A 115,343-nucleotide genomic window follows, 5' to 3' on the forward strand; every position below is an offset into this window, starting at 1 on the left:
AGCCATTAGGGGCCCGGAATATTCTTTATTTGATGTTGCGAAACAAGATATAGAGCTGGCACGTAAATTCGGACTACCCATCTCTATGCACGTTGGTTGCGGAACATTCGCCGATAAATACAAAGCAGTGCAACAATTAGCCAAAGCAAATTTATTGGGCCCGGATATGAATTTTGCGCACTGTAATTTCCTGATCGGGGAAGATTTCAGGTTGCTGGCAGACCATGGTTGCTCGGTATCCATCACGCCCGAAGTCGAAATGCAAATGGGTTTAGGTTTTCCGGCTACCGGTAAAGCCATTGCAGCCGGCATGGCGCCCTCATTAGGCGTGGATGTGGTAACAGCCGCAGGCGGCGACATCTTTACGCAAATGCGCATCGCGCTGCAAACTGAACGGGCATTGGCTAACAATAGCGTATTGCTTTCAGGTGAAATGCCGCAAAAGATCGGTCTAAACGCTGCTGACGCTTTGACCTGGGCCACTATTAATGGAGCCAAAGCATTGCAATTGGACAAAAAAACCGGTTCTTTAACACCTGGTAAACAAGCCGATCTGATCCTGTTACGCACCGATTTGTTGAATATCGCGCCGGTGGTCATAAACCCGGTTAATTCAATTGTATCACAGGCCAGTTCAGCCAATATTGATACTGTATTCGTAGCGGGTAAAGCAGTTAAACGAAATGGTAAACTGGTTGACCGCGATTTGGCAGCACTCCGTGCGAAAGCTAAAGCATCTTCTGTTTACATCTATGAAAAAGCATTGGTAAATAGCCTTCACGCCGGTTAAAACACGCTTTAACTTTATTTTAGCAAGTAATATTTTATCTTTAAATATGATGAAAGCAGGATGAGGATACTTTTTAATATCGAAAGGCTTATTAATCCTTCGCAGGAGGAAAAAGCAGCGCTGGAGCGTATTGTTAAAACCAGGATGCTTAAAAAGAATGAACATTTTTTAAATGAAGGTGATCTGTGTGAAACGATCGCCTTCATCGAAAAAGGGAGCGTTCGATATTATTACCAGTTAGAGGACCGGCAAGTTTGTAAGGATTTTCTACTGGAGAATGGCTTGGTTTGTTCTTTCGGCAGCCTGTTTTCGCAAGAACCATCAACGATCTATATTCAGGCGCTGGAAGATACCGAACTTGCGGAGATCAATTACGAAGACATACAGCAATTGTGTGAAAGCTATCCCATTTGGAATAAGTTGGCCCGCATTATCATTCAGGAACAGGTGATCCGCGCCGAAAAGCGTGAAGGCGCCTTTTTGAAAGACCTGCCCGAAACCCGATTTCAGTCACTGATTGCTGAACACCCCACCATCTTTAAGCGTGTCCCCCTACAATATATTGCCAGTTATTTAGGCATGACACGGGAGACCTTGAGCCGTTACCGCAATAAATTAAACAAATGATAATCTGTTTGTGATCTGAATCAAATGCAGGCAGTGCTGTATTTGGTTTCTTTGCAATATGGAAACTATATTAACTGTGATACCTGCTGATAAATCAGCAGCCGTTAAAACGGCTTTATTACAAGCATTTCAAACAGAAGAACCTGAAAGCATCGAAATACTGAGCGGTGGCCTTTCTACAGCTTTGGTTTATAAGATAGGTATTCGGGGAAAGCATTATCTGCTTAGATTAGTTATGGAAGTAAACGCCATGAACGATCCTAAGCGACAATTTACCTGCCTGCGTTTGGCAGCTTCGGCAGAAATTGCCCCGAAAGTTTATTATACATCGGTGACAGATGGCATCTCTATCACTGATTTTATCTACACGCAACCGCAAACTGACAAAACCAATCTGCTACATGAACTGGCAACAACCGCTAAAAAAATTCATGAGCTGCCCTTATTTCCGTCATTCATGAATTTCCTTGAGGGTATTGATCTATTTATTGTCGGATTCAAAGCCTCAGGTTTGTTTTCGGCGACAGCCACAGCGGAACTGTTTGCTTTGTATCATAAAATCAGGACAACTTATCACTGGCAAGAAGTCGATCTGGTTTCCAGTCACAATGACTTGAATCCTAATAATATTCTTTTTGATGGTGCCAAAAGCTGGATCATTGACTGGGAGGCGGCTTTTTTAAATGACCGTTACGTGGATTTAGCGATTATCGCGCAATCCTATGCCCGCAAGCCGGAACAACAGCATTTATTGTTAAAGACCTACTTCGACGCAGAGCCTACCGATTACCAAAAAGCACGTTTTTTTCTGATGCAACAAGTTTGCCTGCTCTACTATGGACTGATGATGTTCCGGTTGGTTACCGACCATGTTGTTACTGATACTGACCTTTCTGCACCTTCCCCCGAAGACTTTTATGCTTTGCTTGCCGGTGGTCAGGTATCCCTGAATAATGCTGAGGGACAATTACAATATGGGAAGGTGCTTTTTAATCAGCTTCTGATCAATTTGCGGTCGCAGAAATTTGAAGAAGCATTAGAGCTTTTATCGTAGTCTACAATAAGGTATTGCACTGGTAAGCCCTTGTGACGTAGTTTTTGGTTTACACATTTGATTCAAACTACAACGCCAATTCAGGCAGTGGTTATGGCAGTTCATGCTAATGCTTCTTTCCCGGAATGACGGGGCAACGCAATTTTGTCCCATCATTCAATAATTAAAAGAAAAAAGCAAAACAATGAAAACTCAAAAGATCAATTTAATGGTTAGCTGCCTTGCAGCATTGATGATCAGCTTTAGCAGCTGTTCAAAATCTACAGATGTTAAGCCCGGAGCTAATGGCACAGGGAACACCAGCAATACCGGCACTACAGGAAATCCGGGAAGTACAGGGAACACCAGCAACACCGGCACTGGTAATACTGGAAACACTGGCAACACTGGTAGTACTGGTAGTACTGGTAATCAAGGCAATTCCGGCGGCGGAAAACATGTTGTAGACGCTAAACTGGTAGGTACTTGGTTATGGACGCAGGGCAGCGATGCCGCGTACTATGATGCTAACGGAACCTACGTAGGCGATGCCTACGGATTTGCCACCCAGTTTACAATCAAAGCCGATGGTACCGGCAGTTGCTACATGCACCTGTATTCTTCGCTTGGGCCCGGCTCGACCATCGTAGTGGACATATCCTCTACCGGCTTTTTTGAAACCGATAGCCAGGGACATTTGGGTTACTTTCCAACTGCCGGCACTTATGAATCAAGCAATAGCGGCAGCAGAAACCTGTACCCAAGCGAATTGTATGATGAAGCGAATAAATCAGGCAAGGTATTTCTATACCAGGATGTAAAAGTAACCAGCCAGGGCGGCCGTAACTGTTACACCACTACCGCGAGTGATGGTACTGTCGACACTTATTTTAAAGTCAACTAATGGAAAAGCTATCAGGTAAAGTGGCCGTGGTCACCGGCGCATCAAAAGGGATTGGTGCTTCTATAGCTAAGAGCCTGGCTGCAGAGGGTGCATCAGTAGTAGTTAATTACGCCTCGTCCAAAGAAACCGCCGAAGAAATCGTATCCGGTATTGTTGGCAACGGCGGCAGGGCGATTGCTGTAAAAGGCGATGTTGCTTCCCCGGCGGATATTAGTCGGCTGTTCGAAGAAACAATGAATGCATTTGGCGCGGTGGATATTCTGGTAAATAACGCGGGCGTTTACAAATTCGGCGCTATAGAGCAAGTTAGCGAAGCAGATTTTCATCACCATTTCAATACCAATGTTTTGGGCGTTTTGCTAACCACACAAGCGGCGCTTAAAAGCTTTAATGAAAATGGTGGTAGTATTATCAACATCGGTTCATTAGTAAGTACTATCGCACCGGCTTACAGCTCAGTTTATTCAGCAACCAAGGGTGCTGTTGATGCTATAACTCATGTATTGTCTAAGGAACTTGGGCCAAGAAACATTCGCGTTAACTCCATAAACCCCGGCATGGTTGTTACAGAAGGCACAGTTAACGCTGGAATTATCGGCAGTGACTTTGAGGCGGAAAACATCCGCCTATCACCGCTGGGCCGCATCGGCCAGCCCGAAGATATCGCTATGATGGCCATCTTCCTGGCATCAGAAGAGTCACGCTGGCTAACCGGCGAAACCTTGCTGGCAGGCGGCGGGGTTCGTTAAGCAATAATAGCCAATATTTCGTTTCGCGAAGTATTGGCTATTTGCGTTTATCCTGAAAATGCGAAATTTGTATATTGTAATAAATAGCAAATTTTGGAAGAAAATAATGATCAATCTAACCTGCTGGTAAGTCTGAGGGTATTGAACCAGATAGGCGCATCCATTATCTCTGAACAAAGTATTGAAGAGATGATCGATACCGTGTATTACAATGTTAACCAATTGATAGATGCCTATTCGTTTGCGATTGGTATTTACAACCCGGTTTCAGAGCGGATCGAGTACATAGGCGCAAGAGAAAACAATATAAAGCTGCCTGCTTTTTCCATCTACGCCCATGACCGGGAACGATTTTCAGGATGGATCTTTACACATAAAAAAGAAGTCATCATTAATGACTATGCAACTGAATATGCCTTATATGTACCGCGCCCGGTAACCCCACTGCAAGGTATGGTTCCTGCCTCATGTATGTATGTTCCGTTATTTGTTCAAAAAGAAATTATTGGCATTTTATCTGTAAGAACTATGGTAAAAAATGCCTATTCAGCACGGTCTCTTGAATTTTTAAAAACACTGAGTGTATTTATTTCCAAGGCAATTGAAAACAACCGTGCAAAGTCTCCCCAGCGAGAAGAGGTTCGCAGCACACCGGCTAATTATCACTTAAATCCGCTATCGGGGAGAGAAATAGAAGTATTGAACCTGCTGGCAAAAGGTTTTGCTAATAAGGCTATTGCCGGTGAACTTTTTGTAGCTGCAAGTACGGTAAAAACGCATACCCTGAATATTTATCAAAAGCTGGAAGCTGCCAATAGAACCGAAGCTATTGTAAAAGCAAAACAATACGGGTTGATCAACTAAAATCCACCATTTGGTTGAGAACGCCCCCTAATATCCCCATTAACTTTGTTTCATAATTAAAAAGAAAGATTTATGAACAACTTATTTAACAACACCGCATTACATGTCCATAGCGAAAACATGCTGGAACGCTCCCGCTGGTATGGCCCTAATTTAATGACATTTTTAACTACATCTGCCGAAACCAATGGCCAGTTTTCATTGATCAAATGCGTATTGCGCAAAGGTTTTGAACCGCCACTTCACGTCCATAGCCGTGAGGACGAAAGCATTTTCATACTATCCGGTGAAATAAACTATGAGATAGGCGAGAAAACGGTTACCGCTAAAGCCGGCGATTATGTACACTTACCCAGGTCCGTATAATTTGATGAGTGATACCGCTACATTTATACTCCTGATCACACCCGGTGGTTTCGAAGAAATGTTTCTTCAATTTAGCCGGCCTGCATTGGCTATGGAGTTGCCACCGGTTCCGACAGAAAAACCCGGTCAGGAATTTTTTGAGCGGATGGAAAAGCTTAACAAGCAATTAGGCATAACCGTGTTGCCCGTGTTTTAACCTTCTCTTTGTGATTTGAATCAAATGTCCGGCTTTTTCTGGCGCTTACCTTTGTTCTGAAATAAAAAAAGCATGAAGCGCATTTGAATTTAAGGCATTACTACGATCATTAACCGGGGCCCCGGTTAATTTAAAAGTACCAACTACAATTCAGTCGACAGGAATTACAGTTCATCCATATACACCTATGGCCGGACCGGCCGCCTGTGCACTTTTGTCTAAACTTTAAACAACAGAAAAAACGTCATGAAAAAATTATTATCTATTACACTATTAATTGCGTCGCTGGCCAGTTGCCGGCAAAACAAAACAGAGGTTAAATACCAGGTTAATGAAAACGTATCAAAAGCCTTATGGAAAGGTTCGGCTACGGATCATTTTCACATCGGCTCTTTTAAGGTAACCGGTAATCTAAACGCTGATTTACAAGGAAATGTGACCGGCGGTAATTTTACAATACCTGTGCTTTCGATCCAAGATTTTGACCTAACGGATCCCATCAGGCAAACCTTACTTGCCGACCTAAAAAGCGCTAACTTTTTTAATGTGGCCATTCACCCAAACGCCGAATTCAAAATCACAAAAATTGATACCTGTATAAAAGCAGATACCAACGCGATCGCAGGAGCAAATTATCTGGTGACAGGCAACTTTAGCATGGTTGGGCAAACCCACACCCTATCATTTCCGGCAAAAATCAGCTATATAGCCGATAGCCTGAGAGCCGAGGCGAAATTTAATCTTGATCGCACCAAATGGGGAATGAAGATCTACAGTGATCCTAAACAAAAGTTGTTTATCTATCCTGATGTAAATATTCATTTGGATGTAAGGGCAAAGAAACAGGCAAGGATATCACCCCTGGCTATTCTTGCACCTAATGCAATTCCGGTACAGCAATAATTACCTAAGCTAAATTTAAAAAAATGAAAAAATATATACTATTTATGCTTTGTGTATTGCCTTTAGCCGGCAATGCCCAAGGCTTATTCGGCAGGCTTAAAGAGCGTGCCGCTCAAACGGCAACAGATTTATTGATCAATAAATCTCAGCAGGTTGCCGAGCGAAAGATCGACAAGGCGATAACACCCTCAAAAAATGAGCGGGCCCTGATCGAACAACCGTCTACCAAACACCCGAAGACCATTAACGATAATCCGGCAAATGACTTTAAATTTTATACCCATTATGACTATGTGCCCGGACAAATGGCATTTTATGCTGAGAGTTTTGACAGCGCTAACCTGGGCGAATTACCACAAGGTTGGAATTCTAATGGTAACGGCGCGGTAGTTAACTTAGCGGGCATCCCTGGTAACTGGTTAAAGATGGATCAAAACGCCAGTTTTTTATCCGCTAATACCGCTAAAGCCGGCAAAGAGTTTACGATTGAATTTGACTTAGTATCCAATTTTATAAATGGAAGCTATTTATTGCCTCAATATCAGATAGGAATCTTAAGCAGCGGTAAGGTAGCAGCTAACGATAATTCTTTATTAAAAGATCAGCGTGGCGCTAAAATGCTGGAGCTCGAAATTCGCCCTGGTTTTGATGAACATACTTTTATACAACTTAAAAGCTATAATGCCGGACGGGAGTATTTTGCAGGACCGATAACTGCTTATCCTTCCCTTGAAAATTATAATGGCAAAGTGATGCATGTGGCAATATGTGTACAGCATCAAAGAGTGCGGATGTGGATCAATGGCGACAAGGCGTTTGATGTGCCTAATGCAATAAAAGAAGATGGAGATTTTAATCAGTTTTTCTTCCACAGCGATGCCAGTAATTATAAAAACAGCGATGTCGGGTTTTATTTGGGAAACGTAAAGATGGCTAATGGCCTGCCTGACACCCGAAGCAAGTTGCTAAACGAAGGTGCCTACAGCACAACAGGTATACTTTTCGATCTAAATAAAGCAGAGGTTAGCCCACAATCTTTCGGTGTGCTGAATGAAATAGCACAGATATTAAAAGATAATACCACCCTAAAATTAAAAATAACCGGGCATACGGATGCGGATGGGAAAGATGCCGCTAACAAAATATTAAGTATCGACCGCGCAAATGCAGTTAAAGATCTGCTTGTCAAACAATATGCTATTGAAGCAGAAAGACTGCAAACTGATGGAAAAGGTTCATCCCAACCTGTGGCCGATAATAAAACCAGTATTGGCAAAACGCAAAACCGACGCGTTGAATTCACAAAAATTTAGAAATCCCTTTATTAATAATTCTTAACCCAAAACAACAATGAAAAATCAAATTTCAGTAACAGTAGCTATATTAATGATAGCACTTGCATCTTGCAAAAAAGAAACAGTAACCCACCTTCCTGATCAATTTAAAGGCACCGCGGTGGCCCTGGGTAATGGACACGCATGGTCATGGGTCGAAACAGATGCTCAAAACAAACCTGTAAACGTAGGCATCACTTTTGAAAAAACTGCTTTTTCAAATTTACCTACAGATGGGGATGAGCAGGAGTACATACTAACCATGCCTGCTGAAAAAACCGCTACTCCTTTTCAAATGATAGTTTTAGACTGGAACCCGCACGGCCACCCGCCTGAGCATGTATATGACAAACCACATTTTGATATGCACTTTTATATGATGCCTGAAAGTGACCGTTTGCAAATACCTGATTTTGAAACCGACTCCACCGGGTTTGTTAACTATCCTGCGGCGGCTTATTTGCCACAAAACTATGTTCCAATACCGGGCGGTGAGCCTGAAATGGGAACCCACTGGGTTGATGTTACTTCGCCCGAGCTTTCACAAACCAATCCGCAGCCGTTTACACAAACATTTATATATGGCAGCTATAATGGCAACGTTACTTTTTATGAGCCAATGGCAACACTTGCATTTTTAACCGGCACTAAAACTTTTGAACGTGCCATACCACAACCGGTTAAGTTCAGTCGCGATGGTTATTTCCCAACTAAAATGAGCTTTACCGATAAAGGAACCACATTTGAAGTTACGCTGCATGACTTTATTTACCATTCAAAATCATAATTAAACCAAAAAACACATAACAATGGAAAAGAAAATAGTAAACCCATGGACCTGGCAAGATAACTTTGGTTATGCCCAGGCGGTAGAAGTTAAGCATAACCAGGGCACCCTGTATTGTTCAGGACAAACAGCCATGACCGCCGATGGAAAACCGGCAGGTGGCAACATGAATGATCAAATATTATTAAGCCTGCAGAACCTGGAGAAAGTAATTCACCAGGCTGGTTATAAACCTGCAGGCGTTGTACGCCTTAATTTGTACACTACATCAATAGCCGATTTCTTTGGCGCGTATGGTGTATTAGCCGCCTGGATGCAGCAACACAAAATAGTACCATCAAGCACACTGCTTGAAGTTAAAGCGCTTGCCTTCCCCGAACTCTTGGTTGAAATAGAAGCTACTGTAGTCGGATAATCATCGTAAAATTTCAGAGAGCTCCGCCAATTTAGCGGGGCTTTTTACAATTCATACATCGTTTTTAACAGTTCATACATCATCTTATATAATTAAACACATACAAGTTGGATACTTGTATCATAAAACTTAAACATCATGACAACACCAAGATTTAACGTATTTAATCAAATACACAAAGCCCTGAGGGCCTTAATGTTTAATACCGTAATGCAAATACAACAAACCGACATGAACGACACCAACGCTTCTGCACCGGTTTTAATACAAACCGCATTATTGTTAGAGATTTTTGACGCGCATGCTTACTACGAGGATAACTTTATTCTTGCCGCTGCAGAAAAACATGATCCGGCGCTTGTTGCCGAGTTTGAAAGCGAACACGTAACCGATCTGCAACTAACAGAAAAACTACGTGAACAATTAAGTGCATATGAAATAGCTGATGACAAGCGTGCGGCAGGCAATGGCATTTATTATGCATTGAATGATTTTGTTGCCTTTAACCTGCACCACATGAACAAAGAAGAATCGCTGTTGAATCAAATGCTTTGGGCAAACTACACCGACGAAGAAATAGTAGCTATGGAACATGCTATAACCGCGCACATCCCGGCTGAAAAAATGCCGGTATACTTTGAATGGATGATAAAAGGTATTAACGACCCCGAATTGGCTGCCTGGTTAAAAGCAGTGCAATTTGGTGCACCTGATTTTGTATTTAATGGCTTATTCGAAGCTTGCGGTGTATTTTTATCGGCACCGCGTTTTGACGTTCTAAAAAGCAATATCGCAGCGCCTGTTTGCGCGTAACAAAATCAAAAATTATTTATATTCAGCATAAAAAAAGCAGCCGGATGAAATATTTCAGATTTGCCAGGTGGGATTACTTAGTACTCGTTTTGAGCGTGTACCCTTTTATGATAATAGTGGCCTACCTCATCTTAGGTGATGACTATTTCACACCCGTAACCTTTTTTTATGCTACATTATTGGCATTGCCGGTAAGTACTGCATCCTGGGTTACGCACATCATGACGGCTAATTTCCTGCGTGATTTGCTGCCCAGTCATACTTCAACCACGAAGCGTATACTGATACAATTACCTATTTATTTTATACTTACCCAGATAGGCATTTGTTTTGGTACTTATTTGGTGTTCCATTTGGTACATTTAGCGCACGAGCCGATGAGCTGGCAATCGTTTAAGCCGTTGATTTATGCCGGCTTTATTTTAAACGTGATTGCCACCAGTTCGCATGAAGGTATGATCCTGTTCGACAAATGGAAAATATCGCTTGTAGAAACAGAGCAATTAAAAAAGATCAATTTGCAGCGCCAACTGGATAGTCTGAAAAGCCAGGTAAACCCGCATTTTTTATTCAACAGCCTTAATTGCCTGTCGGCATTAATAAACACTGATCCGCCAAAGGCCAGTGAATTTTTGGATGAAATGAGCAAAGTGTACCGCTATCTGTTACGTTCAAACGATACGGAGCTTACCACACTCACCTCCGAATTGCAGTTTGCCCACTCTTTTTTCCATATGCTAAAAACACGCTATGGCGGCGGCATTGCGCTGCATGTAGACGTAAACCAGGATTATAATGACTATTTATTACCGCCCTTAACCTTGCAATTGTTGATAGAAAACGCGGTTAAGCATAATATGATATTGAAAGATCAGCCATTAATAATTAAAGTATTTACATCAGCCGGCGGTGTTTTAACGGTGACAAATAATCTGCAAAAAAAGAACTCAAAGATCTTGTCAAACAAGGTGGGGCTGCAAAACATAGCTACAAAGTATCAGCTATTGCACCATGTTGATATTGACATTAAAAATGGTCCGGACGATTTTTCGGTGACCGTTCCATTAATAAAAAACCAGGTATATGAAAGTATTAATAGTTGAGGACGAACAACTGGCAGTAGAAAAGCTTACCCAAACGCTGCAGTTGGTAGCACCCAATGCTACGGTAATTGCATCGGCCGACAGCGTTTCTGACTCTGTAAACTGGCTGCGTAATAACCCCGGCAAAGCCGATCTTATCCTGATGGATATTGAATTGGCCGACGGGCAAAGCTTTGCCATTTTTGATGAAGTACAGGTTGATTGTCCGGTAATATTTACTACATCTTATGATGAGTACGCGCTAAAAGCATTTAAAGTTAACAGTATTGATTATTTGCTTAAACCCATACAGCAGGCCGAACTAAAAGGCGCGCTGAATAAACTTCGCTTTTTTAAAGGCGACGATAGCATAGCAGACGACCAGACACTAAAGATAGAGCACCTGGTGCGCGAGCTGCAAAAGCAGTCAGGCATGGTTGAATACCGTAAGCGTTTTTTGGTTAAGCATTTACAAAAATTGGTACCGATAGACGTAGAAACGATAGCCTATTTTTACAGCGACGAGCGGGTTAACTTTTTCAGGTGCTATGATAACAAAAGCTACATTGTGGATTATACCATGGACGATATTGAACAAGTGGTTGATCCTAAGTTATTTTTTCGCCCAAACCGGGCACTCATCGTATCGGTTAATAGTGTAGATCAGATCCAGCCTTACTTTGGCAATCGTTTAGCATTGCGTTTAAAACCTGAATATGAAAAAGAAGCGTTGGTAAGCCGCGAAAAAGTTACCGAATTTAAGATCTGGATGGGGAAATAATTGGTTGGAAATGAAGAAGGGAATTATTGTAGTTTGCGGTGCCACCGGTAACCAGGGCGGCGCGGTGTCACGTAGTTTACTGGCCGATGGAAAGTGGCATGTTATCGCCATAACCCGCGATATTAATTCGGAAAAAGCGAAAAAACTGGAAGAATTAGGGGCCGAGATCAGGTTTGCTGATCTGGAAGATGAGGCCTCATTAATAAATGTTTTTAAAAACGCTTACGGCGTTTTTGGCGTTACACAACCCTGGGCTCCTGATTACAGCAAATGCTACCAGGATAAAGAACTTACCCAGGGATTAAACATTATAAACGCCTGCAAAACGGCCGGCATAAAGCACCTAGTGATGTCATCGGTGATCAACTATGATAATTTGCCAAAAGGAATAGGCCCGTATGACAGTAAGTTAAAGATTGAAGCCTATTTGAAATCCCAAAAGATGTTGTACACCATTGTCCGTTGCGCGCAATTTATGGATAACATCGGTTCACATTTCTTCCCGGTAAAAAATGGCGCGGTAAAAGGCTTTGTCGCACCGGATGTAAAGGTGCCTTATATTGCCTGCAAGAACATAGGGAGTTTTAATACGGTTATATTTAACGACCCTAATCGTTTTTATTGCAGCACCGTTAACCTGGTGGGCGACTTCATTTCCGGCAATGAGATAGCCGGTATTTTACAAAAAATTCGCCATGAGCCTTTTGTATACAGGGCTACTTCAAAATTTATATTGCGCCTCTTCGCGCCCGAATTTCACCAGATGCGGGCCATGTATGAAAAGATTGGACGGCCGCCATATGCCTCAGAAGTAACAGATGTGATCAACCGTTCCATGCTGATGCTTGATGAGCCTATCACGATCAAAGATCACCTGATCGCGGCTGGCTATGCCGCTTAAAAAAAACAGGCCGAAGTTACGCTATACTAAACTTCGGCCTAAGCGGATTGAATCAGTTTGTTAGTTGTTATCAAGCTTCAACAGTATATATCTATCCAAAGAATACCTGCCACCACCGGAAATAATCAATGAAATTGCTATGGCTAAGTACAGTATAAAGTATTCTATACCTTCGCCCTTCTGATTACCAAACCAGTTCATAAAAAAGCCGTATTGAATGTGCGAGGTAAATACAATACCCAAAAGTATCACCATAAACGCTAAGCCTGTAAGCCTTGTGGCTAAACCCAGCAATAAAGCTATCGCGCCAAAAAACTCAATGATGATCTCCAGGAAAGCAATGATCCACGGTAAATGTATGGTCCCGGTAAAAAAGCCCATTGTGCCTGTAAAACCATAGCCGCCAAATAAGCCGAACAATTTTTGCGAACCATGTGCAACCATCACTGTACCCGCAGCCAATCTTAGTACAAGCGGTACGTAATTGTTGTCTGTTTTAAATAAAAATGATCTCATGGTAAAGCTTAGTTAGGGTAAATAAATTGTTCTTTAACAATGAGCCCGTCCTGCCAGAATTGCACAGACACCTGGGTGTAGTTTTTTTCGCCCCACTCGCGGTGTGTGTAATCATAATACCAGATAACCGTAGAAATGTTATCCGCAACGGCGATGCCTTTTACCTCGGCGCTTCGAAACTCGGTAACGTTTTGCAGGAACTCCAGTTCGCGTTCGCGGTTTTTAGCTTTGGTAATAGTAGGCGCAAAATCATTTTCCTGCATCTCTACATTGTCATGGTAATAGGTTTCAAAAGCCTCCATCAACTTGCCATCAAGCACCAAACTGTTAAGGTGCTTTAATGAATTTTCGATTGTTTGTGTTTCCATCTTTGTGTTAAATTTTATATCACAAAGATGCCGGGCAGCAAAAACGTGGACAATCACATAAGGTAAGTAATTACGTTACCATAGGATAACGTGAAGATTAATCTTTTGGGCTTACTAACTGCCGGCGTATACGGCTGAGACTTTGCGGCGTGATGCCTAAAAAGGCAGCTATCTGGTGATTGGGTACACGTTGTTCAATCTGCGGATATTTTTCCTGAAATTCTGCATAGCGCTCCGGTGCAGTTTTTTCTAAGGTGGCGTGCAGTCTTTTGTTGAATGCGATCACAGAGTTACGGTACAGGTCGCGGTAGTAAATATTCATTTTAGGTACTCGCAGGCAAAGCTCGTCAAGCCCGGTACGGGTTATTTGAAGCACATCGGTCTCTTCCAGGCAGTCAATATTATAGGCGCTTGGCTCGCCGGTAAAAAGACTATACAGATCGCCTACCCACCATTCTTCCGGGCCAAAACCAATTACGTGTTCCTGTCCTTTGTCGCTTACAGAATAGGTGCGGGTAAGCCCTTTGGTTACTATAGTTTCGTACTTTACTACATCACCCTGCTGCAAGATATATTGCCCTTTTCTAAATTTCTTTGGCTTAAATAAATCTTGCAGAATGGCTTTTTCATCGTTATCTAAAACGACGCCCATTTTCTCAATATGCAGGTAAAGCAGTTGCCACATAATGACATCAAAAATAATATTTGATTTTTACTTTTAATATAGAGCTATAAGCCATGAAACCAATAATTGTAGAATAAAAACAAAAAATAGTTCTCAACACCATTTGAAATGCTAACATTTTTAGCATTATGTTTGTATATATTTTTTTTAGACGATGATAACAGAGTTTCATATTGATGCTAAACTGGACTGGTGCATGACACCTATTCATATGAAACCTATTACCTATGACCAATGGGATCTTCCTACCTGTTCGCAATTCGAGCTTAATTTTTAACGTAGACTAGTGAGTTAATGGAAAGCAAACAACAGGTGATCAACAAATTGCGGCAGGATATACTAAGCTGGGAAGGCTATAAAGCTCCCACGGCCGGGCGGCGTGCGCAATTAGGGCTGGGCCCGTTGGAATCTGCTTTTCCGCAGGGTGTTTTTCCGCAGCACAGCGTTCATGAATTGGTTTGTGCCAGTACTGAACAGGTCGCGGCTTCGGGTGGTCTTGTGACAGGTATTCTTTCAAAACTGATGCAAGCAGACGGCGTTTGTGTCTGGATCGGTCGGGAAAAGCATTTGTTCGCGCCTGCTCTGGCTACTTTTGGGGTACTACCGCATCAGATCATATTTATCAACCTTCCCAAAGACCGGGACGCCCTTTGGGTCATGGAAGAAGCGCTGAAGTGCCCGGGCCTGACTGCTGTGGTCGCTGAATTAAGAGAAATGGATTTTAAACAATCGCGTCGTTTTCAATTAGCGGTTGAACACAGCCGGGTAACGGGTTTTGTCCTGCGTAACGCCAGTGCTAAACTAAGTTCGACCGCCTGCGCGGCAAGATGGCAGGTCAAATCTTTACCAAGCACCGAAATGAACGGCTTGCCGGGTTTGGGCTTCATGCGCTGGCAGGTGGACCTACTGAAAGTGCGTAACGGGCAGGCAGGAAGCTGGTCACTGGAATGGCAGGACGGTCAGTTTGTACCGGTAGAAGAAAACAGGCAACAAGAAGAAAGGCAGGTAAGTTGAGCGATGCAAAAACGTTTTATGGCGATCTGGTTCCGGCATTTGCTGACGGACGGGCTAACGCGGCGGAGGCAGGAACTAAAGGATTTACCTTTTGTCCTGGCATCACCTGTTAAAAACCGAATAATTATTGTTGCAGCCAGCGCAGCGGCGGAAAAGGAAGGCGCTTTTACCGGAATGGCGGTAGCTGATGCACGGGCCGCGGTATCGGAACTGATGGTGATTGATGCCCTACCGGATCAGGCAGCGGTTTTATTACGGTTGATTGGCCTGGGTTGTATCCGCTATACCCCTTCTGTCGCGCTGGATTTGCCGGATGGTTTGCTGTTGGATATTTCCGGTTGCGCGCATTTATGGGGCGGCGAGCGGGAATATCTCAAAGAGATCGTACTCAAATTACGGGCTGCAGGTTTTGACGCAAGGGCGGCCATCGCCGATACCCCAGGTACCGCCTGGGCAGTAGCCCGATTTGCACTCCGCCGCCCGATCATTGCTAGCGGCGGACAAGCCGCAGCAATTGCGACTTTACCGCCTGCGGCTTTACGTCCCAAACCGGAGATTCTGGAAAATCTGCATAAACTTGGCTTTAACCAGATCAGCCCCTTGCTAGCCATCAAATCACAGATCCTGCGCCGGCGCTTTGGTCAAAGTTTGTTGTTGCGCATAGACCAAGCATTGGGCCATACCGAGGAATATTTGCAGTTTTTAGTGCCACCTGTTCCCTTTACGGAACGCCTGCCATCTCTGGAACCGATACGTACGGTTCCGGGCATTGAGATTGCTATAGAAAAATTACTGGAGATGCTCTGCTCGCGCCTGCAAGCCGAAGGCTTGGGTATCCGCAAGGCTATTTTAAAATGCCACCGTATCGACGGCCGTAAAGTACAGGTAGGCATTACCACCACTAAAGGGTCGCATAGTGTTTCTCACCTGCTACGCCTGTTCAAGTTACAGATTGACAAGATCGAACCGGCATTGGGTATCGAACTATTCGTTCTGGAAGCCCGGCGAACGGAAGAAATGGAAACGGTACAGGAACAGCTTTGGTCGGAATCCAAGGGCCTGGGAGATACGTCGCTGGCAGAACTGCTGGACCGTATTGCCGGCAAGGTAGGTGACGCTGCGATTCAACGGTTTTTACCTGCGGAACATCACTGGCCAGAACTCTCGGTGAAACTGGCCGGTTCATTAACCGAACAGCCCAAAACGGCCTGGCCCGAACTGCCCCGTCCTATTCGCTTGCTGTCCACACCGGAAAAAATTGAGGTGATGGCCCTGGTGCCTGACCACCCACCCAAACTCTTTGTACATAAAAGGAAGCGGCATACGATCGCTAAAGCGGACGGGCCGGAACGTATCGGGCGCGAATGGTGGCAGGATAGCGGGGAACACCGGGACTATTACGTAGTCGAGGACACTGAGGGGCAGCGCTACTGGGTATTCCGTTCGGGGCATTATGATGGCAGCGATGCGACCTGGTATTTACACGGCTATTTTGCCTGAGGGATGGATTTATGGGATATGCAGCTTTACAAGTGACTTCTAATTTCAGCTTTCTGCGCGGGGGGTCACACCCGCAGGAAATGGTTGAGCAAGCTGCTGCTTTAGGTTATTCGGCCATTGCCATCACCGACCATAATACTTTAGCGGGGATTGTCCGGGCACATACCGCGGCTAAAAAAGCGGGGATTCGTTATATTCCTGCCGCCCGCTTAGATCTGAAGGACGGATCCAGTTTGCTGGCTTATCCAACTAATATCCAGGCTTACGGACGTCTGTCCGCTTTGCTGACTTTGGGCAACCTAAGAACGGAGAAAGGCAAATGCGAATTATACAAGGCTGATGTGTACAACTATGCGAAAGGGATGCTATTTGCCGTAGTGCCGCCTGAAAAATTGAATAATCGTTTTGAACTGGATCGTGATTTTTTAGCCGATCTGGCTGAATACCGCGCTCAATTGGGTAAGTCCCTATATATCGCTGCCTCCTTTAATTACATGGGACAGGATACCAAAAGACTATACCGCCTGAAGGAAACCGGGGTTCCGCTGGTAGCTACCGGCGACGTGTGTTACCATAGCCCGGAGCGCCGGGAATTGCAGGATATACTGACCTGTACGCGTGAAAAATGTATGATCAGCAACGCCGGCTTTAAACTACATCCAAACGCCGAGCGGTTTTTAAAACCTACGGAGGAATTGCAGCGTTTGTTCCGGGCCTATCCCGAAGCGCTTACCAATGCCATTGATATTACTTATCGCTGTAATTTTTCACTGGATGAACTCAAATACCTGGCACCCATTGAAGAATACACTGATGGGCTGACCCGGCAGCAGCGGCTGGAAAAGCTCACCTGGGAAAAAGCGCGGGCCTGGTTTGGTGACCCCATACCAGAAAGACACCGCAAGCAAATTGAATTTGAATTGGCCTTTATTGCCCGCCGGGGTATAGCCTGGTATTTTTTGCGGGTTTATAAACAAACTCAACGGGCGGAGGAACTGGGCATCCTGCACCAGGGCCGGGGTTCGGCGGCTAACTCTACGGTTTGTTTTTGTTTGGGGATTACCGCGGTTAACCCGGAACACTCTCGGATGCTGTTCTCGCGCTTTATGTCAGACGCGCGTGATGAATGGCCGGATATCGATGTGGATTATGAACATGAACGCCGGGAGGAGATCATGCAGTTTACCTATGATGACTATGGACGTGACCGGGCCGCTATCGTCGCCACGGTTACCCAACTGCATTACAAAGGCGCTATCCGTGATGTGGGCAAAGCCATGGGACTGTCCGAAGATACGATTGTCCGCTTGGGAGCCACCGTTTGGGATTGGCGCGATGAGGGTATGGATGAAAAGCGGATGCGTGAACAGGGAATTAACCTGAAAGATCCGCATATCCGCAAAGTGTTGGAACTTACCAATCAACTGATCGGCTTTCCCCGCCAGTTGGGCCAGCATACCGGTGGCTTTGTGATCACCGAGGGGCAATTATCCGACTTTTGCCCTGTGCTGAATGCCCGTATGGAAAAGCGCACGCAGTTGGAATGGAACAAGGATGACCTGGAAGATCTGGGTATATTAAAAACTGATGTCTTGAGCCTGGGTATGCTGACCATGCTCCGAAAGGCCTTTGACCTGGTGGAGGAATGGTACGGGCGGAAGCTGACATTGGCCACTATTCCACCAGATGACGAGCAGGTATATGATATGATCTGTGCCGCGGATACCGTCGGGGTGTTCCAGATCGAAAGCCGTGCACAAATGTCCATGTTGCCGCGCTTGCGGCCGCGCAATGCTTATGACCTCACGATACAGGTAGCTATTGTCCGGCCAGGGCCGATACAGGGTGGCATGGTACACCCCTATCTCAAAAGGCGGATGAAATTGGAACCGGTGAGCTATCCGTCCAAAGAGCTGGAAGATATTTTAGGGCGAACTTTAGGTGTACCGCTGTTCCAGGAACAGGCGATGGAAATCGCAATTGTCGCCGGCGGCTTTAGCCCCGCAGAGGCCGATCACTTACGCCGGAGTATGGCTTCGTTCAAGGCTAGTGGTAAGTTGCATATGTATGAGAAAAAACTGGTTGATGGAATGGTGGCCAGGGATTATGACGAAGATTATGCGAGGCGGATATTTAAACAACTACAGGGTTTCGAAGGCTATGGTTTCCCTGAAAGCCATGCGGCTTCTTTTGCCGTACTGGTCTATGCTTCTTCCTATTTAAAATACTATTACCCGGATGTGTTCCTGGCTGCGCTGCTCAACAGTCTGCCGATGGGATTCTACCCGGCCGCCCAACTGGTACAGGATGCCCAAAGGCATGGAGTACAGGTATTGCCGGTTGATGTGAATCATTCGGTTTGGGATAGCTGTCTGGAAAATAAAGGCGGTAAATATTTCACCGTGCGCTTGGGTTTACGCGAAGTGGATGGCCTGCGGGAAGCCGATATGCTGACGCTGGTGACTATGCGGGAACAAGGTTATACGCATATTGATCAACTTCGTTCAACGGGTGTGCCGGAAGCAGCACTGGAAAAACTGGCGAATGCTGACGCTTTCCGTTCGATGGGCGCTGACCGCCGTATGGCATTATGGGAAATAGCAGCCTTAGCTGACCGTCCTATCGGTTTGTTCGAAGGGCAGGTTTCAGAAACGGTACTGGAAGATACCGTGCCGCTGCCGCTGATGACCTTAGGCGAACACGTCGTACAGGACTATATTTCGACCGGCCTTTCCTTAAAAGCACACCCGGTAAATCTGCTCCGCCCGCAATTAACACGCCTGAGAAACATTAAGGTTAGCGAACTTTCCCGTTACAAAGATGGAGATACGGTTAGGCTTGCAGGACTAATCACCGTTCGTCAAAGACCGGGCACCGCCAAAGGAGTATTGTTTATGACCTTAGAGGATGAGAGCGGTTCGGCCAATCTTGTCGTCTGGCAGGCTTTGTTCGACAAATACCGCAAAGAGATCGTTCAATCCAAACTACTGATGGCGGTCGGCAAAGTGCAGATCGGTGATGGTGGGGTAATCCATGTGGTCGTACGCCAGTGTTTTAACATGAGTGTCTTATTAAGAAGTTTAACGGAACGAGATATGCCGCAAACCCTGGCCCGGGGAGATGAAACGAGCAAACCGGTGAATTACGATGGTCGCTCCTCACCACCTACGGGATCGGCTGAGGACGCGTTTTATAAGGGGAAGAATTTTCATTAAAGTAAAATCTGAAATAGCAATAGCTTTGCCGCCTCATTTTCCATTTTATGCAGATAACTATCCATACCAAAAATCAACTTCAGATCGCTGAGTTAACTTCAGATGATATTAATTAAAACACCTGACGACGGCGGGCAGCTCATAGCTGACCTGCATTATCATGGCTTTGAGCTGATCATCATCAAGGTTGCCCAATTAGACCCTGACTTTTTTGAACTTGAAACCCGGCTGGCGGGCGAGGTATTGCAAAAATGTTCTAACTGCCGTATGCGCCTGGTTATTGTCGGCGATTTTACAGCTATAGAAAGCAAAAGCCTACGTGATTTTATCTTTGAAAGTAACAAAGGGAAACTGGTCAATTTTGTCGGCTCTAGTGAAGAGGCTCTGTCCAAGGGCTTAACGGTTTACTTTGCCAGGCTGACCTTCTTAAGCACCTCGACCGCAAATTCCAGATCCTGCTCATTGAGCGAAGCGAACCCGAAGCGAAAAGCGTCGTTTGCCAGATAATCATTTTTCAGGTACGGCAGCCCGATGAGCCGCAGGCCGGAAGCGCTTGCCCTATGCAAAATACCGGCCACCCGGTCCTGTTCTTTAAACTTTAGCCACAAGGCCATCCCTCCCTGCGGTTTGGTGAATTCGACCAAGTGACCGAGTTCCGTGCTAACGAGATCTGCCGCGTAATTGCTACGGTGGCCATAGAATTTGTTCGCCTTCATGATGAACCGGGAGAACTCACCACTCTGCATCAGCGAAGCGATAGTACCTTCCATCCAGGGCATCGCCCCGCATATCGATCAGCATTTTTAGTTTGACCACCTGATTCCAGTGGAAGGTGACAAGGGATTCCGCGTCAAATTGACCACCCGCGAACGAGCAGCTAATGCTGTAGAAGCAACCATCTTTGCGAGGTTTAACATAACCTCCAAAAGCATGGCCAACACTACGATTAGTATGAGTAAGATTAGAAAGATTGGTCATTTTAGAGCCTCGTGGATATTCTGGATAAATTGACCATCTCTTCCGGTAAAGTAAAATTGCATTCCGCAACGCTTTGGTATGTTAAACCACTAATAATAAAAAGTTTTTCTAAGTAGTTGTGTACACAAGTAAATGCTCTGTTTCCCAAGAAATAGAATGGTCAGCCCTCCCGGAATCTCCAATCTGTAATAACTGTATATTCAGAGTCTAAAATATGCTTCGTAAATCGGACTTTCTGACCATTAAGATATACTATCATTTTATCCGATTTCCGATTTGCCTGATCTTTCCCGCTTGTATGCTTATATCAATTGTAATGCCCTAAAATGCTTAAACTATTACTCCCCTCTTTCACTTGACTGCTGGGTATTGCTTAAATTTGTATAGCAAAATGTGTTTCCGTGAATAATCGAATTAAGGTTTCGCACTAATGGAAATATCTATTTGCTTAAAAAACTATTGCATAGCTCCAGCAATTATATTATCAAAGGTTTGATAGGCACATTGATCAAAAACTATTGTTTTTTCATTAATAATGACATGTATCCATCCGTTTAGAGATGGGTACTTGCTATCGTTGACTTTAAAATGGATATATCCATCCTGATTAATTCCGAAGTTTAATAGAATAGTTGAAATTTGGCTAATAGTATTGTAATTACCTGTATAGGGCGTTTTTTTATTAGCCTCAAAAAAACTTAAACCATCACTTGCAAAAAATGCATTTTCAGACATAACAGCTCCTTTACTGTATTTATTTATGCTTGAATTTTTAACCTCAAAGGTTATAATCGGTGATGAAATAGTGGCATAAATAACAGAGTCATTTGCAGCATAATTGTATACGGTACTGGCGCCATATATTGCTTTAAATCTTTGTGTAGTAATATTTATTTTGCAGGCATTGCCATCAATATTTAGTGAAAATGTAACCGTCTTAGCATTAACGATAGGGATTGTGGTATTAATAGGCACTATGAATAATTGTGGTACCATCCCTTCAACATAGGTGTACTTAGTACATGATACAGCAAGGCATGTAACAAAAAGCAATGCCATTTTTTTACAAAAAAAAATTTCATTTATAACGCTTTAAAAATTGTAACAGGAACAAAAATTGAGAATGATATGTAATCTTGTTTAAGTTTAGTATAATTTCCGGGATAGATTACTTCGCCGGCTATAGGATAATTAGGCCCATATTCTACATTAAAACCAATTAAGCTAAATGATAATTTGGCCTCGTAAGAATATACTTTAGCGTTAGCATTTTTCAAAAATGATATGTTTTCGCGATAACCATCCAGTTCTACAAAAGAGTCGTGCGAACCCAAATCAAAGAAAAGCCCTGTCCCATATTTCAATGTGTTATAATTATAGTCTGTAGTAGCTGTTACGTCAACACCCAAAACGGCATCATCTTCAGACATTACACCGCTGCGGCAGGTGTAATCAGCTTTTAATAGAATTTTAAGTTTTCTGCCAAGCCCTAATGATGCACCACCACCATAACTAGTATGATTGCCAGTGCTTCCTGGCGATAATGCATTAAGTCCAAACGTACCATGCGGATTAATTTTGATGTTAATAAATTTATCATTAAAAATTGAAAACAGTAACGAACCATTTACCATGTAGTTATCAGTTGTCATTGGTCTGCTCTCCTTAACAGAACTGTTAGTCAGACGATTAGTCGTAACAGGCAACATTTGAAACCCAAGTCCGAGAGTCCCTTTTAAATAAAGCGATAAATTATCGTCATCATCTTTATTATCTATATTATGATTGAAAAGTTCTGCCATAAATGTGCCGGTAGCGCCTGCTAATGCTCCTAGTGAAGAATTAGATTCATCATCCCTTTTTCGCTGCGCATCTGCCCGGTCACTCATTTGACGGTCATGGTCTGACTCTACATAGCCGGAAGCGGTAGTTGCTGACGGATTGTTTTTTGTTGTATCTGCTTTACTTTTTTCTTTTGCGTTTGTTCTATCTTTTTCCGCTTTTTTATTCTGAACTTCTGTCTGCATCTGATCTACTTCACTGCGCAATTGAGAATTTACGGCCTCCATATTAGTCAAATTATCTTCTGCTGATTGTTGATCACTTTCAGAGAAACTATAATATTGCTTATTTAAGGCGGTAGCCAAACCACCGCTGTATTGTCTAAATTGATTTCTTAATTTATTATATTCTGTCTTATCCACCCCAATTAATGTATTAGCTCTGTCATCTAATGCCATGTACTCTACCATTAATTTTTTTTTTCTATCATCCAACTGTTGTTTTACTTGTTGGTTTGCCTCCTGTTTTTCTTTTAACCATTCGTCTTGATCTTTACCATCTATTAAAATTTTACTAATACCTTTTTCCGTGTCATATTGAACATAATACTGAACCTTTCCAATGTAATAGATAAAATAAGCGGCGACGACTTTTTTGATTGCCAAGAAATAGTGTTCATCATAGCCAGGGGTAATCTTAAACTCGTAAGGTTGAATATCCCCGCCGAAGAAAGAAGCAGACTTCGGTTTATGATCACCCCCAATTCCTGTAACTTTAACCCAAACTCGATGAATGATAATACCCGGATCTCTACTTTTAATAGCGACCCTAGGTTTTCCAAGAATAATCCCATCGCGGTCGTTTATCGATTTCTCCCAAAAAAAGTCTATACCTGCGTATGTGCCGATCCAGCCAGGTTGGGTCACTGTGTGTCCTATGTATAAAGGCAACCATGCAGTTAATGACTGCCACTTAATAGTAAAAGGGCCATCCTGTGTTTGTACTGTTCTTTGATCAGTTTGCGCGTATAAGATACCCGAAGCAATTAATAACAATGTAAGGCAAAGTATTTTTTTTATCATAACAAAATGATTTTTCCAAAAAACATTCTTTAGACGGTATTATTTAGTAACTTCTTTTAAAGAATATAATAGCACTAAATATAGAATCATATTGCAACATAAAACAATCCCCATTTATAGGTAAATTTAATTTTGTATATTGTTAACCAATTACTTATCACAAAGTATTGATGCATGGAACTTGAACTTTTTAATGCCGAAACCAACAAATTATGGAAAACAGCCGCGGGCGGAAAAACTGATGACCAGCTTCAGTTTGAGCTGAACCTTCAAAAAAAACTATTAAACTTTTTCCAGGTGGGCGACTATTATTATTACCTTTTTAATCTGGAGACCCTGGATTTTGATTTGGTAAGTAGCGAGATAAAAACCATGTTGGGGTATCAACCATCGCAGGTAGATATTAATTTTTTCATGGAGATGGTGCATCCTGATGATCGCAGCTGGTTTTTAGCTTTTGAAACAAAAACGGCCGAATTCTTGGCAAGCCTGCCTGTTGAAAAACTGATGAAGTATAAGGTAAGGTATGATTTTCGCATAAGAAAAAGTGACGGTGCGTATATCCGGATCCTGCACCAGGTAGCCGTAGTGCAGCACGACGAAAATGGGGGCATATTGCGAACATTAGGGATACACACAGACATTACACATTTAAAATCCGAAGGAAAACCGGTAGCCTCTTATATAGGCATGGATGGTGAGCCATCATATTTAAATGTAGATGTAAAAAATGATTATGTAAAAAGTAAAGAGGTTTTGACCCGGAGAGAAAAAGAAGTACTCCGGCTTATGATTAAAGGAAAATTAAGCAAGGAAATAAGCGATGCCTTAAACATTAGTAAACAAACAGTTGATTCGCATCGCAAAAATATGCTCACTAAAACTAATCTTAAAAATACAGTCGAGCTTGTAGTGGCAGCGATTAATCGCGGGTGGCTATAATTTATTTAAAGTCAGAACAAATTAACAATCACATTTGCGACAGTTGATAAAAGGGGTCTTAAACCCCATTATTAAATAAAGTGTAGCAAGTATTCAGAAATCTTACCTTGCCTATTATTGCATAAATTTGCGTAATAGGCTCTCTCAACATGAAAAACGATTTTAATCTCCACATAAATGATTTTATTCTTAATCAAAGAAGGGTGAATAGTATCTTCAGAAAAGAGACAGGTTTACACAGAACGCATCTCGAAATCTTATTATTTGCTAATTCGGTACCGACTTTTAACCCATACCAAGTTCAACAACAGTTTGTAGAGATGAACTTACAACAAGTACGATTGGGAATACGGAAACTTGTTAATTGCGGCGCAATAGAAATGTGGTGTGTAGGCGTCCGGAATAAGCCGGCGGTATATTTGATAACTGAAAGAGGAAAACAACTATTAAATACTTACACTAAGTCGTGGCTATCAAACATCCCCCAAAATTGAGTTTGACATTTTAGCCGGACAAATCATGCAATTTGCCACTTTTCATAAATATGGCACTGCTAATCGTTTTCAAATAAACAATCGCTTGAAGCGGCTTTTAGAAGGCTCTACAGCCCCATCATAATGACTTGTTCATGGTAGCCATTCTTTTGTTAATTATACAAAAGGTCCAGTAGGCCTTTTTTTTACATTCCAGCCAAAAAAGCAAGATGGCACCAAACAATATGCTAAAACTACCAATGGAATAGTAATTAATATTACGAAAGCCACTTATCATTAGAAGCAATACCCCTATCAGTGTACACCGAATTAGTATTCTTTCGAAAAGTGTTGTAAAAAATCTTGTTGAGCTTTGGGAATAAATACGTCGATAAACAGCATCAAGAAAGTTGTTTACTTCAGAAATTGGCACCCTGGTAAAGGTATTCGCTAAATAAGTATAGCGCTTTAATTCTTTATTAGTTAAAAGATTTAAAGAAATATCAGCAAATGCTTTTTGAACCGGATCTAACTGAAGAGACGATAATTTTTCCTGAGAGGAACGCGCGTCAGTTAATAACTGATCAACTTTACTGCTGGATAAAAAGCTCCACATAAATAATGTAAATGCCTTAAGTCCCTATCAGCTTTAGTTAAAAAAATTAGCGTGGGACTAAAACCTGTCCGCGACGAGGTACTGGTATACCCAAGGCATAACAAAGTAATAGCCCACGCATAGCGTGAGCGTATCCACTTCGTCCTTTGCCTTTTAAAAATTACCAGTTTTCGTCGCAAGAACTTAGCTTAACGCTAATAAAATAAATTTCTTTGGTGCACAGCACCTGAGGGTAAAAATACTGTTTTTTTAGATAGACTGATTTAATTGCGGAAATACTATTTTATGAAATGATTATATAGGGAAGCACAATTTCAACAATCGATCATTTTCATAATAGCAATTGATTTAGCATTTACATATTCCAATTATTTGTCAACCCAAGGTCGCTAAATTATAGTCAGGTAAAATTCTTTAGTTTGTATTTTTAAACCTCAACTACCTTCAATGCCATTCTACTCCAAATCTCACGCAACTTAACTGCGTGTTCCTTAGGTGTAACTTTTATATATTTCAAAAATGCTTTTTCTGTACAGTGACCGGTAATACCCATAATATTAATCGAAGGCACCCCCATTAAGTGCATATTGGTTGCAAATGAGCGCCGCGCAGTGTGGGTAGATATTAATTCGTTAGTCTCTATGTTTTCCACAATAACCTTTCCGCCTTTATAAAATCTTATTTGCTGCAAATCGTTAAACTTAGCTTCTTTTGCAAGTTCTTTTAGATACTTATTCATGTTGACATTTGATATCGATGGCGGCAGGGAGTTTGGAGTTAAACCTTCATATTTTCCCAAAATAGTTTTAATTGTTTGATGGATGGGGATTACAACTGTCTCTCCTGTCTTTTGAGTCTCAATCTCTATAAAGTCGCCTTGAATGTTTTTAGGCCCTATGGCGTTAAAATCAGAGAAACGGAGACCTGTCCAGCATCCTACTAAAAACAGGTCTCTTACGCGATCTAAGCGGGCATTTTTAGAAAGATCAAGGTTTGTAAGCACCTCCAGTTGTTCACGATTAAGATAAATGTTGTCGGTCTCATTTTGCAGCTTAGTAAAGTGCTTATGATTGTGTTTTTGATTATTGTGCAGTCCTATTTCAAAGCTCTCATTTAAAAATAGCTTTATGTTCTTTATATGAAGTCCAAAGTAATTGTTAGATACTTTTTCCTCATTCAGCAAATAGTCCTTGAAATCATTATAAAATTCCAGGTTAATCGCGTCAAAATCTAATTTGATTTTTACGTGCTTTTCAAAGCGTTCTAAAGCACGTAAAGTATTCTGATAGGCTTTGTGCGAATCAGGCGCGAAACGCTGCTTGGTTTTTGGATTAATGCGTTTACCGCCTTTAGTGTCTGCTATAAGTTGTTCGACAAATTTTAACAACGTAATTTTTACAGGCTTGGCCTCCCAGCCTTGATCGGACAAGGCCATTTTTATTCGAAGCTTTAATTCATCAGTTGTAGGGTACTGCTTGTATTCAGAAATATAGGTACGATAAACTGTTTTAACTGTGGCTTCAATTTCGTCAAGACGCTGATTAAATTCAGGATATTCAGGAAATTGCCTGCTGGCTTTTGCGCGTTGCCTGTCCCCATCCCAATATTTGGGTTTCACAGCTTCTACACTTGATATAACTATTTTTTGATTATTAAACCGAACAACACAGTGAATTGCAGTGTCCTTATCCTTATTTAGCTGATCGCGAAGATTGAAATTAATCTTTACAGGTTTGATATCCTTGATTGCCATATAGATTTGATTACGCAATACAAAGTTAAGTCAATTATTTATATGTTGTCGTTTTTGTTGTCGGTTATTTTTTATCTGGTTTCATTTTATTTTGCTTTATCTTATTTTAAATTTACTTTTTAAGTTCAAATAGCAATTAACTTAACCAATATCGATATTATAAATAACAAAGGTAATAGTCCCAGCGGGATCACTAGAAAAGCCTCTCTAAGCAATTAGAGGGGCTTTTTTAATATAATTGTTATCGAATTTTATTTATTGGGCTAAATTTTTGTAGCGCTTGGCTATTAATTCTCTTGCTTGGGTTGAAAGCGAATCAAGTGGTTTAGGCTTGTCCTGTGGGCGTGATTGCTTTTGGTTTATTTCTCCTAACAGACTCCATTTACGCGTCATTTCTGCCGGTTCTTTTGCGCGAAGCGTATAGTTGGTAAAATCGATCACTTTTGCAGGTGCGGGTTGATCTATATTTTTTAGTAGTGCTAAACGAAAATCTTTATTCATAAACCATTTGATTTCCTTGTCCGCATCAGATCCACCTATGCCCGAACCTTTTTCTACAAACTTGTAATCAAAACTATTGGTTTTGTAATGTGCCCTCCATAGCAAACCAAACTCACCCTGAGTAATCACTTTAACATCAGGCCAGCGTTTTTTTATAGCGGACAGCCAGTCGGTTAATGAGCTAACATCTATCGGCAGTGAAAGTTCCCAGCAATTGGTAACCCAGGCAAAGCCATTTAATTTATAACCCTCGTCAAAGTGGATTGCTGTACTATGCATCATTTCGGCTAATCCCTTTTCCTTTCCATATTTATAAACAGTTTCTATCGGCCCTACTCCCATGCGGCTGTTAAAGCCACCTTCAAACCCTTTTCTTCTGCCGGCAAGGAAATCAACTGTCCAGCCATCTAAATTAACACAATCTATAAAATCATTTTTGTTTTGAGCCGGTTTGCAAAAATGCTCTGTTGAAGGATAATAAGGATAACAAACAGACCCATCACCATCCTGGTTGTCAATACTGAACTGGCTCCAGATATTTCCCTGGCAAACATGTATATTTTCTTTTTCGGCCAAATATTGCTGGTTTTCTGAAGACATAAATCCGGCAACTATACTTAAAGGGCGATATCCGCCGCCTACCATTTTTTGAATGATTTGCAAAGCATCATGCAGGTCTTTATTAACCTGGTCGGTGGTATTGTACGCGTTAGCAAAATATGCACCGGGGATAAAGGTAATATCATCACCATATTGGCGGTGATAGCCCACCACCAGTCTTCTTATCTCCCTGTAATCCGCAGTGGTATCATTCAATGCCAGCCAGCTAAAAGACCAGGTAATTTTTGCATCGGGGATGGCATCGGCAATAGCTTTCCTGAAAGCTATAACCCTTTGGGGTGTATGGTCCTTACGTTCGTCTTCTCCTACATTCCTGTTTCGGGCCACCTCTATCTGGTTTACCCGGATAACCGTGTTAAATGTAAGGAAACGATGGCCCATCAGTGTTGTTACCTTACCTGAAAGGCCACCTTGCCCTTTAGCGCTAAAAAATGCGATCAATAAAAGCGTGATTAATTGAACTGTTGATCTGAATCTCATTTGAATTATTATTAATTAGTTTACAGCTACACTGCTGATTTTTTAAAACAGGCACTTTATATTATTAGGGAGCTTTTTTTAAGCTTTCCCATTTAATTTTCCATGATCCATCAGTTGGCCAGCCCGGTTCTTTTACCCCTTTATCGCCATCCCAACCGGCAGTCATCATGGCTACGGCATAAAGCAGGCTGCCGTTTGACGGAAAATACGGATAAGGGTTCCCGCCACCTATATAGCCATGCTCATCGAATCCAAACTTTGGAGATTTGTCAAGCAAAATATTCACAGCATCGTCCGGACGTCCTAAGCGCGCGGCAGTCATGGCTAACAGGCCAAAATCCCAGCCCCACATTCCATCATATCGCCAAACTGATTGTACCTTTTTAAATGTCTTGTCCATTATGCCGGTATCCACACCGTTACCGGGCAACATGCCAAAAGCTCCTGTCAGTCCAGGGTGCTCATAATTATATTTGGTCCACATGTTTTGAATATTTTCCCAGGATACATATAAACCATCCTGCACGGGCATCGGCGCTAAATTCTCCTGTACTGATTTCCATTTTGGATTCTCCGGTAACTTTAAATCCGCAAACCATTTTTGTGCAGTGGCAAGTCCAAAACGCCAGTAGGCCAATTCAAACATTGGATTAATAGTGGTTTTGGGGTCGTTATTTTCTGAAACTACATATAACGGTGGCCCTAAAACAAATTTATTCCGTACACTGTCATAGTGGGCGTAAGAAGCCATAAAATCGGCGGATGCGCCAACAATGTCCCTCCATTTTAGCAACGTATTTTTGTTGGGGTGTGCCCTGTAGTCTAAATCAGCAAAGAAAATAGGATGTGGTTGCTGCCAGATTAACCAGGCATGTATAGGGTGAGGCCATTCGGTGCCGTTAGGCCCGGTACATTTTGGCCACCGGGCACCTTCATAGCCCTGGCTTTTAGCCCGATCTTCAGACCTTTTAAGATTATCTGCATAAACATGGAGGCTGCGATCAAGGATATCCCATCTGTCCCAAAGTGCGTAATGGGCTTCATGCCACCAATACATTTCGTAATGGAACCTGTTATACCAGTTATTGGTTACCAAACCCGATTCGCCGGGAGGGTAATTTCCACCGGCATTGATCATCATATCGTACTGAGACAGTACGATCCGCCTTTCCAGTTCAAACCAACGCTGATCTTTGCTTTCTGAAAGATCAACAGCCGCCCCGCTTTTCCAAAACGCCGGCCAACGCGAATCGCTTTGTAGTTGCAGTAACGCAAATGTCGGTACGTTGTAGTCAGCCGAGGTAGATGAAAAATTGAAAACGTATTCTGCCTGCGTACTGCCTGTTTTAGCTAAAATTAAATAACGGTGAGCCTTTTCTTTAATAACCCTGGTGCTACCTGTCCATTTACAGGCTACAGAATATTTGGTACTGTCAACAATACGTTTAAAAACAATAGTATTGCTGCCTTTTGTCAGCATTTCTGTTTGATGTGCTAATGGGCTATCATAATCAGATCCGTTGCCAACAGAACCTTTTGCCGCATACGGAAATTCAACAAAAACACTAAGCCGTCCATCTTTCAACAAGTCAGATACTATTTTAAAACCCAGTATATCTTTGTCGCCGCAAACGGTGATAACTTTTACTTTGTGCCCTTCAACTTCAAAACTGCTTTCAACAATTCCGGACCATAAATTGATGTTTTGGCTTGCATGAGTTAAGTCTGTGATCACAGCGGTAGTTCCATCTTTCTTTTTGATCAACAAGCCAATCCGGCCCAAATTAAACTTATGCGGGTTGCCCTCAACCCAGTCAGACAATTGTTTCTGACTTTCGTTTGGCAGATCGTACGGAACCATCCGGCCATAAGTATTTACTAAGGTTTTTTCAAACGAAGCAGCTGTAGTTCCTGCCGGCAATGGGAAACTATGCCAGCCCCAATCAGCCATCGTGGTGAATGATTGGTTAAATGTCTGCATCCCTGTGATGTCAAAATTATAAGCAAAATGCCCGTTGCCTACCTGGGTTGGCCCATCACTTTTTATAGTTGATATTTTAATGTTATGGCGGGTTACTACCAATTTACGGTTAATGGTACCTGCCGGTACTTGCTGGGCAGTTGTGCTTAAACTGAAAAGAATAACAAAAAAAACCGACAGCATAATTGCTAATCGAACATGAATATCAAATACATATTTTAAGCTTTTACAGGCCATCTTTTTAACTTTAAATTTTATAAATATAATAATAGAGAATCCGCCTTTGATAGCGGATTCTCTTCATTTTTAAATTTCAATTATTATACATTTAGCAGGTGCAATATTAAGTTTACCAGCCGGGGTTTTGCGTAAGCGTATGCCCACTTGCCTGGTAAAAGGCAACCTCTTTAGTTGGTAATGGCTGTAAATAATTTTTATTCGGATCAAAGGTACGGCCGGTTTCAGCTATCATAAATCCGTTAGCATCCGTTTTACTTTGATACACTGCCTGACTGTATAGCGGGTAAGTTTGCCAGGTCGACCCCTTGATTTTAACCCCCTTAATATCCTGCGGGAACTCGGTTTCTGCGGTTTTCCAACGCCTTACGTCATCATAACGAAACCCTTCTAATGCAAGTTCAACGGTTCTTTCCCTGCGGATCTCTGTCAGCATATCCAAACTATGAGCCCCTACAAAAGCATTGGTTAAATGCGGCATATTAACCCGGTCGCGAATTTTGTTGATAGACAAGTTAAGGTCCGCATCTCCAATTGAGCCATTTTTTTCAAACGTAGCCTCGGCATATATCAACAATACTTCAGCATAACGGATAAGATGCTTATCATAATCGAACAAACTGGCATCCCCTAACGCGCCGGAGTTATTGGCGATAGGATCTTCTGACATATATTTATACAATATATACCCTGTATTTGGGTTACGCTGCGGTTTATCGGGATAATTAGCAACCTTGGTTGTCGCAAAAAATACGCGATTGGTTAGTGTACCGGGGATGATCATTGTCATTGTCATTCTCGGGTCGCGTTGCTGAAACTCGGATATCATCGTCGCATAACCTTTAAATACAGTACCCGGGCTGGTAATTGGCACCCCGGCAGTATCTAAATACAGATCTGCCAATTTCTTGGTTGGGTTATAACCGGTACCGTCATATTCATAAGGCATGTCATGGCCTATAATATTCCTGGCATACCTGCGGTCAAGAATACATTCTTTAGAGTCATCGCCCGCCTCAATGAAATTGTACCGGTAGCTTTGCGCCCCGCTGCCGGTGTACAAAGCGTAAGTACCGCTGTTTATTACCGCGCTTGAGGCGGTTATAGCAGCAGTTAAATAGGTAGTGGCATCTGCCTGCCCCCTGTACTTTTCCCATGTACCTTCATATAAAGCCACCCTGGCAGCTAAAGACAACGCGGCCCCTTTGGTAATGCGGCCAATATCCGGGCTTGACAGGTCTGATTGTATAGGCAGATCCGCAACGGCATCATTAAGGTCTTTTAATATAAAATCGGCAGTTTGCGACTGGGTTGACCTTGGCGTAAACAAAGCCGGGTCATTAGTACCCAACACAGTTGTAATTAATGGTACGCCGCCGTATAATTCCATCAGTTTCCAGTAGTACCAGGCGCGGAAAAATTTGGCCTCGGCTACATATTTTTTAGTATCGGCGTCGGTAAATGACGCACCATGCGCCAATATATTATTACATGCCCTGATAAATGTATAGCTGTTTGTCCAGGTGCTTGATGTTTCAGAAACCTGGAGTTGCCCGTTGCTGACGGTGTTAGGATTATTGTAGGCGATGTCCGACTGCGTATCTTCAAAGCCAAATCTGTCCAATCCATTGTACAGGTTATTGGCGGCCAATTTAAAATCGCCAGATGTTTTCCAGAATGTAGCGTCGGTAATTGAATCCTGGGAAATAAGGTTAAGTTGTTTTTTGCAACTTGTCCAGCACACGGTTACAATGATCATCATCGTAGCCGCATACACCTTGAATAAAGTTGTGTTATATAATATCTTATTTGATTTCATGGTCATTCTGTTTAAAATTTTATATCTAAGCCCAATGAATAAACCTTGTTAAAAGGATAAGTGCTTTCATCCATATTACCATCCTCCGGATCATAATTGCCGCCAAGCGTACCTTTTGAGATCGTGAACAGATCCTGACCGCTGAAATAGATGCGAGCAGATTTTATTTTGACAGCATTTATAACAGATGCCGGTAGCGTATAGGACAAAGTGATTACCTTAAACCTCAGGTAAGCATCATTTTGCATGGTAAGTGAAGACGTATGGTAATCGTATCCCCTCACGTCATCAAACCCAACACTTCCGGGTAAATAACGCGGATATTGAGCGTTAGGGTTAGCAGCCGAATAGGTTTTGTTATAATAGTAAGCTAATGTTGGCCAAAAGAAAGCGTTCGGCGTAGCTAAAGGACCACCGTACTGTATGTTACGTTTACCAACACCTTGTATGAAAATACTAAGGTCAAATTGCTTATACCCTAAATTGATGTTTGATGAATAGGTATAGCGTGGATTAGCGTTGCCAAGATAAACCATATCACCGTTAAGCCCCTTTGATTTATCGCCAAACTCGGTCAGTTTTCCATCCCCATCAACATCTTTATACATTACATCGCCGATAGCTACGTGTGCCGGCACCCCCTGTAATTTTTTATAATTATCTAATTGGGCCTGTGTTTTAATTATACCATCATACACATAGCCGAAGTATGAATTGATGGGGTATCCTTGCCTGAATTGATTTTTTCCTTCAGAATAGCTATCTGTATTTGCCAATGCGACAAGTTTATTGGTATTATCGCTTAATTGCACGGCAATGCTATACCTGAAATCATTAATATGATCCTTCCAGTTTATCGTAGTTTCAAATCCTTTTGTAGCCAGCTTACCCTGGTTAGAGGTAGGTGCAGTACCGCCGTAAGTTGCGGGTACCGCTATATTAACCAGCATGTCATTGTTAGTTTTGTTAAAATAGTCAAATGAGAAAGTAAGGCGTGATCTCAGTATTTGTACATCTAAACCAATGTTCTTGTTCTCGATGGTTTCCCATGTACGGTTAGCTGACGCAGGATTGGCCGCTGCGCCCGGTACGCTGACATTTGGCGAACCCAAAGGGTAGATATATGGATTATTGTTATTGTTAGGATTGAGCGTTGGTACAGTAATTAATGGAATATAGTCAAAAAGCCCTAAACTGGTGATATCCTGGTTACCCATTTTACCCCACGACGCCCGTATTTTTAGCTGATCAAAAAAGTCAAGTTTTTTGATAAAGTTTTCGCTGGATAAATTATAAGCCAATGCGACTGATGGGAATAAAGAACTCCAGCGTTTATCGGGAGAGAATTTAGAACTACCATCCGCAGGTCCCGTTACATCAATAATCAGCTTTTCTTTGTAAGAATAGCTAAATCTTCCAAAGTATGAATTTAACGTTTCGTCACTTAGATTTCCTGTATAATTAATAAATGCAGCGCTTGTTTTGTCTGCCAGGTTTAAAGTAAAGATTTGGTTACCCGGGAAATTATAACCGGTTACGCTCTGTCCCTTATCGTTGGTTTGTTCCAATGAAGTTCCAACAGTCAGGTTTATTTTATGGTCAGATCCAAATTGCTTGTTATAATCCGCATAAACCTGGTAAAGCCTGTAATTTGTTTGACTGTTTTTGTACGTAGCAGAATTAGGTGTGTTCCGGATATCTTGTACCGCTCCCACATAATTATACCTGGTAAATGTTTTGGTAATGGCATTATCATCAGAGAAATCAAGCCTGATAGCAGCCTGGCCGGTAAGGGTCAATCCATCTATAACATGGTAATCTGCCTTGAAGTTGGTATTGATCCGCGAAAAATCAAAGGTATGTTCGCCACCTTCAGAGAGCGATTGTGCCGGGTTTTCATATCCCTGATAGCCATAAAATTCACCAACCTGGTTATATACGGGCGCATAAGGAAATTGTCTTACCACATTAGGCAGCGCGTTACCAATCATGGTCGGATCTTTGGTTTCGGTTTTTTCAAGACTGGTGCGGGTTTCAACGCTCAGGTTTTTAAAAGGACGAATGTCATAGTTAAGCCGCAGGTTATACCTGTCAGAATAGTTGACACCGTAATTGAAACTTCCGTTATCCCGATTATACCCGGCAGAGATCAGATAATTATTGTTGTCGCCACCGCCCGAAACAGATATGTTATGCAGTTGCTGAATGGAATTTTTGTAAATCACTTTATTCCAATCAGTATAACCATAAAAAGAGGGATAAGAAGGTAAACCATAATTCCAGCCCTTTGTCAGGTCGGGCGCTGCATTGTTCTGAATATTGTCAAATACAGATTGCGGGAATCCCGGAACACCTGCATTTACTAACCCATCGCTCAAAAAATGAGCAAACTGCAGTGTATTCATCATCTTTTTAAGATAGGCAGGGGTTTTAAGCCCGACATTTGCCGAATATTGGACTACAGGTGCGCCTTTTTTACCTTTTTTAGTAGTAACAATAATTACTCCGTCAGCCGCACGGGCTCCGTATATGGCTGCCGCCGCATCTTTTAGCACGGAAATCTCACTGATATCATTAGGATTCAGTGTTCCAAAATCTCCGGGAATACCATCAATAAGTACCAGGGGCACATTACCGTTGATAGACGAATAACCCCGTACTTGCAAATTATATCCCTGGTTACCTGGCTGCCCGCTTTTCCGGGTAATGGTAACCCCGGGAACAGCCCCCTGCAAAGCGTCAAACACGTTGTTTTCGGGGCGGCTTTCAAACACATCACTTTTAACGGTTGATATGGCACCGGTTATGGCGCCTTTTGCCCTTGTACCGTAACCTACAACCACTACATCGCTCAGCTTGTTTTCAGCCTTTACCAATTTGATGTCTAATGTGGCTTGATCATTTACGGTTACCTTTTGGGTTTCATAACCAAGGTAAGAAAACACCAATACTGATGCTGCCGAAGGCACAGTTAAACTGAAGTTACCGTTATTATCGGTATTGGTACCTGTGGTTGTGCCTTCAACGCCGATGGATACCCCGATCAGGGTCTCTCCGGTAGCGGCATCTTTAACCGTACCTGATACTTTTTGCGCCGGGACTATTATACCGGGCATTAAAATTTCAATTTCTGACGGGCGTTGTTTTTTCCGGGTTAGTACTATTACTTTATTTATAACCTCGTATTCAAAAGGCTGTTCCTTAAAGCAGCGGTCAAGCATGCTTTTCAGGTCAAGGTTTTTGGCATTTACCGTAATAGGTTTAGCACCTTCAACGGTTTCGTTGTTATAAATAAAATCGTAGTCTGTTTGTTGTTTTATTTTCGATATCACGGTGGATAACGACGCGTCTTTTACTGACAGGTTAACCTTTTGGGCAACACTTTTTGCCTGGATCTGCAGTAGCACGACAAATAGAAGGACGCAAGTTATTTTCATCTTTAAGATCAGATTGGGTATTGCATAGAAATCCCTCCTGAAAAATAATTCAGTAAATTTTTTGTACATTTGATTATTAGGTTAATGGTTCTTTATTGGTTCGCTTCAATAATTAATTACCTGATTCAGCCTATCATGACTGACAAGCCAGGAGCGCTTCCAACGTTCCTGGTTTTGGTAATCCCAGTGGATTAAGTTTTTTTCTTTCTATAATTTACTCCTTTCGTTTTTTTGAGTTTAATGTTTTGTTTGTTGTATTTTTCGGTTTATTAAAGGATGTGATATGGTTTAAGCCTTAATCGCTTACAATTATTTTTCGCTTGTCTATTTCAAAATGGACCTTCCCGATTTTTTCAAGACTGTTTAAAATATCAGGCAGATTGGTTGAGCGTGAAAACGTACCCCCAAATCTTTCGTTATTGTTTGGATGTTTAAATTTTACATCAACATCATACCAGCGGCTCATGGCCTGCATAATGTTGGATATGTTTTGATTGTCGAATACAAAAAAGCCGTTTTTCCAGGCAACGATCTCCTCGATATTTACTGTCGAGATAGCTATCTTCCGGTTTGTACGGTCTAAATTTGACTGCTGCCCGGGTTTTAAAACGCCGGATTGGCCCGATGAAAGATCTCTTACCTTTACGCTGCCTTCCAAAAGTGTTGTGCTGATGGTCTGATCATCAGGGTAGCTTTTGATGTTAAAGTGAGTACCCAGTACTGCTATTTCCTGCTTGTCAGAAATTACTTTAAACGGGTGTAATTTATCATGGGTTACCTCAAAATAGGCCTCGCCGGCAACTTTAACTATACGCTCATTGCCTGTAAAGGCTGTTGGAAATGTAATAGACGACGCGGCATTCAGCCAAACCTTCGTGCCATCAGACAAGATCAAAGGATAAGGTGATTGTTCTCCACGGGCGGTTTCAAGTGTATTATACGATGTCTTTAAAAGATTTTTTGAAAGGCGGGGCGAATATTTAATGCCGATGCCTTTGTTAATGGCTATGGATGTATTGCCCTGCAAAGCTATCAGCCCCGAAACCGAATTTGTAACCAGGATCTTTTTGCCATTGGCCAGGGTAAGCGTAGCTTGTTTATGCCCCGGGCCGATGGGCGTTGTTTTTACCGCAGCAATTGTATCAGTTTGCGGTTTTTTGCTTTGCATAACATACAAGCCTGCAACAGATAGTGAAATGATCAGTATAGCCGCGGCGGCTATACGATAAAATATTTTTGATGGCTTGGTTGTTCTTGAACTTAATTGCTGTTTAATTTGCTTATGGATCGCTTCTAATTTTTCAACTTCGTTATCAGAGGGCAGTGGTTCCTCAACTTCCTTTTCAAGCTCGGCAGCAACAAGCTCGCGCAAAACAGCGCTATCAGTTGTTTTAAAATAATGAAACAGAGCGTCCAGCTCATCCTCATTACAGGTATTGCTAATAAACTTTTGATAAAGCTGATGCAGGCTGGTTTCCATTTTGCGATCGGTATTTACTACTAATACGCTTGTGGATTGCCTGCCATCTATCCGGGCTGAAAAAAAAATTAAATAATTTTAATTAAGCTGCTTAAGGCTGCTGTTGTTGTGCTAATAAGGAATATTTTATGCGTACTGAACAAAAATGACCTGACTTTTCTGCTGCCTTTAACAATATGGCCGTTTACGGTAGATGTGGATATCCCTAACAATTCACTAACCTCGTCATAGCTTTTTCCCTCTATTTTACAAAGTGTAAAAACCATACGTTGCTGGTCCGGTAAATGATCAATTGCCTGTTGAAGCAATTGGTTGGTTTCTTTAAAGATCAGGCTTTCTTCGGTGTCGTCTGAAATTTCTGTTAAGTGATGTTTCAGGTCTGATTGTAATCTTTTTTCGCGCGCAACCCCACGATAAAAGTCCATCACCATGTTTTGGGTTATTTGCAGAAGATATGCTTTTAATGGTCGTTCCGGATCAATGAGATGCCGCTTATCCCATAACCTGATGAATATATTTTGCAGAAGATCATCCGCAATGATGTCGATCTTAACCAATCTTAATAATCTTCTGTAAATGATCAAACTATAGTTTTTATAGAAATAATCAAACGCAGCCTCTTCACCAGCTTTGAGTTTTGTAAGCTGAATTTTCTCCTGATCAGTATGAATAGCTTTTAGGGGCATTTTTAAATTGGCAATACTAATTTAACGATTTTTAAACGTTAACGCGCATTACTATTAAATAATTAGACTGTATTAATTAGGTTAAAGTCGCCTTCAACTGTGAGTTTAAAGCACTTTTTAATTGAACTTACAATAATAAACATTAAAGTAATTTATGGCATCCTGTACTGTCTGACAGGAAACTTTTAAGCAGAACTTCAATAGCGGTCATTGAGCTTGCACTATCAGGTGCGGGGGTAAGGAATCATATCAAATAGTCCATAAATTATATCAAATAATCTATTTTAGTTATCCATGTTGTCAAATACTTTTGTTTCAGAACGATAACAGAGATTAAGCGATCAGTAAAAGCGATCCTAAATTATACAAAACGTTTAGTTTGTTGTATTATTGACAAATCCAATCATTCCGCTGGCCTAAGCGTAGAGATATTCTAACAGCATATGCCAAGGTTTGACTGCTTTTAAACCAATTAAAAAATATCTAACAATTTTTATATGGAGTCACACAAGGCATTCTGGCTTTGGGAGTTTTTGGGTCGTTTGCATCCGCTGGCAGTGCATTTCCCGGTAAGTTTATTGCTGCTGGCTGCGCTATTGGAGCTTTTTACCGTAAAAAATTACCATTCAAAGTTTCGCCCGGGGATCAACGTATTGCTCATTACCGGCGCGGTTTCCGCGCTGATCTCTGCGTTTCTTGGTTGGTTGTTATACAGCCATGGCGAATACAGCGGCAACACCCTCACTATACACCAGTGGACCGGTTTAATTACCGCGGGGCTTAGCCTGATTGTGCTGGTCCTGCTTTATTTTATCCGCAAAGGCAAGGGCAGTATCCTGGCCTACCGGGCGGTATTATTTATCACGGCATTTGGCGTTGCCGTAGCCGGTCATTTTGGCGCGAGCCTTACACATGGCGACGATTATTTATCAAGTACCCTGCCCTGGGATAAAGACTATGCACCCGCCTCGGCGGCTAAATTCAACATGGCATCATTAGGATCTGATACTGCCAAACTAACCAAAAAACAAGAAATTGAATTGAATACCGACGTACGGGCCATCTTAGCGCATAATTGTTATAAATGTCACAGCGCGGAAAAGATGAAGGGCGGCTTGCGCCTTGATGGCAAGCACCTGGCCTTTAAAGGCGGCGAAGACGGCCCGGTGATCGTAGCCGGCAACGCTGCTGAAAGTGAATTGTTCCACCGTATCTCTCTGCCTGCGGATGATAAAGATGTTATGCCCGCAAAAGGCAAAAAGCTTGCTGACAGGGATATCGCCATCATCAAATTCTGGATAAATAAAGGCGCGCCATGGCCTGAAGATGGCAGTCAGGCAAGTCTTTTCCGTGTAGCCAAACTGGAGCCCCGCAACCCTGCACTTCCTGTGGCCACCGCAGGCCTCTCCAACCCTATCGACCTTTGGACCAACCAGTATTTTAGTAAAAACAAGATCCAATGGGTAAAACCTGTAGATGACCGGTTGTATTTGCGGCGAATCTTCCTGGACATTGTTGGGCTACTGCCCAGCCCTGCCGATCTGGACAAATTTGAAAAAGATCCACGACCCGATAAAAGAGCTATTTGGGTGAAGGCTTTACTAAACCGGGACGACGACTACGCCCAGCACTGGCTTAGCTTTTGGAATGATATCTTAAGAAACGATTATACGGGCACAGGCTATATCACCGGCGGAAGATTTGATATTACTGACTGGTTATATAAATCTTTGAAAAGTAATAAGTCCTACAATCAGATAGTAACGGAACTGATCAATCCTACAGATGCTTCAAAAGGTTTTATAGCAGGTATACAGTGGCGCGGCGTGGTCAATTCAAGCCAGCGCACAGAAATGCAGGCTGCGCAAAATGTATCGCAGGTATTCTTAGGGCTTAACTTAAAATGTACCTCGTGCCACAATAGTTTCATCAGTGATTGGAAACTGAACGATGCTTATGGCTTTGCCAATATATTTGCGGATACCACCTTAGAGGTAAATCGCTGCGATAAACCCACCGGAAAATACGTTGACCCTAAAATGTTATGGGCACAATTGGGCACCATAACCAGCAAGGCCCCGGTAACTGAAAAGCGGAGGCAGCTGGCCGAAAACCTGCTAAAACCGCAGGATGGTCGTTTGTATCGCACTATGGTAAACCGCATATGGGCGCAAATGATGGGGCGCGGAATGGTTGAGCCGGTAGACGTTATGGACAATGCCCCCTGGGACCAGGACTTGCTGGATTGGCTGGCATTTAATTTTTCTGCCAATAAAGCCGATCTGAAAGACCTGATCTACCAGATAGCAACCTCAAAAACTTACCAGTTACCATCAGTAGGGTTTAAGGAAGTAGCGCTCATCAGTAATCCTGACTACAAATTTAAAGGGATGCTGCGGAGGCGGATGTCGGCCGAACAATTTACCGATGCCGTAAGCAGCATTATTTACCCCATGTTTGCAGATTCCAACTTAAAGTACAATCCCTTTACGCATGCTGCAAAGCCTACATTTATACGGGCATCGCTTGTAGCCAATAATAATTATTTAACCGCGCTGGGCCGGCCGAACCGCGAGACGGTGGCTACCAGCCGTGATTCGCAGGCTAATTTGCTGCAGGCGCTGGAATTGACTAACGGAAGTATGTTTAACGACGTGCTGAAGCGGGGCGCTCAACAATGGAAAACAAAGTTTAGTGACCCCGATTTGCTGATCAGGGAGATCTATCAAAGAGCGTTGGCCCGTGAACCGACAGCGAAAGAGTTTGCACTGGCAAAAAAAGCGCTGGGCAAATCACCTGGTGTAGCCGCCATACAGGATTTCTTTTGGGCGGTGGTATTATTACCCGAATTTCAAATTATCTCTTAGCTATTAAATGTTTTATCATTAACTCATAAAAAATGAACTGGAACAGACGTGATTTTTTAAAGAACACAAGCGCGGCAACATTGGCCGCTATGGCAGGCAGCGTTCCGCTCAGTACTTTTTTGTCATCATGTAATCGCAAAAGCCTTCACTCGACAGCAGATACCGTAATTTTACTTTGGATGGCCGGTGGCATGGCGCATACCGATACGTTCGACCCTAAAAAATATACGCCGTTTACAAAAGGCATGCAGGCTAACAGCGTATTAAGCACGTTTAAATCTATGCCGACGATTTTAGACGGTATACATTTTTCTGAGGGGTTACAATCAATCGGGAAAGTGATGGATAAAGGCACGCTGATCCGTTCATATGTAGCGGCAGATATGGGTTCTATCCTGCATTCCAGGCATCAATATCACTGGCATACCTGTTATAAACCACCACAATCTGTAGCAGCACCGCACATTGGTTCGTGGATAGCCAAAGAGTTAGGGCCGGTAAACCCCGTGATCCCGGCGTTCATTGATATTGGCCAGCGCTTCAACGTGGGCGAAGGCCAGGAACTGAAGGCTTTCCACACGGCAGGATTTTTAGGTAATGAATTTGGTCCGTTCGTGGTGCCTGATCCATCATCCGGCTTAGAAAGTGTACGCCCGCCGGTAGGTATGTCGTCCTCAAGGTTTGAGAAACGAAACCAATTGTACAATGACCTGATCAGCAAAAGCCCGATGGGCGAATTTGGCAGCGATTATCAAAAAGAATCGCTAAAAAGGTCAATGGAGCAGGCGTATATGTTGTTACGATCGCCGGAGGCTAAAGCTTTTGACCTGAGTTTAGAACCTAAAGAGAGTTATGATATATACAACACCGGTAAATTTGGGTTGGGTTGCCTGATGGCGCGCCGGTTAACCGAGCAAGGTGCCCGGTTTATCAGCGTTACCACCGAATACGAACCGTTTAAAAACTGGGACACGCACGACAATGGCTATACCCGCCTCATCGACATGAAAAAACAAATAGACGGACCTGTAGCGCAGCTGATAAAAGACCTTGAACGCAACGGACGACTGAACAGAACGCTGGTTATTTTAGCCACCGAATTTAGCCGTGATATGATGGTTGAGGGCCGCCCTGATGCCAAGGTGCCTGAGCAGGTACAGCAGCCTGATGTTATACAGGATATTAAAAACTACGGCATGCACCGTCACTTTACCGATGGTGTTTCTATGCTGATGTTTGGAGGCGGCATTAAAAAAGGCAGCGTTTACGGCAAAACAGCAGACGAACGCCCATGTAAAACCATTGAAAACCCGATAGTGATAGACCAGGTTCACCAAAGCATTTATCATGCACTGGGAATAGCGCCCGATACGCATTATGTAGTGGAGAAACGCCCCTTTTACACAACCCCGGATGGCTTGGGTAAACCGGTGACGGAATTGTTTGCATAAACCATTTCTTGTTTAACCTTACTTTGGCGCATTACAGATTCGCCGGATTTGTAAGTACACGAAAAAGCCCATCCACATTTAGTGGATGGGCCGATTCAAATATCATTTTATTACTTTTTCTGTTTCGATAAGAAATTTACCAGGGATGCCATTTCTTCGTACGACAACGCGTTGGCAAGCCCTACCGGCATCATGGAGGTTTCCAGTTCCTTACGATTGATGATATCGCTTTTGTTAACGGTAAACACTGTACCTGTGAGATCACGCATAACTAAGCGCTCGGCGCTTTCTGCCGTAACAAAACCCATATAGTTTTTATTACCCTTCGCGCTGATCACGTTTGTTGCAAAGCCTTGCGATATTGACGCGCTGGGTTTTAAAATAGATTCGGCTATTTGTTCACGGTTCATAATAGACCCTATCTGGCCCATAAAAGGTCCCTTAGGTTTCTCGCTTTTGTCTAAGGTGTGGCAATTAATGCAACCCTGGCGGCTAAACAGCGCCTTGCCTACTACCGGATCGCCCTCTATCTTAGCTATGGCCAGCATAACATCTTCGATAGAAGATTTACCTACCTGACCCTTTATACTTTTTACTTTGTCAAGGTCGACCTTTGGAGCTTCTGCAACAACAGGCTTTTCTTCTACGCCAAAGGCGGCAATACCCATTCTATCACGGGTATTTAAGTAAGATATGTATTCTTTTCCGCCGGCATCGGCCTTATCCCACTCCCCTTTCAAAAAAGCTTCTATAGCTGCTGATCCGTCCCAGGTAATTGCATTATAATACGGGCCGGGTGCATCAGGGCGTGTGCCCCACCACCATGAAGCATCGTAAGGCGCTTCTTCGCGGTAAAGGCGTGCTATGTTGCCTAATAATTCGTGTTTTAAATTGACATCACCAGTATTTTTATAGGCGGCAATTAAACCGTTAACGGCAGTTTGGTTATGCATATAACGCAATGCCCATAAAGCCAGCGTTGAGTTTTCTGTACCAATTGCGGCCACGCAGGCATCAGTAGCATTTAAAGCCAGCAGAGCACGTACAGCAAGGTGCGGAATAATGATCGGCGAATTTGGTGTGGCGTGCGGCCCTTCGGCTACGTCTTTACCCGGGGCAACAAATGACGCGGGCACTTTGGTCTGCAGCAAGGCAGGGATAGCCGCCGGATAGCCTAAACGGCCAAGCCCTATAATCGCGGCTGCCTGTACACGCAGGTCGGGGTCTTTCAGTCCGGCTAAAAATGGTTCAATGGAAACATGGGGCGCCCATTCTTTGCGGTCTGCTAATATCCGGAGTGCAAACTCATGCATGGCGGGCTCTTTGGTAAAGTTTACCAGGGTTGGTATACTGCTTTGGCCTGCAGCCTGTGCATAGGTATAGAACCCGGCCACGCGGCTTTCTAAGCTCAGGCTTTTATCTTCCGCAATTTTTAAGGCGACAGCGGCAGCCGTTTTTGCCGGGCGTTTTAACAGCTCTTGCGACGCATTTAAACGCGCTACAGCACTTGCCGACTTCAACACTTCTGCCAGTTTCTTTTCAGACATTTTTGGCAGATCCGGAAACGGTACGTATTTCCAGTCGTTGGGTACTACCCTTACCACATAGCCCTTGCCGGGGCTGCCGCTGTAACCGGCACCATCCCAGGCAGATAAATACAACCTGCCCGAGCCGTCAACATCCAGATCGGTAATTTGCGGCAGCTGGATAAATTCTTCATCCTTTTGTGTAAACGTAGGTCCGTCGGGCGTAACGCGGTGAATATAAAGCATACTGCGACCCCAGTCGGCCATCATGGGCACTTTGTTATATTTTGCAGGCCAGGTAGGCTCATCCATATATAATGACCCGGTGCCTGAGCCTCCGCCCACGTCAACCAGGGCCGGTATAATTTCATCTGTAAAATGCTGGAACAACAGCGGGTAACCATACTCGCCCGACTGGATAAAATGCGAGAAGCGTATGTTCCATCCCCCGCCGTCGTTGGTATTCTCGCGCGAGAAGATGTTCATAAAGGGGTCGATGGCAATATCGTAAACGTTACGGGTACCGTGCATATAAATTTCCATTCCGGTACCATCAGGACGCACACGTACCACGCCACCGCCAAGCATGGTTAGTTTTTTACCGCTGCGGTCAACAGCGTCATGGAAGCCAAAATCGCCCACGCCCACATAGATCCAGCCATCAATACCCATGCGGATACCGTTGGTAGCATGATCTGTACCGCGCTCCTGCAGGTACCTTGTGTTACTAAAATTTTCTATCAGCGGTTGTTCCGGTCCGTCTGCCACGCCGTCGCCATTCTTATCTTCAAAAACAACCAGCGCCATGCCGGTAGCTTTTTTGGTTTCTTTTGAAAACGTGGTATGTAATACATAAACCTTGTCACCGCTTACAATAATACCGCGGGGATTATCAACCGCTGCAAATTCGGTTTGTTTATCAGGCTTGCCGTCATGATCGGTATCTATCAGTTTCATGATACGGCCCTTGCCCGGGTCCTTACCCAAAGAGCCTATCATATCCACGCCCACAAACACCTCGCCTGTTGGGGCTACTGCCAGGCAGGCCGGGCTTGGGGTAATTTCAGGTCCGGTAAACCGGGTGATGGTCAGTTCGGGTGGGTTATCAAATTCGGCTTTGGGCTTGTTGAAGAAAAACCCTGAGCTAAAGAAAGCAAAAAGGGCCGAGAAAAGGCTGATGATTACTTTAAACATGATCTATACTGTTTCTGTGGTATTATTATTATTGGGCTGCTACTCTTTTTTGCGACATTAACTGCGCGATAACCTGGTTTAGTTTTTTGGGATCTTTGGCATATTTCTCCAGGTCGATGATCTCAATTTTCCTGAAATCAGTTGGATGACTTTCGGCCTGTATGGAGATACTGCCGCTTTTTAGCAAAGTACCTTCCTGCTGGCCCGCAACCGGGTCGCTTTGCGGTTTTTGATAACGGATCACTTCTTCGCCGTTAACATAATGTACCACCAGCGAATCGCCAAGCACCAGGGCCTCTACCCTAACCCACTGATCGCCGTTATAGGTTTTCGATTTAGAATCTGTACAATGCTGGGTAATAACCTTGCCATCGCGCTCATATTGCGTACCCGGTGTACACACATTACCGGTAGGGCGTTCGCCGTTGCCGCCTCCGCCTAATAGCTGTACTTCGATAGAATTTGGGAAATCCTGGTCCTTCTTCATGGTTTCGGGCGCCTGGCCGTGGATCATGATGCCGTTGTTACGGAAAGCCCAGCCGGGGCCGCCCTTGCATTGTTCGCCAACAAAACGGTATTCGGCTGCTATTAAATAATAAGAATACGGCTTTTTATAAAAAAGGTGCCCGTAGGTTTCATTAAACTGGTCATATTGATCATACCTTACTTCCAGCAAGCCGTTTTCAACCCTGAAGGTGTTTTTGTAATCATCGCCCAGGTCATGATAGCGGATCTTAGGTGTCCAGCCGCTCATATCTTTCCCGTTAAACAGTTGCTCCCATTTTGGGGCAGCGTCATTTTTATGGCGGGTATCTTCAACTTTAAAGGCAAGCAGCGCAATGATGAATAATAAACCAAGATTGCGTAATGTAAAAAATTTAAGCATAGTATAATTGGCAGAATTATCGGTTAATAATTAGTGGGCTAAACTTACGGTTATTTTACAATTTTTTAATATGAAGGGGATATAGATAATATAGATTCATTAGATCTGATGAATAATTGGCTGGATAATTGGACGAGAATTCACCGGTTGAAGTTGAAAATTTGTAATACACCGAAAATACTAGCGACAAAACGTCATTCGAATTAAAATATCTAATTTGACTTTTAGTTAATAATTCTTTACTTTTAAAAAATCCTCAACCAATGCCTAAACATGACCAGCCTGCTGATCTTGCAAAATATGTCAGCGATTATTTTAAGGGGTTAAAAACTTTTAAGCGGCCAAAACCTTCAGCTACTCTACTGACCGATTTATTTAACTGTCTGTATTACGCAAGTATGCAAACAGAAGAAGGAGAACTAACTCAAGTTGCAGTTTGCCTTTACAATCCTGATGAACAAAACGAGGAAGTCGATTTAGATGAAGAACCTATTGATCACTGGCAATTTACAGCATTTAATGAGCCTATTCCTCTAACCACTAAATCCATTGTAAAAATTTCAAAAGCAGCTGATCCTTGGAGTACTACAATTGCAGTTTACTATGATGAGGCGGGGGAATTATTTATACACGGCTTAATCGATCAAGCAATTCATAATCAAAGTTATATCAACTACGAATCAGATGGCGCGCCTGCTTTCCCTGGCGAACTGCAAGTAACAATTCAAGGTATAGGTATTATAGCAGTAACAAGAGGCAGACGACTGCTTGGTATTTTGCGCCAGCATATACTGGTAAAAAGTTTTCTGGACGTTTTAGGTATAGGCCAGTTGTCAGATTTACTAGAGTTAAAATCAAAGTCCTCGTTGCGAAATGTTGAACAGTTTCTTAAAAAAAATTATCCGGAAGAAGAATATGAAGAGGTTGAAGAATTGGTTTTTAATGTTTGGCGCGATACACTTTCTAGACTTTTTATACAAATTAGAAAGTATCATCATGGCGGCGCAATACTCATTACAAAGGACAAAAAAAACCTCGATATTAAATACCCTTTTGTATACAAACGATTATTTTACGCAATGAACCGTTTTGTTAAAGTATCTCTACAATATGAAAACATCAAACGAAAAGTTAGTAGACTCAAAACGATTCCAAAAGATGACTTTGATTTATTTATAAATGTCGAGTTTTGGAAAAAAGAAGTTTCAAATGAGTTAAAAGGGGCAATCCGCTTTATTGCCTCTCAAACCTGTGTCGACGGTCTAATTGTGTTTAACGAAAAGTTAGAAACATTGGGGTTTGGCGCCGTAATAGAAAATATTTCTCCACCAAATGAAGTTTATTATTCTCCTAATGCAGAATATAAGGATGCAAATTTAATAAAGCGGAATCCTCAAGAGTTGGGAACTAGGCATCGTTCTATGATGACTTATTGCGCCGAAAATGAAGGCTCCATCGGAATCGTGATTTCACAAGACGGCGATATTAGAATAATGAGCCTTTTTGATCGTAAGCTAATTGTTTGGGAAAATGTTAAAACTCAACGTTACCTTCGGGCATCAATTTCAGTTTCTCCGCCAAAGCTTTAGTTGTTGCATAACTAATCCCAATACTGGTCGAAGTTTAAAAACTTCGAGCTAAAATATTGCAAGCATTCTGCTTGCAAATAAATAAACGCAAGCTGGAAGCTTGCAACATATCTGGACGAAGTTACGCTGTGCTAAACTTCGACCAGTATACGGTTTAAAACCTCGACCTAAAATATTATAAGCATGAAGTTTTCAAGCATAGACACCAGTTAAAACTTATTACACCCCAAGCCGAAGTTATGTTCCATCAACATGGCCTGTAAAATAGCAATCTAATAAATAATTTTATTTTTATTTCAATTATTGATTATGAATCCACCTGCTAAACTAACAATGATAGAAGTAGATCTTCAAATTAACGAGTTTTATAAAAATTTGATCCCGGCCGAAACCATGTTGAAGGTAGTCACAGACTTGTATTGGCTTTACGGTAATAACCGCTACGAAGCAACTGTTCGAGGGCCAATTTTGCTCTTGCATCGTAAAGAAATGGAGTTTGAGCAACTAACTAAAGAATTTTGGGCAACAACACCCGAATTATTAAAGCATTTAAACGACTACAAGGATCTTACAGAGATCAAAACTCAACTGAACACTCTTGATTATGCAGATGAACAGGAATATTTGTATGAAAGATTTCATATCTATGATAAGGTAAAAGCATCGGTAGATCAACTTGAAACTATAAAAAAAGAAATCGATCAATTTTTATCTATCGTAAAGATCGATGTGGAAAAGCAACGACAACAAACAGGCGCTAAGATCGAAAAATTGCAAAAAGATATACAGAGTAAAGTCAAGAATATTTCATTGGGACGATACTTTTTAAAGTTCACTTTCGTGCTTTTTAGCGGCTGGTTAGCTTGGAAACTCGAAGATACATCTAATTTTATAGAAAGTTATTTTAACAAGCAGCTATGGCTTCCAACACCTTTCAAAGAACACATGGTATTCTTTGTATTGTTTTATCTAATAGATATGGTGTTGGATAAATTGAAGGACTGGCTGTCTACGCGCTTGCAGAGAAATATGCTGGCTAAAAAACTAGGCGAGCTTTGGAAATTAACTATAGAAGATGACGAAGAATTAAAAAAATTCTGCGCCGAGCAAAGCGTTACAAAAGAAGAACTTGAACAAATATTGCTTGATAGGCTTTGGGAACCGAAACTGATACGACCTTAACTATCGCAAGCTGGAAGCTTGCAACATAGCGAGACGATTTACGCTATTGCTAAACTTCGACCAGTATATGGTATGCTAAACTCGGCCAGCATGTGTCCGGAACGAGATTCGAACTCGTACAGCCCATTGAGAGTTCGAGTCTCTCTTCGGGCACATCTCACGCTATCCGATTGTAAATTTTGATGATTATAATTATCTATCGGCTTTACCCGCCCTCGCTGTAAAATTAGGGCAACTGTCATGTGCCGAAAGGTAAAGATCATTGAAGTTGCAGATACCATCGCAGTCACGCACAGATGCATATCCCGAACTCATGATAGCGAGCCCGGGATATGTTTTTTCTATAATGGCCGGATCGTTTTCAAAGTGAACGCAGTCCCGGCAAACCGGTCCTGAATTACCTGATTGAAGCAGATCAAATATCTTCATGTATAATTAATGCGTCACTATGGTAGACCAGTAATGGCCAAAAACAAGTACCGATAGCACATAGCCCAAAACTACGTTCACAATTACACCAACGGTAAAAGCTATTACAGGTTTACTGCCGGCAGATGCCAATTCGCGGAAACGTGTGGTTAAACCGATACTGAAAAAGCTAAAGGTAAAGGCCCAGGTGCGTAAGGCGGTAATTGGGGTTATAAGTGCCGGCTTTACTACTTTGTTGTATTCGGCCAGTGTATTGCCGTGTATAATGATGGACGTTAAGATAGAAGCCACTAAAAAGCCGATCACGAACTTAGGGAAACGGGTCCAGATCTGGCCAACCTGTACTTTTGAGGTAGTTTCTGACGGCTCCCAGTAAGTAACCGATATCAGCGCTAAAGCAAATGCCCAGATGCCTATCCATATATCGCGGCCGATAACTTTTATCAGGGTATAGGCTGCAACTGCCTGGTCTGCCGAGCCGGCAATGCCATGGCTGCCTGCCAAACCACCGTATGATTGCGCTGCGGCCAAACCGGCAGCATCTGCAAACTCTGATGTGCCTATCCATGCACCGCCAATGCCCGCCGGTAACTGAAGCAAGCGGCAAACTACCGGTAATACAAAGATCATAATGATGGCATAGATCACCACAAGGCTTATCGCCACAGGCGGATGTTCTTTTTTAGCCCTGACAGAACCGGCGATAGCTATTGATGCCGACACACCGCAAACGGCTCCGCCTGCACCTAAAACAGCTGCTAAACGGCGGTCAAGCCCTAATTTGCGGCCAACAAAGAAAATAGTAAGAAACGTAGCCAATGACACAATAGAAGCCTGTAAAATGGCTACCGGTCCGGCCCATAGTATCAATGTAAAAGGCAGGGTGGCTCCTAACAGGATAATACCCAGTTTAATATAAAACTCAACCCTGAAACCGGCATCAAGCCAGCGGGGTAATTTGATCAGGTTAGAGATAAGCAGGCCGAGTCCAAGTGCTACCAAAGGCGGCTCAAGCGTATACTTACTGGCCTGTTCCCAGCTGCCAAGAGAATAAACAATAGTAGAGATAACAAAAACAAAAGTAAATGCAGGGATAAAATCCTTTGGTTTTTGACCGATACGTGATACCACAATTGTAAAGAGTATCAATAATACCACCAGCAAGGCCAGGTATTTGATGCCGTTTTTAGCAAACTGTCCAGTCAGTTGTGATAAGGTAGACCATTTGGCCGGCGACACCGCGATCCACGAAATGCTGGAACCCGACAGGTAAAAGATATAGGCCAGGGCCACAATGCCCAAACCAAGCCAAACCGCCCACCAGTCTTCTTTCGACCAAAGTTCTTTCCAGGCAGAAGATCTTGTTGCAGTTGTTTCAGTATCAGTTGTTGTCATAATAAGTGTTTGGTTTGCTAATTAGTTTGGGGTGTTAAATATTGTATTTATAATTTGTTTATGCAATATGGCTTCTGTCAATCAATTAAACTCTGCCAAAGCCGGTTGCAGGGTCAAATATAAATATATCTACAAAACACGTAGATTTTATAGTATTAAATTTATGTAAATTAATTTAACGAGAAATCATAAAATCGCCGTGTCCTTTCGAACGAACCTGAGGGGGACTGCGCTTTGGCGTAAGGAGAAATCTTGTACGCCATGCATTTTCGCCCTGTCTTTCGTAAAAGATTTCTCTTTCACGGGCTTCCCACCGCCCTCCGCATGCTCTATCGAAAGGACAACCTCTATTATTTAGAAAATGCTCTTACTTCGACTGCTCCCCACTGGTTGAATTATACTAATTAAATATATATTATTTAAAGTATTTAATATTTAATTAATTATATTTGAGTAAGTTACATTAATTGAATAAGCTATGAAACCAAACCTACTTATTTTATTCTGTTCATTAATATTTCTCTTTTCTTGTAAAAAGTCGGAAGTTGCCTTAAATACCATCATCGCTACATTTGATGGGTCTACAAAAGCTTTCAGCGGAGATGATATTTACGAATTTAGCGATACTTATGATCCTGATTATATCAGTATGAGTGCGGTTATCAATAAAGAAGGCTTCAATCTTTCAATTTCTTCTTATGAGCCTATAAAAGTTGGTACTTATAGTAATGAAAGCCCCATTAATGGCTACAAGCCCACACAAATCGCATATTTCCCCCCGGACTATGATTTTGATAACAACCCTAATGCTTTTGGTTCTGCCCAGGTCGGTGACCACCCAAGCATAATAACCATTACAGATATAAGTCATAAACACGTATCGGGTACTTTTAGTGGTGAACTTCTTTCAAGGGACGGCAAAATGAAAACTGTATCAGGCAAATTTAATTTCAAAGTTTTTTATAAATAAGGCTATGGTAAAATCAATAATCAGAACGATTAAGATAGCAGTCCTTTTTTCACTATTATTATTTTCGTGTAAGAAAGATGCAAAGAAACCTTCTACAACCATTACTGCCTCTGTTGGCGGCATAACCAAAAATTGTGTAGGTGGAACTGGCTTTACCCCCACTGGTCGAAGTTTAAAAACTTCGACCTAAAATGCAGCAAGCATTCTGCTTGCGCATGTCCTAATAAACATTAATTAAAAAATGGTGGCGCTATACTGTCAGAAATCAAACACCAGAAAAACTACTTATAAGTCATGAAAAGTGTGCCAAACTGTATCATGAAGTCAATTTCACAAAATCAATTTATTAATTATCAATCTGTTACAAAAACAGGTGTATCAAAGTGTATCGCCGGGACACATTCAGTTTGGTACACCGCACCGTGGTACAACAGATCTTTTGGGCGATCAAAACGTCACTCTTTTTAGGTGCTGGTAAAACAAGCGCGTCATTCGTCGGTTTATGATTTACTTTATATGCCTGTTCAATAAATTGAACTAACTTTACTATACTTTTTTCGCAAACCACAATAAGCCATGAAACCCGGGGACAACCAGGATCTGTATAACACAGTGCTTACCGCGCCGATAGGCATTTGCATACTGGATGCCGCCACCCTGGTAGCCGAGATGGTTAATGACAAGTTTGTACAAGTAGCCGGCAAACCAGCCGATGCCATAGTAGGTAAGTATTATTGGGACGCGTTTGCAGAAGCCCGGCAGCGTTATGAAGCAGCGTTAAACAATGTTGTACAAACTGGCCAGCCCTACCATGCCGACGAAGTTGAGTTAATGCTGATAAGGCATGGCAAGCCCGAAACGGTGTTTGTAAGCTTTGTGTACTCGCCCATTAAAAACAGTGAGGGCAAGGTCAACAAAGTAGCGGTTTGGGTATTTGAGAACACCATGCAGGTAAACGCCCGTCAGAAAACAGAGCAGGCCAACAAAGACTTAAAGGCATCGCAGGCGGAGATACTCCATTTAAACAATGAGCTGACAACTAAGAACGAGCAGTTAGCCATAGGCCAGCAAAACATCCGCAACATGATCAGACAGGCCCCTGTCGGTATGTGCCTGATCAGCGGCGAACCCTTGTATGTTGAAGAGGTGAATGATCTGTTCCTGGAGATAGTTGGTAAACAACGCGAGCAGTTTTACAACACCCCCTATTGGGATGTTATAATTGAAGCCAAAGCTATCTACGAACCCATTACCAGCCGTGTAATGCAAACCGGCGAAACCTACCACGCCCATGAGCATGAGATCATGCTGATCCGTAATGGTGTACCTGAAGCAGTACATGTTGATTTTGTTTACGAACCCACCCGTAACATTGATAACAAGGTAACAGGCATTATGATTGTCGCTACCGATGTTACCGATAAGGTATTGGCAAGGCAGTCGTTACAGGAGATCAATGATGAAATGGCCGCCACCAATGAGGAGATAGCAGCATCTAACGAAGAACTGACGGTAACCAACGAAGAGCTTTCCGAAGCCCAAAAACTACTGCAAACCTCGATAGACCGGTTAACTGAAAGCGAGCAGCAGATCCGCGCGCTGGTAGCAAGCGCGCCCTTCCCTATCGCTGTTTATATAGGTCGCGAGATGCGGATAGCCCAGGCCAACCAGGCCATTATTGATGTATGGGGTAAGGGCAGCAAGGTTATAGGCCGCACCTATTATGACCTTTTGCCCGAATTGGAAGAGCAGGATATATACCCGCTGTTAGATGGCGTGTTCACCACAGGCATCCCCTTTCATGCACGCAACCAGCGGGTCGACATAACTATTGATGGCAAACTGACCGTATTTTACTTCAACTACAGCTTTACACCTTTACTTGATAAAACAGGCAAGGTATATGGCGTACTAAACACCGCCGCGGATGTTACCGACCTGAACCTGGCCAAACAAAAGCTGGAAAGGAACGAGCGTAACTTTCGCAGCATGATCATACAAGCGCCTGTGGCCATATGCCTGTTAACCGGCCCCCAACACATTGTTGAGCTGGTAAATACGGCCATGCTCGAGATCTGGGGCAAACCAAGGGCCGATGTTGTAAACAAACCCGTTTTTGACGCCCTGCCTGATGCCCGTGAACAAGGGCTGGAAGAAGTGATGGCAAACGTGTACAACACGGGCCAGGCATTTACCGCCGACGAGCAGCCGGTGTCATTGGTCCGCTACGGGGTGCAGGATACCGTTTATCAGAACTTTGTTTACCAGCCGTACCGCGACCTGGAAGGCCATATACTGGGTATCCTGGCCATATCAATTGACGTGACCGAACAGGTAATGGCACGCAGAAAAATAGAGCAAAGCGAAACAGAACTGTTAGCTACCAAAAAGAAACTCGAAGCTGAACTTGAGGCAGGCAAACTGTTGCAGCAACAAAAAGACGGCTTCATCGGCATGGCCAGCCATGAGTTAAAAACTCCGCTGACCTCGCTAAGCGCGATAGTACAGGTTGCCAATTTGAAGCTAAAAAACAGCGAAGACCCGTTTTTGGCAGGCGCTATGGAAAGGGCAAACTCGCAGGTTAAACGCATGAATAACCTGATCAACGGTTTCCTGAATGTTTCGCGGCTTGAGTCGGGACAGATCCTGATAGATAAAAGCGATTTTGACCTGGTGACCCTGATAGATGAGGTGATTGCCGAGCACAGGCTTACCGTATCATCGCACCAGTTTGAATTTGAAGTTCATGAACATGTGGTTATGCACGCCGACAGGGAAAAGATAGGCTCAGTAGTTTCAAACCTGTTAAGCAATGCCGTTAAATACTCCCCTAAAAGTGAAATTGTTAAAGTTAAATGCCAAATAGTTGGCGAAGATGTACAGGTAAGCGTAAAAGACGGCGGTATGGGTATCAAGGCTGATGACCTAACGAAAGTGTTCGACCGCTATTACCGTGTAGAAACCAATCATACCCGCCATATTGCCGGTTTTGGCATCGGGTTGTATTTAAGCGCAGAGATCGTCCGCCGGCATAATGGTAAGATCTGGGTAGAAAGCCAAAGCGGTATTGGTTCTGTTTTTTATTTTAGCCTGCCCCTGGCATATTTGCCCTGATATATGCCTCTAAGCCGGCACATATTATCATAAACCTCTTTCTCAAATATTATATTAATAATATGATGGTGCATCCAAGCCATATTCACGCCAGGAATATCCGTACAACAAACTGTGGCACAAAGCGTCTAATGTATTTTTAATATTAATTATTTATCTATTTAAATACTTTTAATGTAGCTTAGTGGTAACCAATTTCCCTGATTAATGATTAAACCTTTACTATCGCTTAAAAAAGATATGTCTTGGCTATTAACTCATAAATTTATTTATGTAGTAATTGCCTGCTTTTTATTACTGCCTTTTGCCGTTTTCGCGCAAAAAGATGTGTTGACGCAACATAACGATCTGTACCGCACCGGCTGGTATAGCCACGAAACCGTTCTGAATACAAAAAATGTTAAACGGGGCAGTTTCGGTAAAATATTTTCAAGAGCAGTTGACGACCAGATCTACGCTCAGCCACTGGTAAAACTAAATTTAACCCTGCCTAATGTCGGCAAAAAAAATGTGGTGTTTGTTGCTACCGTTAACAACTCGGTCTATGCTTTTGATGCCGACTCGGCAAAAGTTACCGCGCCTTACTGGCAACTTAATTTAACACCCAAAGGGTCGCGGGTAATTGCAAACACCGATATGACTGGAGCCTGCGGCGGCGGGTATCGTGACTTCTCGGGCAATATAGGTATTGTCAGCACCCCGGCTATCGATTCAACTACCAATACCATTTACCTGCTCGCACGCAGTGTGAATACTACTACCAATGTTTATGAGCAATATATCCACGCGCTTGATATTACTACCGGGAAAGAAAAACCAAACAGCCCTAAATTGGTCACCGCGCAAATAAACAGCAATGGTGATGGCAGCATCGGCGGAAAATTAAGCTTCGACCCGCAAAAAGAGAACCAGCGCTGCGGCATATTGCTGTTAAACGGTGTCATTTACTTTGCCTGGGCATCGCATTGCGATTGGGGGCCTTACCATGGCTGGGTAATGGGTTATGATAAAACCACCCTCGCTCAAAAATACGTGTATAATACTACCCCGCAAGGCTATAACGGCGGTATCTGGATGAGCGGTGCCGCACCTGCTGCCGATGAAACCGGCAACTTATATGTGTCTGTTGGTAATGGATCAGTTGGTGTTGGTGCAGATTACTCTGATGTAACCAACCGGTCGGAAAGTGCCATTAAATTAAAGCCTGAAAATTCTACTTTAACCGTACAATCATTCTTTACACCTAATAATATCGATGAGCTGGAACAATCTGACCTTGATTTTGGTGTAACAGAGATCATGCTTATCCCCGGAACAACCATGTGTATGACTGCATGTAAGGACGGAAATATCTATGTGCTTGACCGTGATAACATGGGCAGCTACCATGCCGATGCTAACCAACCGTTGCAAACCATTAACCTGGGTGTAAACGCCCACCTACGATCTTCATTTGCCTATTACAAAGGTCAGAAAAAAGAGCTCACCTATTCATGGTCAGAAAACGGGTTGTTAAAAGCTTTTTTGTTGGATAAGGCTAAAAGACAGTTTAACCTTGACAGCACCATCAGCAGCGGCGCACAGGGGCCGGTAGGTAATAGCGGTGCGTTTCTGTCTATATCCTCAAACGGATCAGTAGACTCGACTGCCATATTATGGACAACCTATGCCGCAAACGGCGATGCCAATCAATCGGTAAGGCCGGGCATTTTACGCGCCTTCTCGGCTACAGATGTCACTAAGGAGCTTTGGAACTCATCATCCGCCCCAAATGATGTTGTAGGTAATTACGCTAAATTTAACTGCCCTACCATTGTTAACGGTAAGGTTTACCTGGGTACATTTTCAAATATGTTGAATGTATACGGACTGGTAAAAAATTCGCTTGACACTTGTGATTCGCCAAACATCGCCCTTAATAAACAAGGTTTTGCTTCGTCTGACGAGGGCATCCCTGAAACGACGGTAGACAAGGCATTTGACGGCGACCTGAACACCCGTTGGGCAAGCGGCGGCATAGATAATCAATACATTTACGTGGATTTGGGCGGGCGTTATGACCTATGCCGTGTTGTGTTAAGATGGGAAGCTGCTATTGGAAAAGCGTTTGACATACAGGTGTCTGATGATGCAAAAGCATGGAAAACTATTAAATCCATCACTAACAATACCGATTTTGACGATTATATTTCCCTAAGAGGTACAGGCAGGTATGTGCGTGTGAATATGGTGGAGCGGGGCAGCCCTTACGCCTACTCATTGTATGAATTTGAGGTATATGGCACCAAGAATGCCGGCGATTGCGACCCGCCAACCGGTTTAGACAAGGTAAATATTTATGAAAACTCGGCGGTACTGAAATGGACATCAACCGGTGCTTCAAGTTATAATGTACAATACAAAGCCGTTGCCGCAACCGACTGGACAACCGTACCTGTTACCACTAACAGCATTACTATACAAGGGCTTTCGTGTGCTACAGATTACTTGTTCAAAGTGCAGGCAGCATGTACTGCCGGCGGCACAAGTGTTTACTCGGCTGTTGCATCTTTCTCTACGCTTAAATGTACTACCGTTTGCGGTGCTTTGCCTACCCGATGGACTACCCAGGACATTGGCGATGTGGGCATAGCCGGATCTGCCTGCTATAACAATGACACATTCGAACTGAACGGATCAGGCAGGAGTAAATCACTTACTACGGATGCTTTGCATTTTGCCTATAAAACCCTGGTGGGCGATGGCGAAGTAAAAGCCAGGGTTGTTACCATGGATCAATCGGGCGCCGCGGCCGGCATCATGATCCGCGAAAGCATGGCCCCTGGTGCTAAATATGCGTTTATCGGTTTGACTGATAACAGCGCTATATTCCAATCGCGCTTAAATACGGATGGCAATAACACCACTGTTACCAATACAACAGTAAAAGCGCCGTACTGGATCAAACTGGTCAAGGTAAAATCGCTTTACACGGCATCCATCTCGCCCGACGGCGTTAACTGGACCGCGGTTGGCCAACCAACAGAGCTTGGTTTTGGCGCTGATGTACCGGTTTACATCGGCCTTTCAATAAGCAGTTACAGCAACACCGTGCTGTCAAAAGCCACGGTTGATAATTACCTTTTCTCGGGCATTATGGAGTTGGAGTTAAAAAGCTTTACCGCCAGTTTAACCCTTAGCAAAACCGTTATGTTGAATTGGGTTACCACGCTTGAAGGCAACATTGGCAGCTTTGTGGTAGAAAAAAGCGCAGACAACCTGCATTTTACAGATGTTGATACCATTGCAGCGGTAAACAAAGGCAAGTTTATGAACACCTATACTTACGAGGTAATGAACCCTTACAAGGGGAATAATTATTACCGGTTAAGGATAGTGAGTTTAGATGGCAAAACAAGCTACTCGGCACCGGCTTATGTAAACATAGGCAATTCATCGGCGCCTACGCTGTACCCAAATCCGGGTAAGGATAAGATCACTGTAGCACAAAGCACAGATCCTATCCGGTCGCTAAAAATATTTGATATTGGCGGCGCGCTGCTCAGAACCGTTAACAATTCAAGCAACGACACCGCAATAACTGTAACCGGGCTGATAACAGGTGTCTATATTATGGAGATCAGGACATCGACATCCATTTTCAGGAAAAAATTTGTGATCATCAATTAAGCGAATGTTTACGATACCAAATGCCCTGCGGATCTATAACCGCGGGGCTTTTTCGTTCAGGTAAAAAAGCTTAACCCGCTCTTTTTATTATTTTATTAAATACTTATATTGCGGAGTATGCATTACCGGGCATAGTCGCTTTCAGCAATTGCCCGAAACAATTAATACAGCCAAAGCAAATCTTAGTATAGTACGTTTAAAACAGTCTGGATGATAAGACCTTTCCTTGTATTGCTTTTGCTCAGCGGGTTTATGGCCCGTGCCCAGTCGACCGTTAACTGGCCCCATCATAAAAAAGCAACCATTGTGCTTACTTATGATGACGCACTGCTGTCACAGCTCAACATAGCCATACCACAACTGGAAGCTGCAAATTTTAAGGCTACGTTTTTTCTTACCGGGTATGTTGATCGTACTACTATCCCACGCTGGCGCAAACTGGCGCGTAAAGGTTACGAATTAGCTAACCATACCATTTTTCATCCCTGCGCACCGGGCAATGACAATACTATGTTATCAGATCGTTACACGCCTTACACCATGATCCACGAGATAGATTACATGAACCATTTCCTGTTTGCTATTGACGGTAAAACAACGCGTACCTATGCCTATCCGTGTACTGAAACCACAGTGGGTAACAATGTTGATTATGCGGATACCTTAAGAAAATTCGGCCTGGTAAAATACGCGCGTGTGGGTGGTGATGTAGATGCCGTAATTACCGACTTTAAAAAGCTGGATAAACTACAGGTACCCTCTTATGGCCTTGAAGGCGGCGAAACCTCAGACAAGCTGATCAGCTTTGTAAAGAGCGTACAAAAAACGGGCGGTATGGGTGTTATCATGTTTCACGGCGTGGGCGGCGATTACCTTACCGTATCTGCCGAAGCACACCAGCAGTTATTAAATTACCTAACGGCTAACGAGGCTGATATCTGGGTTACCACCTTCCAGCAGGCTATGGATTATGCTACCGGGCCTGTAAAATAATAGCGCATCATACCAGCTTTACGGCTTTCTTATTTTCCTGTAAAACAACATTTTATTATCTGAAATATTTTTTGGATATATGTAATAAGTTCTTTACATTAGTATTAACCAATTATAAACCTATATAGAAATACCTGTCGCTCTTGTGCAGGTATTTTACCCTATTTGATCTAAGCTGTTTTTTAGCGTAATTTTTTCTACCTAAACCTATCTATTATATGAAAACGCTGATCAGTTTGCCTGCAAGGATTTGCCTGCTATTTTCCTTATTTGTATTATTTGCTTTTACCCGAAAGGGACAAGAACCCATTGATAAATTGGTAACAGCTTTACAATTCTGGACCGACTCTATCCCGCAGGAAAAAGTGTACCTGCACATGGACAAACCCTATTATGCCCTGGGCGATACCATTTGGTTTAAAGGTTATCTCACCATTGGCAGCAGGCACCAATTGTCGGCGCTTAGCGGTGCGGTGTATGTCGACCTGATCACCGAGCAGGACTCATTGGTGAGGTCATTAAAACTACCGGTGACCTCGGGTATGGTGATGGGCGATTTTATTTTAAGCGATGAATTAAAAGAAGGCAGTTACCGTATCCGCGCCTATACGCAATGGATGCGCAATGCCGGGCCTGAGTACTTTTATGACCATACTTTTGCCGTAGGCGATATCGGTGATAACATCGTCACCAAAGCAGATTATAATTACCATGATGTAAACGGCAAGCCGATACTTACCGCCATGCTTAACTATACCGATAATTCAGGCAAGCCCATTGCAGGCAGGAATGTGCGGTACACACTTATGATCGGTAAGCGGCCTGTATGGTCGCAAAATGTAAAGACAGACTTGTCTGGCAATGTACCGGTAAAGATCGTAAATGACCAGCATGCGAATTTGATCGGCTCTTATATCCACACCAGTATCCAGGGTACTGATAAATTCCCGGTAAGCAAAGATTTTCCGATCAAGGCCGGCCTGATGCAAACCGACGTACAGTTTTTCCCCGAAAGCGGCAGCCTGGTAAATGGTATATCGTCAAAAGTAGCATTTAAGGCAGTTAGTGTTGATGGGCTGGGCACCGCCATAAAAGGAAAGATAGTTGATGAAACCAATAACCAGGTAACAGAGATCAATACCCTGCACGCCGGCATGGGCAGCTTTTTGTTAAAACCTGAGGCCGGTAAAAGCTATACGGCCAATATCACTTTCGCCGATGGCTCTACAAGGGCAATACCCTTACCCAAGGCATTGGACGATGGTTATGTGCTCAGCGTTTACCAGCCTAATAAAGACAGTGTACTGGTGCGGATTCGCGCATCTGCAAATAAGCTGCATAGTAGCGTAAACCTTATTGTACACAGTAGCGGCGAAACCATTTTTGGCTCGCCAATGACAATAGGCAGGCCCATAACTTCTATCTGGTTAGAGAAGCGATCTTTCCCAAGCGGCATAGCCCAGTTTACCCTCTTTGATGGCAACGGCGACCCGTTGAATGAGCGGATAGCTTTTATCAAGGGGGAAGATAAAATGCAATTGGCTATTAGCAGCACTAAAATCACTTATGGCAGCAAAGAGCATGTGCTGATGGACCTGGAAGCCAAAGACGGTAAGGGCAAGCCTACGTTCGGTAATTTCTCTGTAGCAGTGACCGATGAAAGCAAAATGCCGGTGGATGAAAGTGGCGAGAGTACGATCTTTTCAAATATCCTGCTTACTTCGGACATTAAAGGATATGTAGAAAAACCCAATTATTATTTTATCAATGACAATGACGAAACCGATAAAGCGCTGGACAACCTGATGCTGACCCAGGGCTACCGCAGGTTTGAATGGAAGGAATTGAGTAATATGGTTAGCGTTAAACCTACTTTCCCGGTTGAAGGCTTAGGTCTGAATATTTCTGGTATGGTAACCACGCTTAGCCATAAACCTTTGGCAAACGCCAATGTGATGCTGATGGCATTAAGGGCCGGCGCTACCAAAATCACTACCAGTGATGCCAACGGCAGGTTCAGGTTTGACAACATGTTTGTTACCGATAGTATTAAGTTTACCATACAGGCCAGGACAGCGAAGAATAGCGATAAAACCATTGTGACACTCGATAGTGTCCCTAAATTACTATTAAACAAAAATCCTAATTTTCAAGATGTTAGCGCAAATATCACGGGCACACTTAAAACCTATCTTGATAATGAGAAAAAAGAAGACGATATAAACGAAAAATTAGGCAGGCTTGACCAGGTGCACCGGTTACGCGAGGTAAGAATCAGGGCAAAAAAACCTGCACCACCACCATATAAAGACCAGGGCATGTATCAAATACCCGAGGGGCACGCAGACCAGTCTTATAAAATGAATATCCCTGAAAATGCGCCAATATTAGCCATCTATTTACAGGGGCAATTAAAAGGTGTAATATTTACATATGACCCGAATATAGGTGGGTTTATGCCAAATGTAGCAGTTATTTTAGATGGGCGCCCACTAAAAAGCTGGGAGGTTGAACAAGTGTTTAATGATGGTTTAGTAGATGGTGAATCTATTGAGAAAATAGATATGGTAACTACAAATAAGGCATTAATGTCTTACTTAGGCGGCCCGAGCATGCTGATCTACACAAAGAGAGGCTATATCAGAAAAAATTATACTCCAAGTATAACCAATATCATCCCTAAAGGCTTCAACAAAGTACGCGAGTTTTATTCGCCGCGTTATGACCGGCCGGGCAATGCGGATAAGGTACCTGATATGCGCACCACCGTTTACTGGAACCCATACCTAAAAACAGATATTTCGGGCAAAACCAGTTTTAACTTTTTTAACGCCGACGGCCCGGGCACTTACCGCGTTGTGGTAGAAGGTATTAACGCAGCCGGCGAGCTGGGCAGACAGGTGTTCCATTACACCGTGGATGGCAGCCAGGCAGCAATGGGTAACGGTGCAGGTACCGTATTAACGGCTTCGACTGATAAAGGTTTATCGCTTATCACCGACTCGCTGGGTAGCCTAAACAAACGCCTGCCGGCAGAGAAAGTTTACCTGCATACCGACAAACCTTATTACAATACCGGCGATACCCTTTGGTTTAAAAGCTATGTATTGGATAACAACTATCAGCCATCAAAATTAAGCGGAATATTATACGTGGAGTTAGATAATGATACCGCTGAAATGGTTAGGCACATCAGCATACCCATTAAGGACGGAATTGGTTGGGGACAGATCCCGTTATCAAAAAATATCTTCCGCGAAGGTGGCTATACATTGCGGGCATTTACCAACTGGATGCAAAACTTTGGTCAGGATTATATTTTTAGCCAGAGGTTTTACCTGGGACAACCATCGTCCGACTCCTGGCTGGTAAAATCAACCGTATCCATCAATCAGGTAGCCGATAAAGACCAGTTGCAGGTGGAGCTAAAACTAAACCACGCTGATAAATTCTTATTGCCTGTGGCGGTAAAAAAAGTCGAGGTTAAGATCTATGACGGCGATCATTACTTGTTTAAAGAAGATATGCAAACGGGTATTGACGGCTCATTAAAATTCGGCGGTATCTTAAAAGAAAAAATGGATGGTCATCACATCAGGGCACAGATCATTAGTCTTGAAAAAGGCGATAACTTTAAAACTTTACAAGTTCCGCTGCACATAAACCGTAATCAAAAGATCGATCTGCAGTTTTTGCCCGAGGGTGGTAAGCTGGTTGCGGGTTTAAAATCTGTAGTTGGTTTTAAAGCCATTGCAGAAAGCGGCAGCGGGGCAAATGTATCAGGGTCAATATATGATAGTAAAGGCAGCGCGGTAACAACATTTGCCTCATTACATAATGGTATGGGCTCATTTGAATTTACACCAAAAGCCGGCGAGATGTATACCGCCAAGATCGCTCAATCTACTATCAAAAGCTTCAGGCTGCCGGCCATTAGCCCGGTTGGTGCGGTAATGCATGTCAGCAACGCTGAACAAGGTAAGGACATCAAAATTTCAATAGAAGGTGCAAATTCATTAGGTACCGACAGTGCTTGCTATATCATAGGCACATCGCGTGGTATGGCTTATTACTCAGAAAAAATAGCGCCCGGCCAAACGGAGCTTACCGTACCCAAGAAATTATTTCCATCCGGCATGATCCGTTTTGCTTTATTAAAAGGCCGGCGCCCGCTTAACGAGCGTGCGGTCTTTATTGACAATAAAGACGGGCTTAATATAAAAGTATCGCCCAATAAAACGGCCTATGTTAAACGCGATAGCGTTGGTTTAGAGATTGAGGTGAAGGATAAAAACGGCATCCCGGTGCAGGGCAATTTCTCGCTGGCCGTAAATGACGACACGCAGGTTAAGCCTGATAGTTTAGATAATAACGGCATCGCTGCAAGCCTGCTGATCAATTCCGAATTGAAGGGGCATATTGAGTCGCCGGGATATTATATCAACAGGAAAGATAAAGATGCCTGGCAGGCGTTGGATAACCTGATGCTTACCCAGGGCTGGACGGGTTATGACTGGAAAGATGTGTTTACTAAACCAAAAGCAATTGCTTTTAAAGCAGAGAAAGAACTGGTAATTACCGGTAAAGTGGTCAATGTAACAAACAAACCACTAAAAAATGCATCAGTGCTGCTATCATCACAAAAACCGGCATTTATTACTACGGCCAATGTAGACAATAATGGTGTATACGTATTTAAAAATCTGCCACCTATAGATTCGGGGTCATTTTTCATACAGGCCAACAATACAAAAGGGAAGAAAATAAATTTTGGTGCCATAACGGTAGACCGTTTAACCATGCCGCCTATATCCGGAGATTATAAGGAACCGATATTGCCCTGGTATATAAATACAGATAGCACGCAACTAAATAATTTAAAAAGAGCAATAGAAAAAAACGATGAATCAAACCTTAAGCTAACCGGGCGGGTTTTAAAAGAGGTAAAGATTAAGAGTAGAAAAATAATTAAAGGCACCATGAATCCGTTTGGGGCCGGTGAAGCTGACGAAATATATGATGAGGAGGATATTAAAAAATCTGCAACTACTAACCTTTATGAATTGCTGCGTCAAAAAATGCCGGGACTAAGCATATTGGGCACCAGAGTAGTTAATTTTAGAGGCATTGAAATGACACTTCCGATACTTTCATTTAATGGATTAGCTGTCGACTTAAGAATAGACGGAGGGCCTGTATCTGTTGATATAGATACTTTTACAGACGGCATACCTCCGGATATTACTAATAATAAGATTTTTATATACCCAACGCGTATGCAAAAAGACTGGTTTGGGTTTTCACCGATCAGAGGTGATGTAATGGATGCCCTTGGCGACTATAAACTTCCCGGTTTAATAGGCCTTGAGATAAGTTACAGCAGAAAATACACTAACAGGTTGTGCTTTGCCTGCGATCCTTTTGCTGTTGTACAGGTAACTACAGCCAAAGGCATGGGCTGGTACAGGCGTAAACCCGTTGGTGTAGTAAGTTACCGGCCATTGCCTTTACTATATCCGCAGCAATTTTATAGCCCTAAATATAATGTAACATCAAATGTTACCGTGCCTGATTACCGCACCACGCTTTATTGGGACCCCAATATTACCACCGACCAGAATGGCAAGGCGAGGGTATCTTTTTACACCTCGGACATTAAAGATAAATACACCATTAAAATTTCGGGCATTGATACCAATGGCGGCATTGGCGATGGCAGTTTTAAACTAAACGACAATACAAAAGGCCAAACTTTTTAGGCTTGATCCCACACGGGAGGAATGTGGTGGAAAAGTGCAATAGCAGGGAGAGGTTGAGGCGCACGGCCAAACCCCTCCCTGCACCCTCCCGTTGGGAGGGAATCGCTCAAATCCCGGGCGCTATTTTAAAATATTGTCAATTATATTCAACTCTTCCTGGCTGAATTTGGTATTCTCCAGGCATTTTAACGAGTCGAGCAATTGCTCAGGTTTGCTGGCACCTACCAGTACCGAAGTTATACGGTCGTCTTTTAAGATCCATGACAACGCCATATGCGCCAGTTTTTGCCCACGTTGTTGGGCAAGCTCATTCAACTTTTTAACTTTTTCTATTTTATCCGGTGTGATGCTGTTTTCAGTCAGCGAGTCGCCGATTTTTAACGCTCTAGAATCAGCAGGGATACCGTGCAGGTATTTATCAGTTAGTAAGCCCTGTGCAAGTGGCGAGAACGGTATACAGCCTATCCCCTCTTCTTCCAGCACATCCAATAACCCACCTTCAACCCAACGCTCAAACATGGAGTATTTAGGCTGATGGATAATGATGGGCGTACCCATTTGTTTTAGCAGGGTAATGGCTTGTTTAGCTTCTGGCACTTTATAGTTTGAAATACCCACATACAAAGCTTTACCCTGGCGAACGATCAGATCCAACGCTGCCATAGTTTCTTCCAGCGGGGTTTCCGGGTCGGGGCGATGGTGGTAAAATATATCCACATAGTCCAGCTTCATCCGTTTCAAGCTTTGGTCAAGGCTTGATACCAGGTATTTTTTGGTGCCCCAATCGCCATAAGGGCCGTCCCACATGGTATAGCCAGCCTTTGACGATATGATCAGTTCATCACGGTGGTCGCGGAAATCAGAATGCAGGATCCTGCCGAAATTCTCCTCTGCCGATCCCGGCGGCGGCCCATAATTATTGGCCAGGTCAATATGGGTAACGCCGTGGTCAAATGCCGTTTTAAGGATATTGCGGCTATTTTCAAGTTGATCATAATAGCCAAAGTTTTGCCACAGGCCTAAGGAAACAGCAGGCAGTTTTAACCCACTCTTGCCGCTGCGCTTGTAAGGCATTGTTTTATATCTTTCTGGTGATGGTTGGTAAGACATGTAATGTATTCAGTTAGTGTTGTAATTTGCTAATAAGTTCCCCTGTAAAGGCTGTCCGAAGTTTGCAACTTCGGACCACTATGCTCATAGTCTCCGACTATTGTCCGCAATGTAGTTTTAAACCACACGCATAGTCGTTCGAAGTTGCAAACTTCGAACAGCGGGGAATCGCACCGGCCAATGCTCGCCAAACATTTTAATTATTTGTTTCTCCTTTTGATCTTTTAATACCTAAGCACATGATAATTCCGCCTAAAATAGTCAGAAATAAAATAAAATAATTGTTATCATTTTTAGCAGTAGAATACCAAGAAACAGAAATAAATATTAAAGTTCCTGCAAAAAACAAAAATTTATTTCCAATCTCGATTCTATTAAAAACATTCATAATTAGCTTAAAAGATTAGTTTAATCAAATGTCGTATTGCTATTTCGGGTTATTCTTTTGAAAATAAGTATTAAAATACAACAACTGGTAGTTAACCGAATTTGTCCAGTACTCCCAGGTATGCGCGCCGGGGCGTGCGGTAAAATCGTGCGGAATGTTACGCTCTATCAGTTTTTCATGCAGCTCGGTATTTACTTTAAAGAAGAAATCATCTACACCGCAATCAAAAGTTATGGCTAATGAGTTAGGCGTTAACAGGTACAGTAAATTAGTAACCGTATTTTTTTCCCAATTATCAGGGTGCTCGGCATAAGTACCCAGGCGCTTGGCAATATCCCAATTGTTAGGAAACGGCCTGAAATCTACCCCGCCGCTCATGCTGCCCACCGCGCCAAAAACGTCCTGGTGCTTAATGGCCAGGTACATGGCGCCATGCCCGCCCATACTTAAACCTGTAATGGCGCGGCCGGTGCGTTTTTTTATGGTCTGGTAGTTTTTATCAATATAGGCTACCAGTTCTTTTGATATATAGGTTTCGTACCTGTACGATGGGTCAACAGGGCTGTCAAAATACCAGCTGCCGATATTGCCATCGGCACAAACAATAATAATATGGTACAGGTCACTGTTTTCTTTCAATTTAGCGGCGCTTCTGGCCCAGTCTTTATAACCGCCACCATAACCGTTAAGCAAGTAAACAGTTGGATATTCTTTACCCTGCGTGTAACCGTCGGGCGTGTAAACTACCGCCTTAATATCCTTATTCATAGCATCGCTATGGGTTGTAACGGTATCAACCTTTGCTGCTTTAGCAAAACTAACTGCAAATAAAAGGCATGTTACCAGGAATATATTTTTCTTCATTTTTTTATTTATCGAAATTGAAATGAACCTCACGTAAGTTAATATGCTGCCAGTTTTCTGCTACCGGCGTGACAGTAATAGTATTTATACCGGGTTTATCGATTTTTATAAACCCAAAACCATGTAATGTGTAATGTCCATCACTACCTGTATTAAGAATATTTCCGGTTAAAGTTTGGTTGCCAACCTGAATAAAAATTTTATTACCTTCTGACGCAGCGGCTACAGGCGCTGCAACCGCATAAGTTCCGGGCTTAGTTATTTTAATTTGCCATGAAGCAGTAGCTTTCGGATTTGTCCAGTAACCCAGGTTGGGCGGGTTATGTTCTGACTGCACACCGCCTTTGGTATCGGCATCATCAGGATTTAAAACAAACGAACCATCAGCATTGGCCGAAGGAATCACCGTTTCTACGTCGGGTTTACCTTTGATCTGCAGTTTAATAACTGTCGCGTTTTGATCAAGAGCAGACCCATATAACGCTAATGATAAACCTTCATTAACTCCTCTTATTTCTAAACTACTTCCAGTTGCCAATACTGTTGCTGATATCGTTTTGTTTTTTAAGCCCGGCACTATTAAATCATGATTGGCCGGCCAATCAAACACATGCAAATAAAGTATGGTATTGCCATTTGGCAGTTCTTTTGTAGTAACCCTGCCCCATGTCAGTTTTTTGAATGGACTAGCTGTTGTGCCATAAATAGCTTCACTATTCACCTTCATCCAGGCACCCATATCTTTTAAGCGCTCTACACTTTGCTCCGGAAATTCGCCTGTTGATTTAGGGCCGACATTCAATAGATAATTACCTCCTTTTGAGGCAATATCAATTAAATTACGGATCAATGTTTTGCTCGACTTCCAATGATCGTCATAGGTTTTAAAGCCCCAGGTGTCATTCATCGTCATACAGGTTTCCCAGTATCGGCCGGGGATACCGGTAGCCGGTATATATTGCTCAGGCGTTTCCAGGTCGCCTTGAACATCGCCCCCTAAGCGGTTATTGGTAATAATGTTTGGATGATCTTTAAGAAGCGGCGTGATCTTAGCGGCGCGCTCTTTGGTCATATCTGTAGGCACGTCCCACCAAAGCTCGGCCACATCGCCATAGTTGTTTAAGATCTCTTTTATCTGTGGGATAGCCACTTTATCAAGGTAAGTATCAAAGCTGCCATCCTGCTTTTTGTCCCAATGGCCGCCCGCTGCCGCACCGCCCGGATTGTTCCAGTCGTTAGCCTGCGAGTAATAGAAACCCAGCTTCATGCCATATTTACGGCAGGCATCGGCCAGCATTTTTATTACATCTTTACCATAAGGTGTTCTTTTAACAATGTTCCAGTCGCTAGCTTTCGAGTCGAACATGGCAAAACCGTCGTGGTGTTTGGTGGTTATAACAATGTATTTTACACCTGTAGCTTTAGCCAGTTGCACCCACTTTTCAGGATCGTAGGCTGTAGGGTTAAAATCTTTGGCGTACGCCTGGTAAGTATCCACGGGTATCTTGCCATCATGCATGATCCATTCGCCCAAACCGGGCATCTTTTTACCGTCATACACACCCGCAGGAACACTATATACTCCCCAGTGAATGAACATACCGAAACGAGCCTTGCTCCACCATGCCATACGCGAAGTTTCTACAACAGCATGTTTAGCAATATTTTTTTTAACTGCCGGATGTTTTACAGGCACATCGCCATTGGTCATCCCCGAGCATAATATAAAAGCAGCCGAAGCCAATAAGGCGCTGCCTAATCCAGTGTGTTTCCGCATGAATTAATTGATTTGGTTATCGGTTAAATATAACAAATTAAACTTTAGGCGCCCATCCCGGCTCGTAAGTGCGGCTCCATAATTTTTGTGCTTCCGGGTCATTCAATATGTGCGCGTTCTTAGGGTCAAGATGCAGGTCACGGCCTACGCGCCATGAAATATTACCCAGTTGCATAGCCACCACACTCTTGTAACCCAGCTCTACATCGCAATTTGGTTTTTTATTATCGCGGATGCTTTCTAAAAAGTTAGCCACGTGCATGCTGTCCATACCCAAGCTCGGGCTGGCGGTATTACGCCCCTGGATAGAAGCGTCCTCGGCAGGGCCTTGTTTTTTTACCTCTTTTATCATCTTGCCATCAAGGTCATACACCTGGTATTCTTCACCATCGGTATTAATGCTGCCTTTGTCGCCGTAGAAGATCACACCACGGTCCTGGCCTTCGATCTTTTTACCGTTCGAACTGCGGTTTTCCCACATCAGCATCACACGATTTGGATATTCTAAAGTTACAATTTGTGTATCCGGAGTTTCCCAGGCATCCTGGTATTGGTACCTGCCGCCCATTGATGAAACGCGGCTTGGCAGGTCGACACCCAATCCCCAGCGGGCAAGGTCAACCTCATGCGTGCCGTTGTTCAGCGCCTCGCCTGTACCGTAGATCCAGCGCCAGTGCCAGTTATAGTGGATCAACCCGTCCTGGTAAGGCTGGCGCGGGGCTGGCCCTTGCCATAGCTCATAGTTCAACCAATCGGGCACTGCAGCAGGTTTTAAGGTTAGCGGTTTACGGTTATTGGTATACCATGCTTTGGCAAAACCTACCCGGCCTATAATACCGTCATGCAATTCCTGCACGCATTGTATAGCCAATGGTGCCGACCGGCGTTGAGCGCCCATTTGTACTATGCGGTTATATTTGCGCGCGGCCTGTACAGCCAGTTCGCCTTCATGCGGGTTATGGCTCAGCGGTTTTTCAACGTATACATGTTTACCTGCCTGGCAGCCCATTATAGCCATTGGCGCATGCCAGTGATCAGGTACTGCAATATAAATGGCATCGATATCTTTGTCCTGCATTACCTTGCGCACGTCGCCTTCACCTTTTGGCGAAGTGCCACCTGCAGCCGCGGCTACTTTTTTCTGCGTAACGGGTATTGTTCTTGAATCCACATCGCACACGGTATTTACCAGGCAGTTGGGTTGTTTGGCAAACGTGGTACACATGCTGCCGCCACGGCCGTTAAGCCCTATAATAGCTACGTGAATACGGTCATTAGCGCCAATTATCCGGTTATAGCTTTTTGCGGTAAAGCCAAAAGTATGGCTGCCTAAAGCCAGGCCGCCGGTAGTAATTGCCACTTTTTTTATAAACTCTCTTCTCTTCTCCATGAGTGAAACAGTATGGGTTTAAAAGTATATTGGTTTGGATAATAAAGTTACAATTATTTAAATACCCTGCTTAAAAACAGGCCTGCGTGTTTTGTAATAATTTGGATAGTTAGGATTTAGAGATTGCGATAAGAGCTTAGTGATCAGATCGATGCATTTCGTCCCTGCTTTTCTGCCTTTCGTCCCATTTGTTTCAGGGCTGTATAGTACGGGCCTATCTTGTACTAAATTAAACTTAAATGTTATGAAGCCAGTATGTATCTTACCCCTTAACCTCGTGTTGGTTATCTATTTACATCATATTAAAATTATCATTATTTATTTAACCCTATTTAACATTTCAAGGGGTTGACATATTGATGCAATTGTCTACATTCGTTATACATCACAACTATAAACCATCTAAACCTCACAGTTAATGCGTACTATACCTATGTCGTATGCAAACAAGCTGATTGTTTGTATCCTTTTTTCTTTGTTTTCTGCTGCGGCTTTTGCTCAAAGCAAGGCTTCTGTAAGCGGAAAAATTGTTGATTCGGCTTCAAAAGTACCGATAGAACATGCCACGGTGGCGATAGTCAGCGCCAAAGACACCTCGCTGATATCCTACACTTTAACGCAAAGCAACGGCGCTTTCAAACTTTCAGGATTGCCTGCGGGGATAGAAACCAGGCTGATCGTATCGGCCATGGGTTATACCGGTTACAGGAAAGCCTTCGTTTTCAAACCCGGCGAAACTAAAAACCTGGAAACCATTCCTCTTCCTATCAGAACTTTAAGGGAAATTGTTATAAAAGGCGAACGGGTGCCCGTAGTGATAAAAAAAGACACGCTGGAGTTCAGTGCCGAAGCCTTTAAAACCAGGCCGAATGCCGTTGTTGAGGATCTGCTAAAACTACTGCCCGGTGTACAGATCAATATGGATGGCTCTATACTGATCAACGGCAAAACGGTTAGCAAGTTATTGATAGATGGTAAGCGTTTTTTTGGTGCCGACCCTACCATAGGCACCAAAAATCTTGATGCCGAACTGGTGGACAAAGTACAGATCTATGACGACCGTGAAGAAGATCCTGACCATAAACTGACCGACCTTGAAGTAAGTAAGATCATCAATCTTAAAATGAAAAGCAAGATCAAAAAAAGCACCATTGGCAAGGTATATGGCGGCGAAGGCACACGGGACAGGTATGAAGCCGGCGGCATTGTGAGTACTTTTAGAGATACACTCCAAATAAGTGTGATAGGGCTTACCAACAACTTAACCCGAACTGGTTTTTCTTCAAGCGAATTGTCAGGCATGGGTGGTTTTAACCGATCAGGCGGCAGTACGCAATACGATGGTACATTTGGCGGAAACGGTGATGGTGGTATTGAACGGATGAGGTCTGCCGGTATCAACCTCAATAACGATTACGGCAAGAAGCTAAAAACCAACTTCATGTACTTTTATTACAATTATGTAAAAGATTACAACAGCAAATCGTTAAACGAGCAAAACCTTAGCCAGACTTTACTGACCACTCAAAATGCCAACATAAACCAACTAAGGCAAAGCAGGCATACAGGCAGTACATTAATTGAATGGGCGCCGGATACGGTACAAAAGATCAGGTTCGAGGCCCGCCTGGATATTTCGCCAACCAGCAGCGATGCCAACGGAACAACCAATACTTTTAACAGCCAGATACCCAATATAAGCAACCTGTTTACCAAAACATCAAGCATTAGCCAGGTGAACGAGTTTACAGACAATTTACTGTATTACCGCAAACTCAAAAAACCGGGCGCATCGCTTACCATCAATCAATCTTTAGATCTGAAAAATTCAGGGTCTGACGATTATAACTTTAACAACCTGCAATCATTCACTACTGATGTGCAATCATCATTGCTGGACAGGTATGCCAATACCATAGGCACTTATTATGTGGCCCAGCTTTCGGCAACTTATAATTATCCGTTCAGTAAAAAAGTAAGTAACGAGTTGTTGGTGCAATCAAGATATTTCGAAACATCAAGCAAACTGTCAACCTTCGACAAAAGCGCGGATGGTAACTACGATGCTTTCCTTGATGACCAAAGTAATAACCAGTTGAGAAATCATTTTATCGAGAACGTGCGGAACACGGTAAGCATCCAGATCAAAAAATCTATGTTAAAGCTGGGCGTTGACCTTGAGCTGCAGCAGCTAACAGATAATTTTCATAATACCACCACTCCAACATCAACCAAGTATTATAATTACCTGTTCCCCATTATAAGGTTTAACGCTAAGGATTTCTCTATCAATTATTATGAGCAGGCTAACCCGCCCGTTTTCACCCAAATATCGCCTATCACACAGCAAATAAGCCCTACCTATACCTTAACTGGCAACCCTAACTTAACGGCAGGACTTGAGCGTCATTTAAATTTTAATTATTATTCTTATAATAATGATAAGCAATCTTATATCAGCATGTGGGCCAATGGTACTGTGGCCAGCAATAACTCAGTACAGGTGCAAACCAAGGATGATAACGGCTTTGTAACCGCAACCTACGCCAATAAAAATGGGGGCTGGAGGGCATACATGGGCATAGAAGGTGGTAAACAATACAAAAAATCGCAAACCTGGCAGGTAAGCCTTAATACCGGGGCATATGGTAACTATAACCAAACCGCGTTTTACTTTAACGGCGATGGCGGAACCCAGTTTAATTACGGCATAACTGCCGGGCAAAACATCGGTATTAATTATAAATCTATCGCAAACCTGAGTACTACTTATTATTTAACCGCTAACCTAACTAATTATAAAGGGGTTGATTATCCTTCTGTTACTTTTTTACACCATACTGTAACTTCTGTAGCATCTGTAAACTGGCCCAAAAATTTGATCTTTGATCTGCAATACCGCTATAATTACAATCCGCAAATACCTGCCGGGTTTTCCAGAAACATTAACGTGCTTAACATGGCAGAAACATTTATGTTTTTAAAGCAGAACCGGGCGCAATTTAAACTATCTGTTTATGACCTGTTTGACCAAAACACATCAAACTACCGCTACGCCGCAAATAATTCGGTTACAACAGGCCAAAATCAGATCTTAAAACGGTATTTCTTATTAACATTTCAGTATAAGATCAACACGATTAAAAAGTAATAGTTGATAAAGTTTAGTAGTATACAAAGCAAAAACGGTGCGCCATAAAATTTTTATACCTTTGGCGTTTGTATTACATAAACTGTAATAGATTAACTTTTTTGCCGTTACACTACTTAATTATCAATCTATATCATCAAATCTAAACACAATGAAAACCAAAACACCAAAATTATTTATCACCGTTTTTGCAGCTTTCACTTTATTTATTTGCAGCAACGCTAAAGCACAATCTACAGAAAAAAGCAACCTTCGCTTCGGTATCGGGATAGATGGTTTGTTACCTGTTGGCGATCTTTCAAACACCGAAAATTTTGCCTTAGGTATTACCCCAAGGTTACAATACAGATTGTCAAGCACCGTGTCTTTAACTTTAACCAGCGGTCTTTACCATTTTTTCCCAAAATCGGTAACAATTTTTGATCTTAACAACAATCCTATAGGAACTGCTAAATACAAATCTGATATCATCCCGGTAAAAGCCGGCGCTAAATTTTTCCTAAACGAGAATATTTATTTTGGCGCAGAAGGCGGCGCGGGTTTCCAGGTAGCTGAAGGCGGCGGACCGGTTGCCCTGATCCTTGCACCGGGTATAGGCTATGCCAACAAGAAATGGGACATCAATGCCCGTTATGAAGACTTTACCAGCAACGGCCATAGTTCAGGCGTTGTAGGCTTGCGTATAGCTTATGGCTTTGGTTTGTAAACTAAAGTTATTTCATAAAAAAGGCCAACCGGTGGGTTGGCCTTTTTTATGGTGTTAAGCTATGATATTTGATAGTATGGCCTGTTGTTTAAAACCGTTTCAGCACTTTCCTGCCCAGATCATAAGTAACCCTGAAAACTTCCTGGTTATCATTAAATTGCCCCGGCGAAAAATGGAAACTGGCAACAAACTGCCCTTTTATCCTGTCAAACAAAAATGGTGTCCAGCTTAGATCTATACGGTTATAGGTTGGTTTTGAATAGTACGAATCGCCATATTCAATGGTACTACCCTGCCCGCGGTAAAACTCTTCGTACAGGCCAAATCTATGGTAACCCAGATAGGCGGCAAATACAAACCCTAAAGGTTTTTTAAAGCCATCTACCCCGCGTTCGCGCTGTAATGACATTAAGCCGCCTGCCTCGATGGTCAGCGAGTCTAAAACCGTTTTATGGCTAAAATCAAGCCCTAGTTTCACTTCGCCGCCGCCGTTATCATTTATATGATCATTGGCTACAGTTATCTCCGCACCGGCATCATGCATCAGGAAAAAATAATGCGATACATAAAATGGCCCGTAAGGATTGGGGCTATATTTTCCTGAAAAGCCGAATAAAAACTGCTCGCGCTGTGTAGTGGTTTGCCTGCTTACCCAATCAATCCAGCCGGTTTCTGTAAACCCGGCGGTTTGGTAACGTGCCAATAAACCTTGAATATTTGGGCGATAATATTGTAAAGTATCATTCAACAAAGCCCGCGGATAATCGCTCAGCAAACCCTCACGCGGAAATTCGCCTGCATAAAACTGCCATTTAGCACTTTGAAACTTATAATAAGCAACCGGGTCAACCTTGCCAAAAAACGGGATTGCGCCAAACTCATGCAGTGCATTTGCGCCCACAATAAAGCTGTTAAGGCTATCAAGGTGCAAGCCAAAATCAAGCGTGGTGCGTGTGCCCGAATAGGTGCGTGAGCGGGGCACAAAAGCTTTGTATTCGCGGTTGTCTAAAAACCCCAGACCGTTAAAATTAACATCTAAAGTTTGCTGGGCCAATGCCGCTGTACTTGTAATTACCGAAATAATAAAGAGTAGGTAAACCTTTTTAATCATAGATAAATTATTTAATTTCAAGATCGATGATCCTGCTGTTTTTGCTCCCTAAAAATGGTGTGGTACGTAATGAAAACATCAGTTCATATTTACCTTTTGTTTCAGGAACAATCATGTGAAACTTATAGTGTGTGCTCTCGCCGGGTTTTAAAACAATACTATTAAAATCGTCGCCGCTTTTACGCGCATACATCATCCCTTTGATGGTAAAAAAGCACGCGCCCATAACCACTTCGTTTTGCGCGCCTTTGTTACTAAAATCCACGGTGTAAGGATATGGATTTGCGATGGTTAAATCAATAGCCGTTTCCTCACCCGCAAGTAAATTTAAATGGGTTTGTGCCGTAGTGATCGTTATCTTTTGATAAGTGCGTACATCATTAACCCATTTGCCATACCAGTTACCTGCTTTTATCTTTATGCTATCGGTAATTGTTGGGTTATTAATATTGGTAAGATAAAAGGCACGCTTGTGCTGCATATCGTCTTCAATAGGCCAGATATCGTATTGTGTTTGCCGGTAATAACGCGAATCGTATGAGAATGCTTTTAAACTGTTGGTGTAGTAGTTGTATTTTGACGGATTTTGAAAACCGTTCTCCATGATCACATAATTATCCCCGGCTTTTTGTTTTATAACACCTGCCCACTCTTTAAAGCCATAATAGCTTTTTATCTGTCCGATCTGGGTAATTACCGGCCAGGCGAACAATACCCCCATACGTAAGGTAACAATAAATGCCACATTAATAATGGCTACCGTATTAAACCATTTTGGAACGTTGGCCAATTGTTTAAAACGGATCAGCGCCAGCATAACTAATGATGCAAAAGCGATCAGCGTCCAGTGCGGTTGTGCCTCGCCCCTGAAAGTTGAGAAAAAGAAAAACGCAAAGGTCCCTATCCCGTTTACTAACAAGCAACGGATGAAAGCATCTTTTATCTTGATAGTAAAGGCCGAATAAAACACAAACCAACCGATAACAGGCCCGGCCATTAATAATTGACCCGGGATATATAGGTAACTATTTTCGGGATTATAGATCTTTACCGCCTGCTCATACAAGTGATAATTTACAGACGGGTAACCATGTGCAGCCTGCCATAAAATATGCGGGATATATAGTATCGCCGCGAATATGGCGATTGCCCAGAATGTCGGCCGTTTTAACAATTTGATATTGCTGATCACCGTAAAGCTTATCAGCAGTACAGCATGGTATTTACTGTACAGCATAAAAGCTACTACCACGCCTAATATCAGCGCCAGCGTCCAACTGTCTTCATCAATATACTTCTGGTAGAAATAATAGAACAGCACAGCGGAGAAAAACAAAGGCGCATCGGGCGTGGTGGTAAAGCCGTAAATATGGAATATGAAGGTTCCGGATATTACCAGGATGAATGCCCACACATTTACCGCGTATTTTTTAAGAATGAGCCACAATACATAGATACTCGCGGTACTGGTAAGCACAGTCATGAGCCGCAGCCCCAGCTCGTTGTGCATAATGCTGTCGCCAATGCGGATAAACAGGGCCACCATTGGCGGGTGGTCAAAGTACCCCCAGTCTAAAAACCGCGAATACATCCAGTAATAAGCCTCGTCGGCGTGGACCTCTAATGTGTAGGCTTGTATGGCGTTTAAAATCGTCCAGCACAACAAAAAATACCAAATGGGTTTGTTGGTTTGTTCTGCTTTTTGTGTGGACGATGATAACATTAAACGAATAGATTCAGCCTGCAAAGGTATACAAATAATTGCTGTGCCCTAATAAATGAATTTGCGGATAAGCCTTACATTAGCCAAAATTTTAAATCATGACCAAAGCAATTGAAATTGTGAAGTTACCCCGGGTGCATTTGCTTGATGTAGTAAAAGACCTGAGCATTGAACAGTTAAACCACATCCCCGAAGGCTTTAACAATAACATTATCTGGAACCTGGCCCACATTGTAGCTACCCAGCAAAACATTTGCTACAAACGCGCGGGTTTAGATATCACCATTGAAGAACGATTTTTCACTCCGTTTTTATCCGGCACAAAACCTGAAAAATTTATTGATGCAGCCGATGTAGAGATCATAAAGGGTTTATTCTTCTCCACCCTCGACCAGTTAGAAGCTGATCTGCACAACGGCAAATTCACCAGCTATACATCGTGGACAACCCGTTACGGTAACGCCATTAACAGCGGCGAAGAAGCCGTAGCGTTTTTACCTTTTCATGAGGGATTGCATACCGGGTATATTTGGGCTTTGAAACGGTTAGCCCCCTAACCCCCTGAAGGGGGAATGATAGCGTGTTATATCTTATCCCGCGCGTCATTGAAAAAACGGAACAGAGGGGTATACTCGTTAAAGAGCATAAAGGCCCGCCAATTCGCCGGGCCGGGAGTCTGGCCTTGTGCGGATGAAGCGATCGAATTGGCTTGATGTTTGGTTACTTTGCATCTAAGGTAAAGTAACTGGCCTTAGCGGCCAAGAGCGTCACCAAAAGATAAATTAATAGTTATGTCCTACGTAGAGATTGCTTCGTTCCTCGCAATGACGCACGGATAATAAAAAGCAAAAGCCCGGCATAACCGGGCTTCCATATTTTAAAGTCTCCCCTTCCGGGGAGATTTAGAGTAGACATTACACCCCTAACAACAATCTTGCAGGGTCTTCCAGTAATTGTTTAACCCTTACCAGGAAGCTAACAGATTCGCGGCCGTCAACAATGCGGTGATCGTATGATAATGCTACATACATCATCGGGCGGATAACCACCTGTCCGTTTACTGCTACCGGGCGCTCAATAATATTGTGCATACCCAGGATAGCCGATTGCGGCGAGTTGATGATAGGTGTTGACAGCATAGAACCAAACACACCACCGTTGGTGATAGTAAATGTTCCGCCGGTCATTTCTTCTAATGATAATTTATTGTCGCGGGCCTTACCAGCTAACGCTACTACTGCTTTTTCAATTTCAGCAAGGCTCATGGCATCCGCGTTACGGATCACCGGAACAACCAAACCTTTTGGTGCAGATACGGCTATAGAGATATCGGCAAAGTTACTGTATACCACTTCTTCACCCTCAATACGTGCGCCAACTGCAGGCCAGTCTTTCAAGGCCTCGGTCACCGCCTTGGTAAAGAACGACATAAAGCCTAAGCCAACACCGTGTTTTTCTTTAAACTTATCTTTGTACTTGCTGCGGATCTCCATTATAGGCGACATATCTACTTCGTTAAAAGTAGTCAGCATGGCGGTTTCGTTTTTAACGGAAACCAAACGTTTGGCAACCGTCTTACGTAACGGCGACATCCTTTCGCGGCGCTCGCTTCTTTCGCCCGCTTTTACCGGTGGTGCTACAGGTGCGGCAGCCGGAGCTGCTTGTGCGGCAGCGGCTGCAACAGCCGTGCGGGTTTGCGGATTTTCAGACACCTTATCAATAGATAACGCGTCTTCTTTGGTGATACGTCCGTTTACGCCTGTACCGCTAACGGCGGCAGCGTCAACGCCTTTTTCTGCCAATATTTTTGCAGCAGCAGGTGATGGTGTGCCCGATGCATAATTTACAGCTTTCTCGGCAGCAACGGCAACAGGTGCAGCTTCTGCTTTAGCAGCAGGCGCGGCATCGGTTTTTACAGCTGCGCCAGCGCCTTCAATAGAGCAAACAACAGCACCAATGGCTAATACATCGCCTTCTTTAGCTATTGTTTTTAATACGCCCGCCTTCTCAGCAGTAAGCTCAAAAGTAGCTTTGTCTGATTCCAGCTCGGCAAGGGCTTCATCCATTTTTACGGTATCGCCGTCTTTTTTCAACCACCTTGATAAGGTTACCTCCGTGATCGATTCGCCAACCGGCGGAACCTTTATTTCTAAACTCGTTTTTTGATCGGCTACCGGTGCGGCTTCCGCTTTTGACGCGGCGGCTTCTACAGGTGCAGCAGGCGCGGCGTTACCGCCTTCGTAAATAGCACCAACAACAGCGCCAATGGCCAGTACATCGCCTTCTTTGGCTATTGTTTTTAATACGCCCGCTTTCTCGGCAGTAAGCTCAAAAGTAGCTTTATCAGATTCCAGCTCGGCAATAGCCTCGTCCATTTTTACGGTATCGCCGTCCTTTTTCAGCCACCTTGATACTGTTACTTCTGTAATTGACTCGCCAACCGGCGGAACTTTAATTTCTAAACTCATTTTAGGTTAGTTGTAATTTTTCATATAGGTTATAGTGGCAGTTTGGTGTGGCGTGATCTGCTCGAACCACAACACGCGTCACCCGCCACAGATCAATCAGCCCCGGCGGTAGCCATTTTCTCGGCTGTCGCTTTAACTGCTTCCTTTACTTTTTTGCCTGCCGGCGATTCAAATGCTTTTGATACGATATATAATTGCTGCGCGGCATGCTGTTTGGCAAAACCGGTAGCTGTACTTGCACTTTCATTACGCGATATAATATCAAACTTAAGCGCGTCTTCTGTACGTGACTTACGGTACAGGTAAGGCCATGCGCCCATGTTCTCCGGCTCTTCCTGAACCCAGATAAAGTCGGTTGCTTTGGTGTACCTGGCCCTGATAGCACTTAACTGCTGTACCGGGGTTGGATATAATTGTTCTAAACGAACTATCGCTACGTCTTTACGTTCATCCGCCTGTTGTTTCTCTAACAGATCGTAATAGATCTTGCCTGAACAGAATAATACGCGTTTAACTTTTTTAGCATCCGCGTAATTATCGTCAATAACTTCTTTGAAACCGCCATCGGTAAAATCAGCCAGTGGCGATACGCACTTAGGATTACGCAATAAACTTTTCGGCGTAAAAATGATCAGCGGCTTACGGAACTCACGATACATCTGCCGACGTAATATATGGAAGAAGTTAGCCGGTGTAGTACAGTTAGCTACCTGGATATTGTTATCGGCGCAAAGCTCCATAAAACGCTCGATACGTGCTGATGAGTGCTCAGGCCCCTGGCCTTCATAACCGTGAGGTAATAACATTACCAGGCCATTACCGCGCTGCCATTTAGTTTCGGCACTTACTATATATTGGTCAACAATGGTTTGCGCGCCGTTAAAGAAATCGCCAAACTGTGCTTCCCATATAGTCAAAGCGTTAGGGTTTGCCAAAGCATAACCGTATTCAAAACCCAAAACACCATACTCTGACAACAATGAATTGTAGATGCTGAATTTCTCACCTTCAATACTATTCATTGGTGTATACTCTTCTTCAGAATCGGCCAATGTCAATACCGCGTGGCGATGTGAGAACGTACCTCTTTTAACATCCTCGCCGCTTAAACGTACCGGATGCCCATCTTTTAACAAAGATCCATAAGCCATTAACTCGCCCATGGCCCAGTCAAACGTTTGGGTATCGTTCACCATTTTACCGCGTTCTTCAAAAAGCTTTTCGATCTTTTTAAAGAACACTTTATTTTTAGGCAGTTCGGTTAATTTTTTGCCGATAGCCAATAATTCGTCTTTAGCTACCGCCGTATTAACCGGGGCAATAAAATCCCGTTCGGTAGCCAGGTGCAGACCGTTCCAGGCACCTGCAAACATTGGTGCAGACTCTGTAAACCTATCCTGTGCTTTTGATTCGTCCAGCTCTTTTTGCAATAAGCTGCGGAAATCCTGCTCCATTTGTTTTACTTCGGCATCGGCAACAATGTTTTCTGCCATCAGCTTGTTCAAATAAACTTCGCGCGGATTTGGGTGTGCTTCTATCGCTTTGTATAATACCGGCTGGGTAAATTTAGGCTCATCGGCCTCGTTGTGCCCATAGCGGCGGTAGCATAATATATCTATAAATACATCGTCATGGAAAACCTGGCGATACTCCATAGCCATATTGATCACGTAAGCCAAAGCCTCAACATCATCACCATTAACATGGAAAACCGGCGATAAAACTGTTTTAGCCACATCTGTACAATAGGTACTTGAACGGGCATCAACAAAATTGGTGGTAAAACCTATCTGGTTATTAATAACCAAATGGATAGTTCCGCCTGTGCGGTAGCCATCCAATTTTTCCATTTGTAAAACTTCGTACACAATTCCCTGGCCAGCTACAGAAGCATCACCATGGATCAATATAGGGGCTATCTTGGTATGATCGCCATTGTATTTAAAATCAATTTTTGAACGGGTTAGGCCTTCAACAACCGGGTCAACCGCCTCTAAGTGCGACGGGTTAGGGCAAAGGCTTAAGTGTACTTTCTTACCATTCTCGGCCTCAACATCGGTTGAGAAACCTAAGTGGTATTTTACGTCACCGCCCGCGGTCGAATCTTCATCATAATTTTTACCTTCAAACTCAGAGAAGATCTCTTTGTAGGTTTTTTTCATGATGTTGGCCAGCACGTTTAAGCGGCCACGGTGCGCCATACCTATGGTAAATTCCTGAATGCCCAAAGTTGCCCCCTTTTGGATCACAGAATCCATAGCAGGGATCAAAGCCTCGGCACCCTCTAACGAGAAACGTTTTTGGCCCAGGAATTTAGTACCCAGGAAGTTCTCAAAAATAACAGCCTCGCTCACTTTGCGCAGCATCAGCTTTTTCTCTTCGACAGAGAAAGATGGCTTGTTGCGCTGGCTCTCCATCCTATCCTGGAACCATTTAACTTTTATAGGGTTACGGATATAGTGATATTCGGCACCGATAGGGCCGCAATAAGTTTCTTCAAGCATCTGCGCTATATCGCGCAGTTTTGACGGGCCCATGCCAACCTCAACACCGGCATTAAATACAGTGTCCAGGTCTGATTGCGCCAAACCAAAGGTTTCAAGCTCTTTGCCCGGGAAATATTGACGGCGCTCACGTACCGGGTTGGTCTTTGCAAACAGGTGTCCCCTGCCGCGGTAACCATCGATCATGTTGAGCACATTGATCTCTTTTAAAAAATGATCGGGTGTTTCTGCACTAACCGTTGGTGCCTGAGACCCGCGCCCAAAATCAAACCCCTCGAAAAATTTTTGCCAGCCAAATTCAACCGATTGAGGGTCTTGTTTGTAGGCTTCGTATAAAGAATCAATAAAAGCGGCGTTGTTACTGTTAATATAATTGAGGCTATCCATTGTGAACCAATCTTGATAATGCTACAAAAGTAAGCATAACGTATTGTAAACTTTAAATTAAATTGTAAATGATTTACCACTTTTTACAAAAAAAGTGTGCTTATTAATTAGACAAATCCGATGGGAATTGTTACGCAGTAGGTTTTTTTACTGAAAGATTTTTTTGAGGAAAGTGCCTACATACCCCAGGCCTTCAAAAAGCACGGCCAAAAGGCCAATCAGGATAGTAAATTGTTCGAAGGAGTTCATATATCAAATATACTAAGCAATAACGCCTTGCGTATCATTTTAGTATAATATTTTGGCGGGGATAAAAATCTCTGTTTAAATAAAGTATCACATTTTGTGATACCATAAGATTGGATTACACACTTACCGCATGCCCAACCGTCTCGGGTGCCCAGGTGCTGATAAATTCGCTTTGTGTTTCCAGTTCAGCAGCCGTTTTGGTGATGTTGAAGTATTTGTTATCGCGCGGGTCGTGGCCAAGGCCTGCTACAAAGGCCCAATTGCCCCAGTTGCTGGCCGGCGAATAATCGATCAGTTTCTCTTCAAAATAAGCGGCGCCTTTTTTCCAGTCCACCTCAAGATCGCGCACCAGGTAACCGGCTACCATTTGACGGCTAAAATTACTGATATAGCCTGTCGCGTTCAGCTTATGTATACTGGCGTCAATAAACGGGATACCGGTATTACCGCTCTTCCATTTATCAAAAAGCGCTTCTTTTTCTGCTGATGTTTCTGCGGCCTGCTCATCCGTAGTAAAATATTGTTTGCCGTGCTTTTTAAACATAAACCTGAAGTAATCGCGCCATAACAACTCAAGCTCAAGCATGCCGGTGTTATTTACGTTGTTAGACTGTTCATGCTTAACAACCGCCCAGTATACCTGCCGCATGGATATACAGCCCAACGCCAGCCACGGTGATAACTTTGATGAGCGGTCGACTGTTGCGCCGTTACGCCCTTTTGTTGGCGCTACCTGGCTGTTGTTGGTAAAATATTCTTCCAGCCGGGCAAGCCCTGCGGTTTCGCCGCCTGTAAATTTTATTTTAGCACGCGGGTCATCAACAGGCTCAGTTAACCCCAATTGCTGTAACGTCGGCAATTCGCCGGCGTCTGTTATTTCGGGGGCTATGATCTGTTCGGGTGTGCCAATACACGGGCGCACATTACTGTCGCGCTCTACTTTTTTCTTAAAAACGGCAAAGCTGTCTGGGATATCCTTTATCGGGAAAGGCAGGTCCTCTTTATGATAAAGTGTGTGCCCTATAAAATGTTTTAAGTTAAGCCTCAGGTTCCAGAGTGCGGTTTCAACCTGCTCTGAAATATCTGTTTCTTCGTACGCTACCTCACGGTGATGGTAAACCTCATTTACGGCATATTGGGCCGCAAGCTCAGGTAAAACCTCGGCAGGGTTACCTATGCGGATGATCAGTTCGCCACCCAGGGCCTTTAAATTTTTGCGGAGATCGGCAACAGACTCTAACAGAAATCTTGCCCGTAAAGCGCCTGTTTTGGGGGCGTTATTAATTGTGGTTTTAAAATAATAAGGATCAAAACAATAAACGGGCAGTACTTTATCAGCTTTGCGTGTCGCTTCTAACAATATTTCGTTATCGTGTATACGCAAGTCATTTCTAAACCAAACCAGTATCGTTCTTTCACTCATAAGATTTCAGCCACCCACAAATTTGCAATTTATTTGGTTTAATGTATAGTTTATCTCCAATATTTGACATCCACCCAACATTATGTGTTACCACGTATAAAACATCCGCCAAAATAAAGCGTTAATTTATAGATAAGTATGACATTAGTGAAATTGATTACCGTTAACTTTATCGTATAAAAATTTGTTATGGCAACTACAGAAAGCATACAAAAAGCATATATAGATTACGTGCTGACCGGGGGCGAGCAGCCTAAATCAGTATACATATTTGCCAAAAAGAACAAAATGCCCGAAGAAGAATTTTATAAACACTTTGGATCTTTTGACGCTATAGAGCAAAATATATGGGCAGACCAGGCCAGAAAAACCCTGGCCGAAATAAAAGGACAAGAAGTTTGGGGCCAATATTCGTCGCGCGAAAAAGCATTGTCTTTCTTCTATGCATTTTTTGAGTTATTGAAAAGCAGCCGCAGCTTTGCGGTCTACAGCATAAAAAAGCAACCAAAAGGTTTTACTACTCCCACCATATTTGCCGAACTAAAAAATATTTTTGAATGCTTTGCAGATGAGATACTAAAAGAAGGTATTGAATCGACAGAACTATCAGACCGTAAATTCTTTGCCAAGCGTTATAAAGATGCCCTTTGGGTGCAGTTTGGTTTTGTTTTACACTTTTGGATAAATGATAACTCTGCCGGCTTTGAAAAAACCGACGAAGCGATAGAGAAAGGCGTAAATGTAACGTTCGACCTGTTTCAACGTTCACCCATTGACAACCTGTTTGAGTACGGCAAATTTTTAGCCCAGCACGGTGGTTTAAAAGAAACAATGGGTTTTGGCAACTAAACAGTTCGCGGCAATTTTTGATATGGATGGCACTATGGTAGATAACACCCCCTACCATTTTAAATCGTGGCAGGCCATTTATAAAAAATACGGTAAAGGCGATATTACTTCAGAAACCTATAAAAGCCAGATAAGCGGGGTACCTATTATAGACACGCTGCGCGGATTATTCAGCGATGCCGATGAAGACCGGTTACAAGCCTTGCTTAAAGAAAAGGAAAGCCTGTACAAAGAATTTTACGGCCCCTATGTATCCGCGGTAAATGGCCTGGAAAATTTATTGATCGAATTAAAGGATTCCGGGGTAAAGCTGGCAATGGCATCATCGGCAACGATAGATGATATTGATTTTATATTAAGCCATGTGCCCGTAAGGCAATATTTTGATGTGATTATTGACGGCAACCGTGTTAGCAAGGGTAAGCCCAATCCGCAGATCTTTTTAAAAGCTGCTGCCGATCTGGGTATAGCGCCTGCGGATTGCGTAGTTTTTGAAGACTCGATAGCCGGTATTAAAGCAGCCAACGCTGCCGAAATGAAAGTTGTTGGCGTAACAACAGGGCATCCGTCGGCTAACTTACAACCGTCCAATCTTACTATAAAAGATTTCACGGAACTTGATCCGCAGAAATTGGCTAAATTATTTGAATAGATAAGTGATGAGTGATAACAAAGAACAAAATAGTATCCCCACCTCAAAGGTTGAACGTTCGGCAAAATTTATAAAAACCGGGGTTAAGGTTGGGGGTAATTATATTAAACATTATTCAAAAAAACTGTTTAACCCCGATCTGGACAGAACAGAACTGAACGAGGATAACGCTGCCGACATTTACCAGTCGTTAAGCGAGCTTAAGGGTAGCGCGCTTAAAGTAGCGCAAATGCTTAGCATGGATAAAAACCTGTTGCCGCAGGCTTATGTCGATAAATTTACACAGTCGCAATATAACGCGCCGCCGCTTTCGGGCCCGCTTATCGTTCAGACATTTAAGAAGTACTTCGGCAAATCGCCCGAACAGATCTATGACAAGTTTAATATCCGGTCGAGCAACGCGGCATCTATAGGCCAGGTGCATGAGGCTGAGTTAAATGGTAAAAAGTTGGCCGTAAAAATACAGTATCCCGGCGTGGGCGATTCCATATCATCCGATCTGAAACTGGTAAAACCCTTCGCGTTCCGCCTGTTGGGCATGAGCGAAAAGGAGCTTGACGTTTACATGCGCGAGGTTGAGGAGCGCCTGCTTGAAGAAACAGATTACGAACTTGAAGTACGCCGGTCGATAGAGTTTAGCAATGCCTGTGCTAACTTAAATAACGTAGTATTCCCTACTTATTACCCTGAATTATCCGGCAAGCGCATCATTACTATGGACTGGCTGGAAGGCAAGCACCTGCGCGAGTTTTTAGCTACAAATCCGTCGCAGCAGTTGCGCGATAAGATCGGCCAGGCTTTGTGGGATTTCTATAACTTTCAGCAACATGAACTGCGCGCGGTACATGCCGATCCGCACCCCGGTAACTTTATGATCACTGCTGATGAAAAGCTGGGCGTAATTGATTTTGGCTGTATCAAAGAAATGCCCGACGATTTTTATTATCCGTTCTTCTCTTTAACATCCACCAATTTATTTGAGAATAAAGAAGAAACTATTAAGGCATTCCGCAAGCTTGAAATGATATTGCCTAATGATAATGCCGAACAAATTGAGTTTTATTATACCATTTACAAGCAGATGATCAGCCTGTTTGCCAAGCCGTATATTGCTGATACCTTCGACTTTGGGCGTACCGAATTTTTTGACGAGCTTTTTGGCTTTGGCGAAAAAATATCAAAAATGCCCGAGTTTAAGCAGGCACGCGGCGTTAAGCACTTCATCTACGTAAACCGCACCAATTTTGGCTTGTACAACATTTTACATGAGCTTAAGGCAAAGGTTAAAACCGATACCTATAAGCCGCATGTTGTTGAGCATTTTGAGGTGGATGCAGTATAAACTACTAAGTTTTACGGACGCTTATTCATCATCCAGATCGTCATCATCCAGGTTAAGGGTGTATGATGATTCTGACGCGTCATAAGCTTGTTGCAAGCCGGCAATATCAGCTTCTTCGTCTGCCGCTTCGTATTCAGCGTCCTCATCAAAGCCGTTCGAGTGGATATCCTGCTGGCTTAATTGCTCATCGTCTTCGGTTTCTGAATCGTCAATTGGTAATTCGTCTTCTGGATTAATCATGGTTAGTTTGTTTTTAGTTATAGAACGCTGTAAAGCTTCACTTGTTTTCAATGTAAAAGTAGGCATTTATCAGTTTCGAATTAAGACAAATCCGAAATCGAACATCCGAAATCCGAAATCTAAATCACACCCTCATCCGCAAAACTATAAAACCCATCATTGGTCACTATCAAGTGGTCCAGCACTTTAATATCCAGTAAACGGCCGGCATTGGCTATTTTCTTGGTGAGATCAATATCCAGCTGGCTCGGTTTTAAATTGCCCGACGGATGATTATGCGCCATTACAATAGATACCGCGTTATTTTGCAGGGCGATGTTAAAGATGATCTTCGGGTCGGCCACGGTACCGGTTAAACCGCCCTTGCTGATCAACTCTTTAGCTGTTACCTTGCCGGCCTGGTTAAGCAGCAAGATCCAGAATTCTTCATGATTCAGGTCCATAAATATACGGCGCAGGATCTTGAACGCGTCTTTACTGCCGTTAATGGTATCTAATACCTTAGTCTCAGTTTCGTTGCGGCGGCGGCCTACCTCAAGCGCGGCTATGATTGAGATAGCCTTAGCCTCGCCGATACCCTTAAACCGCGACAACTCGGCTATGGATGCCTTACCCAGGTTATTCAAATCGTTACCGTAATGGTGTAAAATACGTTTGCTCAACTCAACCGCGCTTTCTGTGCGGCTACCAGAGCCTATCAATATGGCTATCAACTCGGCATCGGTCAATGCGCGTCGGCCCTGGGCGCTCAACTTTTCGCGCGGCCGGTCCTCTTCTGCCCAGGCTTTGATACTGATCTTGTTATCGTAGTTTTCCACTAAGATTTATAGGATTAAAAAATTACAGGATTATACTTGGCTAAATATAGCTATCCGATTTTGTTAATGAAAATAACAGGTATACTGAAAACTATAGTCCAACAAAAAAGGCGATAAGTTTTAAACTCATCGCCCTTTCAGGATAAATATTTTTTGGTTAGCTGATTAGCTTAACGTGTTTACAAATTTAGTAAGCTTCGATTTATTGTTTGAAGCTTTGTTTTTGTGGATAACGTTTTTCTTAGCTAAACGGTCAAGCATAGAGATCACTTTTGATAAAAGAGGAGCCGCGTCAGCTTTGCTGGTTGTGCTTCTCAATCTCTTGATAGCGTTTCTTGTAGTTTTAGCCTGGTAACGGTTACGTAAGCGCTTCGCAGCGTTAGCCCTGATCCTTTTTATTGATGATTTATGATTTGCCATTTTAGCTTGTTATTCTATTCGTTATTTAAGGACTGCAAATATAGAAGTTTTTATTTCAATGTCAAACACCTTTTTTAAAATATTTTTAGCTAAGGTTTTTCACATGTTATTTGTTTTCAAAGGTATCCAACAAAGCTTTGCCTTATAGGTTATAAATATTAATATGATAATAATTATTATTCTTAAAATCCTTTAATCTTAAAAATCATAGTTAATTTTACCTACATCCACCATCAACATTATCCTTATGAAACAAAAATTTCATTACGCCACCATCACCGAAGCGATAGAAAAGCTAAAAGAACAAGGCTTTACGCTTGATTTTAACTTGCACCAAAACCGATTTAAAGTTGGCGAACAGGAATACCCTGCTGATGAATTTGAAATTGTCGACCTGTACCGCTACGAAGGCCCGTCTGACCCTGCTGATGAAGCCACCGTTTACGCGCTGGCAAATAACGCGGGTGTTAAAGGGATACTGGTAACCGGCTACGGCGCGTCGGCCGACGAGGAATCAGAAGAAGCGTTGAAACATCTGCATTATAAATACCAGCAGGGCCAGCAATAAACTATTTTTTGATCATACTGTAAAGTAAATTTGGTTCCATTTGTATCTTCGGATCGTCTGCATTTAAAAGTATAATATAAAGTGACTTGTCTTTTTTTATAAAAGCAGTCTGTATTTGTGATAGTTTTTTATCGCCGGTTGCAACAATATCATATGGCTCATCATCGTACCTTATTGAAAACGAATCAAAACTATAGGAGTAGCAATAAACATTACCAGACTCCATGACCGTATTCATAATACCTCCATTAAAGTCGAAATGGACAGTTGATGCCATAATTTCTTTTCCCGCCTTTAAGTTTATCGTCATACTGTTATTTGAGGGCAAGGACGAATAAACCGCATTCATTCGTTGGTTTGAAGTCTCGTTTTTCAAATTCAATATTTGGTGTAAACTTAAATTATGTAAAAGGCGCACCTTGATCACAATAACCTGAAATTTATTATCATACACATAAGTTGATACAGGTTCGCGATTCCGCGTTTTTAATGTTCTGTTTATTTGTAATTTGTTTCGGGCTTCTTTGGTAAAGAGTGTATCAAATTCAGGCAATGAAATTTTTGCTGATACAGATTGGTCGCTAACAGCTATATAAATCATATTACCAAATATTATCGCCAAAATAAGCCCTAAAACAATAAGCATTCTTTTCCACGAGCTTGATTTTAATGGCACAGTACTATGATTTCTTTTTATGGTTCGCACAGGTTGATAAGGTTAATTATCTAATTTAGGCTTATTAATTAAATTTTAACATACTAAATCAAATTATCTGATAATGAAAATATCCAGCAGGGTAATATGCGGCCTGTTAACCATACTACTTTGCTCTTCCTGGGGATTTTTTGCGCATTACCGCATTAACCGGCTGGCCGTTTTCACGCTGCCTAAGGCAATGGCCGGCTTTTATAAAGCCAACATAGGTTTTATTACAGAACATGCCATCAGCGCGGATAAACGGCGTTATGTCGATTCGCTTGAGGCACCCCGACATTATTTAAACGCCGACCATTACGGTAAAAACCCTTTCAGACTGATCCCCGAACGCTGGAAAGATGCCGTGGTAAAATATTCTGAAGATACCCTTAACAAATACGGCACGGTGCCCTGGTCTATTCAATACAACTATTATAAACTGGTAAACGCTTTTAAAGCTCATGATACAACGGGCATATTAACCGCGTCGGCCAATTTGGGGCATTACGTTGCCGATGCGCATGTACCGCTGCACCTCACCCAAAATTACGACGGGCAGCTTACCAATCAAAACGGATTGCACGCACTGTGGGAAAGCCGTATCCCCGAACTTTTTGCGGCTAATTATAATTGCTATGCAGGCAAAGCGCGCTATATAGATAATCCGCTGAAAGAAGCTTTTAAGATCTGCCGCACTTCTTTTACCGAAGTTGATTCGGTTTTACGGCTACAGCGGGCGTTAAATAAAACTTTCCCGGCAGGTAAGAAATATGAAACGGTTATGCATGGCAAAAAAGCTATACAGGATTATTCTGTTGACTATTGCCGGGCTTACCAGGTTTTAATGAAAAATATGGAACAGCGGCGCATGCGGTCGGCTATACTGTCGGTGGGTAGTTTCTGGTATTCGGCATGGGTTGATGCAGGGCAGCCCGACCTGAATAAATTGATAAAACAACCTTTAAGTACCGGCGAGATGCACAAAATACAAAAAGAAGAAGCTATTTTTAAGTCAGGTAAAATAGCACCGTTCAATTAACTGATGTTTTATGAGAGCAAAAGCAGCGTCGAAATTAAATGCGGGTGATAGTATTAAGTGGCGCAGCCATGAGCCGTCGCGCATTGAAACCTTTAGCGACGCGGCATTCGCGTTTGCATTAACGCTTATCATCGTATCAATAGAAGTGCCCAAAACCTTTCATGACCTGATGGAAACCATGAAGGGTACATTAAGCTTCGCGCTGTGTTTTGCCATATTGTTCAACATCTGGAACAGCCAGAACATTTTCTTCAGGCGCTACGGGCTGAACGACAAATTCACCGTCACCATCAATGCGGTATTGTTATTTGTGGTGTTGATATATACCTATCCCTTAAAGTTTTTATTTGAATTGCTCACCGCCGACGACGCAAAGCAAAGCCTGATGATAAAAAGTGATGATATCCGGGAGCTGATGTTAATATATAGCGCAGGCTTTTGTGCTATATATATTTTATTTTACCTGATGTACCGCCACGTGTTAAAGTTTATAGACGAACTGCAGCTTACCCCGGCCGAGGTTTATCAAACCAAAACAGTAACTACAATGAACCTGCTATGCGTAGGTATTTGTTTATTGTCGGTAACTTTTGCACTTATATTCCGGTCAATTGCGGGATTTTCGGGCTACATATTTTTCCTTTTCCCAATCGCTTACTCCACCTGGTTTAGCTACCGCGGCAAAAAAAAGAGGGCATTATTTCCTAAAGAAGATTAGCAGGCACTGCTTATTTTTTCCTGCTTCTAATCGCTGCTATTATCGGCGGGATAACCGACACTAAAATTATGGCGATACCGATCAGCGAAAAATGAGCCTTGAAGAAAGGAACGTTGCCCAGCATATATCCCGCAAAAAGGAAAAGAATAATCCATGAGGCACCGCCGACAATGTTGTACAGGCTGTAACGTAAAAACGGCATACGCCCTACCCCGGCAACAAACGGCGCAATGGTACGTATTATAGGCATAAAACGGCTAAAAATTACAGCCTTGCCGCCATGCTTGTCAAAAAACGCTTTGGTTTGCAGGTAGTAATCCAGTTTGAGTACTTTGTTGTTCTCCTTAAATACTTTTGGCCCCAGGTAGTTACCTAATAAATAATTTACCGTATTACCTGAAACCGCGGCACAGATCAGTATCAGTGCCAGCAAATAAATCTCTAATCCTGATTGTCCGCCGGCTATTAAGGCGCCTGCGGCAAAGAGTAACGAGTCGCCGGGTAAAAACGGGGTAACCACAAAACCTGTTTCGGCAAAAATAATGGCGAAGAGTATTAAATACGTCCATCCCTGATACTGGCTGGTAATTTGTACCAGGTGCTTATCAATGTGGATGATAAAATCAAGTATTGCTTTAAGGATTTCCAAGAGATCAATTTTTGGGCAAAAATATAAATATATATGGTAAAGCTACCTGTTTACCTGTTATTTATAATACCCATGCCAAAAGCTACGGAGTCTGCCCCGTTAACTACACCACGGCAATACAGGGTGTATAGTTTGCCATCAACAATAGTCACCGACTGAAAGTTTGAGATAATGGTTGATGTACCGCTGGGCTTTACCTTGAAATTATAATTACCGGCAGGCAACTCAACAAATTTTGAAACACTTTTATAAGCACTTGCCTTAAATGCCAGTGTATCATTAGCGGTTATATCAAGCATACCCGATCCCGGCGAGGCATTAACAAAACGCACCTTACCGCGCCCTGTTGTTGGATTAACCGCGGTGTCGACAGTAAATATTGATGTAACTGTATTAGTGGTTCGTAAACCGGTTACAAACAGTGTATATTTAAAATTTGGCTTAAACACAACGCTATCTATATTTACCAGGTTGACTGTTGAAATAACAGATGAGTATGACCTGATTTGTATAGGCGGATTAATATTGGTGAGCGAGAAATATCCTGATGGGGTTGGATAAGTGAACCCGCCCGTACTTTGCTGGATTAAACCAACATACAAGTTAACAGGCTGCAGATCCGGGCTTAGGTTAACTACCTGCATCAGTATTTTTGCCGATGATGGGGTAACAGAACCCGCTTTCTTGCCGCAAGATGCTATAAATGGCACTACCATTATACCCGCAAAGCATAAAGACAAAAACACCATTACTTTATTTTTTTCAGCCATTGTTTTAATTTTACTGCATTGGCAAAATACGTGCGCCAAACGCGTTGATCCCTGTGCCGCTTAATGTCCCTTTGGTAAATAGCGTATAGTAGGCGCCATTGGTAAGCGTTATACTACCCGAAAGGCGTTTCGTAGTATCACTACCCATTCTTACTGCTAATGAAACTTTGCCGCTGCGTACTACCGCAAATGGTGTTGCCGACTTAAACGGCACTGCGGTAAAATTAGTAGTATCATTATTAATAGCAATATTCAATACATCATCAACCGGTGATGCATTTACAAACCTTACATAAGCAATGTTTTTGCTGGTATCGCTGATAAAATTATTCTCTAACAGAAATACCTTGTCAACAGATTCGCCTGCAATAAACATGGTATAATCGATAGAATCCCTAATGGTAAATGGGGCATCAATAAAGGCGTTGGGGTTACCTGCCTTTTTAAATTGAAACCTTTCTGTACCAACATTAATAGGTATATCAAGGTACTGGCCAAGCGGGGTTAAATTTGAACCGATATTTAAACGCGTACCATTTTGGTAAAAGTTCACCGTATCGCCGGTAGCGTTAATTACCGTGATAACAGTTTTTTTATTGACAATTGGCAGGTCGCTGGCATTTTTATTACAGGCATACAAACCAATAACAGCAAGGGCAAAAAATAAAATTACAGCTTTGATATTCATAAATAACCAGATGTTATATAACTGCTTATTGTCGGTTTTGTTATCAGGGTTAACAAAAAAGTCCGGTTGTTAAGCCGGACTAAAGGTATAAGCTTTTTAATATATGATCAAAATTATGCGTAGCTGTTAAGCATTACCGGCATTACCAGCATCAAAACGTCTTCATTTTCGTCGCCGCCTTGTGGCAATAATAAGCCCGCGCGGTTAGGGGTCGACATCTCTAAGGATACCTCTTCGCCGCTTAAGTTCTTCAGCATTTCAATCAGGAAACGGGCGTTAAAGCCTATCTCCATATCCTCACCTTCGTACTGGCAACCTAAACGCTCATGTGCCTCGTTAGCAAAATCAATATCTTCTGATGAGATATGCAATTCGCTACCGGTAATTTTTAATCTTACCTGGTGCGTGGTTTTGTTAGCGTAAATAGCAACACGGCTTAACGAGCCTAAAAATGCCAAGCGGTCAATGCTTAATTTATTAGGGTTATTTAACGGGATAACCGCTTCATAATCCGGGTAACGCTCATCAATTAAGCGGCATACCAGGTTAATGTTGTTAAATTTAAAAAACGCGCTGGTGCTGTTATACTCTACCGATACATTAACATCATCCGTAGGTAAAGCAGATTTAAGCAGTGTCAAAGCCTTTTTTGGTAATATGAATGATGTGGTCGAATCGGCCTTGGCATCTAACCTGCGGTAGCGTACCAGCTTATGTGCATCGGTAGCTACAAAGGTTAGGTACTGGCTTGACAATTGGCAATAAACGCCTGTCATGGCCGGGCGCAGTTCGTCATTACTTACCGCGAATATGGTTTTGTTAATAGCCTCCGCCAAAACAGATGCAGGCAGGTTAACAGACGAAGCATTTTCAACAGTAGGGATCTTCGGGAAATCCTCGCCGTTTTCGCCGCTTAATTTATATTTTCCGTCGCCTGCATTTATCTCAATGGCAAACGTGGCATCATCAACAGAGAAAGCCACCGGCTGCTCAGGCAATGATTTTAAAGTATCTAACAAGATCCGTGACGGGATAGCAATTCTGCCGCTTTCTTTAGCTTCAACAGTTAAAGAGGTGGTCATGCTGGTTTGCAGATCGGTAGCAGAAATGGTTAAGTTTCCATCTTTTATCTCAAACAAAAAGTTTTCCAGTATAGGCAATACGGTACTGTTGCTCAATGCACCGCTTACAGACTGCAATTGCTTAAGTAATGTTGATGTAGAAACTATGAATCTCATATATAAATTTGGTGTTAATTATTCAAAAGTATAAAATTTAATGAGCATACTTTCGCTTGCGTGTATAATGTTGAAAAATAGCAAATATTAACACTAATAGCAAGGGCAGCGTTGTATTTATAATCTGCCAATATAATTTTTCATTACGTACACGGGCACGGTTAAGCAGGCGCAATTTGATCTCTTTATTACGCAGCGATATCAGGCCCGAGTCGTCGGTCATGTAGTCGGCAATGTTAAGCAGCAGGTTTTTATTGCCAAAGTTTTGGCGGGTATAATGGTCATAACCCAAGGGATACGGCGAGCCATCGGCAGCTACCTGGTTCTTAAATACATCGCCATCGCTTATTACAATCATTTTTGTTGGCTGGCTTTCGTTCTTTATCGTTACCGCCTGGCCAACGCTATCAGGTACCGGGCGGTTTTTAAAATCAGACATGAATTTTCCCTCCAGTAAAACCGCTGTAACCTTCGGCTCGCTTTGGAAAGCTTTGGGGTCAGGCTCCTGCTCAATGGCTTGCAGCGACAACAAGTGCGGGGCTTTTAATTTTTTATTATAAGGCGATGATGCCAGCAATACCGTTTTGTCAACATTACGGGTATCCAGTATATCAATAGTGCTTACAAACTGCCCGGCAATGCCATCAAGGTTTTTCACTATAGGATGTTTAGCCAATGGCATAAATATGGGGTAAAACAGCCAGGGCACCATCTGTATCTGCGCCTGTCCGCCAATGTTACCCGTACTGATGGGGATCTGCGCCGCGCTGATATCAGCTATCAGGTCATAATTAATGCGGATGCCATAAACAAATAGCTGATCATCCAAATTCAACTGTTTGGGGAAAGCCAATTCTTCACCGCCATGACCGCGCAGGCTATCCAGTTCGGCATTAACCTGGTCTATCGTCCATACTATCTTGCCGCCCCGCATTAGGTATTGGTCCAGCTTAAATTTTTCAGCTTCGGTAAAAGGCTTGTTGGGCTTGGGCACTATCACCATCTTGATCTTCATCAGGCTATCAAACGGAATGGTCTTTAGCTCAACCCTACCCACTTCAAACCCGTCGGACAGGGATTTCATGGCATCATTTAATTGCACATCCGTCAGCTCGCCATGCCCGCTGGTGAAGGCTATTTGCGGCTTGCCGCCCCTGGTTACTTTTTTAATGGCCGACGTAAAAGCGTATTCAAGGTTTTGGATAGAATTATTTAAAACCTCGTCGGCCGTAAGGCCCATTTGTGTTTGCTGGTACAATAATTTAACCGGCACTTCTTTGCCGTTAGCTGATACCAAAGCTGCCGGGAAGATGGTCTTTTGCGTTACCCCATCGTCCGTTTTCACACTTAATGCTGTCGGCTCGATACCACGCGATTGCAGATCATTAATGGTTTGGTCCTGCTGCTCGGGCGCTATGCCTTTAAGCGGATCTATAAACTCAAACTGTAGTTTATGGTGGCTGTAAGCCTGCAGATCGCTCAGCATATCGTTGGTTGCGCGTTGCAGGCGTTTCATACCGCCGGTAAGGTCACCCTGCAAATACACGGTTACTTTTATTGGTGCAGGCAGGCTATCTAATATTTTACGGCTGATAGGCGATATGGTGTAGCGGCCTTCTTTTGTAAAATCGATACGGGTAAAAGCAAAATTGGTAAATACGCCTACACAAACTATAATGACCAACGCGTAAACGGTGATTTTTTTATCGATACCTTTTTGCTGTTGTTTTAAAAGCGCGAAGAGCGTTAGCCATAAAAACACCGCTGTAAGCAAAACAAAATAAGCCAGGTCGCGGGTATCTAAAACGCCACGGCTGATGGATTGGTAGTGTTCATTAATACCCAGCGACTGCACGCCAAGGCTCTGCAGCGAAAGTAATCCACTTAGCGAATCAAATCCGCTGTAAAAAAAGAAACAAAGAAAAATAGCGACGGTAAAAGCAATGATCTGATTTTTAGTAATGGCCGACGCGAACAGTCCGATAGCCGTAAACGCGGCACCCAGTAAAAACAAACCTATGTATGAGCCGATAACCGCCCCGCTATCGATATTACCCTGCGGCGTACCCAGTACATAAACCGAATAGTAATAAATAAGTGTAGGCACTAACGCGAAAAGCACCAGCAATACAGCGGCAAAATATTTGCCTAAAACTATTTGCAGGTTGGTTAAGGGGCGGGTAAGTAAAAACTCAAAAGTACCCGCATTGCGTTCCTCGGCTAATGACCGCATGGTGATGGCCGGGATCAGGAACATGAACAGGTAAGGCGCGGTGCTGAAAAGGCTGTCTAACCCGGCATAGCCATAATCTAAAATAGATGAATCGGGGAAGACCCATAAAAACAAGCCCAATGCCAGCAAAAATACGCCGATAGTAACGTAAGCTACTAATGAGCTGAGGTAAGCCGTTATTTCTTTTTTGAGGATATGATACACTACGAAACCTTGAACGCCGAAATTACAATATTATTTGCTAATGCCGTGGCTACAACCTATTGAGTTATTTTAAAAAACATAAGCAATTCTTAAGGCTATTTGGCTAAAGGTAACACCACTTTGTGCCCAACCTTCGTAACGGAGGCCGATATCCGCATCTTTACTAAACCTAACGCCGACACCCGGGGCGTAAGCAAATTTTGTAACACCACCGCTTTGCGCCGCTATTGCCGACCCGGCCTGCGCCTCGCCATAAATTACATCATTAAAAAAGTATTTTAAGCCGGCTTTTAAAGGTATAAAGCCTTCGCCCGAATTAGTTTGTACATACCCTAAGCTTGATATCAGAACATCATTTTTGTAGGGGATATAAGTATATCCGCCCGAAACAGTTACCCATAACTTATTGCATATTGGGTGTTCATATTTTAATGAGCCGCCTATTACAAAGGTTGCTATGTTGCGTAAGTCGCCAACAGGTAAACCCGCGTCAACACCGATGCTGAACTTGCCGCCGTCGGCCTTTTGCGCAAAACTGTTTATAGTTATACCAAGCAATACTATTAATAAGAATAACGTTTTTTTCATTTGGTAAAAGATTAAAATTTTGAGTGCAATTTATAAAAACGTAGTAAATAAAAAAGGCTCCCGGTTTACCGGAAGCCCTTGTAATAATTAAATGTTTAAATTTTAGAAACTGTACGCTAAGCGTGCTGCAATTTGGCTAACTGTACCATTGTGCGACCAGCCTTCATAACGAACGCCAAGATCAACACCACCGCCAAAATCATAACCAATGCCCGGCGCATAAACAAAAGCAGTACCACCACCGCTTTGTGTACCAAAGGCAGCGCCTAATTGAGCTTCGCCATAAAACGACTCGGCAAAATTGTACTTGATACCTGCTTTTACCGGAACAAAACCGGCGTTAGGAACTTTTACGCTTACACCACCAAATGATACTGATTTACCCATAAAAGATGAATAACCAGCCGAGATAGTGAATGCGGTCGCATCTGCTATAGGCTGGGCATATTTTAATGAACCGCCAATAACAAAGTTGTAAGCATCTGAAGCATCACCAACAGGGAGGCCGGCTTCAACACCAATACTAAATTTACCACCATCATCTGATTTTTTCTGCGCAAAACTGCTTACTGAGACACCAGCAATTAATGCTACTGCTAACAAGAATTTTTTCATAACAAACTGAATTTAAGGTTTAAAAATTGTGAATTGTTTAAACAAATGTAAAAACATTATTTAAATCATACTATCTGTACGTTAATTTTACAAACATTTCTTCTAATGTGTTTACATTATTTTTACGCTTTAGATTTTCGGGCGTATCGTTTGTTACAATTTTTCCTTTGTTGATGATAATGACGTGGTCGCAAACCGCTTCCACTTCCTGCATGATGTGTGTAGATAAGATAATGGTTTTTGTTTTACCCAAGTCGAGTATTAACTGCCGTATGCCGATCAGCTGGTTTGGATCGAGGCCCGAAGTGGGTTCGTCCAATATCAATACCTGCGGGTCATGCAGGATCGCCTGCGCCAGGCCGATGCGTTGTTTATAGCCTTTTGATAGCTGACTTATCTTTTTGTGTTGCTCGGGGCCGAGTCCTGTTTGCTCAATAATATCGGCAATGCGTTTTTCCGGCTCATGAATCTGGTGGATACCTGCTACAAATGCCAGCGATTCCTTAACATACATATCTGTGTACAGCGCATTGCTTTCGGGCAGATAGCCTATGTTGCGTTTAACCTCAAGTGGCTGGGTGCTTACGTTAAAACCGCATACTTCGGCCGTGCCACTGGTTTGCGGAATAAAGCAGGTGAGGATCTTCATGGTGGTTGATTTGCCCGCGCCGTTTGGGCCTAAAAAGCCAAGCACACCCGGCCCGGTCTCAAAGCTGATGTTATCAACCGCCTTTTGTTCGCCATAAATTTTTGTTAAACCTGCAACCCTGATACTCATGGTTCAAATGTAGAAATTTGGAGGGATGATTTAAAACATTGCTGATTTAGTGTATTATCATAGTGATATTGTTAGCATGTCCGCTCTTGGCCGCGGATGGCTTTTACTTTTTGCTTGATCAAAAAGTAACAAAAACTAAGCGTAGCGACCTCATGAACACCTCAAAAACAAACAATAGGTGAATAAATCAAGTCAGCAAAGAGGCTTCTTTGCGCTCACGGCTTTTGCCCGGCAGTCCAGGTAAAACCTCGGGCCGCGCCTCTTTTGCCCCGCTGTCGCACCCACAAATCCCATGTTTCAGCAAAACCTGCGAATGCCCGTTCCTACGCACAAGGCCACCATTGTTTTACCTTCCCTCATCCGAAGCTTTTTTGCTGACATTTCGGTTATGAGCAATAATTTGTATCTGTACAAAATTCAAAAAAAAAAGCGCAAAGGCCGGTCAGGGCGCGCGGCCGGGAGTCTGGCCCTCGGCTGATGGCAGCGATCGGCCTGACTTGATTTTTTGGTTACTTTTGGATCAAGCCAAAAGTAACAGCCTTAGCGGCAATTGAGCGCTACAAAGCGACAAGTTGCGCTACAACAACACGTGGTATAGTTTACGACAGAAAAACTGTAGGCTTAGTCCTTCTTCTCTTTTACAATCACAAAAACATCCTCATTATCTTTACGCATGAGGTATTTTTCGCGAGCAAATTTTTCAAGCTTTTGCGGATTGGTGGTAAGCTCGTCAAGGTCCTTGGCAACCTTTGTGGTTTGCTCTTTATAAAAATCGCGTTCCTGTTTCAAATTGCTTACTTCCTGGTGGTACTGGTATTGCGACAACAGATCATTTTTATCAAAAAAAGTCATCCATACCACAAAAGCCACCGTTACCAGGAAAAATTTATTTCTGAAAAGGTCTACCAACCGTTGCATATTGTTGAACACGTAATTTTATTTAAAGCTATTTAAAAAATTTAACTGATGCAAATATGCTTATTAACTTGTTAACAGATTTGCAGAGATTAGTTAATTAGTGATTAGAGATTAGGTTTTATAGCGATGGGTTTAAAACCCATCGCTATGGTTTGCCTAATTATCTGCGTTTCCCGCCACTAAGGTTACCTTCGGCCGAACGGTTATTGCCGCCACCGCCCCCCGGGCGTTTGGGCCTGTCGGCACGGCCAAAGCCGCGGCCTCTTTTTTGTCCGCCGCCTTTGCCTTTTGGTTTGTCCTGGCTTGCGGCATGTTTAGCCACAATGCTTTGCGGACTCATCACATATGGGTGAGCATCATTAACCGGGATGTCCTTGCCTATCAGCTTATGGATATCCTTTAAAAAATCTATCTCTTCGGCATCGCAAAAAGTAAATGCTATACCGCTTGCCCCCGCCCTGCCGGTACGGCCAATGCGGTGTACATAGGTTTCGGGGATATTAGGGATCTCGTAATTAATTACGTGGGTCAGTTCGTCAATATCGATACCGCGGGCTGCAATATCGGTGGCGATTAAAACACGTGTGGTACGGTTTTTAAAGTTGGTTAAAGCCCGCTGGCGCGCGTTCTGCGATTTATTGCCGTGGATAGCCTCGGCCGTAATATTTAACTTATGCAGGTCCTTTACCACCTTATCGGCGCCATGTTTGGTACGGGTAAATACCAGCGCAGTTTTAATTTCTTTATCTTTTAAGATATGTGCCAGTAATGAACGCTTGTCGTTCTTCTCAACATAGTACAGCTCCTGCTGAATCGTATCGGCAGTTGACGATACCGGGGTAACCTCTACCTTTTCAGGATTAGTAAGGATAGAATCTGCCAGATGCTGAATTTCTTTAGGCATAGTGGCCGAAAAGAACAGCGTCTGCCTTTTTGCAGGCACCTTGGCAATTACCTTTTTAACATCGTTTACAAAACCCATGTCCAGCATACGGTCGGCCTCATCCAATACCAGCATTTTTATCTGGTCAAGGTGAACAAAGCGCTGGTTCATCAGGTCAAGCAAGCGGCCCGGTGTGGCAACCAAAATATCAACACCACGGCGCAAAGCATCAACCTGCGGATTTTGCGACACGCCACCATATATCACCAAATGTTTTAAACCGGTATGCCTGCCGTAAGCGGCAAGGCTCTCGTTTATTTGTATGGCCAGTTCGCGCGTTGGGGTAAGTATCAGCGCCTTGATGGTTTTTTGTTCTTTATGCTGCAGCCTGTCCTGGTAAAGCAGCTGTAAAATGGGTATAGAGAAAGCAGCCGTTTTACCCGTACCGGTTTGCGCGCAGCCTAAAAGGTCGCGGCGTTGCAGTACAATGGGTATGGCTTGTTCTTGTATGGGCGTGGGTGTAGTATATCCCTCTGTTTTTAAAGCCCTGAGGATCGGCTCAATTAATTTTAAATTTTCAAATGACATGTATTGTATCTTATAATTATGTGCTAACGCGATTGCATAGCGGATCTGAAGAGTTGTCGGTGATCAAAACCGTAAAGCTAACGGGTATTTATTGGTACAAAGATACGGTTTTTTATTTGGTCTAAATGGTGGATAAAAATTGGTTAGTTATTTCGGTCGCGCGGGGACTCACCCAATCTGCGCTTCGCTGGACCTGCCCTCTCTTCCGCAAGCGGGAAAGAGGGCTTTTTTTTAACCACCCTCTTATTACTTCTATTACTTGCGCTCGTTTGCAACGAGTGCTTAAGCTGGTTTTGAGATTGCATCTCGTCAACCGCATCGCAGATGCTAAAACATATTAAGCACTCGTTGCAAACGAGCGCAAGGTGGTGAACAAAAAAGGCCCTGATAAAATCAGAGCCTTTAACCTTTTAGCTTTTGCCTTTCAGCCTATTTTTTGTAATATTTAAACGCTTTACCTATAAATTTAGCGTTAGCGCCTAATTCTTCTTCAATACGCAATAACTGATTGTATTTAGCGATCCTGTCTGAACGTGAAGCCGAACCGGTTTTGATCTGGCCGCAGTTTAAAGCTACTGCTAAGTCGGCAATGGTAGCGTCTTCAGTTTCACCTGAGCGGTGGCTCATTACTGATGTATAGCTGCTAGTTTGCGCCAGGCTAACCGCGTTGATGGTTTCTGTTAATGAACCAATTTGATTAACTTTTACCAGGATTGAGTTCGCAGTATCGTTATCAATACCTTGTTGTAAGCGCAATACGTTGGTTACAAACAAATCATCACCTACTAATTGTACTTTATCGCCAATTTTTTCGGTTAAAATTTTCCAGCCGGCCCAATCGTCTTCGGCCATACCGTCTTCGATAGAGATGATCGGGTATTTTGCAGCTAGTTCAGCTAAATAATCAGCTTGTTGTTCGCTGGTGCGGATAGCGCCTTTATCGCCTTCAAATTTAGTATAATCGTATTTACCGTCTTTGTAAAACTCAGATGCCGCGCAATCAAACGCAAGGCAAATGTCAACACCCGGTTTGTAACCTGCTTTTTCAATGGCTTTTAAAATGGTTTCAACACCATCTTCGGTACCTTCAAAAGTTGGTGCAAAACCACCTTCGTCACCTACTGCTGTAGATAAACCGCGGTCATGTAAGATCTTTTTAAGGTTATGGAATACTTCAGTTCCCCAACGCAATGCTTCAGAGAAAGATGACGCGCCAACCGGCATGATCATAAACTCCTGGAACGCGATAGGCGCATCAGAGTGTGAACCACCGTTAACAATGTTCATCATCGGGATAGGCAATGTATTAGCGTTTACACCGCCAATGTAACGGTATAAAGGCTGGCGGCTCTCTTGCGCGGCAGCTTTAGCAGCAGCAAGCGATACACCTAATATGGCGTTAGCACCTAATTTACCTTTGTTTGGCGTACCATCAAGGTCTATCATGATCTGGTCAATGCTGTTTTGATCAAACACATCAACACCCTGTAATTCTTTAGCTATAATGTCGTTAACGTTCTCAACGGCTTTTAAAACGCCTTTGCCCATGTAAACGGCCTTGTCATTGTCACGCAACTCAACTGCCTCATGGATACCTGTTGATGCACCTGATGGTACTGCAGCGCGGCCTAAGAAGCCATTTTCGGTTAATACATCTACTTCAATAGTAGGGTTTCCGCGCGAATCAAGGATCTGGCGGGCGTGAACGTCAATTATTAAACTCATTTTTTCGTCGATTTATTCGGTTATGTATCTTAGTGTAAATAGTACACCCAAAACTTTTAGTTTTTCAAAGATACAATTTCCATTAAATAAGTGGCAAAATTGTTTAATATTAACATAAATTTAATTTAGCACCTGCCAAAATAATTTACTCGGAATCCATATCGGTACCGGTAACATCGGTAGCCATAACCATGATCAATTGTTCTTTGCCGGAGGTGATGCCGTGCGATGTGATCCTCACACGGATGGCGGTGCCGTCTTTTTTAAGGTGCGTCCAAACGCCCGAGTCGTTATACGCATTCGTCAGGTTTTTTATGGCCGTGTGTACCACGGCTACATCGCTTTTGGGGCGGATGTCTAAAACGGTCATGTTAAAAAACTCTTCGGGCGTATAGCCGTATTTGGCAACTGCCGCATTGTTAACCGCAGTAAAATTCAAGGTGCGGCGGTTATAGATCCACATGGGCGAAGGGTTAGCTTCAAAATAGCTGCGGTATTGTTTTTCGCTTTCTTCTAAGCGGCTATCATGTTTCAGGATGAGTTTGTAGAGTATAATACCGGTCACCAGCACATAAAAGAAACCTTTTATACTGCTTAAAAACAACACAAAAGAAGCATCCATAGACCCTTTCATCAAGTCAAGCAGCTTATCGCTCAAAATGATCCATAAAAGGCCTGATATGGTGTAAATTACCGCTATCTTAACTGCGCCGGATCTCATTAATCAGGTTAAAATCGTAAAGGGTTTAATCAACTTACGATATTAACAAAAAAAAAGATTGTCCTAAAATTTATGCACTTTTTTGTTGGCAATCACTACTCCCACTTAAAAGTTTTAACTGCGACGGTATAAATTACCACTCCCCAGATTAACATTACCAGTACCTGGTGCGATACATCCATTAAACTTGCACCCTCAAAGGCTACTTTGCGCAAGGCATCATTTAAATAAGTGAGTGGCAACGCCCTGCTGATGGGCTGCAACCAAGCCGGGAAAACATTGATAGAGAAAAACGTACCTGACAATAAAAATTGCGGCAGGGTGATCATGTTAGCAATCGGCGGTACGGTACTTTCATTTTTGGCGATGCCCGACACTACGAAACCGAAGCCCATAAACACGACCACCCCGATGAGAGACAGCAGCAGCATATTGAGCACCGTGACGGCCCCATGCACCAGCGTAAAACCAAAAGCAAACTTACCTATCAGTATGATAAACAAAGCGCCGATCAGCGCGAAAGAGATCCTGGCTATGGCCTCGCCTATTACAATGCTGTAACGTTTAACCGGCGTTGCAAAAAAGCGTTTGATAACCAATGTTATCCGCAGGCTTAAAAACACAAAGGCGGTACCAAATACACCGGTACTTAACAACGCGAACCCAAGCTGGCCCGGTAAAATAAAGTCAATGGTTTTATACTCGCGGCCTGATATGGTTGTTTCTTTTATTTCGGCCACCGGCGGCGGGCCATTAGGGATATGCGCGTTGATCTCGTAAAATATATTATTCAGTGCAGACCTTAAAATATTCTCCTTTTCGCCCGAAGCCTTGCTGTACTCAATGTTAGCTGTAAAATATGGCGCGACGGTATTTTTCTGAATATTGATAATGGCATCAATAGTGCCTTTTTGCAGGTTGGACTGCATTTGTTCAGGCGTTTGATCATGTATAAGCTTTACAATGCTCACCTTTTTCAGCGCCTGGTAAACCGGGTTAAGCGTATCATTGGTTTTGGCAACACCGACATCAACAGATATCACCCCGCCACCGCTGATAAAGCCAAACACCAAAATAAATATCAACGGAAAAAGCAGCGTAAACACCACCGACGACGGGCTGCGCACTATGGAACGGAAACTTGCTTTAGCTATAGCCAGCGTGGCTTTAAAGTTACTGTATTCTTGGTTCATTGGTTCAATAGTTCATTTGTTCATTAGTATCGTACTGCTAATTTGGCAACGCCTTGCACGGCTGCCAACTGCCGACTAAAAACTGCCGACTCACTCCGCCCGCCACTCCTTACCTGTCATGTTAATAAATACATCTTCAAGGCTGGCCAGCTTTACTTCTTTAGGCCGCTCAAAGCCTGATGCTACCAGTTTATCAATAAAATTATCCGGCGTATCCACACCTATAATGTTACCGCCATCAACAAAGGCAACGCGGTCACAAAGTACTTCGGCCTCGTCCATGTAGTGGGTGGTTATCACTACGGTGGTTCCCTGGTCGCGGATCTCGCGGATCAGGTCCCATAAATTACGGCGTGCCTGCGGGTCGAGGCCTGTTGTAGGTTCGTCCAGGAAAACAATGCGCGGATTATTGATCAACGTGGTGGCTATAGAGAACCGTTGTTTCTGGCCGCCTGACAGTTCTTTGTATTTAGCTTTGGCCTTATCGGTTAGCGCAACCTTCTTCAGCATTTCAAGCGGACTGCGCTGTATGCCATAAAGTCCCGAGAAAAGCTCAATCAGTTCTGAAAGATTCAGGTTAGGGTAATAACCCGCCGCTTGTAATTGTACACCGATGCGTTTTTTTATGCTACCGGCATCAGTATCAATATTGAAGCCATCAACAGTTATTTCGCCTGATGTTTTTTCGCGCAGGGTTTCAATGATCTCGAGCGTGGTGGTTTTACCGGCGCCGTTAGGGCCAAGCAGGCCGAAGATCTCGCCTTCATAAACCTCAAAGCTGATGCCCTTTACCGCGTTGAAATCACCGTAGTTTTTTACCAGGTTTTTTACTGTAATTATGGATTTTTTTGCCATGGCGCAAAAATGCTGTAGAAAATTGGATTATCAATGATTTTTTTAACGGATCACTGTAATATTACAGTAATCCGTAATAACATAAGTAGCTGTTATTATTTTACCAAATGACCTACCAGGTGCAAAGCCGCAACCGCGTGCGCAATAAATTTGGTGATAATAAGCAAGGTAGGCACTGTTAATAATGTTGTCATGATCTTGTTATGATTTACAGTACAAATGTGCCTGTAAAATCAAAAATCACACAGGGTTATTAGGTAAAGCGGGGGATATTGTCGGTAAATGAGGGTGGCGGGTGGATGAGTTGCGTAAAACAAGCGTTGTTGTAAAACATGAGATCATCCCTTCATTTACGCAGGTAAAATTTCATAAAATGATGCTTTTTTAGTATTTTTGAGTAAAGCCCGTTATAATAGACCCAGAAAAAAATGAGTGTTAAAAGGAAAATTCAAATGGTAGTCACTCAAGTAAAAATGGATGACGAAGATAATTTGGATGTTAACTTTTGGATGAGCAGAACCGCTGCTGAAAGGCTGGCTGAAGTTTTTCGTTTAAGACAGAATTATTTTACATGGGCCGATGGATCTTTTCCTGATAAAATGGAAAAAATTGTTCATCGAAGACAAATAATATGTTCGAACCCGACTTTATAGATTTTATTGAACTCTTAAATAAGCACGCTGTAGAATATATGGTGATAGGTGCGCACGCGCTTGCTTTTCATGGCCGGCCACGCCATACAGGCGACTTGGATATATGGGTAAAACCTAGTGATGAGAATGCAAATAAACTGGTGGCGGTGCTAGATGAGTTTGGATTTGGCTCGCTTGGACTTAGCGCATCTGACTTTTTGAAAGAAAACTACGTTACTCAATTAGGCTATCCGCCATTGCGGATCGATATTTTAAATACTATTTCAGGGGTTGAATTTAATGAAGCCTATTTAAACAAAATAACCGGAGAGGCAGATGGGTTAAACATCAACTTTATCAACATAAGCGACTTTATTAAGAATAAAGAAACAACCGGACGAGCAAAAGATCTGGGAGATATTGCTTCGCTTAAAAACAAAAAGTAACATCAAAACAGACCCTTCAGACACGGTGCAATTGTTACTTCTTCCCTCTCTTTAACTCACTTTCAGATTTTAAAACCGTAGCACCCGACTCCTGCTTAATTTCATAAGCCGGTTCGTCCTTGCTGGCCTTGCGTTTTACTTTTGTCCCTTTAATGGTTTTCTCGGTGGTATGGGTATGTTCTTTGGTGATCTTGCCCTCGGCCTCGTGGGCTCCCCAGTTCCAGTGTACGGTGTCTCCTTTTTTCATGGCGATGTAATTTAAATTCGTGTAAGAGGCGCTAAGTATCGCGCTTCTACAACTATATGCAAAAGAGCTGCCAAGATCAGGATTGAAATTACAAGTGCTAAAATAACCTATTTAGCCGCCAGCAATTTCTCTATGTCTGATTTTAAAGTGTCGTCGCCCGGGCGTTTAGCATTGGGGTCAAACACACGGCCTTGCCTATCAATCAGCAAATATCGCGGTATCCCATTGATTTGGAATTTGGCAGATATAGCATTGAAATCATTGTTACTAAGCAAAAAATGTTCTCCTTCAATACCCATTTCTGCGATTGCGGCTTTCCACGTTTTTTCTTCACATTGCACACCCAGGTAAAGAAAAACCACATCCTTACCGGCTAATGATTTGTGCAGCACTTTTGAATTTGGCATTTCACCACGGCAGGGGCCGCACCAGGTTGCCCAAAAATCAACATAAACAACCTTACCGGTATATTTAGCCAGTATCTTATTAAATACACTATCGGCGGCAGTTTTAGGCACGATGTTTATTTGCGCCGCGGCCGGCAATTTTAAGTTGTTTAGCAGGTATACCCGGTCATTATAAACTTTTACAATATTGGTTTTAAACTGCGGTTGCACTACTGCTGCTTTGTATTTATCCAAATAAGCTTTAACAACATCAAGAGCACCAGACTGTGTAAGGTTATACAACACATTACTTAATACGATATCTCTTTCTAAGCCCGAAGGTTCTTTTAAAAACAGATCTATTTGTTTATCAATCACATATGACACACCCAAGTTTTTGCGCGTGATATACCTGCCGTATTCATATACATAAGCGCCGTAATTTGATGAAATTGGCCCTTGTATATCTTCAAGATCTGCCTGCTTAATAAAATCAAAATAGCTATCGGGCACTTTAAAATTATTTTCATTTGTTTCATTACGGTATGGATGCAACCATAAGTAACGCAGCAAGTTGTTTAAATACTCATATTTTAAATCGACAGTTAACCAGCGTTTTGCAACCGCGCTCATACGGTGTTGCTTCAAATAATTGGCAAGAAAAATACTTTCTTTAGCATAACGGTCGGCCAAAAACTTTTTGTGTGTAAACGGGTCATTATCTTTTTCAGATTTCTCCATGATTTCATAACGCTTATACTTTTCACCACCGTAGCCCAGTGTAACATCGTTTTCTTTTGCATGCTGATAGGCACGGGCTTCCCGGTTAGAATTTGCACCGTCACCATCAAACGTCATAGCTTCAAGATTATCGGCATCAAAATTTATTTGCATGTGGCTGCCGGGTTCAACTAAAAAAAGCTCAAGCTGGTTATTATACAGCAGCATTACATCCTGGGCACTTGTCTTTAAAAATGAAAGCTTGTAAGTTCCGTCAGGATTAATGTCGGCTAAATAAGTTTGCTGTTTGCCAAATGCAAGGTCATTAACAACAATTCTCAAAGAGGAGGCTTTTTCTTTGTAAGCTTCAAACTTACCTACCTTACCGGTAAGGTAAACAGAATCTGTTTTAAGTATTTTTTGGCCATTAGCCGCTACAGTAAATGACAAGGCCAGGAACGTGATAAAGGTTTTCATTTAGGATTTAGATTGGTAAACAAATATAACCATTAAACTAAGTGGTTAAATATTTATTGTAGCGAACATTAATCATATACATTAGCTTACCCACAATAACGGAGTATATTTAAGCAACCATTTCTTTCCTGGTCTTACATATATCCTTAACTGCCCTCCGGGACTCTTGCCCGATTCAAGGTAAAAGAAACAAACCGTATTGTTTCTTATAAAAATCGGTTTAGTAAAGGCGTAAATTCTATCGTCAAAATCTTTCAGGTCATAAAAAGATTGCCCGTTGTGTTCCTTTTTATACTTTTCTGTCCTTGCTTTACTTACGGCGAATGATCTTTTTACGACATTATCTTTCCATGAAAAATCCTTCATTTTATCAAGTTCATTATTGATAAAGACCTTTTCCGACTGCGTCAAAATAAACCAATCACTATCTTTCAATTTGCTTCTGTAATATCTAAACCCATCATATCTGTATAAGGTATCCTGGTTTATGGTTTCTTTGATCTGATCTATCCAGTATGAACCTACCTTTTCAGTATACAAGATATGTTCCTTACCAATTACAAACCGGATAAATTTTTTATCGGCATGGCTTTGCGCATAGTTTATTTGGGCGACAAGAATTAAAGGCAACAAAAAATATAAATATCTCATGCTAAACGGTTCAGGCAAATAAAGATAACAAAAAGCCCCGCAAATTTACTTTGCAGGGCTTTGAAACTCTTTAACTATTTTTATTGCATCAGCTTAATAAAATCATCAAACAGATAACGGCTGTCATGCGGGCCGGGAGATGATTCGGGGTGGTATTGTACCGAGAATGCTTTTTTATCTTTTACACGGATACCTTCTATCGATTGGTCGTTCAGGTTTACGTGGGTGATCTCTACTTTTTCTGATGCCCGTACCGCCTCTGGTACTACACCAAAACCATGGTTTTGCGAGGTAACCTCGCAATGGTTGATGATGATATTTTTTACCGGGTGGTTCAGTCCGCGGTGGCCGTTAAACATTTTTTTAGTTGGGATATCATTTGCCAAAGCCAGTAACTGGTGGCCTAAGCAAATACCGAACATCGGCTTATCGGCAGCTAAGATCTCTTTTACAGTTTCAACCGCGTACGGCATGGCAGCAGGATCGCCGGGGCCGTTTGAGATAAAGTAACCGTTAGGCGCAAAATCTTTTTCCATTTCGGCAAAGGTGGTTTTGGCAGGATAAACTTTACCATGTACGCCCCTGTCATCAAAATTACGCAGGATGTTCTTTTTAACACCCAGATCTAATACTGCTATACGATAAGGTGCGCCCTCTTCGCCAAAAGTATAGGTCTCTTTTGTAGTTACCTTTGATGATAATTCCAGTCCGTCCATTGATGGTACTTCTGCCAGTTTAGCTTTCAGTTCTTCAAGATCCAATATCTCTGATGATATGATGGCGTTCATAGCTCCTTTATCGCGGATATGGCGCACCAATTGACGGGTATCGATATCAGAAATACCTACAATATTTTGTTCCTGGAAATAATCCTGGATCGACTCGTTAGCCTGTTTACGGCTGTAAGTAATGTTGTAGTTTTTACAAACCAGGCCGGCTATCTGGATATTGCCCGACTCTACCTCGGCATCGGCTATACCATAGTTGCCAATATGCGCGTTGGTTGCCACCATGATCTGCCCGAAGTATGACGGATCTGTAAAAATTTCCTGGTAGCCGGTCATCCCGGTATTGAAACATATTTCGCCGGTGGTGGTACCGATCTTTCCGGCAGCTTTGCCATGAAAAACTGTCCCGTCCTCTAACAATAAAACCGCCGGTAATTTGGTGAAATAAGTCATTTGTTTAAAAAAATTGAATGGTGAAAATTGCGGCTGGTCTGGTGCGATGCGCCGTAAAACTGGACTGGAAAAATGAAGTAAGAAACTCCCTGGTTCACGGGTGCAAAAGTAGAAAAATATTTCGGATTTCGGAAGTTCGATTTCGGATTTTTTGATGCTATCTCTTTTCAATCTCTGTGATAAGCTTCACAAGCTTCTCACGGTTTTTTCCTGCTTTAATCCAATTAGGTAATTTTTCGACCAAAGTCCAATGTGTACGGTCATTTCTTTCCCTTAAATCGGCAGAAATATATTTTTTTAAATATGCTAAGTGCTCGTAATTATATGCCCAAAAACTTTCTCCTCTAAATCCTTCTGACAACCACAGTGGTAAGCCAAAATATCTTTCAGTTGGCTTTCCTTCAACTATTTCTTTGTAGAACCACTCTATTGGTATATTCTTCGGTTTATAGCTATCAGTATTACCACACTGTAAACATCTTACAGCAATACTATCTTTCTTTTCATTTACTTTTTTCATACTCACATTTATTTCTGCAGCACAATGCGAGCAATGACATTTTAATTCAACTTTAAATGTTTGATGCCTTCCTACCTGTGAATAAAAACAATTCGGACATTTTAACACCCTTTTGGAAAAATACGAGGAAGGATCTTCTTTAACTATTGTAGCTCGCTTTTCACATTTTGGACATTTAACAAAGATTTCATGTTCAAAAAAGCTAACTCCCAAATTTTCGTCTTGAAATCTATTCATTGTTATTAATGCTTATAATAGCGTTGAATATAGTATTTGAAATTATAAATCCGAAATTGAACATTCGAAATTCGAAATTAAAATCCGCTCAATTTTTCGTATTTTTGTTATAGTCGTTCCTTCACAGATCAGTTTATTTTTTTCCATACCAAGTGCTTTTGCCGTACAAAAGCGAAATGGGGATAACCCTACCCACAAAATCATCAAATATCTGATAAACAATTATTTACACAGAAATTCTACTACCGGCATAACACCGGACACCCGATAAACGATAAAAATTACTACCGGCAAAAGTACCGATACCCGATAAATGCCCTTTTTTACTACCGGCAAAACCGGGGATACCGGAAAAATTGCAAAAATTACTACCGGCTAAAGCTTGTATACCGGTAATAGCCGGCCTTTAATCTACGAGAGATCAAATCCGAAATCGAACATCCGAAATTCGAAATCAAAAATACTACCTTTGCCTTACTGATAAATCAGATCTGACTATGTCTGTTCATAAAGAAGTTAAAAGAATTACCACCCGCACCCTGCAGGAGATGAAAAGCCATGGCGAAAAGATTGCCATGCTTACCGCCTACGATTACTCGATGGCTACCATTGTTGACGCTGCCGGGATGGACATTATACTGGTAGGCGACTCGGCATCAAATGTGATGGCGGGCCACGAAACCACGCTGCCAATCACGCTTGACCAAATGATCTACCATGCTTCGGCAGTTGTACGCGCAGCAAAGCGCGCGCTGATCGTGGTCGACCTGCCTTTTGGCACCTACCAGGGCAACTCGAAAGAGGCGCTAAGTTCGGCCATCCGCATCATGAAGGAATCCGGCGCACACGCGGTAAAGATAGAAGGCGGTATTGAGATAGCTGAGTCGGTAAGCCGCATCCTTACAGCCGGCATCCCGGTTATGGGGCATTTGGGTTTAACGCCGCAGTCTATCTATAAATTTGGCACCTACACCGTACGCGCCAAAGAAGAAGCCGAAGCACAAAAGCTAAGAGAAGACGCGCTGAAGCTACAGGAACTGGGCTGCTTTGGCGTAGTGTTAGAGAAGATCCCGGCACAGCTGGCAAAAGAGGTGTCCGAGAGCTTGTTCATCCCTACCATCGGCATAGGCGCAGGTCGCCATTGTGATGGGCAGGTATTGGTGATCCACGATATGCTGGGCATCAACAAGGGCTTTAAGCCCCGCTTTCTGCGCCAGTACGCCAACTTGAGTGAGGTAATGAACGGCGCGATCAAAAACTATGTAAGCGACATAAAGGCAAAGGAATTCCCGAGCGAGACGGAGCAATATTAGGTTGCAGCCCATGGTCGATAGTCAATAGACCATGGCAAAAACAACTATGGACTATGGACCATAGACTATCGACTAAACACTATGGCACGACCTGAATTTCATTATACCAGCTATGATATTACCGATAAGGATGTTCTTTATGAGGACAATCACCTTATTGCCATAAATAAACGTGCCGGCGATATTGTACAGGTTGATGATACAGGCGATGAATCGCTGGACGAAAAGGTAAAGAAGTATATCGCCAAAAAATACGATAAGCCCAATGGCGCTTTCTTAGGTGTGGTACACCGTTTGGACAGGCCTGTTAGCGGCGTCATCTTATTTGCCAAAACCAGCAAAGCTTTAGATAGGATCAACAAAATGTTTAAGGCCCGCGAGATGCATAAAACCTATTATGCTGTATTGCGCAAACGCCCCTATCCTGAAGCAGGCACACTGGTGCATTACCTTGTGAAGAACCCACAGAAGAACGTAACCAAAGCCCATGACCGCGAAGTACCAGGCAGTCTGCGATCTGAACTAAACTACAAACTAGCTGGCGAACTGGACGGTTACTATTTAATAGAAGTTGACCCAATAACCGGCCGCCCCCACCAGATCAGGGTACAGCTATCAACTTTAGGCACACCTATAGTTGGCGATAATAAATACGGCTATCCCCGCGGCAGCCTGCGCAAAAGCATCTGCCTGCATGCAAGAAGGCTACAGTTTATCCATCCCATAAAAAAAGAACCGATACTGATAACCGCGCCGGTACCTAAAGACGGATTTTGGGAGAGGTTTGAGGGGATGATGGGGTAGAAATAAATTTGATTTTTATTCGTATTTTTGATTAAGTTACAATTTTAATTTACAGTCATGAACCTGCAATTTATATCAGACAGCACCGGTAAAACAACAGGAGTATATATTCCTATTAAAGAGTGGAATGAGTTAAAAAGCAAGTTTAAGGGAATTGAGCAAGAAGGAATTAATATTCCAGACTGGCATATTAATTTGGTTAGAAAACGAAACGAAGATTATAAAAGCAATCCCGATAACAGTATTAGCTTTGATTTAGCAATTGATGATATTGAGCGCGATTTGTAATGTACAAGGCTATCATTTTACCTCCTGCCAAATTAGATATTAAAGAGGCGGCAACCTGGTATAACGGCAAGCAAAACGGACTTGGTAAAAGATTTACAACCGAGGTTCGTCAAAAAGTTAATCACCTTAAGCAAGATCCTTTTATATCTGTAGTTAGATATGACGATGTACGAACTGCCGTTTTAGAGGTATTTCCATTTATGATTCACTACAGTGTTAATGACAAGGATAATCTAATAGTTATTTTAGCCGTGCTTCATACTAGTAGAAATCCTGATATTTGGAAAGTTGAGCGTGATGTATCTGATGAATAGACTTATCAGAAGCTCTTAACCTCATTCCAAATCCGTTCATCAACCAACACACCCTCTTTCAAATTTCTTTTACGGGTCTTTAAAGTATTCTCGCCGGGATAAGAAACTGCTTTATCAGCATCAGCCAGTTTGCTGCTTTTTGTAAAATTTAA

Annotated in this window: 95 protein-coding genes (1 of these 95 running past the window's edge); 45 read left to right on the forward strand and 50 right to left on the reverse strand. The window is 42.8% G+C overall.

Translation table 11 applies throughout. The annotated features are described in order from the left end of the window. From FO440_RS00005 to FO440_RS00080, 16 genes are all read left to right on the forward strand, one after another. Positions 1–790, forward strand: a 790-nt coding sequence (locus tag FO440_RS00005) for an amidohydrolase family protein (RefSeq protein ID WP_144246182.1), incomplete at its 5' end; no start/stop codon positions are given. 60 nt (positions 791–850) lie between these two features. Then, entirely contained in the window at positions 851–1,417 is a 567-nt protein-coding gene (locus FO440_RS00010; RefSeq protein WP_144246183.1) for a Crp/Fnr family transcriptional regulator, read from the forward strand. A 58-nt stretch (positions 1,418–1,475) separates the two neighbouring features. Then, positions 1,476–2,471 (forward strand): phosphotransferase, encoded by a 996-nt coding sequence (locus FO440_RS00015; RefSeq protein ID WP_144246184.1) that lies wholly within the window; start codon positions 1,476–1,478, stop codon positions 2,469–2,471. 184 nt (positions 2,472–2,655) lie between these two features. After that, on the forward strand, positions 2,656–3,354 hold the full coding sequence (locus FO440_RS24260; RefSeq protein WP_186292533.1) for a hypothetical protein: 699 nt from the start codon (positions 2,656–2,658) through the stop codon (positions 3,352–3,354). Beyond that, the gene (locus FO440_RS00025) at positions 3,354–4,103 is read left to right on the forward strand and encodes an SDR family NAD(P)-dependent oxidoreductase (RefSeq protein ID WP_144246185.1); all 750 of its coding nucleotides are present in this window, start codon (positions 3,354–3,356) and stop codon (positions 4,101–4,103) included. Before FO440_RS24260 ends, FO440_RS00025 begins: the two co-directional genes overlap by 1 nt. A 93-nt stretch (positions 4,104–4,196) precedes the next feature. Then, entirely contained in the window at positions 4,197–4,967 is a 771-nt protein-coding gene (locus FO440_RS24650; RefSeq protein WP_144246186.1) for a LuxR C-terminal-related transcriptional regulator, read from the forward strand. Between the two features lie 72 nt (positions 4,968–5,039). Continuing rightward, positions 5,040–5,333 (forward strand): cupin domain-containing protein, encoded by a 294-nt coding sequence (locus FO440_RS00035; RefSeq protein WP_144246187.1) that lies wholly within the window; start codon positions 5,040–5,042, stop codon positions 5,331–5,333. Then, complete coding sequence (locus FO440_RS00040; RefSeq protein ID WP_144246188.1) at positions 5,308–5,529, forward strand: cupin domain-containing protein; 222 nt, start codon at positions 5,308–5,310, stop codon at positions 5,527–5,529. Before FO440_RS00035 ends, FO440_RS00040 begins: the two co-directional genes overlap by 26 nt. Before the next feature lie 246 nt (positions 5,530–5,775). Next, positions 5,776–6,432, forward strand: coding sequence for a YceI family protein (locus FO440_RS00045; protein ID WP_144246189.1), 657 nt, complete (start codon positions 5,776–5,778; stop codon positions 6,430–6,432). Positions 6,433–6,455: 23 nt separating this feature from the next. Continuing rightward, complete coding sequence (locus FO440_RS00050) at positions 6,456–7,745, forward strand: OmpA family protein (protein WP_144246190.1); 1,290 nt, start codon at positions 6,456–6,458, stop codon at positions 7,743–7,745. A 37-nt stretch (positions 7,746–7,782) separates the two neighbouring features. Further along, on the forward strand, positions 7,783–8,553 hold the full coding sequence (locus FO440_RS00055; protein WP_144246191.1) for a DUF5602 domain-containing protein: 771 nt from the start codon (positions 7,783–7,785) through the stop codon (positions 8,551–8,553). A gap of 22 nt (positions 8,554–8,575) precedes the next feature. Further along, entirely contained in the window at positions 8,576–8,968 is a 393-nt protein-coding gene (locus FO440_RS00060; RefSeq protein ID WP_144246192.1) for a RidA family protein, read from the forward strand. Positions 8,969–9,106: 138 nt separating this feature from the next. Continuing rightward, the gene (locus FO440_RS00065; RefSeq protein WP_144246193.1) at positions 9,107–9,781 is read left to right on the forward strand and encodes a hemerythrin domain-containing protein; all 675 of its coding nucleotides are present in this window, start codon (positions 9,107–9,109) and stop codon (positions 9,779–9,781) included. A 44-nt stretch (positions 9,782–9,825) separates the two neighbouring features. Further along, complete coding sequence (locus FO440_RS00070; protein ID WP_144246194.1) at positions 9,826–10,884, forward strand: sensor histidine kinase; 1,059 nt, start codon at positions 9,826–9,828, stop codon at positions 10,882–10,884. Further along, positions 10,865–11,644 (forward strand): LytR/AlgR family response regulator transcription factor, encoded by a 780-nt coding sequence (locus FO440_RS00075; protein ID WP_144246195.1) that lies wholly within the window; start codon positions 10,865–10,867, stop codon positions 11,642–11,644. The genes FO440_RS00070 and FO440_RS00075 overlap by 20 nt, the downstream gene beginning before the upstream one ends. A gap of 10 nt (positions 11,645–11,654) precedes the next feature. After that, positions 11,655–12,545, forward strand: a complete 891-nt coding sequence (locus tag FO440_RS00080; RefSeq protein ID WP_144246196.1) for an NmrA/HSCARG family protein — start codon at positions 11,655–11,657, stop codon at positions 12,543–12,545. A 60-nt stretch (positions 12,546–12,605) separates the two neighbouring features. On the opposite strand, the gene FO440_RS00085 is transcribed toward FO440_RS00080, so the two are convergent. The 3 genes from FO440_RS00085 to FO440_RS00095 all read right to left on the reverse strand — a co-directional run bounded on the left by FO440_RS00085 (position 12,606) and on the right by FO440_RS00095 (position 14,114). Continuing rightward, positions 12,606–13,061, reverse strand: coding sequence for a DoxX family protein (locus tag FO440_RS00085; RefSeq protein ID WP_144246197.1), 456 nt, complete (start codon positions 13,059–13,061; stop codon positions 12,606–12,608). A gap of 8 nt (positions 13,062–13,069) precedes the next feature. Then, positions 13,070–13,429 carry a SnoaL-like domain-containing protein gene (locus tag FO440_RS00090; protein ID WP_144246198.1) on the reverse strand — a complete coding sequence of 120 codons (360 nt, stop codon included), beginning with the start codon at positions 13,427–13,429 and terminating at the stop codon, positions 13,070–13,072. A 97-nt stretch (positions 13,430–13,526) separates the two neighbouring features. Beyond that, complete coding sequence (locus FO440_RS00095) at positions 13,527–14,114, reverse strand: Crp/Fnr family transcriptional regulator (protein ID WP_144246199.1); 588 nt, start codon at positions 14,112–14,114, stop codon at positions 13,527–13,529. Between the two features lie 154 nt (positions 14,115–14,268). On the opposite strand from FO440_RS00095, the gene FO440_RS24965 reads away from it, so the two are divergent. From FO440_RS24965 to FO440_RS00115, 5 genes are all read left to right on the forward strand, one after another. After that, positions 14,269–14,391 carry a hypothetical protein gene (locus FO440_RS24965; RefSeq protein WP_262711464.1) on the forward strand — a complete coding sequence of 41 codons (123 nt, stop codon included), beginning with the start codon at positions 14,269–14,271 and terminating at the stop codon, positions 14,389–14,391. A 245-nt stretch (positions 14,392–14,636) separates the two neighbouring features. Further along, complete coding sequence (locus FO440_RS00100; RefSeq protein ID WP_246104141.1) at positions 14,637–15,128, forward strand: ImuA family protein; 492 nt, start codon at positions 14,637–14,639, stop codon at positions 15,126–15,128. A 3-nt stretch (positions 15,129–15,131) separates the two neighbouring features. Further along, the gene (locus FO440_RS00105) at positions 15,132–16,628 is read left to right on the forward strand and encodes a Y-family DNA polymerase (protein WP_144246201.1); all 1,497 of its coding nucleotides are present in this window, start codon (positions 15,132–15,134) and stop codon (positions 16,626–16,628) included. An 11-nt stretch (positions 16,629–16,639) separates the two neighbouring features. Then, positions 16,640–19,843, forward strand: a complete 3,204-nt coding sequence (locus FO440_RS00110; RefSeq protein ID WP_144246202.1) for an error-prone DNA polymerase — start codon at positions 16,640–16,642, stop codon at positions 19,841–19,843. A gap of 102 nt (positions 19,844–19,945) precedes the next feature. Then, the gene (locus FO440_RS00115; protein WP_246104142.1) at positions 19,946–20,350 is read left to right on the forward strand and encodes a DUF4180 domain-containing protein; all 405 of its coding nucleotides are present in this window, start codon (positions 19,946–19,948) and stop codon (positions 20,348–20,350) included. On the opposite strand, the gene FO440_RS24655 is transcribed toward FO440_RS00115, so the two are convergent. From FO440_RS24655 to FO440_RS00125, 3 genes are all read right to left on the reverse strand, one after another. Continuing rightward, the gene (locus FO440_RS24655; protein WP_222103970.1) at positions 20,248–20,613 is read right to left on the reverse strand and encodes an aminotransferase-like domain-containing protein; all 366 of its coding nucleotides are present in this window, start codon (positions 20,611–20,613) and stop codon (positions 20,248–20,250) included. The genes FO440_RS00115 and FO440_RS24655 overlap by 103 nt on opposite strands. Before the next feature lie 664 nt (positions 20,614–21,277). Further along, positions 21,278–21,880 carry a hypothetical protein gene (locus FO440_RS00120; protein WP_144246203.1) on the reverse strand — a complete coding sequence of 201 codons (603 nt, stop codon included), beginning with the start codon at positions 21,878–21,880 and terminating at the stop codon, positions 21,278–21,280. A gap of 23 nt (positions 21,881–21,903) precedes the next feature. After that, positions 21,904–23,685 carry a hypothetical protein gene (locus FO440_RS00125; RefSeq protein ID WP_144246204.1) on the reverse strand — a complete coding sequence of 594 codons (1,782 nt, stop codon included), beginning with the start codon at positions 23,683–23,685 and terminating at the stop codon, positions 21,904–21,906. A 174-nt stretch (positions 23,686–23,859) separates the two neighbouring features. Between FO440_RS00125 and FO440_RS00130 the strand changes: the two genes are divergently transcribed. Next, positions 23,860–24,627, forward strand: coding sequence for a LuxR C-terminal-related transcriptional regulator (locus FO440_RS00130; protein WP_144246205.1), 768 nt, complete (start codon positions 23,860–23,862; stop codon positions 24,625–24,627). A gap of 1,516 nt (positions 24,628–26,143) precedes the next feature. Here FO440_RS00130 and FO440_RS00135 read toward each other — a convergent pair. The 7 genes from FO440_RS00135 to FO440_RS00165 form a co-directional block, all read right to left on the reverse strand. Continuing rightward, on the reverse strand, positions 26,144–27,469 hold the full coding sequence (locus FO440_RS00135; RefSeq protein ID WP_144246206.1) for a site-specific integrase: 1,326 nt from the start codon (positions 27,467–27,469) through the stop codon (positions 26,144–26,146). A gap of 255 nt (positions 27,470–27,724) precedes the next feature. Then, the gene (locus FO440_RS00140) at positions 27,725–29,071 is read right to left on the reverse strand and encodes a DUF3863 domain-containing protein (protein ID WP_144246207.1); all 1,347 of its coding nucleotides are present in this window, start codon (positions 29,069–29,071) and stop codon (positions 27,725–27,727) included. 64 nt (positions 29,072–29,135) lie between these two features. Further along, complete coding sequence (locus FO440_RS00145) at positions 29,136–31,235, reverse strand: hypothetical protein (protein WP_222103913.1); 2,100 nt, start codon at positions 31,233–31,235, stop codon at positions 29,136–29,138. 166 nt (positions 31,236–31,401) lie between these two features. Further along, positions 31,402–33,108, reverse strand: coding sequence for a RagB/SusD family nutrient uptake outer membrane protein (locus FO440_RS00150; protein WP_186292534.1), 1,707 nt, complete (start codon positions 33,106–33,108; stop codon positions 31,402–31,404). 11 nt (positions 33,109–33,119) lie between these two features. After that, entirely contained in the window at positions 33,120–36,614 is a 3,495-nt protein-coding gene (locus FO440_RS00155) for a SusC/RagA family TonB-linked outer membrane protein (protein WP_144246210.1), read from the reverse strand. 226 nt (positions 36,615–36,840) lie between these two features. Beyond that, positions 36,841–38,025, reverse strand: a complete 1,185-nt coding sequence (locus FO440_RS00160) for a FecR family protein (protein ID WP_144246211.1) — start codon at positions 38,023–38,025, stop codon at positions 36,841–36,843. Positions 38,026–38,093: 68 nt separating this feature from the next. After that, positions 38,094–38,711: an RNA polymerase sigma factor gene (locus FO440_RS00165; protein WP_144246212.1), complete on the reverse strand. Its 618-nt coding sequence runs from the start codon at positions 38,709–38,711 to the stop codon at positions 38,094–38,096. A gap of 497 nt (positions 38,712–39,208) precedes the next feature. On the opposite strand from FO440_RS00165, the gene FO440_RS00170 reads away from it, so the two are divergent. Next, positions 39,209–41,578: a DUF1549 domain-containing protein gene (locus FO440_RS00170; RefSeq protein WP_144246213.1), complete on the forward strand. Its 2,370-nt coding sequence runs from the start codon at positions 39,209–39,211 to the stop codon at positions 41,576–41,578. A gap of 32 nt (positions 41,579–41,610) precedes the next feature. Continuing rightward, entirely contained in the window at positions 41,611–43,029 is a 1,419-nt protein-coding gene (locus tag FO440_RS00175; protein ID WP_144246214.1) for a DUF1501 domain-containing protein, read from the forward strand. Between the two features lie 110 nt (positions 43,030–43,139). On the opposite strand, the gene FO440_RS00180 is transcribed toward FO440_RS00175, so the two are convergent. After that, positions 43,140–45,749 (reverse strand): DUF7133 domain-containing protein, encoded by a 2,610-nt coding sequence (locus FO440_RS00180; RefSeq protein WP_144246215.1) that lies wholly within the window; start codon positions 45,747–45,749, stop codon positions 43,140–43,142. Between the two features lie 28 nt (positions 45,750–45,777). Next, the gene (locus FO440_RS00185; RefSeq protein ID WP_144246216.1) at positions 45,778–46,635 is read right to left on the reverse strand and encodes a 3-keto-disaccharide hydrolase; all 858 of its coding nucleotides are present in this window, start codon (positions 46,633–46,635) and stop codon (positions 45,778–45,780) included. A gap of 263 nt (positions 46,636–46,898) precedes the next feature. Between FO440_RS00185 and FO440_RS00190 the strand changes: the two genes are divergently transcribed. Beyond that, positions 46,899–48,224 carry a putative sensor domain DACNV-containing protein gene (locus FO440_RS00190; protein ID WP_144246217.1) on the forward strand — a complete coding sequence of 442 codons (1,326 nt, stop codon included), beginning with the start codon at positions 46,899–46,901 and terminating at the stop codon, positions 48,222–48,224. 333 nt (positions 48,225–48,557) lie between these two features. Further along, positions 48,558–49,406, forward strand: coding sequence for a hypothetical protein (locus FO440_RS00195; protein WP_144246218.1), 849 nt, complete (start codon positions 48,558–48,560; stop codon positions 49,404–49,406). A gap of 192 nt (positions 49,407–49,598) precedes the next feature. Here FO440_RS00195 and FO440_RS00200 read toward each other — a convergent pair whose 3' ends face one another. Further along, the gene (locus tag FO440_RS00200) at positions 49,599–49,835 is read right to left on the reverse strand and encodes a hypothetical protein (protein ID WP_144246219.1); all 237 of its coding nucleotides are present in this window, start codon (positions 49,833–49,835) and stop codon (positions 49,599–49,601) included. Between the two features lie 6 nt (positions 49,836–49,841). Next, a complete protein-coding gene (locus tag FO440_RS00205) occupies positions 49,842–51,230 on the reverse strand; it encodes a YeiH family protein (protein ID WP_144246220.1) in 1,389 nt (462 codons plus the stop codon). A gap of 478 nt (positions 51,231–51,708) precedes the next feature. Here FO440_RS00205 and FO440_RS00210 point away from each other — a divergent pair, with 478 nt between their 5' ends. The 5 genes from FO440_RS00210 to FO440_RS00230 all read left to right on the forward strand — a co-directional run bounded on the left by FO440_RS00210 (position 51,709) and on the right by FO440_RS00230 (position 65,735). Beyond that, positions 51,709–52,200: a hypothetical protein gene (locus FO440_RS00210; protein WP_144246221.1), complete on the forward strand. Its 492-nt coding sequence runs from the start codon at positions 51,709–51,711 to the stop codon at positions 52,198–52,200. Between the two features lie 576 nt (positions 52,201–52,776). Continuing rightward, positions 52,777–55,314 (forward strand): PAS domain-containing protein, encoded by a 2,538-nt coding sequence (locus FO440_RS00215; protein WP_144246222.1) that lies wholly within the window; start codon positions 52,777–52,779, stop codon positions 55,312–55,314. Positions 55,315–55,554: 240 nt separating this feature from the next. Further along, entirely contained in the window at positions 55,555–58,983 is a 3,429-nt protein-coding gene (locus tag FO440_RS00220) for a galactose-binding domain-containing protein (protein WP_186292535.1), read from the forward strand. A 210-nt stretch (positions 58,984–59,193) separates the two neighbouring features. Next, positions 59,194–59,976, forward strand: coding sequence for a polysaccharide deacetylase family protein (locus FO440_RS00225; RefSeq protein ID WP_144246224.1), 783 nt, complete (start codon positions 59,194–59,196; stop codon positions 59,974–59,976). 218 nt (positions 59,977–60,194) lie between these two features. After that, positions 60,195–65,735, forward strand: a complete 5,541-nt coding sequence (locus FO440_RS00230; RefSeq protein ID WP_144246225.1) for a carboxypeptidase regulatory-like domain-containing protein — start codon at positions 60,195–60,197, stop codon at positions 65,733–65,735. A gap of 120 nt (positions 65,736–65,855) precedes the next feature. Here the strand turns inward: FO440_RS00230 and mgrA are convergent, their stop codons facing one another. The 4 genes from mgrA to FO440_RS00250 all read right to left on the reverse strand — a co-directional run bounded on the left by mgrA (position 65,856) and on the right by FO440_RS00250 (position 71,264). After that, on the reverse strand, positions 65,856–66,845 hold the full coding sequence (mgrA, locus tag FO440_RS00235; RefSeq protein WP_144246226.1) for an L-glyceraldehyde 3-phosphate reductase: 990 nt from the start codon (positions 66,843–66,845) through the stop codon (positions 65,856–65,858). A gap of 427 nt (positions 66,846–67,272) precedes the next feature. After that, positions 67,273–68,097 carry an alpha/beta hydrolase gene (locus tag FO440_RS00240; protein WP_144246227.1) on the reverse strand — a complete coding sequence of 275 codons (825 nt, stop codon included), beginning with the start codon at positions 68,095–68,097 and terminating at the stop codon, positions 67,273–67,275. Positions 68,098–68,101: 4 nt separating this feature from the next. Continuing rightward, the gene (locus tag FO440_RS00245; protein ID WP_246104143.1) at positions 68,102–69,874 is read right to left on the reverse strand and encodes an alpha-L-fucosidase; all 1,773 of its coding nucleotides are present in this window, start codon (positions 69,872–69,874) and stop codon (positions 68,102–68,104) included. 37 nt (positions 69,875–69,911) lie between these two features. Next, positions 69,912–71,264, reverse strand: a complete 1,353-nt coding sequence (locus FO440_RS00250) for a Gfo/Idh/MocA family protein (RefSeq protein WP_144246228.1) — start codon at positions 71,262–71,264, stop codon at positions 69,912–69,914. Between the two features lie 418 nt (positions 71,265–71,682). On the opposite strand from FO440_RS00250, the gene FO440_RS00255 reads away from it, so the two are divergent. Continuing rightward, positions 71,683–74,415, forward strand: a complete 2,733-nt coding sequence (locus tag FO440_RS00255) for a TonB-dependent receptor (protein ID WP_144246229.1) — start codon at positions 71,683–71,685, stop codon at positions 74,413–74,415. 151 nt (positions 74,416–74,566) lie between these two features. Then, positions 74,567–75,121, forward strand: coding sequence for a hypothetical protein (locus tag FO440_RS00260; RefSeq protein ID WP_144246230.1), 555 nt, complete (start codon positions 74,567–74,569; stop codon positions 75,119–75,121). 88 nt (positions 75,122–75,209) lie between these two features. On the opposite strand, the gene FO440_RS00265 is transcribed toward FO440_RS00260, so the two are convergent. Both FO440_RS00265 and FO440_RS00270 read right to left on the reverse strand, forming a co-directional pair. Further along, positions 75,210–76,232: a hypothetical protein gene (locus tag FO440_RS00265; RefSeq protein WP_144246231.1), complete on the reverse strand. Its 1,023-nt coding sequence runs from the start codon at positions 76,230–76,232 to the stop codon at positions 75,210–75,212. A 7-nt stretch (positions 76,233–76,239) separates the two neighbouring features. Further along, positions 76,240–77,955, reverse strand: a complete 1,716-nt coding sequence (locus FO440_RS00270) for an ArnT family glycosyltransferase (RefSeq protein WP_144246232.1) — start codon at positions 77,953–77,955, stop codon at positions 76,240–76,242. 98 nt (positions 77,956–78,053) lie between these two features. Between FO440_RS00270 and FO440_RS00275 the strand changes: the two genes are divergently transcribed. Further along, positions 78,054–78,512, forward strand: coding sequence for a DinB family protein (locus FO440_RS00275; RefSeq protein WP_144246233.1), 459 nt, complete (start codon positions 78,054–78,056; stop codon positions 78,510–78,512). Between the two features lie 357 nt (positions 78,513–78,869). On the opposite strand, the gene odhB is transcribed toward FO440_RS00275, so the two are convergent. The 3 genes from odhB to FO440_RS00290 form a co-directional block, all read right to left on the reverse strand. Then, positions 78,870–80,423, reverse strand: coding sequence for a 2-oxoglutarate dehydrogenase complex dihydrolipoyllysine-residue succinyltransferase (gene odhB, locus FO440_RS00280; RefSeq protein ID WP_144246234.1), 1,554 nt, complete (start codon positions 80,421–80,423; stop codon positions 78,870–78,872). 92 nt (positions 80,424–80,515) lie between these two features. Next, positions 80,516–83,314: a 2-oxoglutarate dehydrogenase E1 component gene (locus FO440_RS00285; protein WP_144246235.1), complete on the reverse strand. Its 2,799-nt coding sequence runs from the start codon at positions 83,312–83,314 to the stop codon at positions 80,516–80,518. A gap of 364 nt (positions 83,315–83,678) precedes the next feature. Continuing rightward, positions 83,679–84,986 carry a DASH family cryptochrome gene (locus tag FO440_RS00290; RefSeq protein WP_144246236.1) on the reverse strand — a complete coding sequence of 436 codons (1,308 nt, stop codon included), beginning with the start codon at positions 84,984–84,986 and terminating at the stop codon, positions 83,679–83,681. Between the two features lie 189 nt (positions 84,987–85,175). Here FO440_RS00290 and FO440_RS00295 point away from each other — a divergent pair, with 189 nt between their 5' ends. Genes FO440_RS00295 through FO440_RS00305 form a run of 3 tightly spaced genes read left to right on the forward strand, consistent with a single transcriptional unit; the run spans position 85,176 to position 87,829 of the window. Then, positions 85,176–85,835, forward strand: coding sequence for a TetR family transcriptional regulator C-terminal domain-containing protein (locus tag FO440_RS00295; protein WP_144246237.1), 660 nt, complete (start codon positions 85,176–85,178; stop codon positions 85,833–85,835). After that, positions 85,825–86,487, forward strand: coding sequence for an HAD family hydrolase (locus FO440_RS00300; RefSeq protein ID WP_144246238.1), 663 nt, complete (start codon positions 85,825–85,827; stop codon positions 86,485–86,487). Before FO440_RS00295 ends, FO440_RS00300 begins: the two co-directional genes overlap by 11 nt. A gap of 7 nt (positions 86,488–86,494) precedes the next feature. Beyond that, positions 86,495–87,829, forward strand: a complete 1,335-nt coding sequence (locus FO440_RS00305; protein ID WP_144246239.1) for an ABC1 kinase family protein — start codon at positions 86,495–86,497, stop codon at positions 87,827–87,829. 21 nt (positions 87,830–87,850) lie between these two features. Here the strand turns inward: FO440_RS00305 and FO440_RS00310 are convergent, their stop codons facing one another. The 3 genes from FO440_RS00310 to rpsT all read right to left on the reverse strand — a co-directional run bounded on the left by FO440_RS00310 (position 87,851) and on the right by rpsT (position 89,307). Beyond that, positions 87,851–88,069: a hypothetical protein gene (locus tag FO440_RS00310; RefSeq protein ID WP_144246240.1), complete on the reverse strand. Its 219-nt coding sequence runs from the start codon at positions 88,067–88,069 to the stop codon at positions 87,851–87,853. A gap of 119 nt (positions 88,070–88,188) precedes the next feature. Next, on the reverse strand, positions 88,189–88,887 hold the full coding sequence (radC, locus tag FO440_RS00315; RefSeq protein ID WP_144246241.1) for a RadC family protein: 699 nt from the start codon (positions 88,885–88,887) through the stop codon (positions 88,189–88,191). A gap of 165 nt (positions 88,888–89,052) precedes the next feature. Next, a complete protein-coding gene (rpsT, locus tag FO440_RS00320) occupies positions 89,053–89,307 on the reverse strand; it encodes a 30S ribosomal protein S20 (RefSeq protein ID WP_144246242.1) in 255 nt (84 codons plus the stop codon). Between the two features lie 247 nt (positions 89,308–89,554). On the opposite strand from rpsT, the gene FO440_RS00325 reads away from it, so the two are divergent. Then, a complete protein-coding gene (locus tag FO440_RS00325) occupies positions 89,555–89,875 on the forward strand; it encodes a hypothetical protein (protein ID WP_144246243.1) in 321 nt (106 codons plus the stop codon). Position 89,876: 1 nt separating this feature from the next. On the opposite strand, the gene FO440_RS00330 is transcribed toward FO440_RS00325, so the two are convergent. Continuing rightward, positions 89,877–90,581 carry a hypothetical protein gene (locus FO440_RS00330; protein ID WP_144246244.1) on the reverse strand — a complete coding sequence of 235 codons (705 nt, stop codon included), beginning with the start codon at positions 90,579–90,581 and terminating at the stop codon, positions 89,877–89,879. A 73-nt stretch (positions 90,582–90,654) separates the two neighbouring features. On the opposite strand from FO440_RS00330, the gene FO440_RS00335 reads away from it, so the two are divergent. Beyond that, on the forward strand, positions 90,655–91,611 hold the full coding sequence (locus tag FO440_RS00335; protein WP_144246245.1) for a zinc dependent phospholipase C family protein: 957 nt from the start codon (positions 90,655–90,657) through the stop codon (positions 91,609–91,611). A 10-nt stretch (positions 91,612–91,621) separates the two neighbouring features. Next, positions 91,622–92,329, forward strand: a complete 708-nt coding sequence (locus FO440_RS00340) for a TMEM175 family protein (RefSeq protein ID WP_144246246.1) — start codon at positions 91,622–91,624, stop codon at positions 92,327–92,329. Between the two features lie 10 nt (positions 92,330–92,339). Here the strand turns inward: FO440_RS00340 and FO440_RS00345 are convergent, their stop codons facing one another. From FO440_RS00345 to FO440_RS00410, 14 genes are all read right to left on the reverse strand, one after another. Continuing rightward, positions 92,340–92,978, reverse strand: coding sequence for a VTT domain-containing protein (locus FO440_RS00345; protein ID WP_144246247.1), 639 nt, complete (start codon positions 92,976–92,978; stop codon positions 92,340–92,342). Between the two features lie 50 nt (positions 92,979–93,028). Beyond that, positions 93,029–93,748 (reverse strand): DUF4397 domain-containing protein, encoded by a 720-nt coding sequence (locus tag FO440_RS00350; protein ID WP_144246248.1) that lies wholly within the window; start codon positions 93,746–93,748, stop codon positions 93,029–93,031. A gap of 10 nt (positions 93,749–93,758) precedes the next feature. After that, positions 93,759–94,436 (reverse strand): DUF4397 domain-containing protein, encoded by a 678-nt coding sequence (locus tag FO440_RS00355; RefSeq protein WP_144246249.1) that lies wholly within the window; start codon positions 94,434–94,436, stop codon positions 93,759–93,761. A gap of 113 nt (positions 94,437–94,549) precedes the next feature. Further along, positions 94,550–95,674 (reverse strand): DNA polymerase III subunit beta, encoded by a 1,125-nt coding sequence (gene dnaN, locus FO440_RS00360; RefSeq protein WP_144246250.1) that lies wholly within the window; start codon positions 95,672–95,674, stop codon positions 94,550–94,552. Positions 95,675–95,711: 37 nt separating this feature from the next. After that, a complete protein-coding gene (gene gldG / locus FO440_RS00365; protein ID WP_144246251.1) occupies positions 95,712–98,111 on the reverse strand; it encodes a gliding motility-associated ABC transporter substrate-binding protein GldG in 2,400 nt (799 codons plus the stop codon). Positions 98,112–98,180: 69 nt separating this feature from the next. Continuing rightward, positions 98,181–98,699, reverse strand: coding sequence for an outer membrane beta-barrel protein (locus FO440_RS00370; RefSeq protein WP_144246252.1), 519 nt, complete (start codon positions 98,697–98,699; stop codon positions 98,181–98,183). 102 nt (positions 98,700–98,801) lie between these two features. After that, positions 98,802–99,314 carry a hypothetical protein gene (locus tag FO440_RS00375; protein WP_144246253.1) on the reverse strand — a complete coding sequence of 171 codons (513 nt, stop codon included), beginning with the start codon at positions 99,312–99,314 and terminating at the stop codon, positions 98,802–98,804. Between the two features lie 70 nt (positions 99,315–99,384). Then, positions 99,385–100,092, reverse strand: a complete 708-nt coding sequence (locus tag FO440_RS00380; RefSeq protein WP_144246254.1) for an ATP-binding cassette domain-containing protein — start codon at positions 100,090–100,092, stop codon at positions 99,385–99,387. 621 nt (positions 100,093–100,713) lie between these two features. Then, entirely contained in the window at positions 100,714–101,010 is a 297-nt protein-coding gene (locus tag FO440_RS00385; RefSeq protein ID WP_144246255.1) for an FtsB family cell division protein, read from the reverse strand. 160 nt (positions 101,011–101,170) lie between these two features. Further along, positions 101,171–102,481, reverse strand: a complete 1,311-nt coding sequence (locus tag FO440_RS00390) for a DEAD/DEAH box helicase (protein WP_144246256.1) — start codon at positions 102,479–102,481, stop codon at positions 101,171–101,173. Positions 102,482–102,910: 429 nt separating this feature from the next. Beyond that, complete coding sequence (gene eno / locus FO440_RS00395; RefSeq protein ID WP_144246257.1) at positions 102,911–104,206, reverse strand: phosphopyruvate hydratase; 1,296 nt, start codon at positions 104,204–104,206, stop codon at positions 102,911–102,913. Between the two features lie 145 nt (positions 104,207–104,351). Then, positions 104,352–104,927: a PAS domain S-box protein gene (locus FO440_RS00400; protein ID WP_144246258.1), complete on the reverse strand. Its 576-nt coding sequence runs from the start codon at positions 104,925–104,927 to the stop codon at positions 104,352–104,354. A gap of 95 nt (positions 104,928–105,022) precedes the next feature. Further along, positions 105,023–106,120 (reverse strand): ABC transporter permease, encoded by a 1,098-nt coding sequence (locus FO440_RS00405; RefSeq protein ID WP_144246259.1) that lies wholly within the window; start codon positions 106,118–106,120, stop codon positions 105,023–105,025. A 90-nt stretch (positions 106,121–106,210) separates the two neighbouring features. Continuing rightward, positions 106,211–106,975, reverse strand: coding sequence for an ABC transporter ATP-binding protein (locus tag FO440_RS00410; protein WP_144246260.1), 765 nt, complete (start codon positions 106,973–106,975; stop codon positions 106,211–106,213). 631 nt (positions 106,976–107,606) lie between these two features. Here FO440_RS00410 and FO440_RS00420 point away from each other — a divergent pair. Beyond that, positions 107,607–108,053: a nucleotidyltransferase gene (locus tag FO440_RS00420; protein WP_144246262.1), complete on the forward strand. Its 447-nt coding sequence runs from the start codon at positions 107,607–107,609 to the stop codon at positions 108,051–108,053. A gap of 34 nt (positions 108,054–108,087) precedes the next feature. Here FO440_RS00420 and FO440_RS00425 read toward each other — a convergent pair whose 3' ends face one another. From FO440_RS00425 to FO440_RS00445, 5 genes are all read right to left on the reverse strand, one after another. Beyond that, the gene (locus FO440_RS00425; protein ID WP_144246263.1) at positions 108,088–108,300 is read right to left on the reverse strand and encodes a hypervirulence associated TUDOR domain-containing protein; all 213 of its coding nucleotides are present in this window, start codon (positions 108,298–108,300) and stop codon (positions 108,088–108,090) included. A gap of 107 nt (positions 108,301–108,407) precedes the next feature. After that, a complete protein-coding gene (locus tag FO440_RS00430) occupies positions 108,408–109,883 on the reverse strand; it encodes a TlpA family protein disulfide reductase (RefSeq protein WP_144246264.1) in 1,476 nt (491 codons plus the stop codon). An 81-nt stretch (positions 109,884–109,964) separates the two neighbouring features. Further along, a complete protein-coding gene (locus FO440_RS00435) occupies positions 109,965–110,534 on the reverse strand; it encodes a hypothetical protein (RefSeq protein ID WP_144246265.1) in 570 nt (189 codons plus the stop codon). A gap of 80 nt (positions 110,535–110,614) precedes the next feature. Continuing rightward, positions 110,615–111,715: a glutamine-hydrolyzing carbamoyl-phosphate synthase small subunit gene (gene carA, locus FO440_RS00440; RefSeq protein WP_144246266.1), complete on the reverse strand. Its 1,101-nt coding sequence runs from the start codon at positions 111,713–111,715 to the stop codon at positions 110,615–110,617. 157 nt (positions 111,716–111,872) lie between these two features. Then, on the reverse strand, positions 111,873–112,472 hold the full coding sequence (locus FO440_RS00445) for a hypothetical protein (RefSeq protein WP_144246267.1): 600 nt from the start codon (positions 112,470–112,472) through the stop codon (positions 111,873–111,875). Positions 112,473–112,969: 497 nt separating this feature from the next. On the opposite strand from FO440_RS00445, the gene panB reads away from it, so the two are divergent. The 4 genes from panB (at position 112,970) to FO440_RS00465 (ending at position 115,191) form a co-directional block, all read left to right on the forward strand. Continuing rightward, the gene (gene panB, locus FO440_RS00450) at positions 112,970–113,785 is read left to right on the forward strand and encodes a 3-methyl-2-oxobutanoate hydroxymethyltransferase (RefSeq protein ID WP_144246268.1); all 816 of its coding nucleotides are present in this window, start codon (positions 112,970–112,972) and stop codon (positions 113,783–113,785) included. A gap of 81 nt (positions 113,786–113,866) precedes the next feature. Continuing rightward, a complete protein-coding gene (locus FO440_RS00455; RefSeq protein ID WP_144246269.1) occupies positions 113,867–114,589 on the forward strand; it encodes an RluA family pseudouridine synthase in 723 nt (240 codons plus the stop codon). A 57-nt stretch (positions 114,590–114,646) separates the two neighbouring features. Continuing rightward, positions 114,647–114,877: a hypothetical protein gene (locus FO440_RS00460; protein ID WP_144246270.1), complete on the forward strand. Its 231-nt coding sequence runs from the start codon at positions 114,647–114,649 to the stop codon at positions 114,875–114,877. Next, positions 114,877–115,191: a type II toxin-antitoxin system RelE/ParE family toxin gene (locus tag FO440_RS00465; protein WP_144246271.1), complete on the forward strand. Its 315-nt coding sequence runs from the start codon at positions 114,877–114,879 to the stop codon at positions 115,189–115,191. The genes FO440_RS00460 and FO440_RS00465 overlap by 1 nt, the downstream gene beginning before the upstream one ends. Positions 115,192–115,196: 5 nt before the next feature. Here the strand turns inward: FO440_RS00465 and yiaK are convergent, their stop codons facing one another. Beyond that, positions 115,197–115,343: the 3' portion of a 3-dehydro-L-gulonate 2-dehydrogenase gene (yiaK, locus tag FO440_RS00470; RefSeq protein WP_144246272.1), read on the reverse strand. Its footprint extends 843 nt past the window's final position; only the last 147 of its 990 coding nucleotides appear in the window; its start codon lies beyond the right edge, outside the window; the stop codon is at positions 115,197–115,199.

Source organism: Mucilaginibacter corticis, from assembly GCF_007558865.1.
Taxonomy (GTDB): domain Bacteria; phylum Bacteroidota; class Bacteroidia; order Sphingobacteriales; family Sphingobacteriaceae; genus Mucilaginibacter; species Mucilaginibacter corticis.

Excerpts from the sequence above, each read along its gene's own strand:
- FO440_RS00010 (WP_144246183.1), top strand. The coding sequence starts at position 851 with ATGAGGATACTTTTTAATATCGAAAGGCTTATTAATCCTTCGCAGGAG.
- FO440_RS00015 (WP_144246184.1), top strand. The coding sequence starts at position 1,476 with ATGGAAACTATATTAACTGTGATACCTGCTGATAAATCAGCAGCCGTT.
- FO440_RS24260 (WP_186292533.1), top strand. The coding sequence starts at position 2,656 with ATGAAAACTCAAAAGATCAATTTAATGGTTAGCTGCCTTGCAGCATTG.
- FO440_RS00025 (WP_144246185.1), top strand. The coding sequence starts at position 3,354 with ATGGAAAAGCTATCAGGTAAAGTGGCCGTGGTCACCGGCGCATCAAAA.
- FO440_RS00035 (WP_144246187.1), top strand. The coding sequence starts at position 5,040 with ATGAACAACTTATTTAACAACACCGCATTACATGTCCATAGCGAAAAC.
- FO440_RS00040 (WP_144246188.1), top strand. The coding sequence starts at position 5,308 with ATGTACACTTACCCAGGTCCGTATAATTTGATGAGTGATACCGCTACA.
- FO440_RS00045 (WP_144246189.1), top strand. The coding sequence starts at position 5,776 with ATGAAAAAATTATTATCTATTACACTATTAATTGCGTCGCTGGCCAGT.
- FO440_RS00050 (WP_144246190.1), top strand. The coding sequence starts at position 6,456 with ATGAAAAAATATATACTATTTATGCTTTGTGTATTGCCTTTAGCCGGC.
- FO440_RS00055 (WP_144246191.1), top strand. The coding sequence starts at position 7,783 with ATGAAAAATCAAATTTCAGTAACAGTAGCTATATTAATGATAGCACTT.
- FO440_RS00060 (WP_144246192.1), top strand. The coding sequence starts at position 8,576 with ATGGAAAAGAAAATAGTAAACCCATGGACCTGGCAAGATAACTTTGGT.
- FO440_RS00065 (WP_144246193.1), top strand. The coding sequence starts at position 9,107 with ATGACAACACCAAGATTTAACGTATTTAATCAAATACACAAAGCCCTG.
- FO440_RS00070 (WP_144246194.1), top strand. The coding sequence starts at position 9,826 with ATGAAATATTTCAGATTTGCCAGGTGGGATTACTTAGTACTCGTTTTG.
- FO440_RS00075 (WP_144246195.1), top strand. The coding sequence starts at position 10,865 with ATGAAAGTATTAATAGTTGAGGACGAACAACTGGCAGTAGAAAAGCTT.
- FO440_RS00080 (WP_144246196.1), top strand. The coding sequence starts at position 11,655 with ATGAAGAAGGGAATTATTGTAGTTTGCGGTGCCACCGGTAACCAGGGC.
- FO440_RS00085 (WP_144246197.1), bottom strand. The coding sequence starts at position 13,061 with ATGAGATCATTTTTATTTAAAACAGACAACAATTACGTACCGCTTGTA.
- FO440_RS00090 (WP_144246198.1), bottom strand. The coding sequence starts at position 13,429 with ATGGAAACACAAACAATCGAAAATTCATTAAAGCACCTTAACAGTTTG.
- FO440_RS00095 (WP_144246199.1), bottom strand. The coding sequence starts at position 14,114 with ATGTGGCAACTGCTTTACCTGCATATTGAGAAAATGGGCGTCGTTTTA.
- FO440_RS24965 (WP_262711464.1), top strand. The coding sequence starts at position 14,269 with ATGATAACAGAGTTTCATATTGATGCTAAACTGGACTGGTGCATGACA.
- FO440_RS00100 (WP_246104141.1), top strand. The coding sequence starts at position 14,637 with ATGCAAGCAGACGGCGTTTGTGTCTGGATCGGTCGGGAAAAGCATTTG.
- FO440_RS00105 (WP_144246201.1), top strand. The coding sequence starts at position 15,132 with ATGCAAAAACGTTTTATGGCGATCTGGTTCCGGCATTTGCTGACGGAC.
- FO440_RS00110 (WP_144246202.1), top strand. The coding sequence starts at position 16,640 with ATGGGATATGCAGCTTTACAAGTGACTTCTAATTTCAGCTTTCTGCGC.
- FO440_RS00115 (WP_246104142.1), top strand. The coding sequence starts at position 19,946 with ATGATATTAATTAAAACACCTGACGACGGCGGGCAGCTCATAGCTGAC.
- FO440_RS24655 (WP_222103970.1), bottom strand. The coding sequence starts at position 20,613 with ATGGAAGGTACTATCGCTTCGCTGATGCAGAGTGGTGAGTTCTCCCGG.
- FO440_RS00120 (WP_144246203.1), bottom strand. The coding sequence starts at position 21,880 with ATGGCATTGCTTTTTGTTACATGCCTTGCTGTATCATGTACTAAGTAC.
- FO440_RS00125 (WP_144246204.1), bottom strand. The coding sequence starts at position 23,685 with ATGATAAAAAAAATACTTTGCCTTACATTGTTATTAATTGCTTCGGGT.
- FO440_RS00130 (WP_144246205.1), top strand. The coding sequence starts at position 23,860 with ATGGAACTTGAACTTTTTAATGCCGAAACCAACAAATTATGGAAAACA.
- FO440_RS00135 (WP_144246206.1), bottom strand. The coding sequence starts at position 27,469 with ATGGCAATCAAGGATATCAAACCTGTAAAGATTAATTTCAATCTTCGC.
- FO440_RS00140 (WP_144246207.1), bottom strand. The coding sequence starts at position 29,071 with ATGAGATTCAGATCAACAGTTCAATTAATCACGCTTTTATTGATCGCA.
- FO440_RS00145 (WP_222103913.1), bottom strand. The coding sequence starts at position 31,235 with ATGCTGTCGGTTTTTTTTGTTATTCTTTTCAGTTTAAGCACAACTGCC.
- FO440_RS00150 (WP_186292534.1), bottom strand. The coding sequence starts at position 33,108 with ATGAAATCAAATAAGATATTATATAACACAACTTTATTCAAGGTGTAT.
- FO440_RS00155 (WP_144246210.1), bottom strand. The coding sequence starts at position 36,614 with ATGTACAAAAAATTTACTGAATTATTTTTCAGGAGGGATTTCTATGCA.
- FO440_RS00160 (WP_144246211.1), bottom strand. The coding sequence starts at position 38,025 with ATGGAAACCAGCCTGCATCAGCTTTATCAAAAGTTTATTAGCAATACC.
- FO440_RS00165 (WP_144246212.1), bottom strand. The coding sequence starts at position 38,711 with ATGCCCCTAAAAGCTATTCATACTGATCAGGAGAAAATTCAGCTTACA.
- FO440_RS00170 (WP_144246213.1), top strand. The coding sequence starts at position 39,209 with ATGGAGTCACACAAGGCATTCTGGCTTTGGGAGTTTTTGGGTCGTTTG.
- FO440_RS00175 (WP_144246214.1), top strand. The coding sequence starts at position 41,611 with ATGAACTGGAACAGACGTGATTTTTTAAAGAACACAAGCGCGGCAACA.
- FO440_RS00180 (WP_144246215.1), bottom strand. The coding sequence starts at position 45,749 with ATGTTTAAAGTAATCATCAGCCTTTTCTCGGCCCTTTTTGCTTTCTTT.
- FO440_RS00185 (WP_144246216.1), bottom strand. The coding sequence starts at position 46,635 with ATGCTTAAATTTTTTACATTACGCAATCTTGGTTTATTATTCATCATT.
- FO440_RS00190 (WP_144246217.1), top strand. The coding sequence starts at position 46,899 with ATGCCTAAACATGACCAGCCTGCTGATCTTGCAAAATATGTCAGCGAT.
- FO440_RS00195 (WP_144246218.1), top strand. The coding sequence starts at position 48,558 with ATGATAGAAGTAGATCTTCAAATTAACGAGTTTTATAAAAATTTGATC.
- FO440_RS00200 (WP_144246219.1), bottom strand. The coding sequence starts at position 49,835 with ATGAAGATATTTGATCTGCTTCAATCAGGTAATTCAGGACCGGTTTGC.
- FO440_RS00205 (WP_144246220.1), bottom strand. The coding sequence starts at position 51,230 with ATGACAACAACTGATACTGAAACAACTGCAACAAGATCTTCTGCCTGG.
- FO440_RS00210 (WP_144246221.1), top strand. The coding sequence starts at position 51,709 with ATGAAACCAAACCTACTTATTTTATTCTGTTCATTAATATTTCTCTTT.
- FO440_RS00215 (WP_144246222.1), top strand. The coding sequence starts at position 52,777 with ATGAAACCCGGGGACAACCAGGATCTGTATAACACAGTGCTTACCGCG.
- FO440_RS00220 (WP_186292535.1), top strand. The coding sequence starts at position 55,555 with ATGTCTTGGCTATTAACTCATAAATTTATTTATGTAGTAATTGCCTGC.
- FO440_RS00225 (WP_144246224.1), top strand. The coding sequence starts at position 59,194 with ATGATAAGACCTTTCCTTGTATTGCTTTTGCTCAGCGGGTTTATGGCC.
- FO440_RS00230 (WP_144246225.1), top strand. The coding sequence starts at position 60,195 with ATGAAAACGCTGATCAGTTTGCCTGCAAGGATTTGCCTGCTATTTTCC.
- mgrA (WP_144246226.1), bottom strand. The coding sequence starts at position 66,845 with ATGTCTTACCAACCATCACCAGAAAGATATAAAACAATGCCTTACAAG.
- FO440_RS00240 (WP_144246227.1), bottom strand. The coding sequence starts at position 68,097 with ATGAAGAAAAATATATTCCTGGTAACATGCCTTTTATTTGCAGTTAGT.
- FO440_RS00245 (WP_246104143.1), bottom strand. The coding sequence starts at position 69,874 with ATGCGGAAACACACTGGATTAGGCAGCGCCTTATTGGCTTCGGCTGCT.
- FO440_RS00250 (WP_144246228.1), bottom strand. The coding sequence starts at position 71,264 with ATGGAGAAGAGAAGAGAGTTTATAAAAAAAGTGGCAATTACTACCGGC.
- FO440_RS00255 (WP_144246229.1), top strand. The coding sequence starts at position 71,683 with ATGCGTACTATACCTATGTCGTATGCAAACAAGCTGATTGTTTGTATC.
- FO440_RS00260 (WP_144246230.1), top strand. The coding sequence starts at position 74,567 with ATGAAAACCAAAACACCAAAATTATTTATCACCGTTTTTGCAGCTTTC.
- FO440_RS00265 (WP_144246231.1), bottom strand. The coding sequence starts at position 76,232 with ATGATTAAAAAGGTTTACCTACTCTTTATTATTTCGGTAATTACAAGT.
- FO440_RS00270 (WP_144246232.1), bottom strand. The coding sequence starts at position 77,955 with ATGTTATCATCGTCCACACAAAAAGCAGAACAAACCAACAAACCCATT.
- FO440_RS00275 (WP_144246233.1), top strand. The coding sequence starts at position 78,054 with ATGACCAAAGCAATTGAAATTGTGAAGTTACCCCGGGTGCATTTGCTT.
- odhB (WP_144246234.1), bottom strand. The coding sequence starts at position 80,423 with ATGAGTTTAGAAATTAAAGTTCCGCCGGTTGGCGAGTCAATTACAGAA.
- FO440_RS00285 (WP_144246235.1), bottom strand. The coding sequence starts at position 83,314 with ATGGATAGCCTCAATTATATTAACAGTAACAACGCCGCTTTTATTGAT.
- FO440_RS00290 (WP_144246236.1), bottom strand. The coding sequence starts at position 84,986 with ATGAGTGAAAGAACGATACTGGTTTGGTTTAGAAATGACTTGCGTATA.
- FO440_RS00295 (WP_144246237.1), top strand. The coding sequence starts at position 85,176 with ATGGCAACTACAGAAAGCATACAAAAAGCATATATAGATTACGTGCTG.
- FO440_RS00305 (WP_144246239.1), top strand. The coding sequence starts at position 86,495 with ATGAGTGATAACAAAGAACAAAATAGTATCCCCACCTCAAAGGTTGAA.
- FO440_RS00310 (WP_144246240.1), bottom strand. The coding sequence starts at position 88,069 with ATGATTAATCCAGAAGACGAATTACCAATTGACGATTCAGAAACCGAA.
- rpsT (WP_144246242.1), bottom strand. The coding sequence starts at position 89,307 with ATGGCAAATCATAAATCATCAATAAAAAGGATCAGGGCTAACGCTGCG.
- FO440_RS00325 (WP_144246243.1), top strand. The coding sequence starts at position 89,555 with ATGAAACAAAAATTTCATTACGCCACCATCACCGAAGCGATAGAAAAG.
- FO440_RS00335 (WP_144246245.1), top strand. The coding sequence starts at position 90,655 with ATGAAAATATCCAGCAGGGTAATATGCGGCCTGTTAACCATACTACTT.
- FO440_RS00340 (WP_144246246.1), top strand. The coding sequence starts at position 91,622 with ATGAGAGCAAAAGCAGCGTCGAAATTAAATGCGGGTGATAGTATTAAG.
- FO440_RS00350 (WP_144246248.1), bottom strand. The coding sequence starts at position 93,748 with ATGGCTGAAAAAAATAAAGTAATGGTGTTTTTGTCTTTATGCTTTGCG.
- FO440_RS00355 (WP_144246249.1), bottom strand. The coding sequence starts at position 94,436 with ATGAATATCAAAGCTGTAATTTTATTTTTTGCCCTTGCTGTTATTGGT.
- dnaN (WP_144246250.1), bottom strand. The coding sequence starts at position 95,674 with ATGAGATTCATAGTTTCTACATCAACATTACTTAAGCAATTGCAGTCT.
- FO440_RS00370 (WP_144246252.1), bottom strand. The coding sequence starts at position 98,699 with ATGAAAAAAACGTTATTCTTATTAATAGTATTGCTTGGTATAACTATA.
- FO440_RS00375 (WP_144246253.1), bottom strand. The coding sequence starts at position 99,314 with ATGAAAAAATTCTTGTTAGCAGTAGCATTAATTGCTGGTGTCTCAGTA.
- FO440_RS00380 (WP_144246254.1), bottom strand. The coding sequence starts at position 100,092 with ATGAGTATCAGGGTTGCAGGTTTAACAAAAATTTATGGCGAACAAAAG.
- FO440_RS00385 (WP_144246255.1), bottom strand. The coding sequence starts at position 101,010 with ATGCAACGGTTGGTAGACCTTTTCAGAAATAAATTTTTCCTGGTAACG.
- FO440_RS00390 (WP_144246256.1), bottom strand. The coding sequence starts at position 102,481 with ATGTCATTTGAAAATTTAAAATTAATTGAGCCGATCCTCAGGGCTTTA.
- eno (WP_144246257.1), bottom strand. The coding sequence starts at position 104,206 with ATGAGTTTAATAATTGACGTTCACGCCCGCCAGATCCTTGATTCGCGC.
- FO440_RS00400 (WP_144246258.1), bottom strand. The coding sequence starts at position 104,927 with ATGAGATCCGGCGCAGTTAAGATAGCGGTAATTTACACCATATCAGGC.
- FO440_RS00405 (WP_144246259.1), bottom strand. The coding sequence starts at position 106,120 with ATGAACCAAGAATACAGTAACTTTAAAGCCACGCTGGCTATAGCTAAA.
- FO440_RS00410 (WP_144246260.1), bottom strand. The coding sequence starts at position 106,975 with ATGGCAAAAAAATCCATAATTACAGTAAAAAACCTGGTAAAAAACTAC.
- FO440_RS00420 (WP_144246262.1), top strand. The coding sequence starts at position 107,607 with ATGTTCGAACCCGACTTTATAGATTTTATTGAACTCTTAAATAAGCAC.
- FO440_RS00425 (WP_144246263.1), bottom strand. The coding sequence starts at position 108,300 with ATGAAAAAAGGAGACACCGTACACTGGAACTGGGGAGCCCACGAGGCC.
- FO440_RS00430 (WP_144246264.1), bottom strand. The coding sequence starts at position 109,883 with ATGAAAACCTTTATCACGTTCCTGGCCTTGTCATTTACTGTAGCGGCT.
- FO440_RS00435 (WP_144246265.1), bottom strand. The coding sequence starts at position 110,534 with ATGAGATATTTATATTTTTTGTTGCCTTTAATTCTTGTCGCCCAAATA.
- carA (WP_144246266.1), bottom strand. The coding sequence starts at position 111,715 with ATGACTTATTTCACCAAATTACCGGCGGTTTTATTGTTAGAGGACGGG.
- FO440_RS00445 (WP_144246267.1), bottom strand. The coding sequence starts at position 112,472 with ATGAATAGATTTCAAGACGAAAATTTGGGAGTTAGCTTTTTTGAACAT.
- panB (WP_144246268.1), top strand. The coding sequence starts at position 112,970 with ATGTCTGTTCATAAAGAAGTTAAAAGAATTACCACCCGCACCCTGCAG.
- FO440_RS00455 (WP_144246269.1), top strand. The coding sequence starts at position 113,867 with ATGGCACGACCTGAATTTCATTATACCAGCTATGATATTACCGATAAG.
- FO440_RS00460 (WP_144246270.1), top strand. The coding sequence starts at position 114,647 with ATGAACCTGCAATTTATATCAGACAGCACCGGTAAAACAACAGGAGTA.
- FO440_RS00465 (WP_144246271.1), top strand. The coding sequence starts at position 114,877 with ATGTACAAGGCTATCATTTTACCTCCTGCCAAATTAGATATTAAAGAG.